At 66.2% G+C, this 114,271-nt stretch carries 102 protein-coding genes, 10 pseudogenes and 1 riboswitch (2 of these 113 cut by a window edge); of the genes and pseudogenes, 65 read left to right on the forward strand and 47 right to left on the reverse strand.

Translation table 11 applies throughout. The annotated features are described in order from the left end of the window. On the forward strand, positions 1-46 hold the end of the coding sequence (locus LRS09_RS04800; RefSeq protein ID WP_257804580.1) for a WD40 repeat domain-containing protein. It extends 929 nt beyond the left edge of the window; only the last 46 of its 975 coding nucleotides appear in the window; its start codon lies beyond the left edge, outside the window; it ends in the stop codon at positions 44-46. Positions 47-88: 42 nt separating this feature from the next. On the opposite strand, the gene LRS09_RS04805 is transcribed toward LRS09_RS04800, so the two are convergent. Further along, on the reverse strand, positions 89-394 hold the full coding sequence (locus LRS09_RS04805) for a hypothetical protein (protein ID WP_257804581.1): 306 nt from the start codon (positions 392-394) through the stop codon (positions 89-91). 225 nt (positions 395-619) lie between these two features. Continuing rightward, a complete protein-coding gene (locus LRS09_RS04810) occupies positions 620-1,072 on the reverse strand; it encodes a hypothetical protein (RefSeq protein WP_257804583.1) in 453 nt (150 codons plus the stop codon). Positions 1,073-1,173: 101 nt separating this feature from the next. On the opposite strand from LRS09_RS04810, the gene LRS09_RS04815 reads away from it, so the two are divergent. The 5 genes from LRS09_RS04815 to LRS09_RS04835 all read left to right on the forward strand — a co-directional run bounded on the left by LRS09_RS04815 (position 1,174) and on the right by LRS09_RS04835 (position 7,792). After that, the gene (locus tag LRS09_RS04815) at positions 1,174-2,550 is read left to right on the forward strand and encodes an aspartate aminotransferase family protein (RefSeq protein ID WP_374684896.1); all 1,377 of its coding nucleotides are present in this window, start codon (positions 1,174-1,176) and stop codon (positions 2,548-2,550) included. Positions 2,551-2,857: 307 nt separating this feature from the next. Then, positions 2,858-4,165, forward strand: a complete 1,308-nt coding sequence (locus tag LRS09_RS04820) for a glutamine synthetase family protein (protein ID WP_257804585.1) — start codon at positions 2,858-2,860, stop codon at positions 4,163-4,165. 149 nt (positions 4,166-4,314) lie between these two features. Then, positions 4,315-5,550, forward strand: a complete 1,236-nt coding sequence (locus LRS09_RS04825) for a putative DNA modification/repair radical SAM protein (RefSeq protein WP_257804586.1) — start codon at positions 4,315-4,317, stop codon at positions 5,548-5,550. Further along, positions 5,550-7,049 (forward strand): UdgX family uracil-DNA binding protein, encoded by a 1,500-nt coding sequence (locus tag LRS09_RS04830; RefSeq protein WP_374684807.1) that lies wholly within the window; start codon positions 5,550-5,552, stop codon positions 7,047-7,049. The genes LRS09_RS04825 and LRS09_RS04830 overlap by 1 nt, the downstream gene beginning before the upstream one ends. A gap of 74 nt (positions 7,050-7,123) precedes the next feature. Continuing rightward, complete coding sequence (locus LRS09_RS04835; RefSeq protein ID WP_257804588.1) at positions 7,124-7,792, forward strand: FABP family protein; 669 nt, start codon at positions 7,124-7,126, stop codon at positions 7,790-7,792. Here LRS09_RS04835 and LRS09_RS04840 read toward each other — a convergent pair. The 7 genes and pseudogenes from LRS09_RS04840 to LRS09_RS04870 all read right to left on the reverse strand — a co-directional run bounded on the left by LRS09_RS04840 (position 7,785) and on the right by LRS09_RS04870 (position 13,593). Further along, a complete protein-coding gene (locus LRS09_RS04840) occupies positions 7,785-9,053 on the reverse strand; it encodes a glycerate kinase (protein WP_257804590.1) in 1,269 nt (422 codons plus the stop codon). The two genes, LRS09_RS04835 and LRS09_RS04840, sit on opposite strands and share 8 nt — an antisense overlap. After that, positions 9,050-9,838: a hydroxypyruvate isomerase family protein gene (locus LRS09_RS04845; RefSeq protein WP_257804591.1), complete on the reverse strand. Its 789-nt coding sequence runs from the start codon at positions 9,836-9,838 to the stop codon at positions 9,050-9,052. The genes LRS09_RS04840 and LRS09_RS04845 overlap by 4 nt, the downstream gene beginning before the upstream one ends. A 2-nt stretch (positions 9,839-9,840) precedes the next feature. After that, positions 9,841-10,338: a heme-degrading domain-containing protein gene (locus LRS09_RS04850; protein WP_257804593.1), complete on the reverse strand. Its 498-nt coding sequence runs from the start codon at positions 10,336-10,338 to the stop codon at positions 9,841-9,843. 40 nt (positions 10,339-10,378) lie between these two features. Beyond that, on the reverse strand, positions 10,379-10,678 hold the full coding sequence (locus LRS09_RS04855) for a HigA family addiction module antitoxin (RefSeq protein WP_257804594.1): 300 nt from the start codon (positions 10,676-10,678) through the stop codon (positions 10,379-10,381). A 10-nt stretch (positions 10,679-10,688) separates the two neighbouring features. Next, positions 10,689-10,969 (reverse strand): annotated as a pseudogene (locus tag LRS09_RS04860) (type II toxin-antitoxin system RelE/ParE family toxin). 83 nt (positions 10,970-11,052) lie between these two features. Then, positions 11,053-12,348, reverse strand: a complete 1,296-nt coding sequence (gene guaD, locus LRS09_RS04865) for a guanine deaminase (protein ID WP_257810125.1) — start codon at positions 12,346-12,348, stop codon at positions 11,053-11,055. Between the two features lie 27 nt (positions 12,349-12,375). Beyond that, positions 12,376-13,593, reverse strand: coding sequence for a urate hydroxylase PuuD (locus tag LRS09_RS04870; RefSeq protein WP_257804596.1), 1,218 nt, complete (start codon positions 13,591-13,593; stop codon positions 12,376-12,378). A gap of 139 nt (positions 13,594-13,732) precedes the next feature. Here LRS09_RS04870 and LRS09_RS04875 point away from each other — a divergent pair, with 139 nt between their 5' ends. Then, the gene (locus LRS09_RS04875; protein WP_257804600.1) at positions 13,733-14,653 is read left to right on the forward strand and encodes a LysR family transcriptional regulator; all 921 of its coding nucleotides are present in this window, start codon (positions 13,733-13,735) and stop codon (positions 14,651-14,653) included. Positions 14,654-14,701: 48 nt separating this feature from the next. Here the strand turns inward: LRS09_RS04875 and LRS09_RS04880 are convergent, their stop codons facing one another. From LRS09_RS04880 to uraH, 5 genes and pseudogenes are all read right to left on the reverse strand, one after another. After that, a complete protein-coding gene (locus LRS09_RS04880; protein WP_257804603.1) occupies positions 14,702-15,595 on the reverse strand; it encodes a hypothetical protein in 894 nt (297 codons plus the stop codon). A 198-nt stretch (positions 15,596-15,793) separates the two neighbouring features. Beyond that, positions 15,794-16,648, reverse strand: a complete 855-nt coding sequence (gene xdhC / locus LRS09_RS04885; protein WP_257804605.1) for a xanthine dehydrogenase accessory protein XdhC — start codon at positions 16,646-16,648, stop codon at positions 15,794-15,796. Between the two features lie 246 nt (positions 16,649-16,894). Continuing rightward, positions 16,895-19,238 (reverse strand): annotated as a pseudogene (xdhB, locus tag LRS09_RS04890) (xanthine dehydrogenase molybdopterin binding subunit). Continuing rightward, a pseudogene (gene xdhA, locus LRS09_RS04895) lies at positions 19,235-20,708 on the reverse strand (xanthine dehydrogenase small subunit). The pseudogenes xdhB and xdhA overlap by 4 nt, the downstream one beginning before the upstream one ends. 6 nt (positions 20,709-20,714) lie before the next feature. Then, complete coding sequence (gene uraH, locus LRS09_RS04900; protein WP_257804606.1) at positions 20,715-21,080, reverse strand: hydroxyisourate hydrolase; 366 nt, start codon at positions 21,078-21,080, stop codon at positions 20,715-20,717. Positions 21,081-21,267: 187 nt separating this feature from the next. On the opposite strand from uraH, the gene puuE reads away from it, so the two are divergent. The 13 genes and pseudogenes from puuE (at position 21,268) to LRS09_RS04965 (ending at position 33,953) form a co-directional block, all read left to right on the forward strand. Then, positions 21,268-22,713, forward strand: a complete 1,446-nt coding sequence (gene puuE, locus LRS09_RS04905; RefSeq protein WP_257804607.1) for an allantoinase PuuE — start codon at positions 21,268-21,270, stop codon at positions 22,711-22,713. A gap of 14 nt (positions 22,714-22,727) precedes the next feature. Continuing rightward, positions 22,728-23,558, forward strand: a complete 831-nt coding sequence (locus LRS09_RS04910; RefSeq protein WP_257804609.1) for a bifunctional allantoicase/(S)-ureidoglycine aminohydrolase — start codon at positions 22,728-22,730, stop codon at positions 23,556-23,558. A 175-nt stretch (positions 23,559-23,733) separates the two neighbouring features. Further along, complete coding sequence (locus LRS09_RS04915; RefSeq protein WP_257804610.1) at positions 23,734-24,237, forward strand: ureidoglycolate lyase; 504 nt, start codon at positions 23,734-23,736, stop codon at positions 24,235-24,237. Then, on the forward strand, positions 24,234-24,827 hold the full coding sequence (locus tag LRS09_RS04920; RefSeq protein WP_257804612.1) for a nucleoside deaminase: 594 nt from the start codon (positions 24,234-24,236) through the stop codon (positions 24,825-24,827). The genes LRS09_RS04915 and LRS09_RS04920 overlap by 4 nt, the downstream gene beginning before the upstream one ends. 61 nt (positions 24,828-24,888) lie before the next feature. Beyond that, positions 24,889-26,889, forward strand: a complete 2,001-nt coding sequence (locus LRS09_RS04925) for a CocE/NonD family hydrolase (RefSeq protein WP_257804613.1) — start codon at positions 24,889-24,891, stop codon at positions 26,887-26,889. 160 nt (positions 26,890-27,049) lie between these two features. Beyond that, entirely contained in the window at positions 27,050-28,636 is a 1,587-nt protein-coding gene (locus LRS09_RS04930) for an ABC transporter substrate-binding protein (RefSeq protein WP_257804615.1), read from the forward strand. 13 nt (positions 28,637-28,649) lie between these two features. Then, on the forward strand, positions 28,650-29,612 hold the full coding sequence (locus LRS09_RS04935) for an ABC transporter permease (protein ID WP_257804616.1): 963 nt from the start codon (positions 28,650-28,652) through the stop codon (positions 29,610-29,612). A gap of 5 nt (positions 29,613-29,617) precedes the next feature. After that, positions 29,618-30,436, forward strand: a complete 819-nt coding sequence (locus tag LRS09_RS04940; protein WP_257804617.1) for an ABC transporter permease — start codon at positions 29,618-29,620, stop codon at positions 30,434-30,436. After that, positions 30,436-32,117 (forward strand): annotated as a pseudogene (locus LRS09_RS04945) (ABC transporter ATP-binding protein). The gene LRS09_RS04940 and the pseudogene LRS09_RS04945 overlap by 1 nt, the downstream one beginning before the upstream one ends. A gap of 48 nt (positions 32,118-32,165) precedes the next feature. Beyond that, positions 32,166-32,411 (forward strand): type II toxin-antitoxin system ParD family antitoxin, encoded by a 246-nt coding sequence (locus LRS09_RS04950; protein ID WP_257804619.1) that lies wholly within the window; start codon positions 32,166-32,168, stop codon positions 32,409-32,411. Beyond that, positions 32,408-32,704: a type II toxin-antitoxin system RelE/ParE family toxin gene (locus LRS09_RS04955; RefSeq protein ID WP_257804621.1), complete on the forward strand. Its 297-nt coding sequence runs from the start codon at positions 32,408-32,410 to the stop codon at positions 32,702-32,704. The genes LRS09_RS04950 and LRS09_RS04955 overlap by 4 nt, the downstream gene beginning before the upstream one ends. Before the next feature lie 8 nt (positions 32,705-32,712). Next, positions 32,713-33,549 carry an alkaline phosphatase family protein gene (locus tag LRS09_RS04960; protein WP_257804623.1) on the forward strand — a complete coding sequence of 279 codons (837 nt, stop codon included), beginning with the start codon at positions 32,713-32,715 and terminating at the stop codon, positions 33,547-33,549. 17 nt (positions 33,550-33,566) lie between these two features. Then, positions 33,567-33,953 carry a cupin domain-containing protein gene (locus LRS09_RS04965; RefSeq protein WP_257804624.1) on the forward strand — a complete coding sequence of 129 codons (387 nt, stop codon included), beginning with the start codon at positions 33,567-33,569 and terminating at the stop codon, positions 33,951-33,953. Positions 33,954-33,956: 3 nt separating this feature from the next. On the opposite strand, the gene LRS09_RS04970 is transcribed toward LRS09_RS04965, so the two are convergent. After that, positions 33,957-34,754, reverse strand: coding sequence for a phosphodiesterase (locus tag LRS09_RS04970; protein ID WP_257804626.1), 798 nt, complete (start codon positions 34,752-34,754; stop codon positions 33,957-33,959). A gap of 161 nt (positions 34,755-34,915) precedes the next feature. On the opposite strand from LRS09_RS04970, the gene LRS09_RS04975 reads away from it, so the two are divergent. Together LRS09_RS04975 and LRS09_RS04980 are read left to right on the forward strand one after the other, a co-directional pair. Beyond that, positions 34,916-35,206 carry a helix-turn-helix transcriptional regulator gene (locus tag LRS09_RS04975; protein WP_257804627.1) on the forward strand — a complete coding sequence of 97 codons (291 nt, stop codon included), beginning with the start codon at positions 34,916-34,918 and terminating at the stop codon, positions 35,204-35,206. A 23-nt stretch (positions 35,207-35,229) separates the two neighbouring features. Then, positions 35,230-36,363 (forward strand): alkene reductase, encoded by a 1,134-nt coding sequence (locus LRS09_RS04980; protein ID WP_257804630.1) that lies wholly within the window; start codon positions 35,230-35,232, stop codon positions 36,361-36,363. 52 nt (positions 36,364-36,415) lie between these two features. On the opposite strand, the gene LRS09_RS04985 is transcribed toward LRS09_RS04980, so the two are convergent. Continuing rightward, a complete protein-coding gene (locus tag LRS09_RS04985) occupies positions 36,416-37,396 on the reverse strand; it encodes a GlxA family transcriptional regulator (protein WP_257804633.1) in 981 nt (326 codons plus the stop codon). Between the two features lie 111 nt (positions 37,397-37,507). Here LRS09_RS04985 and LRS09_RS04990 point away from each other — a divergent pair, with 111 nt between their 5' ends. The 11 genes and pseudogenes from LRS09_RS04990 to LRS09_RS05040 all read left to right on the forward strand — a co-directional run bounded on the left by LRS09_RS04990 (position 37,508) and on the right by LRS09_RS05040 (position 48,181). Beyond that, positions 37,508-38,434, forward strand: a complete 927-nt coding sequence (locus LRS09_RS04990) for a 3-keto-5-aminohexanoate cleavage protein (protein WP_257804636.1) — start codon at positions 37,508-37,510, stop codon at positions 38,432-38,434. A 167-nt stretch (positions 38,435-38,601) separates the two neighbouring features. Next, on the forward strand, positions 38,602-39,681 hold the full coding sequence (locus tag LRS09_RS04995) for a carnitine 3-dehydrogenase (protein ID WP_257804638.1): 1,080 nt from the start codon (positions 38,602-38,604) through the stop codon (positions 39,679-39,681). Positions 39,682-39,838: 157 nt separating this feature from the next. After that, complete coding sequence (locus LRS09_RS05000; protein ID WP_257804639.1) at positions 39,839-41,002, forward strand: acyl-CoA dehydrogenase family protein; 1,164 nt, start codon at positions 39,839-39,841, stop codon at positions 41,000-41,002. A 227-nt stretch (positions 41,003-41,229) separates the two neighbouring features. Beyond that, a complete protein-coding gene (locus tag LRS09_RS05005) occupies positions 41,230-41,952 on the forward strand; it encodes a DUF2161 domain-containing phosphodiesterase (RefSeq protein WP_257804646.1) in 723 nt (240 codons plus the stop codon). After that, positions 41,949-43,664: an acetate--CoA ligase family protein gene (locus tag LRS09_RS05010; RefSeq protein ID WP_257804649.1), complete on the forward strand. Its 1,716-nt coding sequence runs from the start codon at positions 41,949-41,951 to the stop codon at positions 43,662-43,664. The genes LRS09_RS05005 and LRS09_RS05010 overlap by 4 nt, the downstream gene beginning before the upstream one ends. After that, entirely contained in the window at positions 43,598-44,194 is a 597-nt protein-coding gene (locus LRS09_RS05015; RefSeq protein WP_257804650.1) for an acetate--CoA ligase family protein, read from the forward strand. Before LRS09_RS05010 ends, LRS09_RS05015 begins: the two co-directional genes overlap by 67 nt. A gap of 97 nt (positions 44,195-44,291) precedes the next feature. Then, positions 44,292-45,071, forward strand: a complete 780-nt coding sequence (locus LRS09_RS05020) for a carnitinyl-CoA dehydratase (RefSeq protein WP_257804651.1) — start codon at positions 44,292-44,294, stop codon at positions 45,069-45,071. Between the two features lie 247 nt (positions 45,072-45,318). Next, positions 45,319-46,274, forward strand: a pseudogene (locus LRS09_RS05025) (alpha/beta hydrolase). Further along, positions 46,271-46,627, forward strand: coding sequence for a DUF4087 domain-containing protein (locus tag LRS09_RS05030; RefSeq protein ID WP_257804652.1), 357 nt, complete (start codon positions 46,271-46,273; stop codon positions 46,625-46,627). The pseudogene LRS09_RS05025 and the gene LRS09_RS05030 overlap by 4 nt, the downstream one beginning before the upstream one ends. 131 nt (positions 46,628-46,758) lie before the next feature. Beyond that, positions 46,759-47,709: a cation diffusion facilitator family transporter gene (locus LRS09_RS05035; RefSeq protein WP_257804653.1), complete on the forward strand. Its 951-nt coding sequence runs from the start codon at positions 46,759-46,761 to the stop codon at positions 47,707-47,709. Continuing rightward, a complete protein-coding gene (locus LRS09_RS05040; RefSeq protein WP_257804654.1) occupies positions 47,702-48,181 on the forward strand; it encodes a GNAT family N-acetyltransferase in 480 nt (159 codons plus the stop codon). Before LRS09_RS05035 ends, LRS09_RS05040 begins: the two co-directional genes overlap by 8 nt. 233 nt (positions 48,182-48,414) lie before the next feature. Here LRS09_RS05040 and pcaF read toward each other — a convergent pair whose 3' ends face one another. The 3 genes from pcaF to LRS09_RS05055 are packed head-to-tail and all read right to left on the reverse strand — an operon-like array spanning position 48,415 to position 51,009. Next, positions 48,415-49,623, reverse strand: a complete 1,209-nt coding sequence (pcaF, locus tag LRS09_RS05045; protein ID WP_257804656.1) for a 3-oxoadipyl-CoA thiolase — start codon at positions 49,621-49,623, stop codon at positions 48,415-48,417. A gap of 1 nt (position 49,624) precedes the next feature. Beyond that, positions 49,625-50,293, reverse strand: a complete 669-nt coding sequence (locus tag LRS09_RS05050; protein ID WP_257804657.1) for a 3-oxoacid CoA-transferase subunit B — start codon at positions 50,291-50,293, stop codon at positions 49,625-49,627. Further along, positions 50,290-51,009 carry a 3-oxoacid CoA-transferase subunit A gene (locus LRS09_RS05055; protein WP_257804659.1) on the reverse strand — a complete coding sequence of 240 codons (720 nt, stop codon included), beginning with the start codon at positions 51,007-51,009 and terminating at the stop codon, positions 50,290-50,292. The genes LRS09_RS05050 and LRS09_RS05055 overlap by 4 nt, the downstream gene beginning before the upstream one ends. A gap of 86 nt (positions 51,010-51,095) precedes the next feature. Here LRS09_RS05055 and LRS09_RS05060 point away from each other — a divergent pair. Together LRS09_RS05060 and LRS09_RS05065 are read left to right on the forward strand one after the other, a co-directional pair. Next, positions 51,096-51,883: pseudogene (locus LRS09_RS05060) on the forward strand (IclR family transcriptional regulator C-terminal domain-containing protein). Positions 51,884-52,033: 150 nt separating this feature from the next. After that, complete coding sequence (locus LRS09_RS05065) at positions 52,034-52,477, forward strand: hypothetical protein (protein WP_257804660.1); 444 nt, start codon at positions 52,034-52,036, stop codon at positions 52,475-52,477. A 97-nt stretch (positions 52,478-52,574) separates the two neighbouring features. On the opposite strand, the pseudogene LRS09_RS05070 reads toward LRS09_RS05065, so the two are convergent. The 3 genes and pseudogenes from LRS09_RS05070 to LRS09_RS05080 form a co-directional block, all read right to left on the reverse strand. Further along, a pseudogene (locus LRS09_RS05070) lies at positions 52,575-54,042 on the reverse strand (mannitol dehydrogenase family protein). 43 nt (positions 54,043-54,085) lie between these two features. Next, positions 54,086-55,301: pseudogene (gene uxuA, locus LRS09_RS05075) on the reverse strand (mannonate dehydratase). 93 nt (positions 55,302-55,394) lie between these two features. Further along, positions 55,395-56,474: an ABC transporter substrate-binding protein gene (locus LRS09_RS05080; protein WP_257804661.1), complete on the reverse strand. Its 1,080-nt coding sequence runs from the start codon at positions 56,472-56,474 to the stop codon at positions 55,395-55,397. An 87-nt stretch (positions 56,475-56,561) separates the two neighbouring features. On the opposite strand from LRS09_RS05080, the gene LRS09_RS05085 reads away from it, so the two are divergent. The 6 genes from LRS09_RS05085 (at position 56,562) to LRS09_RS05110 (ending at position 62,088) form a co-directional block, all read left to right on the forward strand. Further along, positions 56,562-57,155 carry a TetR/AcrR family transcriptional regulator gene (locus tag LRS09_RS05085; protein ID WP_257804662.1) on the forward strand — a complete coding sequence of 198 codons (594 nt, stop codon included), beginning with the start codon at positions 56,562-56,564 and terminating at the stop codon, positions 57,153-57,155. After that, entirely contained in the window at positions 57,149-58,285 is a 1,137-nt protein-coding gene (locus LRS09_RS05090) for a serine hydrolase (RefSeq protein WP_257804664.1), read from the forward strand. The genes LRS09_RS05085 and LRS09_RS05090 overlap by 7 nt, the downstream gene beginning before the upstream one ends. Positions 58,286-58,369: 84 nt before the next feature. Then, a riboswitch (TPP riboswitch) is annotated at positions 58,370-58,481 on the forward strand. Then, a complete protein-coding gene (locus tag LRS09_RS05095; RefSeq protein WP_257804667.1) occupies positions 58,471-59,079 on the forward strand; it encodes a Ykof family thiamine-binding protein in 609 nt (202 codons plus the stop codon). Its footprint overlaps the riboswitch before it by 11 nt. A gap of 57 nt (positions 59,080-59,136) precedes the next feature. Beyond that, a complete protein-coding gene (locus tag LRS09_RS05100; RefSeq protein ID WP_257804668.1) occupies positions 59,137-59,718 on the forward strand; it encodes an ECF transporter S component in 582 nt (193 codons plus the stop codon). Continuing rightward, complete coding sequence (locus LRS09_RS05105; RefSeq protein ID WP_257804670.1) at positions 59,711-61,366, forward strand: ABC transporter ATP-binding protein; 1,656 nt, start codon at positions 59,711-59,713, stop codon at positions 61,364-61,366. The genes LRS09_RS05100 and LRS09_RS05105 overlap by 8 nt, the downstream gene beginning before the upstream one ends. After that, positions 61,360-62,088, forward strand: a complete 729-nt coding sequence (locus LRS09_RS05110) for an energy-coupling factor transporter transmembrane protein EcfT (RefSeq protein WP_257804671.1) — start codon at positions 61,360-61,362, stop codon at positions 62,086-62,088. The genes LRS09_RS05105 and LRS09_RS05110 overlap by 7 nt, the downstream gene beginning before the upstream one ends. Before the next feature lie 6 nt (positions 62,089-62,094). On the opposite strand, the gene xylA is transcribed toward LRS09_RS05110, so the two are convergent. The 13 genes from xylA to LRS09_RS05175 all read right to left on the reverse strand — a co-directional run bounded on the left by xylA (position 62,095) and on the right by LRS09_RS05175 (position 76,718). Next, positions 62,095-63,405, reverse strand: a complete 1,311-nt coding sequence (xylA, locus tag LRS09_RS05115) for a xylose isomerase (RefSeq protein ID WP_257804673.1) — start codon at positions 63,403-63,405, stop codon at positions 62,095-62,097. Continuing rightward, on the reverse strand, positions 63,402-64,856 hold the full coding sequence (gene xylB, locus LRS09_RS05120; RefSeq protein WP_257804675.1) for a xylulokinase: 1,455 nt from the start codon (positions 64,854-64,856) through the stop codon (positions 63,402-63,404). The genes xylA and xylB overlap by 4 nt, the downstream gene beginning before the upstream one ends. A 538-nt stretch (positions 64,857-65,394) precedes the next feature. Next, entirely contained in the window at positions 65,395-66,717 is a 1,323-nt protein-coding gene (locus LRS09_RS05125) for a tetratricopeptide repeat protein (protein ID WP_257804677.1), read from the reverse strand. 92 nt (positions 66,718-66,809) lie between these two features. After that, positions 66,810-67,433, reverse strand: a complete 624-nt coding sequence (locus LRS09_RS05130; RefSeq protein WP_257804678.1) for a LysE family translocator — start codon at positions 67,431-67,433, stop codon at positions 66,810-66,812. A 72-nt stretch (positions 67,434-67,505) separates the two neighbouring features. Beyond that, the gene (locus tag LRS09_RS05135; protein ID WP_257804679.1) at positions 67,506-68,231 is read right to left on the reverse strand and encodes an MBL fold metallo-hydrolase; all 726 of its coding nucleotides are present in this window, start codon (positions 68,229-68,231) and stop codon (positions 67,506-67,508) included. Next, positions 68,228-68,878 carry a sulfite oxidase-like oxidoreductase gene (locus tag LRS09_RS05140; protein ID WP_257804682.1) on the reverse strand — a complete coding sequence of 217 codons (651 nt, stop codon included), beginning with the start codon at positions 68,876-68,878 and terminating at the stop codon, positions 68,228-68,230. The genes LRS09_RS05135 and LRS09_RS05140 overlap by 4 nt, the downstream gene beginning before the upstream one ends. A gap of 97 nt (positions 68,879-68,975) precedes the next feature. After that, positions 68,976-69,734 (reverse strand): aspartate/glutamate racemase family protein, encoded by a 759-nt coding sequence (locus LRS09_RS05145; protein WP_257804683.1) that lies wholly within the window; start codon positions 69,732-69,734, stop codon positions 68,976-68,978. Beyond that, entirely contained in the window at positions 69,731-71,104 is a 1,374-nt protein-coding gene (locus LRS09_RS05150) for a dicarboxylate/amino acid:cation symporter (protein ID WP_257804685.1), read from the reverse strand. The genes LRS09_RS05145 and LRS09_RS05150 overlap by 4 nt, the downstream gene beginning before the upstream one ends. Before the next feature lie 2 nt (positions 71,105-71,106). Further along, a complete protein-coding gene (locus tag LRS09_RS05155) occupies positions 71,107-71,955 on the reverse strand; it encodes an ABC transporter substrate-binding protein (RefSeq protein WP_257804686.1) in 849 nt (282 codons plus the stop codon). 110 nt (positions 71,956-72,065) lie between these two features. Continuing rightward, entirely contained in the window at positions 72,066-73,235 is a 1,170-nt protein-coding gene (locus LRS09_RS05160; protein WP_257804687.1) for an alanine racemase, read from the reverse strand. A 12-nt stretch (positions 73,236-73,247) separates the two neighbouring features. After that, complete coding sequence (locus LRS09_RS05165; protein WP_257804688.1) at positions 73,248-75,113, reverse strand: adenine deaminase; 1,866 nt, start codon at positions 75,111-75,113, stop codon at positions 73,248-73,250. Further along, on the reverse strand, positions 75,110-75,772 hold the full coding sequence (locus tag LRS09_RS05170; protein ID WP_257804689.1) for a helix-turn-helix domain-containing protein: 663 nt from the start codon (positions 75,770-75,772) through the stop codon (positions 75,110-75,112). The genes LRS09_RS05165 and LRS09_RS05170 overlap by 4 nt, the downstream gene beginning before the upstream one ends. Positions 75,773-75,779: 7 nt before the next feature. Continuing rightward, entirely contained in the window at positions 75,780-76,718 is a 939-nt protein-coding gene (locus tag LRS09_RS05175) for an N-carbamoyl-D-amino-acid hydrolase (RefSeq protein WP_257804690.1), read from the reverse strand. A gap of 204 nt (positions 76,719-76,922) precedes the next feature. Here LRS09_RS05175 and LRS09_RS05180 point away from each other — a divergent pair, with 204 nt between their 5' ends. The 7 genes from LRS09_RS05180 to LRS09_RS05210 all read left to right on the forward strand — a co-directional run bounded on the left by LRS09_RS05180 (position 76,923) and on the right by LRS09_RS05210 (position 83,338). Then, positions 76,923-77,918, forward strand: a complete 996-nt coding sequence (locus LRS09_RS05180; protein ID WP_257810126.1) for a nucleoside hydrolase — start codon at positions 76,923-76,925, stop codon at positions 77,916-77,918. Positions 77,919-78,117: 199 nt separating this feature from the next. Further along, positions 78,118-78,594, forward strand: coding sequence for a DUF3830 family protein (locus tag LRS09_RS05185; protein ID WP_257804692.1), 477 nt, complete (start codon positions 78,118-78,120; stop codon positions 78,592-78,594). A gap of 28 nt (positions 78,595-78,622) precedes the next feature. Next, entirely contained in the window at positions 78,623-79,663 is a 1,041-nt protein-coding gene (locus LRS09_RS05190) for an ABC transporter substrate-binding protein (RefSeq protein ID WP_257804694.1), read from the forward strand. 24 nt (positions 79,664-79,687) lie between these two features. Beyond that, a complete protein-coding gene (locus tag LRS09_RS05195) occupies positions 79,688-80,509 on the forward strand; it encodes an ABC transporter permease (RefSeq protein ID WP_257804697.1) in 822 nt (273 codons plus the stop codon). Next, positions 80,502-81,305, forward strand: coding sequence for an ABC transporter permease (locus LRS09_RS05200; protein ID WP_257804698.1), 804 nt, complete (start codon positions 80,502-80,504; stop codon positions 81,303-81,305). The genes LRS09_RS05195 and LRS09_RS05200 overlap by 8 nt, the downstream gene beginning before the upstream one ends. A gap of 12 nt (positions 81,306-81,317) precedes the next feature. Further along, positions 81,318-82,352 (forward strand): ABC transporter ATP-binding protein, encoded by a 1,035-nt coding sequence (locus tag LRS09_RS05205; RefSeq protein ID WP_257810127.1) that lies wholly within the window; start codon positions 81,318-81,320, stop codon positions 82,350-82,352. A 65-nt stretch (positions 82,353-82,417) separates the two neighbouring features. Next, positions 82,418-83,338 carry a LysR family transcriptional regulator gene (locus LRS09_RS05210; RefSeq protein WP_257804700.1) on the forward strand — a complete coding sequence of 307 codons (921 nt, stop codon included), beginning with the start codon at positions 82,418-82,420 and terminating at the stop codon, positions 83,336-83,338. A gap of 22 nt (positions 83,339-83,360) precedes the next feature. Here LRS09_RS05210 and guaD (LRS09_RS05215) read toward each other — a convergent pair whose 3' ends face one another. From guaD (LRS09_RS05215) to add, 9 genes and pseudogenes are all read right to left on the reverse strand, one after another. Continuing rightward, the gene (gene guaD / locus LRS09_RS05215; protein WP_257804701.1) at positions 83,361-84,731 is read right to left on the reverse strand and encodes a guanine deaminase; all 1,371 of its coding nucleotides are present in this window, start codon (positions 84,729-84,731) and stop codon (positions 83,361-83,363) included. Between the two features lie 2 nt (positions 84,732-84,733). Then, positions 84,734-86,068 carry an amidohydrolase gene (locus LRS09_RS05220; RefSeq protein WP_257804702.1) on the reverse strand — a complete coding sequence of 445 codons (1,335 nt, stop codon included), beginning with the start codon at positions 86,066-86,068 and terminating at the stop codon, positions 84,734-84,736. Further along, positions 86,065-86,917: pseudogene (locus LRS09_RS05225) on the reverse strand (aromatic ring-hydroxylating dioxygenase subunit alpha). Before LRS09_RS05225 ends, LRS09_RS05220 begins: the two are co-directional and overlap by 4 nt. 17 nt (positions 86,918-86,934) lie before the next feature. Then, on the reverse strand, positions 86,935-88,335 hold the full coding sequence (locus LRS09_RS05230) for an 8-oxoguanine deaminase (protein ID WP_257804704.1): 1,401 nt from the start codon (positions 88,333-88,335) through the stop codon (positions 86,935-86,937). A 10-nt stretch (positions 88,336-88,345) separates the two neighbouring features. Further along, positions 88,346-89,281, reverse strand: a complete 936-nt coding sequence (locus tag LRS09_RS05235; RefSeq protein WP_257804706.1) for an ABC transporter permease — start codon at positions 89,279-89,281, stop codon at positions 88,346-88,348. A 21-nt stretch (positions 89,282-89,302) separates the two neighbouring features. After that, entirely contained in the window at positions 89,303-90,355 is a 1,053-nt protein-coding gene (locus tag LRS09_RS05240; RefSeq protein ID WP_257804707.1) for an ABC transporter permease, read from the reverse strand. A gap of 2 nt (positions 90,356-90,357) precedes the next feature. Next, entirely contained in the window at positions 90,358-91,941 is a 1,584-nt protein-coding gene (locus LRS09_RS05245) for an ABC transporter ATP-binding protein (RefSeq protein WP_374684897.1), read from the reverse strand. A 29-nt stretch (positions 91,942-91,970) separates the two neighbouring features. Beyond that, entirely contained in the window at positions 91,971-93,086 is a 1,116-nt protein-coding gene (locus LRS09_RS05250; protein ID WP_085466536.1) for a BMP family ABC transporter substrate-binding protein, read from the reverse strand. A 25-nt stretch (positions 93,087-93,111) separates the two neighbouring features. Further along, on the reverse strand, positions 93,112-94,152 hold the full coding sequence (add, locus tag LRS09_RS05255; RefSeq protein WP_257804710.1) for an adenosine deaminase: 1,041 nt from the start codon (positions 94,150-94,152) through the stop codon (positions 93,112-93,114). 203 nt (positions 94,153-94,355) lie between these two features. Between add and LRS09_RS05260 the strand changes: the two genes are divergently transcribed. From LRS09_RS05260 to LRS09_RS05320, 13 genes and pseudogenes are all read left to right on the forward strand, one after another. Continuing rightward, complete coding sequence (locus LRS09_RS05260; RefSeq protein WP_257804711.1) at positions 94,356-94,628, forward strand: hypothetical protein; 273 nt, start codon at positions 94,356-94,358, stop codon at positions 94,626-94,628. Next, positions 94,625-95,344 carry a Rieske (2Fe-2S) protein gene (locus tag LRS09_RS05265; RefSeq protein WP_257804713.1) on the forward strand — a complete coding sequence of 240 codons (720 nt, stop codon included), beginning with the start codon at positions 94,625-94,627 and terminating at the stop codon, positions 95,342-95,344. The genes LRS09_RS05260 and LRS09_RS05265 overlap by 4 nt, the downstream gene beginning before the upstream one ends. Beyond that, positions 95,344-95,976 carry a glutathione S-transferase family protein gene (locus LRS09_RS05270; protein WP_257804715.1) on the forward strand — a complete coding sequence of 211 codons (633 nt, stop codon included), beginning with the start codon at positions 95,344-95,346 and terminating at the stop codon, positions 95,974-95,976. Before LRS09_RS05265 ends, LRS09_RS05270 begins: the two co-directional genes overlap by 1 nt. Positions 95,977-96,028: 52 nt before the next feature. Further along, positions 96,029-97,828 carry an adenine deaminase C-terminal domain-containing protein gene (locus tag LRS09_RS05275; RefSeq protein WP_257804716.1) on the forward strand — a complete coding sequence of 600 codons (1,800 nt, stop codon included), beginning with the start codon at positions 96,029-96,031 and terminating at the stop codon, positions 97,826-97,828. A gap of 50 nt (positions 97,829-97,878) precedes the next feature. Next, positions 97,879-98,799, forward strand: a complete 921-nt coding sequence (locus tag LRS09_RS05280) for a LysR family transcriptional regulator (RefSeq protein ID WP_257804718.1) — start codon at positions 97,879-97,881, stop codon at positions 98,797-98,799. A gap of 92 nt (positions 98,800-98,891) precedes the next feature. Further along, the gene (locus tag LRS09_RS05285; protein WP_085466543.1) at positions 98,892-99,392 is read left to right on the forward strand and encodes a thiamine pyrophosphate-binding protein; all 501 of its coding nucleotides are present in this window, start codon (positions 98,892-98,894) and stop codon (positions 99,390-99,392) included. Beyond that, positions 99,389-99,997, forward strand: coding sequence for a thiamine pyrophosphate-dependent enzyme (locus LRS09_RS05290; protein ID WP_085466544.1), 609 nt, complete (start codon positions 99,389-99,391; stop codon positions 99,995-99,997). Before LRS09_RS05285 ends, LRS09_RS05290 begins: the two co-directional genes overlap by 4 nt. 7 nt (positions 99,998-100,004) lie before the next feature. Continuing rightward, positions 100,005-101,570 (forward strand): GMC family oxidoreductase, encoded by a 1,566-nt coding sequence (locus tag LRS09_RS05295; protein WP_257804723.1) that lies wholly within the window; start codon positions 100,005-100,007, stop codon positions 101,568-101,570. A 43-nt stretch (positions 101,571-101,613) separates the two neighbouring features. Continuing rightward, complete coding sequence (locus LRS09_RS05300) at positions 101,614-102,996, forward strand: amidohydrolase (protein WP_257804725.1); 1,383 nt, start codon at positions 101,614-101,616, stop codon at positions 102,994-102,996. A 16-nt stretch (positions 102,997-103,012) separates the two neighbouring features. Then, positions 103,013-103,878 (forward strand): annotated as a pseudogene (locus tag LRS09_RS05305) (aromatic ring-hydroxylating dioxygenase subunit alpha). Beyond that, positions 103,875-107,036 (forward strand): molybdopterin cofactor-binding domain-containing protein, encoded by a 3,162-nt coding sequence (locus tag LRS09_RS05310; RefSeq protein WP_257804726.1) that lies wholly within the window; start codon positions 103,875-103,877, stop codon positions 107,034-107,036. The pseudogene LRS09_RS05305 and the gene LRS09_RS05310 overlap by 4 nt, the downstream one beginning before the upstream one ends. Further along, the gene (locus tag LRS09_RS05315) at positions 107,033-107,524 is read left to right on the forward strand and encodes a (2Fe-2S)-binding protein (protein ID WP_257804729.1); all 492 of its coding nucleotides are present in this window, start codon (positions 107,033-107,035) and stop codon (positions 107,522-107,524) included. The genes LRS09_RS05310 and LRS09_RS05315 overlap by 4 nt, the downstream gene beginning before the upstream one ends. After that, a complete protein-coding gene (locus tag LRS09_RS05320) occupies positions 107,521-109,023 on the forward strand; it encodes an aldehyde dehydrogenase (protein ID WP_257804730.1) in 1,503 nt (500 codons plus the stop codon). The genes LRS09_RS05315 and LRS09_RS05320 overlap by 4 nt, the downstream gene beginning before the upstream one ends. A gap of 22 nt (positions 109,024-109,045) precedes the next feature. Here LRS09_RS05320 and LRS09_RS05325 read toward each other — a convergent pair whose 3' ends face one another. Continuing rightward, positions 109,046-109,222 carry a hypothetical protein gene (locus LRS09_RS05325; RefSeq protein ID WP_257804732.1) on the reverse strand — a complete coding sequence of 59 codons (177 nt, stop codon included), beginning with the start codon at positions 109,220-109,222 and terminating at the stop codon, positions 109,046-109,048. A 15-nt stretch (positions 109,223-109,237) separates the two neighbouring features. Further along, the gene (locus LRS09_RS05330) at positions 109,238-109,705 is read right to left on the reverse strand and encodes an ATP-binding protein (RefSeq protein ID WP_257804734.1); all 468 of its coding nucleotides are present in this window, start codon (positions 109,703-109,705) and stop codon (positions 109,238-109,240) included. Positions 109,706-110,240: 535 nt separating this feature from the next. On the opposite strand from LRS09_RS05330, the gene LRS09_RS05335 reads away from it, so the two are divergent. From LRS09_RS05335 to LRS09_RS05345, 3 genes are all read left to right on the forward strand, one after another. Continuing rightward, positions 110,241-111,071 carry a hypothetical protein gene (locus LRS09_RS05335; protein WP_257804735.1) on the forward strand — a complete coding sequence of 277 codons (831 nt, stop codon included), beginning with the start codon at positions 110,241-110,243 and terminating at the stop codon, positions 111,069-111,071. Beyond that, positions 111,001-111,579, forward strand: coding sequence for a hypothetical protein (locus LRS09_RS05340; protein ID WP_257804737.1), 579 nt, complete (start codon positions 111,001-111,003; stop codon positions 111,577-111,579). Before LRS09_RS05335 ends, LRS09_RS05340 begins: the two co-directional genes overlap by 71 nt. Positions 111,580-111,641: 62 nt before the next feature. Next, on the forward strand, positions 111,642-112,736 hold the full coding sequence (locus LRS09_RS05345) for an MFS transporter (protein ID WP_257810128.1): 1,095 nt from the start codon (positions 111,642-111,644) through the stop codon (positions 112,734-112,736). A 221-nt stretch (positions 112,737-112,957) separates the two neighbouring features. Here LRS09_RS05345 and LRS09_RS05350 read toward each other — a convergent pair whose 3' ends face one another. Beyond that, positions 112,958-113,857 carry an alpha/beta hydrolase gene (locus LRS09_RS05350; protein WP_374684808.1) on the reverse strand — a complete coding sequence of 300 codons (900 nt, stop codon included), beginning with the start codon at positions 113,855-113,857 and terminating at the stop codon, positions 112,958-112,960. Positions 113,858-114,024: 167 nt separating this feature from the next. On the opposite strand from LRS09_RS05350, the gene LRS09_RS05355 reads away from it, so the two are divergent. Continuing rightward, positions 114,025-114,271, forward strand: partial view of an AMP-binding protein gene (locus LRS09_RS05355; RefSeq protein ID WP_257804741.1) — the start only. Its footprint extends 1,373 nt past the window's final position; the window shows 247 of its 1,620 coding nt (coding positions 1-247); it begins with the start codon at positions 114,025-114,027; its stop codon lies off the right edge, out of view.

Below are 114,271 nucleotides of genomic sequence, written 5' to 3' on the forward strand. Positions count from 1 at the left end.
CGGCTCGGAGGAAGGCGATTGCGGCGTGGTGGATATCACGGCGTGAGCCAATCACACCTTGGTGCCAGCAGAGAAACTATCCCCGCGTCTACTTGCATTTGAAAGTTGCGGATGTCTCGCGGCCATTCATTGCAAATATCGCCCTGAACCCATCCGCCTTCGGGCTGCTCACACGCAGTGCACCAGCGGTGCCGATCTTGTAGGCTGAAGGGTTAATTGGGCGAACCGAATAGCTCTGTCCACCATAACTATATTTTGTGATCTTTCCGCCTTTTACGATCACCGTCATTCCACCGCCGGAACATGTTCCATCTGGCAACGTCGTTGCCATCGATTCCTGGCTGAAAAAAATAAGCGACAGTGTCGCCGCATAGACAAGCAGAGAATACTTCATAATTCGACCGCCTCACCCAGGAAATTCTGATTGGAAACTATCTCATCACTCAGAAGCGAAAATCAAGGAATTTTCTGAAAGCATCTGGCGTAGGATATTCACAGTCACGCAGAACCGCAGTGAAATCGGTTGCGAGATTCATGAAATAGATGAGGTGAGGCCTGAGGAAATCCATCTCGCCAACGGCAAGGCGACTGCGGCTTGGTGGATATCACCGTCTGAGCGCTATTCCACCATGCATTCGACCTTGTCGCTCGCAGTGTAGGTCTCGCCCTCGGGCGTTGCGTCGTTGACGCCGTCGAACACTGTCAGCTCGTAGCGCCCTCTCAGGCCTTCCTCGTCGCCCTTGGTCCGGATGACGATCTGGACATAGCCGTGCGGCTTGTCGCCCTCGCGTTCGCGGTAGATCACCAGATTGAGCTGGCCGTCCTCCGACCAGTACTGCGCCAGATGCGCGCCATTGAACTCCATCTGCCGCAGATCGGCCGCTACATCCTTCGATTTGATTTCGACAGAGCCGCGAAAATTGAACACCGGCGATCCCATGCCGCGCGTCATGCCGCTCTCGAACAGGAACTCGACCTTGCCGTCCTGGGCATCACAGCCGAACCCGCCGGATGCGGCCGCCCCAGATGTCAACGGGAGGAGGGACATCAGGGCGATCGTGATCCGGCGCATCGGCTTCTCCAGAGTTTCCCGGGGCACGTCCCGGGCCGCTGTTGCGCCTTTTCCGGGCGGACGGTATCAGGAGTGTGTTGTTCGGGGGACGTGTGCGTAACGTGAGCGGCAAGGGATCATCGGCGCTGGGCGGCGTGTCGCTCTCCCGCATCGACGCATTTCGCGAGCGCGAGGCGCGCGTCTATGCCAAGGCACGCCCAAGGTCGAAGAAGCGCTTTGCGGACGGCGCCGCCGGCTTCCTCGATGGCGTGCCGATGCACTGGATGCTCGACTGGCCGATGCCGTTCCCGATAGTCGTCGAGAAAGCCTCGGGCGCGACGATCACGGACGTGGACGGCATCGAGCTCGACGACTTCTGCCTTGGCGACACCGGCTCGATGTTCGGCCATTCGCCGCCCCCGGTCGCCCGCGCCATCCGCAGGCAGGCGCGGCGCGGGCTCACCTACATGCTGCCCTCCGAGGACGTGCTCGAGCTCGGCCACCTGCTGACGGCGATGTTCGGCCTGCCGCAATGGCAGATCGCCACCACCGCCTCCGACGCCAACCGCTTCGCGCTGCGCGTCGCACGTGCCGTCACCGGACGGGCGAAGATCCTCGTCTTCAACGGCTGCTACCATGGCGCAGTGGAAGAGACCTTCGTCAGGCTCGAGGACGGCAAGCCGGCCAACAAGCCCGGCCTCTCCGGCCAGTTCCGCGACCTGACCGAGGATACGAAGGTCATCGAATTCAACGATGTCGCGGCCCTCGAAGCCGCGCTCGCGCCGGGCGACGTCGCCTGTGTCATCACCGAACCGGTGCTGACCAATTCCTGCATGGTGCTGCCCGATCCGGGCTATCACGCCGAACTGCGCCGCATCACCCGCGAGACCGGCACGCTGCTCCTCATCGACGAGACGCACACCATCTCCAGCGGCCTCGGCGGCTACACCCGCGTCCACGGCCTCGATCCCGACATCTTCGTGCTCGGCAAGCCGATTGCCGGCGGCGTGCCGGCAAGCGTCTGGGGCCTGTCGGCGGGCGTCGCCGAGCGCTACAGCGACTACACCCGGAAAAAGCCCTGGGGCTATTCCGGCATCGGCACCACACTCTCGGCCAATCCGCTGCAGTTCGCCTGCATGAAGGCGACACTGACCGAGGTCATGACCGCGAAGAACTACCGCCACATGGAGAAGCTCGCCGCGCGTCTGGCCGACGGCCTGTCGGATGCGATCGCGCAGGCGAAGCTGCCATGGCACGTCGCCCGCGTCGGCGCGCGCGTCGAGTTCATCTGCGCGCCCGGTCCCTTGCGCAACGGTGCCGAAGCAGAAGCCGCACATGCGCCGCCACTGGAAGCCGCAATCCATGTCGGCCTCGTCAACCGCGGCTGCCTGATCGCACCGTTCCACAACATGATGCTGGTCTCGCCCGCGACGAAGAAGAAGCAGGTCGACCGGCTGGTGAAGGCATTCGGCGAGATTTGCCAGGAGTTGGCGGGGTGAGGGAATTGCGGGCGGCAGAGACAACGGACACCCCCCTCTGGCCTGCCGGCCATCTCCCCCTCAAGGGGGGAGATTGCCTGTCACCGCGACCTTCGCCATTCTCCATAGACCTGGAAGGAACGGTGCCGCCGAAAATGCCAATCTCCCCCTTGAGGGGGAGATGGCCGGCAGGCCAGAGGGGGGTAAACTTCTGCAGACCGGACTATCCTTGGAGGCACGCCGTCCATGACCTCCCCCCTCCGGCTCCACCCCCGCCGAAGCCCAGGCTTTCCTTGATGCCCATCCCGAGATCGAAGCCATCGACATCGTGCTGACCGATTCCAACGGCGTCGGCCGGGGCAAGATCGTCCGCCGGCATGAGCTGATGTCGCTCTACCGGGGCGGCCGGCACATGCCGATCTCGGTGCTGGGCCTCGACATCACCGGCGAGGACGTGCACGAGACCGGCCTGATCTGGGATTCTGGCGACGAGGACCTGCGCGCCTGGCCGATCCCCGGTACGCTGAAGCCGCTCCATGGCACCTCCCCTGCCCGCGCGCAGGTGCTGATGTCGATGCATCTGCTCGACGGCACGCCGATGACGTCCGACCCGCGCCATGCGCTGGCGGCACAGGTGGCGCGGCTGAACGCGATGGGGCTGAAGCCCGCCGGCGCCTTCGAACTCGAATTCTTCCTGCTCGCCAACGACCGCGACGCAGACGGCCGCGTCCGCCCTGCTTCCGCCGTGCTCGACGGCCGCCGCTCGCCCAAGACCGAGGTTTATTCGGTCGACCACCTGCACGGCATGGAGCCGCTGTTCTCCGACATCTACGCCTCGGCGAAGGCGCAGGGAATCCCGGCCGAGACCGTCATCTCCGAATATGCGCCCGGCCAGTACGAGCTGACGCTCAACTACCGCACCGACATCATGCAGGCGGCCGACGACCTGGTGATGCTGAAGCGCATCGTGCGCGCCGCCGCCCGCCGCCACGGCGTCACCGCCTGCTTCATGGCCAAGCCCATCGCCGACTATGCCGGCTCGGGCATGCACCTGCACGTCTCGATGCGCGACGAGGCGGGACAGAACGTCTTCACCGAGGCGGTCGGCGAGAAGTGGTCGCCGCGCCTGCTCCATGCGCTCGGCGGTCTGGCCGCGACGATGGCGGAATCGATGCTGGTCTTCGCCCCGCACGCCAACTCCTGGCGCCGCTTCGTCGCGCAGTCCTATGCGCCGGTCGCGCCGACCTGGGGCGTCAACAACCGCTCCGTCGCGCTGCGCGTGCCGGCCGGCGACGCGAAGAACCGCCGCATCGAGCACCGTCCCTCGGGGGTGGACGCCAACCCCTATCTCGTCGCCGCCACCGTGCTCGCCGGCATCGTGAAGGGCCTCGAGGAAAAGCTCGATCCCGGCCCGGAGGTCGAGGGCAACGGCTACCAGCAGGCCGCCGGCCACGCGCACAACATGCCGGCCGACTGGCGCGAAGCGATCATGCGGGCGAAGGCGTCGGCCTTCCTGGAGGACGCACTCGGCAAAGACATGCACCGCACCTTCACCGCGATCAAGGAAGCCGAGTATCTCCGCGTCGCCCGCACGGTGAGCGAACTCGACTACCACCTCTATCTGCACGAGGTGTGAAAAAAAACGCCGCTAAGTTGCGCTGGCGTCGCCGCGCAACGCGCCCCAGATTCGCTGACGTGCACGGAGAAGGCTGGCGATCTCCAAAAAATCGACGCGTATTAAAATTGTGAATAGCGCAGGCGCTTGTCGGAACATATCATGAACAGATGCCAGCGCCCACAGTTCGCGAAAAGCTCGCCATCCTCGCCGACGCCGCCAAATACGATGCCTCGTGCGCCTCGTCGGGCGCGGACAGGCGCGACTCGCTGAAATCGGGCGGCATCGGTTCCACCGAGGCCACCGGCATCTGCCATGCCTATGCGCCGGACGGCCGCTGCATCTCGCTGCTCAAGATCCTGCTCACCAACTTCTGCATCTACGACTGCGCCTACTGCATCAACCGCTCGTCCTCGAACGTGAAGCGTGCCCGTTTTACAATCGACGACGTCGTTACCCTCACGCTCGACTTCTACCGCCGCAACTATATCGAAGGCCTATTCCTCTCCTCCGGCGTCATCCGCTCGCCGGACGAGACCATGGCCGAGATGGTCGAGGTTGGCCGGCGGCTGAGGCTCGACCATGCCTTCGCCGGCTACATACACTTGAAGACCATTCCGGAAGCCTCGCAGGAACTCATCGAGCAGGCGGGGCTCTATGCCGACCGGCTGTCGATCAATGTCGAGCTTCCCACCGACGAGGGCGTGCAGCGCCTGGCGCCTGAGAAGCGGCCGCAAACCATCCGCCGTTCGATGGCCGGCCTGCGCGAGAAGCTGGACGCGGCGGCCGAGCCGACATTGCGCACGAAGCAAAGGCCGCGCTTCGCGCCGGGCGGGCAGTCGACGCAGATGATCGTCGGCGCCGACCCGACGCCGGACGCGACGATCCTGAAGACCAGCGCTCGGCTCTACGGCTCCTACCGTCTCCGTCGGGTGTATTACTCCGCCTTCAGCCCGATCCCCGATTCGTCCGCTGCGCTGCCGTCGATGAAGCCGCCGCTGATGCGCGAGCACCGCCTCTACCAGGCAGACTGGATGATGCGTTTCTACGGCTTCGAGGAGCGCGAGATCCTGGCCGGCCGGCCCGACGGCATGCTCGATCTCGCCATCGATCCGAAGCTCGCCTGGGCGCTGGACCACCGCGCGATCTTCCCGGTCGACGTCAACCGCGCGCCGCGGGAACTGCTGCTGCGCGTGCCGGGCCTCGGCACCAAGGCGGTCAAGCGCATCCTCGCCTCGCGCATCCACCGCCGGCTGCGGCTGGAGGACGTCGGACGCGTCTGCCAGTCGATTGCAGCGGTTCGGCCCTTCATCGTCGCCGAAGGCTGGTCGCCCGGCGGAACGATCGATTCCGAACGCCTGCGCGAGGCGGTGGCGCCGAGGGCCAGACAATTGGAGCTGTTCTGATGGGAATGGTCGAGAAGCGCCCGCTCTCCGCGCACCATGCAATCCTGCTCGCGTCCCAGACCGATTTTTCCGGCTGGCGTGAAGCGGCGCGGGCGATGGCGCTGAATGGGGTCGACCCGGCGGATATTGCGTGGTCGGTGGAGGGCGAGGACACGGGGGACCTGTTCGCCGCACCGCCGGAGTCGACGCCGCTGCCGGCAATCCCGCCGGGCGCCGAACTCCGTGTCCCCCGTCGCTTCGTCGACCTCGCCGAGGCCGTGATCTGCCATTCCGACCCGGCCCGCTTCGGCTTCCTCTACCGCATCCTCTGCCGGCTCCAGCGTGAGCCGCATCTGCTCGACGTCGCCACTGATCCCGACGTGCGAAAGCTCGAGGAGATGGACAAATCCGTCCGCCGCGATATCCACAAGATGCGCGCCTTCGTCCGTTTCCGGCGCATCGCCGACGAAACCGGCGAGCGCTTCGTCGCATGGTTTGAGCCGGCGCATTTCATCGTCGAGCGCAACGCACCCTTCTTCATGCGCCGGTTCACCGGCATGCGCTGGACGATCCTCACGCCCCATGCCACGGCCGACTGGGACGGCGAGCGGCTGGCGATCGGTCCTGGCGCCTCCAAGGCCGACGCGCCGGCCGAGGATGCAGCGGAGGAGCTGTGGCGCACCTATTTCCGCTCGATCTTCAACCCGACCCGGCTGAAGGTGAAGGCGATGACCGCCGAGATGCCGAAGAAATACTGGCGCAACCTTCCGGAGGCCTCGCTCATTCCTGACCTGATCGCTGGCGCGGAAAAGTCCGCCCGCGACATGATCGAGAGGATGCCCACCATGCCCGCCCCGCATCATGAGACGGTCCAGGCCAAACACTGGCGCAACCGGCCCGCGGAGACGCAGTCGGACGGGGCGGACGCGACGTCGATCGCCGAATTGAGGAAGGCCGCCACCGACTGCCGCCGCTGCCCGCTGTGGCGCAATGCCACGCAGACCGTGTTCGGCGAAGGCCCCGAGGACGCGCGCGTCGTCTTCGTCGGCGAGCAGCCGGGCGACCAGGAGGATATTGCGGGCAAGCCCTTCGTCGGCCCGGCCGGCCGGCTGTTCGACGCGATCATCGACGAGGCCGGCATCGATCGCGCGACGACCTACGTCACCAATGCGGTGAAGCACTTCAAGTTCGAGCCGCGCGGCAAGCGCCGCATCCATTCCAGGCCGAACGCCGGCGAGGTGCAGGCCTGCCGCTGGTGGATCGAGCGGGAGCTGAAGCTGATCAGGCCGGATCTGGTCGTGGCGCTCGGTGCGACCGCGGCGCAGTCCCTGCTCGGCAAGGCGGTGCCGATCACAAAGATGCGGGGTCAGACGGTGACGCGGGAGGACGGCCTGAAAGTATTCCTGACCGTCCACCCGTCCTACCTGTTGCGCCTGCCGGACGATGCCAAGGCGGCGGAGCGGGAGCGGTTTCTCGACGACCTCAAGCGTGTGAGAACGCTGATGGACGACACGCTGTAGATGGATGCCCGAAGGCGTTGACTCGATGCGACCTCGGCGGGCACCTTGCCGACGGCGCGAGAGGAAACCGTCGCATGAGGCTCCATCAGGACATATTCACCGAACCGGATGTCGACCCGGATACGCTCGTCAACCTCGGCCCGTTGCGGCTGCTGGCCGGCAGTTGGAAAGCGACGAAGGGTGTCGACCTCAATCCCAAGGCCGATGGGCCCGAACGCGATGTCTATATCGAGCATGTTCATATGGACCCGATCGATCCCCAGACCAACGGACCGCAGCTGTTCTATGGCCTGCGCTATCACATCCATATCAACACCGCCGACGAAGATATCACTTTCCACGATCAGGTGGGCTACTGGCTTTGGGAGCCGGCGACCGGCCTCGTCATGCAGACGATCGCGATCCCGCGCGGCCAGGTGGTTCTCGCATCCGGCCATGCAAAGCCGGACGACATGACGTTCACCGTGTCGGCCCAGCGTGGCCAGACCAATTACGGTGTGTGCTCGACGGATTTTCTGGAGGCGAACTTCCGGACCGACAGTTACAGGATTGACGTCACGATTCATGGCGAAGATCGCTGGAGCTATGCGCAGCATTCCGTTCTTCGGGTCGGCGGCCAGCCCGACCCGTTCGATCATCACGACACCAACACGCTGATGCGCACGGGCAAGCCGAAGCGGAATCCGCTTGCGGTCATCATGGCAAGGAAGGCGGAAAAGAGCCGGGCGAGCGGAACTACCTGACGAGAGCCACCCTCAGGTCGTTCACGTTCGTCCCCGTCGGCCCCGGCTGGAACAGGTCGCCGAGGGCATCGAAGGCGCCCCAGCTGTCGTTCGCGTTGAGCAGCGCCTTGGCGTCGAGGCCTCTCGCCCGCAGCCGTGCGACACTGGTCGAATCCGCGAAGGCGCCGGCGTTCTGTTCCGAACCGTCGATGCCGTCCGTGTCGGCCGCGAAGGCGTGGACGCCGTCGATCCCGTCGATGCCCAGCGCCAGCGACAGCAGGAACTCCCCGTTGCGGCCGCCGCGCCCGCCCTTTCCGCGCAGCGTCACCGTCGTCTCGCCGCCGGATAGGATCGCGACCGGCTTGTGGAAGGGCCGGTCCCTCGTCGCCACCTCGCGCGCGATCGCCGCGTGCACCTTCGCCACTTCGCGCGCCTCGCCTTCCATCGCGTCGGAGAGGATGACGGCCTCCAGCCCGGCCCGGCGCGCGACCTCGGCCGCCGCCTCCAGTGACCTGGCGGCGGATGCGATCACACGCACCTCGTTGCGGGCAAAGCGCGGATCGTCCGGCAGCGGCGCATCCGCTGCCGGCGTGTTCAGGTGTCGCACCACCGCGCCGGGCAGGTCCATGCGGTATGCCTCGACGATCGCCAGCGCGTCCGCGCGCGTCGAGGCGTCCGGCACGGTCGGGCCGGAGGAGACGAGCGAGGGCTGGTCGCCGGGAATGTCGGAGACAATCAGCGACACGACCTTCGCCGGGAAGGCGGCAGCCGCAAGCCGTCCGCCCTTGATCGCCGAGACGTGCTTGCGCACCGTGTTCATCGCCGAGATCGGCGCGCCGGAGGCGAGCAGCGCGCGGTTGACCGCGATCTCGTCTTCCAGCGTCAGCTCTCCGGCTGGACAGGGCAGCAGCGCGGAGCCGCCGCCGGAGATCAGCGCTACGACGAGGTCGTCCTCGCCGAGCCCCCTCACCGTCTCGAACAGCCGTGCGGCGCCCGCGAGCCCCGCCGCGTCCGGCACCGGATGCGCGGCTTCCAAAACCTCGATGCGCTCGCACGGCGTGGCATAGCCGTAGCGCGTGACCACCAGCCCTGACAGCGGCCCGTCCCAGGCGCGCTCGAAGGCACGCGCCATCTGCGCCGAGCCCTTGCCCGCCCCGATCACCACCGTCTGCCCCTTGGGCCTCGCCGGCAGAACGTCCCGCATGATCCGTTCCGGATCGGCCGCCGCGACCGCTGCCTCGAACATGCCGGTGAACAGGCGCTTGGCGTCGAACGCACTCATTTTGAACCTCCGAGCCACGACCGCGCCCAGCCGAGGCCGCTTTCTGTTCCGGCGGCCGGAAAATACTCGCAGCCGACGAAGCCGGCATAGCCGGACGCGTCGAGCGCGGCGAAGGCCGCCTGCCAGTCCAGCACGCCGACATCCGGCTCGTGCCGCCCCGGCCAGCCGGCCACCTGCACGTGGCGGATGCGCTCGGCGTGTTTCAGATAGAGCGAGACGAGATCGTCGCCGACGAAGCGGCGGTGGTACAGGTCATACTGAATGAACAGGTTTTCCTCGCCCGCTTCGTCGATCGCCTCGGCAGCCATGTCGAGCCCGGTCAGGAAATAGCCCGGGAAGGATTCGCGGCTGATCGGCTCGATCAGCACCTCAACGCCTGCCGTGCCGGCAAACTGCGCCGCATAGCGCAGGTTCGCGACATAGGTCCGCCACTGACGATCCTGGTCCTCGCCTTCCGCGGCAAGCCCGCTCAGCACATGCAGCTTCGAGACGCCGAGTTCGAGCGCATAGTCGATCGCAAGTGCTGCGCCGTCGCGGAACTCGTCCTCGCGCCCCGGCTGCGCTGCGAGCCCGCGGTCGCCTGCCTCCCAGTCGCCGGCCGGCATGTTGAACAGCACCGGCTGCAGGCCGGTGTCACTCAGCCGGTCGCGGATGTCGGCGACGCCGAACGCATAGGGAAACTGGAACTCGACCGCCGTGAACCCGGCCTTCGCCGCTCGCTCGAACCGGTCGAGGAACGGCGCGTCGGTGAACAGCGTCGAGAGATTTGCGGCGAGACGCGGCACGTTCAGGCCGGTCCAAGGGCAAGAGCCGCGCTATCGCTCCCCAGAAGTTCGCAGAGTGCCGCGACCACGGTGTCGTGATCGTCGCGCGACGGCAGCCCCGAGACCGCCACCGCCCCGATCACGCCAGCAGCGTGCACCCGGATCGGAAAGGCGCCGCCAGCGAATATGTAGTCCGTAGCCGGCAGGCCGTGATGCGCGGCGATGACCTGATCCTTTCCGCCCTGCTCAAGAAACAGCCGATAGCTCGGTTTCAGGAAGTGGCGCACCGCATTGATCTTACGCCGCGCCCAATCCTGGTTCGAGGCCCGTGACCCCGGCATCGCGGCATAGAACAGCGGCCGGTCCCATAGCCGGATGTCGATATTGATCGGAAGTGCGTCGCGCAGCGCGCGCTGTCGAAGCGCCATGCCGAGGTCGAACGCGGCTGCCTCGTCGAATACGGAGAAGACCAGCACACGCTCCTGCTCGATGATCTTCGCGATGTCGTCGGCTGCGGGCATGGATCCTCCTGACCTCGCATCGCGCGATTGAAGCGGCCGGTCAAGCCGCGTCGAGCGTCTCGATCGCATCGATCTCCTCGCGCAGCGACGCTGCCTCGACGGCGAGATCGTAAGAGGTCTGCATGTTCAGCCAAAAGTTCGGCGTCGTGCCGAAGAGCTTTGCGAGCCTCAGCGCCGTATCAGGCGTGACCGGCGTGCGTTCCGCGACGAGGCGTTCGATCCGCGTGCGCGGCACATGCAGCCGCTTGGCGACCGAATAGGGCTTCAATCCGAGCGGTGCCAGGAATTCCTCGCGCAGGACTTCGCCAGGATGGATGGGCGGTGTGAACGAAAGGGCCATGTCTGCGCTCCTAGTGATAGTCGACGATTTCGACATCGTCCGCGCCGCCGTCGTTCCATCGGAAGCAGATGCGGAACTGGTCGTTGATGCGGATCGAATGCTGGCCGGTTCGATCGCCTTTCAATGCTTCAAGCCGATTACCCGGCGGTATCTCAGATCGTCCAACACCTCGGCATTGTCGATCATGAAGAGCTTGCGGCGAGCGACCTGCAGCAGATCAGGGGGAAACCCCTTTGGCGCTCTTCCGGCAACGATCGCCTCGATCCGTTTGTCCCGAACCGACCTGATCACAATCGCCCCTCCACGAACGTATCATATCAAGATACGGAATGTTCCGCAAGAGATCGTATCATCGCAAGATACGAAGTTGGCCGTCAAACCTCCTTCGCCGCCCGCCCCGCGATATAGACCTGCTTCACGGCACGATCGTCGCCGAGCGTCTGCAGCAGAAACAGTTCCTCCGACAGCGTGCTCACCGTCTCCATGCGCAGCGCCATGCCGGGCGTGGCGCGGGCGTCCAGCACCACGAGGTCTGCGTCCGTGCCCGCCTCCAGCGTGCCGGCGCGGTCGGCGATCGACAGCGATTCCGCATTGCCGCGCGTCAGCTGCCAGAAGCTCCTGAGCGGATCGAGCTTCTCGCCGTTGAGCGCGATCACCTTGTAGGCCTCGTCCATCGTGCGCAGCATCGAATAGTTGGTGCCGCCGCCGACATCCGTCGCCGTCGCGATCCTCAGCGGCTTCGCCCGCCGCCGGTAGCGCTGGTAATCGAACAGGCCCGAGCCGAGGAACAGGTTCGAGGTCGGGCAGAACACCGCCACCGATCCGGCCTCAGACATTGCATCCGCCTCGCGCTCCGACAAATGGATGCAGTGCCCGAGCAGCGTCTTCGAACCGAGCAGCCCGTAGCGGGCATAGACGTCGGTATAGTCCTGCGTCTCCGGGTAGAGTTCCTCCGTCCAGCGGATCTCGGCATGGTTCTCGGAGAGATGCGTCTGGATGTGGCAGTCCGGATGCTCGCGCGCCAGCGCCTGCGCCATCTCCATCTGTTCGGGCGTCGAGGTGATCGCGAAGCGTGGCGTGATCGCGTAGAGCTGACGGCCCTTGCCGTGCCATTCGGCGATCAGCGCCTTGGTGTCGTCGTAGCCGGACTGCGGCGTGTCGAGCACGGCGTCGGGCGCGTGCCGGTCCATCATCACCTTGCCGGCGATGTTGAGCATGTTGCGCGAATGGCTCTCCTCGAAGAAAGCCTCCGCGCTTGCCTTGTGCACCGAGCAGTAGGCCGCGACCGTCGTCGTGCCCTGCCGCACCATCTCGTCGAGAAACAGCCGCGCGATGCGCCGGGCATGCTGCGCATCGGCAAACTTCGATTCCTCCGGAAACGTATAGGTGTTCAGCCAGTCCAGCAGCTCCGCGCCGTAAGAGGCGATGATCTGCATCTGCGGCACGTGCACATGGCCGTCGATGAAGCCGGGCAGGATCAGGTGCGGCCGGTGGTCGACGGTCTCGACTTCTAGACCCGCCTGCGCCTTCACTGCATCATAGGCCCCGCTCGCGACGATCTTCCCCTCGCGCACCAGCACCGCGCCGTCCTCGTCATAGGCATAGGCCGCATGATCGTCCGCCGCCTTGGGGGCGCGGAGGAAGGAGAGCGTGCGGCCGCGGATGAGCAGGGAGGTCTACACGCGCAACGCTCGAAATCACTTCCCCGCCCCCTCGAACCACGCCGTCAGCAGCGCACGCTCTTCCGGCGTCACTTCGGTCACATTGCCAGGCGGCATGGCGTGGCTGCGGCCAGCCTGGAGGTAGATTTCCCTGGCGTGCTCGGCGATGTCGGCGTCGTTGTCGAGGATCACGCCCTTCGGTGCGCGGTAGAGCCCGTCCCAGGCAGGCTCGGCCGTGTGGCACATCGAGCAGCGGCTGATCACGGTGTCCTTCACGGCCGGGAAATGCGCCGAGGCGATGAAGGTTTCGGCAGCAGCCGACACCTTCTTCTCGCCCGTCAGCACCGCTGGCACGGTCGACAGCCACATGATGATGATGAACAGGATGGCAGACGCCGCCCAGGTCCAGTGCGGATTGCCCTTCCGCGCATGCACCGTGTTGAAATAGTGCCGGATCAGCACGCCGATGATGAAGATGATGGAGGCGATGACCCAGTTGAACTCGGTCGCAAACGCGAGCGGGTAGTGGTTGGAGAGCATCAGGAAGATGACGGGCAGCGTCAGGTAGTTGTTGTGCAGCGACCGGGTCTTGGCGATCTTGCCGTATTTCGGATCGGGCTTGCGGCCCGCGATCAGGTCGGCCACCACGATCTTCTGGTTGGGGATGATCACCAGCGCGACGTTGGCCGACATCACCGTCGCGGTGATGGCGCCAAGATGCAGGAAGGCGGCGCGGCCGGTGAAGAGCTGCGTGTAGCCCCACGCCATCGCCACCAGGAACACGTAGAGCACCAGCATGAGCGCCGTGTCGTTGTTGCCGAGCGGCGATTTGCAGAGCTGGTCGTAGAACAGCCAGGCCAGCGCCAGCGAGGCGAGCGAGATGAGGATCGCGACCGTCGGCGACACGTCGAGCACGTTGCGGTCGATCAGGAACAGGTCGGCGCCGGCATAATAGACCACGCAGAGCATGGCGAAGCCCGACAGCCAGGTGGCGTAGCTCTCCCATTTGAACCAGGTTAGGTGCTCCGGCATCTCGGCCGGCGCGACCAGGTATTTCTGGATGTGGTAGAAGCCGCCGCCATGGACCTGCCACTCCTCGCCATGTGCGCCCGCCGGCAGGCCGGGGCGCTGGCGCAGCCCGAGGTCCAGCGCGATGAAATAGAAGGACGAGCCGATCCAGGCGATGGCGGTGATGACGTGCAGCCAGCGCACGGCGAAGGAGAGCCAGTCCCAGAAAAGCGCGAGGTCCTGCATCGATCCGCCCCGTTTCGTCAGCCGGTTCACTGTAATTGCTGCGCTGCGAAGCGAAAGGGCCGGTGCGCCCGATGACTTTCAAAAAAATCTGGATAATCGACCCGCGATTGCCTAGGAAAGATGCAAAGCGGGGCAATTCATGGCCTATCTCGACAACATCGCCGTCTTCGTCCGCGTCGTGGAACTGGAGAACCTCTCGGCCGCCGGCCGCGACATGCGCATCTCGCCCGCGGTGGCGTCGAACCGCATCAAGGAGCTGGAAAAATATCTCGGCGTGCGGCTGTTCAACCGCACCACCCGCCAGCTCACCCCCACCGAACACGGCCGCGTGTTCTACGACGGCGCCAAGCGCGTGCTCGAGGCCGTCACCGAGGCCGAGGCCGCCGTCAGCGCCCTGTCGGGCCGGCCGCGCGGTACTATCCGCGTCACCGCGCCGCTCGGCCTTGGCCGCCGGCTCATCGCCTCCGGCATTCCCGAGTTCCGCCGCCGCTATCCCGAGATCGAAGTGAGGCTGCGGCTCTCGGACCACGACGTCGACATCATGAAGGAAGGCATCGACGTCGCCTTCAAGCTGGGCACGCTGGAGGATTCGAGCCTGAAGATGCGCGGCATCATGGAGTGCGAGCGCGTTCTGGTCGCTGCCCCCTCCTATCTGGAGGAACGCGGCGAGCCCAAGGCGCCCGACGAACTGGTCGATGCCGGCCACGACTGCCTGATGCTGCGCTATCCCGGCATCCGCGAGCATTTCTGGACGCTGAAGACGGCGTCGGGCTACCGCAAGTTCGATGTGCGCGGTCCCTACGATTCCGACGACGGCGACGTGCTCACCGGTTGGGCGCTCGCCGGCCACGGCATCGTCAACAAGCCGCGCTTCGAGGTCGAGCCGTTCCTGCGCGACTGGCGGCTGAAGATCATCTTGCCTGACAATGCCCCTCCGCCGGTGCAGCTCGCCGCGGTCTATCCGCACCGCAATTTCCAGGACCAGAAGATCCGCCTGCTGCTCGACTTCATGGCCGAGCGCTGCCAGCGCCTGATCCGAGAGATCCTGAAAGGCAGCTGACACGAAAAAGGCCGCCGCGGCGGCCTTTTCCAGTTCCGTGCAAATCGCCTACCAGGGACGATACCAGCCCTCGACGACGGTCTGCTTGTCGCGATGGTTGCCGCCCATCGTCGCCGCGCCGTAGGACACGGCCGCACCAACCAGCAGCGAAGCGGCCGCCAGGAAGGCCGCCACGAGCGAGGCTCTCCTTGCCTGCTCGGCCGTCTCGCGCGCCTGGGCCTCGATCTCCCTCGCCTGCGCCACGGCCTGATCGATGCGCTGGCCGGCTTCTTCGGGCGAAATCCCGGCCCGCGCGGCGACCACCGAGGCAAGATAGTCGCGGTCGGCCGGATCGATCGTATCGCCGGTCGCGGCCGAGACGAGGATGCGGCCGACTGCCGCCCGGTCCGCATCGGACAGCGGTGCGGCATCCGGACGGCCGCGCAGGGTGCGATCGATGAGCAGGTCGGACGAATCGACGCTGTCGGCCACCGCAGCCGCGGTGTTGCCGGCCGCCGACGCCACAGCACCTGCGGTCTGCCCGGCGACATTGGCGGCGCCCATCAACCCGGAATAGGCGATCGCGCCCGCCACCAGCGTACCGAGCGCCCAGGTGACGAGGCCGTTCGAGCCGTCGCGGACGTCCGACTCATATTCGCTCGCATCGCCGATGCGCCGGCGCATGCGCCCGGTCAGATAGCCGCCGGCGAAGGAGGCGATCACCTGCACCCACAGGATCCAGAGACCGCCGACGACGGCGATCCAGAACAGCGACGCCGACTGACCTTCGCGCGCCGACGTCATCGACAGGCCGATCGCCGATCCGAAAGTGAGAAGAACCAGCGAGAGGGCGCTGGCGAGGACGACGCCGGCAAGGATCGCCGGCCAGTCGACATAGGATGTGCCGTCCGCCGGTCCTGTTTCCGAGACCACGACGGTGGCGGGGGCTTCGCTGATGGACATGTCTTGTCTCCTGTTCTCGAGTTCAGCGCAGGCCGAGTGCGGACAGGATGAACAGGATCACGACCACGAGGCCGACCAGATAGATGATGCCGTGCATGTTGGGCCCTCCAGTTGATTGCGGAGGAGTAACAATCGTGTGCTGACAAGGTTCCGCCACATTCGCGACATGCCCTGCGGCAGTCCCGCTCTCGGCCAAGGCTATGCCGCTGAGTTCCTGCTCAGCGCGGTCATGATCTCCGCGGCGGCCAGCGCGGCGATCACCGCCGGCCGCTTGTCGCGCACGCTGTCGCCGCCGATCGGGCAGACGAGGCGCGACAGGGCCGCCTCGTCGCCGCCGGCTTCCTTCAGATACCAGCTCCGGAACGTGGCGCGCTTGGTCTTCGAGCCGATCATGCCGACATAGGCCGCGTCGTCGCGCTTCAGCGCCTCGGCGACGATCAGGAAATCGAGCGCGTGGTCGTGCGTCAGCACCACGAAGGCGCTGCCGGGCCGCGCATCGCGCACCGCCTCTTCCGGCATCGGCGTCAAGAGCGTGTCGACGGCCGGCGGCATCCCGTCCAGCGCCTCGGCGCGGACGTCTGCGACAATCACCTTCACCGGCAATAGCGCGAAGGCCGCCGCGAGCGCATGGCCGACATGTCCGCCGCCGAAGAGCAAAATTCGCGGCAGCTTCGCCTCTTCGGCTTCCGCCTGCCGCAACAGCTCCGCGCGAATCCTGTCGTCCGCAACGCGGACCGACAGCTCGACCCGCCCGCCGCAGCACTGTCCGATCTCCGGCCCGAGAGGGATCGAGAGGCGCTCTCTCGTCTCCCCGCCCGCAGGGCGAAGCTGCTCGAAGGGCGGAGCGACGCCGGCCAGCATCTCCCGCGCGCGGTCGATCGCCATGAATTCGAGCTGGCCGCCGCCGATGGTCTCGAACGTCGCGTCCGGCGAGACCAGCATCCACGCCCCCTTCTCCCGCGGAGTGGAGCCCAGCGCTTCGACCACCTCGACCAGCGCGGCCTGCGGATGCGCGTCGAGGAAACGGGCGAGAGTGGCACGGGAGGCGGTCATCGGCGGAACCGGTCGAATTGCCGGAGGCCATTGCGCCCCGTCACGCCCCCCTCTGGCCTGCCGGCCATCTCCCCCTCAAGGGGGGAGACTTGCTGTCGCGACTGCTTTCGCCAACCTCCAACGTTCGGATAGGGGCGCCGACACGGAAACTGCCGATCTCCCCCTTGAGGGGGAGATGGCCGGCAGGCCAGAGGGGGGCGCGAAGGAACGCTGACATATCCGCACGATAGCGCCTCGGCGCCCTCGCTACATCCCCGCCTCGCGCCGCACCCGCTCCACCGCCATCAGCACGCGCTCCGGCGTGGCGGGCGCGTCGAGGCGGGGACAGATGCGATGATCGGCGACGCTGGCGACCGCGTCGGACAGCGCATGCAGCACCGACATGGCGAGCATGAAGGGCGGCTCGCCGACGGCCTTCGACTTGTGCACTGTCGGCTCGACATTCTCCGCCCAGTCGGCGAGCGCGACGTTGAAGATCTTCGGACGGTCCGAGGCGAGCGGGATCTTGTAGGTCGAGGGCGCATGCGTCCTGAGCCGGCCCTTCTCGTCCCACACCAGTTCCTCGGTCGTCAGCCAGCCCATGCCCTGGATGAAGCCGCCCTCGATCTGGCCGAGGTCGATCGCCCGGTTCAGTGACTTGCCGGTCTCGTGCAGGATGTCGGTGCGCTCGACGACATACTCGCCCGTCAGCGTGTCGATCGACACTTCCGAGCAGGAGGCGCCGTAGGAGAAGTAGTAGAAAGGCCGCCCCTGCCCCTTGTCGCGGTCCCAGTGGATCTTCGGCGTCTTGTAGAAGCCCGCAGCGGAAAGCTGCACCCGCGCCATATAGGCCTGCCGGATCAGGTCCGCGAAGGCGATCTCTTGGTTGCCGATCCGCACCCGGTTGGGCAGGAAAACGACCTGCTCCTTCGGCACGCCGTGCTTCTCGGCGGCGAAATCGATCAGCCGGTCCTTGATCTGCCGCGCCGCATTCTGCGCCGCCATGCCGTTGAGGTCCGTGCCCGAAGACGCTGCGGTCGCCGACGTGTTCGGCACCTTGCCGGTCGTTGTCGCGGTGATCTTCACCTGCTCGATGTCGATCTGGAACTCCTCTGCCACCACCTGAGCCACCTTGACGTAGAGCCCCTGCCCCATCTCGGTGCCGCCATGGTTCAGGTGCACCGAGCCGTCGGTGTAGACATGCACCAGCGCGCCGGCCTGGTTGTAAAAGGTCGCGGTGAACGAGATGCCGAACTTGACCGGCGTCAGCGCGATGCCGCGCTTGACGATCGGGCTGTTGGCGTTGAACGCCGCGATCTCGCGCCGCCGCCGCTCATAGTCCGAACTCGCCTCCAGCTCGCCGACGATCCGCTCGAGGATGTTGTCCTCGACCGTCTGGTGGTAGGGCGTCACGTCACGCTCGCCCACGCCGTAGAAATTGATCTTGCGGATCTCCAGCGGGTCCTTGCCCAGCGCGAACGCCACCTCGTCGATGATGCGCTCGGCGCCGACCATGCCCTGCGGTCCGCCGAAGCCGCGGAAGGCCGTGTTGGACACCGTATTGGTGTAGAGCGGCGCTGAGGTCGCCTTCACGGCCGGGTAGAAATAGGCGTTGTCGCAATGGAACAGCGCTCGGTCCGTCACCGGCCCCGACAGGTCGGAGGAGAATCCGCAGCGCGCCGCGTAGTGGAAGTCCGCGCCGAGGATGCGGCCCTCCTCATCGAAGCCCACCTCGTAGTCGATAAGAAAATCATGCCGCTTGCCGGTCGCGGTCATGTCGTCGTCGCGGTCGGGGCAGAATCTTCACCGCGCGGCCAAGCTTCTTCGCCGCCACGGCCGCGATCGCCGCGAATTGGTTGCCCTGCGTCTCCTTGCCGCCGAAGCCACCGCCCATGCGGCGGATCTCGATCGTCACCGCATGCGAGGGCACGCCCAGCACATGCGCCACCATGTGCTGCACCTCGCTCGGATGCTGCGTCGAGGAGTAGACCGTCACGTCCTGATCCTCGCCGGGCACCGCGAGCGCGATATGGCCTTCGAGATAGAAGTGCTCCTGGCCGCCGACCCTCATCTGGCCGCCGATCCGGCGTGGCGCGGCAGCGATCGCGCCCTCTGCATCGCCGCGCTCCAGCTTGAGCGGCGGCGTCACCATCTTGCCGTTCTTCCGGTCGGTCTCGCCGACATCGGTGAAGAAGGGCAGCTCTTCATACTCCACCTTCGCCAGCCGGCAGGCGCGCCGCGCCTGCTCGCGCGTCTCGGCGATCACGGCGAAGATCGGCTGGCCGTAGAACTGGACGAGGCCGTCGGCGAGCACCGGCTCGTCGTGCCGGCCGGTCGGGCTGATGTCGTTGGAGGCCGGCATGTCCTTGCCGGTCAGCACCAGCCTGACGCCCGGCGCGGTGCGCACCGCGTCGAGATCCATCGACAGAACCTTTGCATGCGTCACGGTGGAGAGCCCCAGGCAGCCGTGCAGCAGGCCGGCCGGCTCCGGCATGTCGTCGATGTAGACCGCCGTGCCGGTGACGTGCTTGTGCGCGGAATCGTGCCGCCGGTCGGTGGCGACGCCGCCGGAAATCTTCTCGGCGCGAAGGTTCGGGGCGTGATGGGTCATGCCGCGCGCTCCCGCGTAATGGTGATCCGCTTTTTCGTGCCGGTCGTCTCAAAATAGAAGCGCAGCAGCAGGTTCTTCGCCACGGTCATGCGTTGTCTCCGCTGAGGCGCGCATGTCGCTGAGCGGGGTGAAATCCTTCGGATACTCCGCCATCGCCGCCTCGACGGTCGCGACCGACCATTCCTGGCCGACAAGGGTCGCCTCGACCGCGCCCGCTCGCTTCGGCGTCGCCGCCATGCCGCCATAGGCGATGCGCGCCGACGTCACGCGCCCGCCCTCGACCTCGACATGGAACGCGCCGAGCGTCGCGGTAATGTCCTCGTCGCGACGCTTTGTGACCTTGTGCACGCCGAAATGCGCGCCGGCCTTCGGCAGCGGCACGTGCACCGCCTCGACGAACTCGCCCGCCTGCCGGTCCTGCTTGCCATAGGCGAGGAAGAAGGTTTCGAGCGGGATCGTCCGCCGCGCGCTGCCCTTGCGCAGCGTCAGCGTGGCGCCGAGTGCGATCAGCGGCGGCGGCGTATCGCCGATGGGCGAGCCGTTGGCGATGTTGCCGCCGATGGTGCCCATGTTGCGCACCTGATCACCGCCGATCCGGTCGATCAGCGGACCAAAGGCCGGAATGCGCGCCGCGAGCGCCTCGCGGGCCTCGGTATAGGTGACGCCGGCGCCGATCGTCAGCACGCCGTCCGCCTCCTCGATACCCTTCAGGTCGTCGAGATGGCCGACGAAGACGACGGGCGTAATGTCGCGCATGAACTTGGTCACCCACAGGCCGACATCGGTCGAGCCAGCGACGATCCGCGCACCCGGTTCCGCATCGAGAACCTCGGCCAGGTCGTCTGCCGAGACCGGGATGACCAGCCGGTCCTTGCCCGATCCGATCTCGACGCGCGATCCGTCGCGCATCTCCCACAGCGCGTCGCTGATCCGGCCGCGCTCGGCGGCGAGCTCGCTATCGGCGGCGACGCCGTATTCCGAGATCGCCTTCGCCGCCTTCACGATCGCGTCGTAGCCGGTGCAGCGGCAGAGATTGCCCTGCAGCGCCTTCTCGATCGCCGCCTCAGACGGCCACGGCTCGCGCATCCACAGGCCGTAGAGCGACATCACGAAGCCGGGCGTGCAGAAGCCGCATTGCGAGCCTTGGAAGTCGACCATCGCCTGCTGGACGGGATGCAGCCGGCCGTTCTGGCCCTTCAGGTGCTCCACCGTGACCACATGGCAGCCGTCGAGGCTGGCAAGAAAGCGGATACAGGCATTGACGCTCTCGTAGACCAGCCCGTCGCCGGCCAGCCGCCCCACCAACACCGTGCAGGCGCCGCAATCGCCTTCCGCACAACCTTCTTTGGTGCCGCGTAGCGACCGTCGCAGCCGCAGCCAGTCGAGCAGGGTTTCGTCGGGCCTGAGGTCTGCTATCTCGACCGTCTCGTCGTTCAGGAGGAAGCGGATCGTGGAGCGGATGGCTGGCATTGCGGATCAGCTCCCCCTGTAGGTCGAATAGCCGTAGGGCGAGATGAGCAGCGGCACGTGATAGTGCGCCTCCTCGGCCATGCCGAAACGGATCGGCACCTGGTCGAGGAACAGCGGGTCAGGCAGGTCGGTTCCCTGCGCCCGCAGATAGTCCCCGGCGAGGAACACCAGCTCGTACTGCCCGGTCTTGAAATCCTTGCCGGCCAGCAGCGGCTCGTCGCAACGTCCGTCGGCATTGGTCGTCACCGCCTTGATCTTCTTGTGCGAATTGCCGCTGACCCGGTAGAGCCAGATCTCCAGTCCGGCTGCCGGCTTGCCCGTCGCCGTGTCCAGCACGTGGGTTGTCAGCTTTCCGCCGCTGCCTTGCGCCATTCGTTCCTGCCTCTTGTCCAGGCACGGCATTCGCCGTGCCTGCGGATTGTGCGGCATTTCAAGGGAATGGATAAGCCCTGGCGCGGCGTGTGGCTACACAAAGACTTTCAAAATTTTCGAGGGGTATCGCACTGATCCCCTTTGATAGTGTTGAATGGGGAGCAGTTGAACTCCCGGCAGGACATCGATGACCGAACCAAGACGTTATGTGCGCGACATGCGCGGCTACGGGGCCAATCCGCCCGATCCGAAATGGCCCGGCGGCGCCCATGTCTGCGTCCAGTTCGTGCTGAACTACGAGGAAGGCGGCGAGAACTCGATCCTGCACGGTGACGCCGCCTCCGAGGCGTTCCTGTCCGAGATCACCGGCGCCCAGCCCTGGCCCGGCATGCGCCACTGGAACATGGAATCGATCTACGAATACGGCGCGCGCGCCGGCTTCTGGCGGCTGCATCGGATGTTCACCGCGGCCGGCATCCCGCTGACGATCTACGGCGTCGCAACAGCGCTTGCGCGTTCGCCCGACCAAGTCGCGGCCATGCAGGCGGCCGGCTGGGAGATCGCCTCGCACGGCCTGAAATGGATCGACTACCGCGACACGCCCGAAGAGGTCGAGCGCGCGCATATGGAAGAGGCGATCCGCCTGCATGCCGAGGTGACCGGCGAGCGGCCGCGCGGCTGGTACACCGGCCGCACCTCGGTCAACACCGTGCGGCTTGCCGCGGCCGAGGGCGGTTTCGACTACGTGTCGGACACGATGGACGACGACCTGCCCTACTGGCTCGACCATGACGGGCACGGCAACCCGATCCCGCCGCAGCTGATCCTGCCCTACACGCTCGACGCCAACGACATGCGCTTCGCGATCCAGGCGGGCTATGCCGAAGGTCAGCAGTTCTTCACCTACCTCAAGGACGCCTTCGACACCCATTACGCCGAAGGCCGCGCCGGCCGGCCGTCGATGATGAACATCGGCCTGCACTGCCGCCTCGTCGGGCGTCCAGGCCGCGCGGCGGCACTGCAGCGCTTCATCGACTACGTCCAGTCCCACGACAATGTCTGGATCGCGCGCCGCACCGACATCGCCCGCCACTGGCGCGAGCATCACCCTTACCAGGCGGCGGCACTTCGCCCCTCGCGCATGAGCCGCGCGGATTTCGTCGCCCGCTTCGGCTCGATCTTCGAGCACTCGCCATGGGTCGCCGAGCGCGCCTTCGAGCTGGAGCTCGGCCCGGCGCACGATTCAGCCGGCGGCCTGCACAACGCGCTCTGCCGCGCCTTCCGCTCGGCGAGCGAGGGCGAGCGGCTGGGCGTCCTCAAGGCCCATCCGGACCTCGCCGGCAAGCTCGCCGCCGCAAGGCGGCTGACGCCGGAATCGACCTCGGAACAGGCCTCCGCCGGCCTCGATGCGCTGACCGACGCAGAGCGCGAGACCTTCACGCAGCTGAACGCCGACTATGTCGCGAAGTTCGGCTTCCCCTTCATCATCGCGGTGCGCGACAACACCAGGGCTTCGATCCTCGAAGCCTTCGGCGCGCGCCTCGCCAACGACAGGGCGGGGGAATTCGCCGCAGCCTGCCGGCAGGTGGAACGCATCGCCTGGTACAGGCTGCGCGACCTGCTGCCGGCCTAGGAAGGACAATCAAGATGGCCGGACCCCAATATGTCGCCCCGCCCGGTGGCCATCCGCCGCAGACGGACCTGCTGACCGGCCGCGCGGTCTTCACCGAGGCCTATGCCTTCATCCCGCGCGGCGTGATGCGCGAGATCGTCACCTCCTACCTGCCGCACTGGCAGCGCACCATCGCCTGGATCATCGCGCGGCCGCTCTCCGGCTTCTCGGAGACCTTCACGCAGTATGTGATGGACGTCTCGCCCGGCGGCGGCAGCGACCGGCCCGAGCCGGATGCGGAAGCCGAGGGCGTCATCTTCCTGATGGACGGCGAGCTGATGGTCACCGTCGACGGCGCCGCGCACCGCATGCTCAAGGGCGGCTGGGCCTTCCTGCCGCCCGGCAGCCGCTGGACGCTGCGCAACACCGGCACCGGGCCGGCGAAATTCCACTGGATCCGCAAGATCTACGAGAAGGTGGACGGCATCGACATGCCGCCGTTGCAGTTCTCCAACGACCAGGACGTAGTGCCGCTCTCCATGCCCGGCACCGCTGGCAAATGGGCGACGACCCGCTTCGTCGACCCTGAGGATTTGCGCCATGACATGCACGTCAACATCGTCACCTTCGAGCCCGGCGCGATCATCCCCTTCATGGAGACCCACGTCATGGAGCACGGGCTCTACGTGCTGGAGGGCAAGGCGGTCTACAAGCTCAACCAGGACTGGGTGGAGGTGGAAGCCGGCGACTTCATGTGGCTGCGCGCCTTCTGCCCGCAGGCCTGCTACGCCGGCGGACCGGGGAAGTTCCGCTACCTGCTCTACAAGGACGTCAACCGGCACCCTAGGCTTGGGTTGAGGCGATAGGTGCGGACGAAGACCACCCCCCTCTGGCCTGCCGGCCATCTCCCCCTCAAGGGGGGAGATTTGCAGCTCCGGCGTATGCGCCCCCCCTGCAGCGTCGACGATTGGCAAAATCCGACGCGTCAGCCAATCTCCCCCTTGAGGGGGAGATGGCCGGCAGGCCAGAGGGGGGTCGTTCGTGAAAACCCTCACCGCCTGCCCCCTGACCCGCGAAACCTTCGCTGCCTTCGGCGACGTGCTCGACATGGACTGGCCGAACCACTATCCGATCAATGCCGGCAAGTGCGAGCGCTACCACGACCTCGCCACCGCCGAAGCTGTCGGCACCGACGCGCGTGTCATCCTGTCGATCTTCCGCGCCACGCCCTACGCGTTTCCGCTCACCCTCGACATGATGGAGCGCCACCCTTTCGGCAGCCAGGCCTTCATGCCGCTCTCGCCGCGCCCCTTCCTCGTCGTGGTCGCGCATGACGCGGACGGCACTCCCGGCACCCCGCACGCCTTCGTCACCGCGCCCGGCCAGGGCGTGAACTATCCGCGCAACCTCTGGCATGCGGTGCTGACCCCCATCGGCGCGCCGCAGGATTTCCTCGTTGTCGACCGCGCGGGGAAGGAAAAGAACCTCGAAGAGCACCATTTCGCCGAACCCTGGACGATCACCCTGCCGGAGGGCCTCGCATGACCGACACCGCCTTGATCGAACGCCTGCTCGACGTCATGGAGCACGACATCGTTCCGAAGACCGCGGCGGGCGTCGCGGCGGGCAATAAGCTGTTCGGCGCCGCGATCCTGCGCAAGGACGACCTGTCGGTGGTGATCGCCGAGACCAACAACGAGCTGGAAAACCCGCTCTGGCACGGCGAGGTCCATGCGCTGAAGCGCTTCTACGAACTGCCGAAGGCCAGCCGGCCCGAGACGAAGGACTGCGTCTTCCTCGCCACCCACGAGCCCTGCTCGCTCTGCCTCTCCGCCATCACCTGGACCGGTTTCGACAATTTCTACTATTTCTTCAGCCACGAGGATTCGCGCGACGCCTTCGCCATTCCCCACGATTTGAAGATCCTGAAGGAGGTCTTCACGCTCGACCCCGGCGGCTACAACGCCACCAATGCCTTCTGGACCGGCCGTTCGCTGCGTCGGATGATCTCGGCCCTGCCCGAGCCCGACCGCACCCGCCTCTCCGCCCGCGCCGACACACTGGTCGGGACCTATGACCGCCTGTCGGCGACCTATCAGGCGCAGAAGCAGGACAACGACATTCCGTTGAATTGAGCGGCGATTGATGTCGCATCCGAGCCTTGCCTCGCGAGGCGGGGCATAGTCGGATGCGGTCATGAAGACCGTCACTTCCTTTCCCCGCCGTGTCGTCGAATATCCCGACATCGGCATCGTCATGCCCGACGGATGCCGGCTGTCGGCGCGCATCTGGATGCCGGAGGATGCTACAGAGAACCCGGTGCCGGCGATCCTCGAGCACCTGCCCTACCGCAAGCGCGACGGCACGACCGCGCGCGACGAACTCACCCACCCGTATTTCGCCGGCCACGGCTATGCCTCGATCCGTGTCGACATGCGCGGCAACGGCGACTCCGACGGATTGATGGAGGACGAATATACCGCGCAGGAGTTGCAGGACGCCTGCGACGTTATCGCTTGGGCCGCCGCCCAGCCCTGGTGCAATGGCAAGGTCGGCATGATGGGCATCTCCTGGGGCGGCTTCAACGCGCTCCAGGTCGCGGCACTCCGCCCCCCCGCGCTCAAGGCGATCATCACCCTCTGCTCGACCGTCGACCGCTATGCCGACGACATCCACTATAAGGGCGGCTGCCTGCTCAACGAAAACCTCGGCTGGGCGGCCAACATGCTCTCTTATTCGTCGCGCCCGCCGGACCCCGCCCTCGTCGGCGCGCGGTGGCGCGAGATGTGGCTCAAGCGGCTGGAGAACATGCCCTTCCTCGCCAGGACCTGGTTCTCGCACCAGACCCGCGACGCTTACTGGAAGCACGGATCGGTCTGCGAGGACTATGCGGCGATCGAGGCGGCGGTGCTGTCGATCGGCGGCTGGCACGACGGCTATCGCAACACGATGTCGCACCTGGTCGAGAATGTCTCCGCGCCGGTGAAGGGTATCGTCGGGCCGTGGATCCACAAATACCCGCATTTCGCCGCCCCCGGGCCGGCGATCGGCTTCCTGCAGGAGGCCCTGCGCTGGTGGGACCGCTGGCTCAAGGATATCGACACCGGCGTCGAGGACGATCCGGCCATGCGGCTGTGGCTGATGGACAGCGTGCGCCCCGCCTACTGGCATCCCGAACGTCCGGGCCGCTGGATCGCGGAGAGCCAATGGCCCTCGCCCGGCATCTCGACGCGCGCGCTGCACCTTGCAGCCTCGCGGCTCGCCGACGCGCCCTCCCCGTTCTTGCGCCTCGTCGCCTCGCCGCAGGATTGCGGCCTCGCCACCGGCGAGTATTTCCCGTTCAACTTCGGCCCGGAACTGCCGGGCGACCAGCGGCCCGACGATGCGCTGTCCGCCTGCTTCGATGGCGACGTTTTGGACGAAGCGCTGGACATCGTCGGGGCGCCGTCCGTCCGCCTTGCCTTCATACCGGACCGGCCGCAGGCGAACCTCTGCGTCCGCCTCTGCGACGTGCATCCCGACGGCGCCTCGGAACTGATCAGCTACGGCCTGCTCAACCTCACGCACCGTAATTCGCACGAGTTCCCGCAACCTCTCGTTCCCGGGGAACCGACCATCGCCACGGTCGTCCTCGACCAGTGCGCCTATCGCATTCCGGCGGGCCACCATCTGCGTGTTGCGATCTCGACGGCCTACTGGCCCGCCGTCTGGCCGTCGCCGGAGGCGGCATCGGTCGAGCTGACCGCCGGAGCGCTGGCGCTTCCGGTCCGTCCCACGGCCGCAGGCGACGAGTGGCATTTCGAGGCGCCGCAGGCCGCGCCGGCATGGCAGGTCGAGGAACTTCGGCCGCCGTCCTCCGAGCGCCGCATCGAGCGCGACCTGGAAACGGGGCTGGTGATGGTCGTCGTGGCGAACGACTTCGGCGAGGTGCGCGACCTTGACCACGGCCTCGTTACCGGCTCGCGGATGTCCGAGCGCTGGACGATCCGGCCCGACGACCCGCTGTCGGCGCGGGCGGAGATCTGGTGGGAGCAAACCCTGTCACGCGGCGACTGGTCGGTCCGCACCGAAGCCCGGTCGTCGATGCGGTCGGACGCCGAGAGCTTTTATCTCGCCGCCCGCCTGGAGGCGTGGGAAGGTTCGGATCGCCTGTTCGAGCGGGATTTCGCCGACACGGTGGCACGTCGGCACCTCTAGCAATTGCCCCTGCGCGGGGCGTTTGTCCGCCTGCATTTATTTACGCCACGGAATGTCGCATACGGCCTTGCGGCGTAAAACCATTCAGCGCCAATATCGGTGTCACAAAGAGGCCTTCTAATTGGCCCTGGGGCAACACAATCCGAGTGAGGAGCTTACCATGTCCAATGAATTGGAATTCCTGAGCCGCTACGTCGTTGCAGGCCGCCTGAGCCGCCGAGACTTCCTCGGCCGAGCCGCGGCGCTCGGTGCATCCGCCGCATTTGCCAACACCCTGCTCGGCAGCGCAGCGCGCGCCCAGGGCGCCGTCAAGGGCGGCATCCTCAAGGCCGGCCTGCAGGGCGGCGAGGCAACCAACAGCCTCGACCCCGCATCCTTCCTCAGCCAGGTGCCGTTCTCCTTCGGCAAGTGCTGGGGCGAATATCTTGTCCGCCTGAACCGCGACGGCTCGCTCAAGAACCAGATCGCCGAGGAGATCGGCGCGTCCGACGACGCCAAGACCTGGACGATGAAGATCAAGCAGGGCGTCGAGTTCCACAACGGCAAGACGGTCACCGCCGAAGACGTCGCGGCCACGATCACGCGCCACGCCGATGCCAACTCGAAGTCGGGCGCGCTTGGCATCCTGACCAACATCACCGGCGTCAAGGCAAGCGGCAACGAGGTGATCGTCGAACTGGCGAGCGCCGATGCCGACTTCCCTTACCTGATGGCCGACTACCACCTCATCATCCAGCCGAACGGCGGCAAGGACAACCCGACCGAGGGCATCTCGGCCGGCCCGTACAAGGTCACCGTCAATGAGCCGGGCGTGCGCCAGGGCGGCGAGAAGTTCGCCAACTACCATGGCGGCGACGCCATGGGCCATGCCGACCAGATCGAGATCATCGTCATCAACGACGCCACCGCGCGCACCTCCGCGCTCCAGGGCGGCCAGGTGCACATGATCAACCGCGTCGAGCCCAAGATCGTCGAACTGATCAAGCGGGTGCCCGGCGTGACGATCCAGAACGTCTCCGGCCGCGGCCACTACGTGTTCATCATGCATTGCAACACGGCGCCGTTCGACAACAACGACCTGCGCCTCGCGCTGAAATACGCCATGAATCGCGAGGAAATGCTCGAGAAGATCCTGTTCGGCTATGGCTCGGTCGGCAACGATTTCCCGATCAACGCCGCCTACCCGCTCTTCACCGAGCTGGAACAGCGCACCTATGATCCGGACAAGGCCAAGTTCCACTACCAGAAGTCCGGCCATTCCGGCCCGGTCCTGCTGCGCACCTCGGATGTCGCCTTCACTGGCGCGGTCGACGCGGCCCAGCTCTACCAGCAGTCCTGCGCGGCCGCCGGCATCACGATCGAGGTGAAGCGCGAGCCGGGCGACGGTTACTGGTCGGAGGTCTGGAACAAGCAGCCCTTCTCCACTTCCTACTGGGGCGGGCGCTCGACGCAGGACCAGATGTACACCACCGCCTACTACTCGAAGGCCGACTGGAACGACACGCGCTTCTTCAACGAGAAGTTCGACCAGATGCTGCTGGCGGCGCGCAGCGAGCTCGACGAGGCCAAGCGCAAGCAGATGTATGCCGACATGGGAACGATCGTCCGCGACGAGGGCGGCCTGATCCTGCCGATGTTCAACGACTTCATCGACGCGTCGGGCGGCAAGGCGGGCGGCTTCACGCCTCATCCGGCCGGCGAGATGATGGACGGCTACGCGTTGGCCGAATGCTGGGTCGCGGCTTAAGCGGATCAGGGCCGTGAGAGGCTCTCCGATCCTGAAGCTCATCGCCCAACGCGTGGCGATGGGCGTTCTCCTCCTCTTCGCGGTGTCGGCGCTCATCTTCGCCGGCACCCAGATCCTGCCGGGTGATGTCGCCGCCTCGATCTTGGGCCAATCGGCGACGCCCACGGCGCTCGCCAACCTGCGCCAGGAGCTGGGCCTCAATGACCCGGCCTACATCCGCTATTTCCGCTGGCTGGGCGGCATCCTGACAGGTGATCTCGGCACTGCCCTGACCACCCGGCAGGATATCGCGACCACCTTGGGGCCGAGGTTGTGGAACACGCTGTTCCTTGCCTTCTGGACCGCGGTCGTCGCCATTCCTCTCGCGATCCTGCTTGGTCTGCTCGCCGTGCGCTACCGCAATGGGCCGGTCGACAAGGCCATCTCCGGTTTCGCGTTGGCATCCACCTCGCTGCCGGAGTTCTTCATCGGCTACCTGCTCATCTTCTTCTTCGCGGTGAAGCTGCAATGGTTCCCGTCGATATCCACGGTCTATGACGGCATGCCCTTCCTGGAAAAGCTGCGCGCCATCGTGCTGCCCGGCACCGCGCTGCTCCTCGTCGTCCTCGCCCACATGATGCGCATGACCCGTGCCGCGATCCTCAACGTCATGCAGTCGGCCTATGTGGAGACGGCCGAGCTGAAGGGGCTGTCGCAGCTGAACATCATCCGCAAGCACGCGTTCCCGAACGCGATTGCGCCGATCGTCAACGTGGTAATGCTCAACCTCGCCTTCCTCGTCGTCGGCGTGGTCGTGGTCGAGGTCATCTTCGTCTATCCGGGCATGGGGCAGTATCTGGTCGACCATGTGGCCAAACGCGACGTGCCGGTGGTCCAGGCCGTCGGCCTCATCTTCGCCGCCGTCTACATCTCGCTCAACATCGTCGCGGACATAGCCTCGATCCTGGCAAATCCGCGCCTGCGGCATCCGAGGTGACGGCCATGCTGAAGCGCATTCCCGTCAGCTCGCTCATCGGCCTCGTCCTGACGGCGCTGTTCCTCCTCGTCGCCGTCTTCGCGCCGTTCATCGCGCCCTATCCGACCGGCCAGATCGTCGGCGGCGTCTGGGAGCCGATGTCGTCGCAGTACTGGCTTGGCACCGACAATCTCGGCCGCGATCTCCTGTCGCGGATGATCTACGGCGCGCAGATCACCATCTTCATCTCGGTCGCCGCCACCGCCCTGTCCTTCACGATGGGCTCGGTGCTCGGTTTCGCCGCCGCCGTCATCGGCGGCTGGTTCGAGACGGTGATGTCGCGTCTCGTCGACCTCCTGATGGCGATCCCGACGCTGATCTTCGGCCTCGTCATCCTCTCCGTCCTGCCGACGACCATCCCGGTCCTGATCATGGTCATGGGGGTGCTCGACTCCACCCGCGTCTACCGGCTGTCGCGTGCGGTCGCCGCAGACATTAACGTCATGGATTTCGTCGAGGCGGCGAAACTGCGCGGTGAGGGCACGGGCTGGATCATCTTCCGCGAGATCCTGCCCAACGCACTGTCGCCGCTCGTTTCCGAGCTCGGCCTTCGCTTCATCTATGCGGTGCTCTTCCTTTCCGCGCTGTCGTTCCTGGGCCTCGGCGTCCAGCCGCCCGAGGCCGACTGGGGCGGCATGGTCAAGGAGAACAAGGAAGGCATCGTCTTCGGCATTCCGGCAGCGCTGATCCCCGCGGCGGCGATCGCCGCGCTGGCGATCTCCGTCAACCTCGTCGCCGACTGGATCCTGAACCGGACGACGAGCCTCAAGGGAGGGCGCGGCTGATGTCGAGCACCGTTCACCACGTCGACACCCCTCCACGTCCGAAGGCGGAAGACCTGCTGCTCGACATCCGCAACCTCAAGATCGAGGCGCGCGTCTATCCGCCGGGCGAGACACCGCGCGACGTGATCATCGTCGACGGCGTCTCGCTGACGTTGGCCCGCGGCAAGGTTCTCGGCCTGATCGGCGAATCCGGCGCCGGCAAATCCACGATAGGTCTGTCCGCCATGGCCTACGGTCGCGGCGGCGTGCGCATCACCGGCGGCGAGGTCATCCTCAACGGCCGCGACATCCTCAAGGGCGGCAAGGAAGGCGTGCGCAAGCTGCGCGGCGCCGAGGTCTGCTATGTCGCGCAATCGGCGGCGGCAGCATTCAACCCCGCGCACCGCCTGATGGATCAGGTGGTGGAAGCGGCGATCCTCCATGGCTCGGCGACCCGCGCCGAGGCCGAGAAGCGGGCGAAGCAGCTCTTCCGCAAGCTGAGCCTGCCCAACCCGGACACGATCGGCGACCGCTATCCGCACCAGGTCTCGGGCGGCCAGCTGCAGCGCGTCATGACTGCAATGGCACTCTGCTCGGAGCCGGACCTGATCGTCTTCGACGAGCCGACGACCGCGCTCGACGTCACGACCCAGATCGACGTGCTGGCGGCGATCAAGGACGCGATTCGCGACACCGGCGTCGCCGCGCTCTACATCACGCACGACCTCGCCGTGGTGGCGCAGGTGTCGGACGAGATCATGGTGCTGCGCCACGGCAAGCTGGTCGAATGGGGCGGCACGCGGCAGATCATCAAGGAGCCGCGGCAGGAATACACCAACGCGCTCGTCTCCGTGCACCACATCGAGCACAAGGAGAAAGCGCCGGGCACCACGCCGATCCTCTCGGTCAAGAACGTCACGGCCGCCTATTCCGGCGGCATGGCCAAGGTGCTGAAGAACGTCAGCGTCGACATCTTCCCCGGCCAGACGCTCGCCGTCGTCGGCGAATCCGGCTCCGGCAAATCGACGCTCGCCCGCGCAATCACCGGCCTCCTGCCGCCCGAGCAGGGGACGATCACCTTCGCCGGACGAACGCTGTCCAACGCGCTCAAGGACCGCACGCGCGATGACCTGCGCGAGTTGCAGATGATCTATCAGATGGCCGACGTCGCCATGAACCCGCGCCAGACCGTCGGCACAATCATCGGCCGGCCGCTCGAATTCTACTTCGGCGTGAAAGGCCGCGAGCGCGACAAGCGCGTGGCCGAGCTTCTCGACAAGATCGAAATGGGCAAGGGCTTCGTCGACCGCTATCCGGCCGAGCTTTCCGGCGGCCAGAAGCAGCGCGTCTGCATTGCGCGTGCGCTCGCCGCCAAGCCGAAGCTGATCATCTGCGACGAGGTCACCTCCGCGCTCGACCCGCTGGTGGCACACGGCATCCTGGAACTGCTGCTCGACCTGCAGAAGGAGGAGGATGTCGCCTACCTGTTCATCACTCACGACCTTGCCACGGTGAAGTCGATCGCCGATTCCATCGCCGTGATGTATCGCGGCGAGGTCGTGCGCTACGGACCAAAGAGCAAGGTGCTCACGCCCCCTTCGACGCCTACACCGACCTGCTGCTCTCCTCGGTTCCCGAGATGGAGCTCGGCTGGCTGGAGAAGGCGATCAAGGGTCGGCGGATGGAGAGCGCGGGGAACTGAGCGGTAGGCACGTTGGCGGAGCGGGTGAATTCTGATAGGTTGCGGGCCATGAACAAGCACACGACCCTGTCGCTGGACGACCACTCCGCCGAGTTTATCGAGCAGCAGATTGATGGTGGCAATTTTGCCTCGGCCAGTGAAGTCGTCGCGGCAGGCTTGAAGCTGCTGGAGGAGCGTCAGGCGAAGATCGAGGCTCTGAGGGCTGCGATCATCGAGGGGGAAGAGAGCGGTCCCTCGACGCCGTTCGATTTCGATGAGTTCATTGCCCGCAAGCGCCGCGAACGCGGTTTATGAACAACTACATTCTGTCACCGGCCGCGCAGGCCGACATCGATAGGATCTGGGATTACACTGCCGACAACTGGGGCGCCGATCGGGCCGATCGTTATGTTCGCGAGATAAGACGCGCCTGCGCTTCGATTTCGGTGGATGGCCGGGAGGGCCGGAAGATCTTCGAGATAAAGGCGAATTATCGGAAGCTGTCGGTCGGTTCGCACTTTATCATCTTCCGTCTCGTCCACGGCCAAGTGGACGTGGTCCGCGTTCTCCATCAGCGGATGGACATCGCTTCGCACCTTGAGGATTAGCTTTATCAATGCCCCTCTCCTCCAAGCTCCTCCTCATCATCATCGACGGCGTACCGGAGCGGAACTTCCGCCGCTACTTCGGCAATCTCGAAGGCTGGGTGAAGAACGGCGACGCACGCGTCTGGAGGCTGCGCAGCACGCTGCCGTCGATTTCCGGACCCTGCTATGCTTCGATCCACACCGGCGTGCCGCCGCAGGAGCATGGCATCCTGTCGAACGAGGCCCGCTTCCGCGTCTCCCAGCCCGACCTCTTCTCGGAGATCTCGAAGGCCGGCGGCAAGACGGGCGCCGTCACCCATTCCTACTGGTCGGAATTCTTCAACCGCTATCCGTTCGATTTCGTCCGCGATCTCGAATATGACGAGCCGGACAGCCCGATCACCCACGGCCGCTTCCACACGATGACCGGCTATGGCCGCGACAACCAGATGACGCCGTCGGATGTTGACCTGTTCGCGACGCTGACTATGCTCACCGAGCGCTTCGGTATCGACTACGGTATCCTGCACACCTGCACACTGGACTCGATGGGCCATCGCTTCGGCCACGATTGCGTCGAGATGGACAATGCCTGCCTGCACATGGACGGCATGCTGGCCGCCTTCCTGCCGCGCTGGCTGAGGGACGGCTACGAGGTGATCGTCACCGCCGACCACGGCCAGACCGACCGCGGCACGCATGGTGGCCACGAAGACCTGCAGCAGGACACGGCCTTCTACTATTTCGGGCAGGCCAAGGGGCCGAAGCCGGACACGCTGCTCGACCAGCTGGCGCTGGCGCCTTCCATCCTCAAGCGGCTGGGGGTGAAGATACCCGCGACGATGAAGGCGAAGCCCTTCTTCTGAGACGAGAGGACAACGGCATGGCACAGGCGACCTTTTCCGATGTCATGCTGCCGCAAGAGCCGAACCATCTCGCTCCGGATGGTTCGCAGGTTCGTGAACTCGCCCGGCTTGCCGGCGGCACGATGGCGCATTTCACCCTACCGCCCGGGGCCGTCTCCAAGGCGGTCAGGCACCGCACGGTCGAGGAGATCTGGTTCATCCTCTCCGGCCGCGGCCAGATGTGGCGGCGCAGCGGCCGCATGCACGAGATCGCCGATCTCGCGCCCGGCCTGTCGCTGACCATTCCCCTCGGCACCAGCTTCCAGTTCCGCAACGACGGCGATGCGCCGCTGACCGCGGTCGCGATCACCATGCCGCCCTGGCCCGGCGCCGACGAGGCCGAGTTCATCGACGGGATCTGGTGAGGCTCAGGCGAAGTCGTAGGGCCCGGGAAAGGTCCCGATCGGCACCACATGCGTGACGAGGCCCGCCTCCGGCCGCCAGTGGTGCAGCAGCATTGCGGGCGGCTCGACGAACGAGGCTGGCTCCGCGTCCGGCCACGGCCGCAGGGCGATGCTCGTCGTCGTGCTGGGCGCCGTCATCAAGAGCGTGCCGCCGAAGCGCACCTGCATCATGCGGTGCACATGGCCGCACAGCACGCGCTCCACGGCCGGAAACCGCCGAACGATCGCCTCCAGCCGCGCCGCATTGAAGCAGCGATACGCGTCCAGATAGGGAACGCCGGTCTGAAGCGGCGGCTGGTGCAGCATGATGATCGTCGGCCGTTCCGGGTCAGCCTGCAGCACATCGACGAGCCATGCCGCGGCAGCGTCGTCGACGTCGCCATGATGCGCGCCGGGCACCGTCACGTCGAAGCCGATGATCCGCACCGGGCCGAACCCGTCGGCGACGACGTGGAGCGGGCCTGAACGAGCCACCCATGGCCGGTCGCGGAAAGCCGCGCGAAACGCTTCCCGCTCGTCGTGATTGCCGGGGATCGCCAGCAGCGGCTTGCGGATCGTCGCCAGCAGCTCGAGCGCATGCGCATATTCGTCGCTCGATCCCGTGTCGACGAGGTCGCCACTCAGGATCACGAGGTCCGGCTCGGGCTGCAGTCCGTTGAGATGCCGGATCGCCGCCTCGAACATCGCGTTGGAATCGACCACGTCCTGATACAGCACGCCGCGCGGTTGCAGATGCGGGTCGGACAGATGGGCAATCAGCATGAGGGCGAATCCGCAAGAGACGGGACATCGGAACGATCTCCTCACCCTTCGCTGCGAAAGGAAAGCAATTTCCGGACGAGCGGGGGTTTAAAGCACCCGGACGCTTCCTATATCGATGATTATCGATTTATAAATCGGAAATTGTCGATCCTGGAAAAGTGATGGACCGCGACGCAATACTGAAGGCCCTTGCGCATCCGGCCCGCCGCGAAATGCTTGGCTGGCTGAAGGAGCCCGAGACGCACTTCCCCGACCAGAAGCACCCGCATTCGATGGGGGTATGTGCCAACCAGTTCGAGCGCTGCGGCCTGTCGCAGTCTACTGTCTCCACCCACCTGTCCACCCTCGTCTCCGCAGGCCTGCTCACGCAGAGCAAGGTGGGCCAGTGGGTCTTCTATTCCCGCAACGAGGACACGATCGCGGCCTTCCGCGCCTCCCTCACCGACCTCTGACCTCCCAGCAACAAGGACTGCCCATGCCTACCCTCTACGATCCGATCAAGCTCGGCGACATCACGCTGCCGAACCGCCTCGCCATGGCGCCGCTGACGCGCAACCGTTCGCCGAAGGCCGTGCCCGGCCCGCTCGGCGTCACCTATTACACGCAGCGCGCGTCCGCCGGCCTGCTGATCAGCGAAGGCACCGCGATCACCCAGCAGGGCCAGGGCTACGCGGACGTTCCCGGCCTCTACGGGCCGGAGCAGTTGGCCGGCTGGAAGAAGATCACCGATGCCGTCCACGCCGCCGGTGGGCACATCTTCACGCAGATCTGGCATGTCGGCCGCGTCTCGCACTCGTCCCTCCAGCCGAACGGCGGCCAGCCGGTGGCGCCCTCCGCGATCACGGCGAAGACCAAGACCTACATCATCCACGCCGATGGCAGCGGCGAGTTCGCGCCGACCTCCGAACCCCGCGCACTCGATCGTGCGGAGCTTGCCGGCATCGTCGACGACTACCGGCGCGCCGCCCGCGCGGCAGTAAAGGAGGCCGGCTTCGACGGCATCGAGATCCACGGCGCCAACGGCTACCTCATCGACCAGTTCCTGCGCTCCGGTACCAACCAGCGCACCGACGACTATGGCGGCTCGATCGAAAACCGCGCCCGCCTGCTGTTCGAGGTAGTGGACGCGATCGTCGCCGAGATCGGCGGCGCCAAGACGGCGATCCGCATCTCGCCCGTGACGCCTGCCAACGACGCCTCCGACCCCGATCCACAGCCGCTCTTCGAGCATGTCGTGCGCGGCCTCGCCGCGCGCGGCCTCGCCTATGTCCACGTCATCGAGGGCGCCACCGGCGGCGCGCGCGATTTCACCCAGGGCGACAAGCCCTTCGACTGGACAGCCCTGAAGGCCGCCTACCGCGATGCCGGCGGAACGGGCGTCTGGATGGTTAACAATGGCTACGACCGCGAGCTTGCTGAGGAAGCCGTCGCCAGCGGCCGCGCCGACATGGTGGCGTTCGGCCGGCTCTACATCGCCAATCCGGATCTCCTCGCTCGGTTCAAGGCCAGGGCTCCGCTTAACGAACCGCAGCGCGCAACCTTCTACGGCGGCGGCGCAGCAGGCTACACCGACTACCCCGCAGCCGACCTCTCGGCCGTGGCGGCCTGACCTCGCAAGGCTGGACGGCGGTCACGCCGCCGTCGAGCAATCCCTACAACGCTCACGCCCGTCTCATCAGCGCCGGCGCCTTGCCGAACCCGGCCTTGAACGCCCGACTGAAGGCCGACGCGGAGGAGAAGCCCGTCCGGGCCGCGATGTCGGCCATCGGCTCCGCCGTATCGAGCACCAATCTCCGCGCCGCGTTGAGGCGCAGCCGCAGATAATAGGCGCCCGGCGTCTCGCCGATCGAGCGCGAGAACATCAGTTCGAGCGCCCGCGTCGACAGGCCCAACCGCTTTGCGATCGCAGCGACCGTCAGCGGCCGGTCGACATGGCTCTCCATCAGCCGGATCGCCTGCGCCAGCCGCGGGTCGTAGCCGTCGAGCCGGCCGAGCGAGACCAGCGGCTGCGCGTCGGTCGCCGCCCTCGCCTGGTCGTAGATGAACACCGAGGCGACATCGAGCGCCACCGCCATGCCGAGCCGGGAGCGCACCAGATGCAGCATCAGGTCGAAGGTCGGCGAGGCGCCGCCGGTGGTGAACACCGGCCCGTCGATCACGTAGCGGTCCGGCCGCACGTCGGTGTCCGGAAAACGCGCCGCAAAGTCCTCGAAATCCTCCCAGTGGGTCGTGGCCGCCCTCCCCTCGAGCAGGCCGCCGTGCCCGAGCAGCCAGCCGCCCGCCTCGATGCCGCCCACGGCCCGCGCCGCCCGCCCAGCGCGCCGGAAGCCTGAGACCAGCGCGGCGGACGTCTCATGCCGCGTGCCGAACCCGCCGATGGCCATGAGCACGTCCACCTTGGCCTGCGGATCGAACCGGCCGGACACCGCGACCGGCAGGCCGGCGGTCGTGACCGGCGGTTCGCCGTCGGCGGAGACAAGCGTCCAGTCGAACACCGTCCGACCGGCGATCCGGTTCGCGGCGCGCAGCGGATCGACCGCCGAGGCCACGCACATGATCGAGCAGCCGGAGAACACCAGCATCGTCAGCGTGAGCGGCGACTGATCAGTCGTGAAGATCGATGGCCTTTCGCTTTTCGGCATACAGAATTCGTAAATCGTGAAGCGCCGAGGCGCAAGGCGGGGGAAGCTGCCTGCAGTCGAAGACAGGGTTTTCGTCCGGCGTCCGGACGGAACGCCACGGAGGAGATTGCCATGCCGCTCGAAATGAACCGCGAGGTCTTCATCACCTGCGCCGTCACAGGCTCGGGCGGCACGCAGGACCGCTCGCCGCACGTTCCCCGCTCGCCGAGAGAGATCGCCGACTCTGCCATCGCCGCGGCAAAGGCGGGCGCCGCGATCGTCCACTGCCATGTCCGCGATCCCGAGACCGGCAAGCCGCGCCGCGATGTGCACCTCTACCGCGAAGTCACCGAGCGCATTCGCGACGCCAATGTCGACGTGGTGCTGAACCTCACCGCCGGCATGGGCGGCGACATAGTATTCGGTAGCGTCGAGAAGCCGCTGCCGCTGAAGGAGGCCGGCACCGACATGGGCGGCGCCACCGACCGCGTCGAGCATGTCCGCCAGTGCCTGCCCGAGATCTGCACGCTCGACTGCGGCACGATGAACTTCGCCGAGGCCGACTACGTCATGACCAACACGCCCGGCATGCTGCGCGCCATGGGCGGCATGATGACGGCGATGGGCGTGAAGCCGGAGATCGAGGCCTTCGACACCGGCCATCTCTGGTTCGCGAAACAGCTCGTCGAGGAAGGCGTCCTGAAGCCGGACGCCCTGGTCCAGCTCTGCATGGGCGTGCCGTGGGGTGCACCGGACGACCTGAACACCTTCATGGCCATGGTCAACAACGTGCCGAAGACCTGGACCTTCTCCGCCTTCTCGCTCGGCCGCAACCAGATGGCCTATGCGGCGGCTGCCGTGCTCACCGGCGGCAATGTCCGCGTCGGGCTGGAGGATAATCTCTGGCTCGACAAGGGCGTGCTCGCCACCAACGCACAGCTGGTCGAAAAGGCGGTGACGGTGATCGAGAACATGGGCGCGCGCGTCATCGGCCCGGAGGAAGTGCGCAAGAAGCTCAACCTGACCAAGCGCGCGCCGGTTTCGGCGAAGGCGGCTTAGTGTTGCTGAACTTGCGCCCCCTCCACCGCCTTCGGCGGTCCCCCTCCCCGTAAACGGGGGAGGATATAGGCCGCGAACATCGCGACGGCCGATCCTCCCCTGCGGAGCGGGGAGGGGGACCACGCGAAGCGTGATGGAGGGGGCATCATGTTTGCGGGAGACATCGCATGACAATCACCAAAGCAGCCTGCATCGGCGGCGGCGTCATCGGCGCGGGTTGGGTTGCCCGCCTCGTGCTGAACGGCATCGACGTCGCGGTGTTCGACCCGGACCCCGAGGCCAAGCGCAAGGTCGACGAGGTGATGAAGGGCGCCCGCCGCGCCTACAGGCGCATGGCCACCGCCGGCCTGCCGAAGGAAGGCAAGATCACCTACGCCAGGACGATCGCCGAGGCGGTCGCCGACGCCGACTTCATCCAGGAAAGCGTGCCGGAGCGGCTCGACCTCAAGCACAGGGTCCTGGCCGAGATCGACGCGCATGCGCCCTCCTCCGCGCTGGTCGGCTCGTCCACCTCCGGCATCAAGCCGACCGACATGCAGGTGGCGATGAAGAAGCATCCGGAGCGGCTGGTCGTCGGCCATCCGTTCAACCCGGTCTACCTGCTGCCGATCGTCGAGATCGTCGGCGGCGAGCAGACCTGGCCCGAGGCGATCGAACTCGCCCGCGACTATTATGCTGGGATCGGCATGAAGCCGGTCGTCATCCGCAAGGAGATCGAGGCCTTCGTCGGCGACCGCCTGCTGGAAGCCATGTGGCGCGAGGCGCTGTGGCTGATCAAGGACGGCATCTGCACCGTCGAGGAACTGGACGACATCATGCGCTACGGCTTCGGCCTGCGCTGGGCGCAGATGGGCATGTTCCAGGTCTACCGCATCGCCGGCGGCGAGGCCGGCATGCGCCACTTCATGGCCCAGTTCGGTCCCTGCCTGTCTTGGCCCTGGACCAAGCTGATGGACGTGCCGGAGTTCAACGACGAGCTGGTCGACCTGATCGCCTCGCAGTCCGACGACCAGTCTTCGCAATGGTCGATCCGCGAGCTGGAGAAGATCCGCGACGAAAACCTGATCGGCATCATGGAGGCGCTCGCCAAGGCCGACAAGGGCAAGGGCTGGGGCGCCGGCGAGCTGCACAAGACCTATGTGAAGCAGCTCGGCAAGGGGGCCAAGGCGAAGGTGTCCAAGGCGGCGGAGAAGGCGAAAGCGACGAAGCCGAAGAAGGTCGAAGCCAAGAAAAAGAGGAAGGGCTGAGTTGTGGTTATCCAACACCCCCCTCTGGCCTGCCGGCCATCTCCCCCTCAATGGCGGAGATTAATCGCGTCGCCGAAGCTGCCAATCTCCCCCTTGAGGGGGAGATGGCCGGCAGGCCAGAGGGGGGTTCGTCGCACAAGGGACGGGAGTCACACCCATGAACTTCGGCCTCACCGACGAACAGAAGCTCATCGTCGAGACGACGCGGTCCTTCGTCGAGACCGAGCTCTATCCGCACGAGGCGGAGGTGGAGCGCACCGGCAAGCTGGAGATGGACCTGATCCGCGAGCTGCAGAAGAAGGCGATGGCCGCCGGCCTCTACGCCGCCAACATGCCGGCCGAGGTCGGTGGCGCGGGGCTCGATACGCTGTCCTGGCTGCTCTACGAGAAGGAGCTCGGCCGCGCCAACTACGCGCTACACTGGACCTGCGTCGCACGCCCCTCCAACATCCTGCTCGCCGGTACCGACGCGCAGAAGGAGAAATATCTCTATCCCTGCATCCGCGGCGAGACCTGGGACTGCCTCGCCATGACCGAGCCCGGCGCGGGCTCCGACCTGCGCGGCATGAAGGCGACCGCGCGCCAGGACGGCGACGACTGGGTGCTCAACGGAACCAAACATTTCATCAGCCACGCCGACATCGCCGGCTTCGCGATCGTCTTCATGGCCTCGGGCGAGGAAGACTCGCCGCGCGGCAAACGCAAGAAGATCACCGCCTTCTTCGTCGACAAGGGCACGCCCGGCTTCACCGTCCGCGACGGCTACCGCAACGTCTCGCACCGCGGCTACACCAATGCGATCCTCGAATTCGACGATTGCCGACTGCCCAGGGAGCAGATTTTGGGCGAGGTCCACAAGGGCTTCGAGGTGGCGAATTCCTGGCTCGGTGCCACCCGCCTGCAGGTCGCCTCCACCTGCCTCGGCCGCGCCGAACGCGCCCTGCAGCACGCCATCGAATATGCCGCGCAGCGCGAACAGTTCGGCCAGCAGATCGGCAAGTTCCAGGGCGTCTCGTTCAAGCTCGCCGACATGGCGACCGAACTGAAGGCGGCGGAGCTTCTCACCCGCGAGGCCGGCTGGAAATACGACGCCGGCACCGTCACCGACGAGGACATGGCGATGGCCAAGCTCAAGGCGACGGAGGTGCTAGCCTTCATCGCCGACGAGGCGATCCAGATCCACGGCGGCATGGGCCTGATGGACGACCTGCCGCTGGAACGCATCTGGCGCGACGCCCGCGTCGAGCGCATCTGGGAGGGCACGAGCGAGATCCAGAGGCATATCATCAGCCGTGCGCTGCTCAGGGCAGTGGGTGGATGAAGAGCTATGCAGCGCCCTGTCCTTCTCCCCTTGTGGGAGAAGGTGGCCGAACCGGAGCGTCAGCGAAGGTGAGGCCGGATAAGGGCTGCGTGGAGCGCGAGGGCGCAGGATTGATGCCAGTCGCGTCTCGCTCCAATGCGTCTCGCCCCGTCCAACACCCCTCATCCGTCTCGGCCTTCCGCCGATCCAGCTTCTCCCACAAGGGGAGAAGGACTAGACCTTGCCCTATGACCCGAATCCGCGAGACCGACCTCTATCTCCCCGTGAAGCGCCTGCTCGAAGCGCAAGGCTACACGGTCAAGGGCGAGGTCGGCGCCGTCGATGTCGTCGCGGTGCGCGAAGGCGACGAGCCGGTCATCGTCGAGTTGAAGGCCGGCTTCTCGCTCTCTCTGTTCCATCAGGCCATCGCTCGGCAGACGATCACCGATGCGGTCTACATCGCCGTGCCGCGCGGCACCGGGCGCGCCTCGATGACTGCGCTTGCCGACAACACGGCGCTCTGCCGACGGCTCGGCCTCGGCCTCGTCACGGTCCGCCTGTCCGACGGCTTCGTCGAGATCCACTGCGACCCGGCGCCCTACAGGCCGCGGCAGTCCAAGCCGCGCAAGACCCGACTGCTACGCGAATTCGCGAAGCTCGTCGGCGATCCCAACAGCGGTGGATCGACCCGCCGCAAACTTATCACCGCCTACCGCCAGGAAGCGCTCATGTGCCTGCGGATGCTGACCGAGCAGGGTCCGACCAAGGCGTCGGAGATCGCGCGGCAGACCCGCATCGCGCATGCGCGGCGGCTGATGGCCGACAACCATTACGGCTGGTTCGAGCGCGTCGAGACGGGCATCTACGCCCTCAGCCCCAAGGGCCTCACGGCGGCGGCCGACTACGCCGTCGAGATCGAAAAGCTCGTCTCCAGCCGAGTCCCTGACCCGGACGCCACGATCGCCCCATGACCCGCCTCGAACGCCTGCTCCGCCCGAAATCCATCTGCGTCGTCGGCGGCGGCGGCTTCGGCACCAATGTCGTCAGGCAGACGCTGAAGATGCGGTTCCCGGGCGAGCTCTGGGTCGTCCACCCGACCAAGGACACGGTCGAAGGTGTCACGGCCTACAAAACCATCGCCGATCTGCCCGGCGCGCCGGATGCAGTCTTCATCGGCGTCAACCGTGGCCTCACCATCGACGTCATCCGTCAGCTGCGCGCCAGGGGCGCGGGCGGCGCGGTGTGTTTCGCGGCCGGCTTCCGCGAAACCGGCGACTACGATGCCGACGGCGAGCGTCTGCAGCGCGAACTGGTCGAGGCCGCCGGCGACATGCCGGTGATCGGGCCGAACTGCTACGGCCTGATCAACTATGCCGACGGCGCGCTGCTGTGGCCCGACCAGCACGGCGGCCGCCGGCTCGCGCCAGGCGAGACGGGTGCCGCGATCATCACCCAGTCCTCCAATATCGCCTGCAATCTGACCATGCAGACCCGCGGCCTCCCGGTCGCCTATCTGATGACGGCCGGCAACCAGGCGCAGACCGGCCTGTCCGAAATGGCGCTCGGGCTGATCGAGGACACCAGGGTCTCCTGCCTCGGCCTGCACATCGAGGGCTTCGACTCGGTGGCAGGCTTCGAGCGCCTCGCCGCCCGGGCACGCGAGCTGAGGAAGCCGATCGTAGCGATGAAGGTCGGTCGCTCGGAACAGGCCCGCGCCGCCACCGTCTCGCACACCGCCTCCCTCGCTGGCTCCGACGCCGCCTCGGATGCATTCCTGCGCCGCCTCGGCATCCCCCGCGTCGACACGATCCCCTCTTTCCTCGAAACCCTGAAGCTGTTCCACGCCGTCGGTCCGCTTCACGGCAACACGCTGTCCTCGATGAGCTGCTCCGGCGGCGAGGCCTCCGTCATGGCCGACAGCGCCGAGGGGCGCCGCGTCCGCTTCCCGGCCCTGGCGCCCGAGCACAAGGCGCGCGTGGCCGAAGCACTGGGACCGCTGGTCGCCGTCGCCAATCCGCTCGACTACAACACCTACATCTGGAACAACGAGCCGGCGATGACCGCGGCCTTCTCAGCGATGGTGTCCGGCGGCTTCGACCTCAACATGCTGGTGCTCGACTTCCCGCGCACCGACCGCTGTTCGGACGCCGACTGGTGGCCGACGGTCAATGCCTTCGAGACGGCGCTGAAGGCGAACGGCGCGAAAGGCGCGATCGTCGCGTCGATGGGCGAGAACATCCCCGAAGCCCACGCCGAGGACCTGCTGCGACGCGGCATCGTGCCCATCCTCGGCATCGCCGAGTCGATGGACGCGGCCGAGGCGGCGGTGGTTGTTGGAGAGGCGTGGGCGCGGGCGGCTGCACCGCCGATAGGTTCCGCCGCATCCCCCCCTCTGCGCTGCCGGGCATCTCCCCCTCAAGGGGGGAGATTGCGCATCAGGAGAGGTCTGCCCCTAGCGCAAACGCAGATAAAAGAGACCCGTTGGCAGAACTGCCGATCTCCCCCCTTGAGGGGGAGATGCCCGGCAGGGCAGAGGGTGGTATCGCCGCCGCCACTCCCGACGAAGCCGCCGCCAAATCCCTCCTCGCCGCGGCCGGCCTGCCCGTCCCCGAGGGCATGCGCGCCACGAGCGCCGATGAGGCCGTCGCTGCCGCCGAGACGCTCGGCTATCCCGTCGCCTTGAAGGCGCTGGGCGTCGCGCACAAGTCCGAAGCCGGCGCGGTGAAACTGAACCTGCGCGACGCCGAAGCCGTGCGTGCCGCTGCCGCCGCCATGGCCGGCCTCGGCACGGGCCTCTATGTCGAGCGCATGGTCACCGGCGCCGTGGCCGAACTCATCGTCGGCGTCAACCACGACCCGATGTTCGGCCCGGTGATGACCGTCGGCAGCGGCGGCGTGCTGGTCGAGCTGCTAAAGGACTCGCGCACCCTGCTCTTGCCGTCGGGCCGTGACGAGATCGAGGCGGCGCTCCGCTCGCTCAGGCTGTTCCCGCTGCTCGACGGCTATCGCGGCCGGCCGAAGGCCGATCTTGCCGCCGCGATCGACGCGATCGCAGCCATTGCCGCTTTCGCGCTCGCAAATGTCGACGAACTGGTGGAACTCGACGTCAATCCACTCATACTATGCGAACGTGGCGCTTGGACGGCGGACGCGCTGATGGTGTTCGCCCCGATCTCAGACTTTCAGCGAGGTCGCATCCAAACCGCAACTTGAGGTATTGCCCACCGGTATTTTCCTGAAATATCCCACCCCGTCGAGCGGCTCGCCGGTCGCCCCCAGCTTGACGACGAGCATCGTGCCGGAGGAGTTCATGTCCGTTATCAAACTGCGCAGTGACGGCCCCGTGCTGGAGGTCACACTCGACCGGCCGAAGGCCAATGCCATCGACCTCGCCACCTCGCGCATGATGGGCGACACGTTCAAGGCCTTCCGCGACGATCCGGACCTGCGCGTGGCGATCGTCAAGACGGCCGGAGACAAGTTCTTCTCCGCCGGCTGGGACCTCAAGGCGGCCGCCTCCGGCGACGCGGTTGACGGCGACTACGGTGTCGGTGGCTTCGGCGGGCTGCAGGAACTGATCGACATGAACAAGCCGGTGATCGCCTGCGTCAATGGCATGGCGGTCGGCGGCGGCTTCGAACTGGCGCTGTCCTGCGACCTCATCTACGCTTCCGAGCACTCCTCCTTCGCGCTGCCCGAAATCCGCGCCGGCACGCTTGCCGACGCCGCCACCATCAAGCTGCCGAAGCGTATCCCCTATCACGTCGCCATGGACCTGCTGCTCACCGGCCGCTGGATGGACGTCCACGAGGCGCACCGCTGGGGCCTCGTCAACGAGGTGCTGCCGGCCGACCGGCTGGAAGCCCGCGTCTGGGAGGTCGCCCGCCTGCTCGCCTCCGGCCCGCCGCTCGTCTTCTCCGCCATCAAGGAGGTCGCCCGCGAGGCCGAGTCCATGGGATTCCAGGAAGCGATGAACTGGATCACCAAGCGCAAGTTCCGCACCGTCGACACGCTCTACGCCTCGGAAGACAACATGGAAGGCTTCAAGGCCTTCGCCGAGAAGCGCGATCCGGTGTGGAAGGGGAAGTAGTGGTTCACCCAGATGTAAAGGCAACCTACAGGATTTGCTTCCTCGCCCACATCGAGCTTAGTCGCATAAGGGACATGACCACGTCTTTAGCTTCCTTCGGCCCAATTTCGATCGCCGATTCTGAACGTGTCGTCGACGTCGATGTCAGAAAGCCCAGAAGGATCGACCATCTTCGGCGTCAGCTCACAGAGTGGGAACGCTGGGGATTTGTGCGTTGGTCCGAAAAGCCCGATCCGGAGCAATCACTGTGACCGACTACACCGACCTGCTCGACGCCGAGACCTGGGCCTTCGTCGAGCGGACCAACTCCTTCTATCCGCCCGACACGATCGACTACACGATCGTCGAGCAGCGCGAGATCTACGACCGGATGTGCCGCGAGTTCCATGCCGGCTATCCGGACGGGCTGGCCACCGAAACGACGGCGATCTCCACCCCGGCGCACGACATCCCCATCCGCATCTACCGCGCCGCGCGGCCCGACGCGGCTGCGATGGTGCTCTATTTCCACGGCGGCGGCTTCATGCTGGGCGGGCTGGAGAGCCATGACGACGTCTGCGCCGAACTCTGCCAGCGCACCGGCTTCGAGGTCGTCTCGGTCGACTACCGGCTTTGTCCCGAGCACATCTATCCGGCCTGTCACGAGGATGGCTACGCCGCCTTCGAGTGGGCGGCAGAGACCTATGCCGACCGCGCCATCGTACTCGCGGGCGACTCCGCCGGCGGCAACATCGCAGCGGCGATCGCCGGCCGCTACCGGCGCCATGCGCATACGCCGGCCGGCCAGTACTAATCTATCCCGGCCTCGGCGGCGACCACACGAAGGGCTCCTATGTCACCCACGCCGACGCGCCGCTCTTGTCGATCCGCGACATGGCCTTCTACCAGAAGATCCGCACCGGCGGCGCTGATGTGTCGAAGGACGCCGGCTTTGCACCGCTGCGCGACACGGACTTCTCCGGCCTGCCGCCGACCGTCTGCGTCACCGCCGAGTGCGATCCGCTCTCCTCTGACGGCCCCGCCTATCGCGACGCCATCCGCGCCGCCGGCGGCAGGGCGATCTCGATCGAGGAGAAGGGATTGGTCCACGGCTATCTGCGCGCGCGGCACACGGTCGGGCGCGCGCGAAAAAGCTTTGCGCGGATCGTCGCCGCCGTGCGAATGCTTGGCCTCGGACACTGGAACGAGGACGCCCTGACATGAAACTGCCCCTGGCCGCCGCCTTCCTCGCTCTGGCGGTCCTTCCCGCCGGGGCGGCGGAGAACCGCTGCGGCTGGCTCGTAAACCCGACGCCGGGCAATTATTGGCTGACCGACAAGGACGCGACCTGGATCCTCGCCACGCAGGGCATCGAGGCGCCGGACGAGGTGATGATGAACCTGCCGGAGTTCGACGAGCGCGAATATGTCGCTACCAACGGCAATTACGGCTATGGCTGCGCCTGCATCAGCGTCGATGTCGACACGGCGAACAACAAGGTCCTGCGCGTCTATTCCGGCAAGACCCTGCCGCTGAAACGCTGCAAGGCCGACAAGAGCCTGCCGTCGCCCTATTGAGCGGCCGGCTAGAGCAATTCCAGCAAAAGTGCGCAGCGGTTTTGCGTTCGGAATTGCGCAAAAACAAAGAGATAGAGCATTTCCGGTGAACCAGTGTTCGCCGGAAATGCTCTAGCGGAAACGGAGGCGACATGGCGAGCCAGGGCGGATCGAAGACGGTCATCTATGCCGCGCTGGCGGGCAACCTGCTGATCGCGGCGACCAAGTTCGTCGCGGCCTGGTTTACCGGCAGCTCGGCAATGCTGTCGGAAGGCGTGCACTCGCTGGTCGACACCGGCAATGGCGGGCTGCTGCTCTACGGCATGCACCGGGCCGCCCGTCCGCCGGACAGCAGCCACCCGTTCGGCCATGGCCGCGAGATCTACTTCTGGAGCTTCGTCGTCGCGCTGCTGGTCTTCGCGCTCGGCGCGGGCGTGTCCTTCTACGAGGGCGTGATCCACATCATGCATCCCGAGGAGATCAAGAACCCGCTGGTCAATTTCATCGTCCTCGGCCTGTCGATCGTCTTCGAGGGCTCGTCCTGGTATGTGGCGCTGCGCGAATTCCGCAAGACCAAGGGCAATCTCGGTTACATAGAAGCCGTCCGCAAATCCAAGGACCCCAGCGTCTTCACCGTCCTGTTCGAGGACTCGGCCGCTTTGCTCGGCCTGGTCATCGCGCTCGCGGGCGTCGCCGGCGCGCATCTGCTGCGCATGCCGGAGCTCGACGGCGCGGCCTCCATCGGCATTTCGCTCGTGCTGGCCGGCACGGCGATCTTCCTCGCCCGCGAGACCAAGGGGCTTTTGATGGGCGAGCCCGCCTCGCCTGAAATCCAGGCGCGCGTGCTCGAAATCGTCCAGGCCGATCCCGCCGTGCACAAGGCCAACGGCGTGCTGACCGTCCATATCGGTCCACACCAGATCGTCATCGGCCTCAGCGCCGATTTCGAGGACACGCTGACCACGCCCGAGATCGAGGCCTGCGTCGAGCGCATCGAGGCAAGACTGCGCGAGGCGGTGCCGGAGATCACCGGCGTCTTCGTCAAGCCGCAGACCTCCGGCGAATGGCGCCAGCGGCGCGACGAGATCCTGGCCAATGGCTGATCTGTCGCCCATCGGCGAGGAGGCGCTGCCCGCCATCCTTGCGCTCAACAACGAGCATGCGCGCGAACTCTCCTGGCTGGAGCTGCCGAAGCTCAGGCATCTCGTCGGCGAAGCCTTCCTGGCGCTGCGCGCCGGCGAAGCCGACGCCTTCCTGCTCGCCTTCGACCAGGACGCCGACTACGATTCCGTCAACTTCCTCTGGTTCAAGGCCCGCTACCCGCGCTTTGCCTATGTCGACCGCGTGGCCGTTGCCAGCCATGCCCGCGGTCGCGGCCTCGCCCGCGCCTTCTACGAGACGCTGTTCGCCAGGGCCCGCGCCGCCGGCCACACCGTCGTGGCCTGCGAGGTCAATTCCGACCCGCCCAATCCCGGCTCCGACGCATTCCATGCCGCGATGGGCTTTCGGGAGGTGGGATCGGCCGCGATCTACGGCGGCGAGCGGTCGGTGCGGTATTTCGTGCGGGAACTGTAGGGGGCCAGGGCGAGCGCACCGGCGCAACGCCGCAACGCCACAACGCCACAATCACCCCCTCACCGTCACGCTTCGCGTGCCACCTCTCCCCCTGCCCGGGGGAGAGGAGACGTCAATCGCCGAGGCGCGACGCCGACACTGCCACTCCTCGCCCCCATGAAATGGGGAGAGGTGGATCGGGCGAAGCCCGAGACGGTGAGGGGGCTTGCACCCGTCGAGTTATGCGAGAGCGCTCACACCCTCTCGATCGCGATTGCGATGCCCTGGCCAACACCGATGCACATGGTGGCGAGCGCGAGCTTGCCGCCGGTCTCGCGCAGTTCCAGCGCCGCCGTGCCGGCGATGCGCGCACCCGACATGCCGAGCGGGTGGCCGAGCGCGATCGCGCCGCCGTTCGGGTTGACGTGCTGCGCGTCCTCGGCAATGCCGAGTTCGCGCAGCACGGCGATGCCTTGGGAGGCAAAGGCTTCGTTCAGTTCGATCACGTCGAAGTCTGACGGCTTGAGCCCGAGCCGCGCGCACAGCTTCTGCGTCGCCGGTGCCGGCCCGATGCCCATGATGCGCGGCGCCACGCCCGCGGTGGCCACGCCCAGAATGCGCGCGATCGGGGTAAGGCCGTATTTCCTCGCCGCTTCGGCCGAGGCGATGATCAGCGCTGCCGCGCCGTCGTTGACGCCGGACGCATTGCCCGCCGTCACCGTGCCGCCTTCCTTCTTGAACGGCGTGCCGAGCTTGGCCAGCGCCTCGATCGTCGTGCCCGCGCGCGGATGTTCGTCCTTCGACACGATCACCGGGTCACCCTTGCGCTGCGGGATCGTGACGGACACGATCTCCTTGCCGAGCCGGCCCGAATTCTGCGCCGCCACCGCCTTGTCCTGGCTCCTCACCGCAAACGCATCCTGCGCCTCGCGCGTCACGCCGAACTCCTCGGCGACGTTCTCGCCGGTCTCCGGCATCGAATCGACGCCATACTGCTTCTTCATTAGCGGGTTGACGAAGCGCCAGCCGATCGTGGTGTCGTAGATCTCGGCATTGCGCGAGAAGGCTTCGGATGCCTTCGGCATCACGAAGGGCGCGCGGCTCATCGATTCCACGCCGCCCGCGATCATCAGCTCCGCCTCGCCGGCCTTGATGGCCCGCGCAGCGATACCGACCGCGTCCATGCCCGAGCCGCACAGCCGGTTGACCGTCGAGCCGGGGATCTCCTTCGGCAGGCCGGCGAGCAGCACCGCCATGCGCGCGACGTTGCGGTTGTCCTCGCCCGCCTGGTTGGCGCAGCCATAGATCGCATCGTCCACCGCGCCCCAGTCCACGCCCGGATTGCGCTCCACCAGCGCCTTCAGCGGCACCGCCGCCAGATCGTCCGCCCTGACCGACGACAGCGAGCCCCCAAACCGGCCGATCGGTGTCCGGATATAGTCGCAGATATAGGCGTCGGTCATGTCAGAGCTCCGGAACGTTCAGGTCTTTTACAGTGCCATCGGTCACCAGCGTCGCCCCGGTCAAGGCCCGCAGTTCGTCGAGGCTCATGCCCGGCAGCTTTTCACGAAGGTGAAATTGGCCGCCCACGATGTCGATGACGGCGAGGCTGGTGAAGACGGTCGTCACGCAGCCGACGCCCGTCAGCGGCAGGCGGCACTGCTTGAGCAGCTTCGGCTTGCCGTCCTTGGTGACATGGTCGGTGACCACCCAGACCTGCTTGGCGCCATGCACGAGGTCCATCGCGCCGCCGACGGCGGGCACCGAGCCTGGGCCCGTGCTCCAGTTGGCGAGGTCGCCGTTCTCGGCCACTTCGTAGGCGCCGAGCACGGCCACATCGAGATGGCCGCCGCGCACCATTGCGAAGGAATCGGCATGGTGAAAGAACGCCGCGCCCGGATTGAGCGTCACCGCCTTCTTGCCGGCATTGATCAGATCCCAGTCCTCCTCGCCGGCTGGCGGCGCCTCGCCGAAGTCGAGGATACCGTTCTCCGTGTGGTAGACGACTTCGCGCCCCTCAGGCTTGAACTTGGCGATCATCTCGGGGAAGCCGATGCCGAGGTTGACATAGGCGCCGTCGGGCAGGTCCTGCGCCGCGCGCCAGGCGATCTGGGCGTTGGAGAGCTTCTTCATGCCTTCGCTCCCTCGCGCAGCAGCGCCTCTTCCTGGGCGGGATGTGCCACTTCGACGATCCGGTTCACGAAGATGCCCGGCGTCACGACGTGTTCCGGATCGATGCCGCCCGGCTCCACAACGCGGCTCGCCTGCACGATAGTCGTCTTCGCCGCCATCGCCATCAGCGGCGAGAAATTGCGCGCCGCCTTGCGATAGGTGAGGTTGCCCTTGCGATCCGCCACGTCGGCCTTGATGATCGCGACGTCCGCTTTCAGCCAGCGCTCCTGCACATACATCCGCCCGTCGAACTCGGCCTGCGGCTTGCCCTCTGCGATCCGCGTGCCGTAGCTCGTCGGCGTGTAGAAAGCCGGGATGCCCGCGCCGCCGGCGCGGATGCGTTCGGCCAGCGTCCCCTGCGGCACCAGTTCCAGCCCGATCTTGCCGGCGAGATAGGCATCGGTGAACGCCTTCGGATCGGACGAGCGCGGGAACGAGCAGACCATCTTCGCGACCATGCCCGCATAGATCATCGCCGCGATGCCGACGGCGCCGTTACCGGCATTGTTGTTGATCACCGTCAGGCCGCCGGGAGAACCCGTCCGCTTGTAGCGGTCCACGAGCGCATGGATCAGCTCGACGGGAGCCCCCGCGCCCCCGAACCCGCCGATCATCACCGACATGCCGTCCTGGATGCAGTCGAGCGCATCCTCGATACTGGAATAGACCCTGCTCATCCTCGCTCCAGACTCAACCGCGCTCGCCCAACCTTGCGCTCGAAGTTCGTATTGCGAACTTTTGTTTGGTATGCGATACTTTCTACATGAGCGACCGGACCTCGTCAATCTCCCCTCACGACCGCGACCACGTTGGCTCGCTCGAAAAGGGCCTCGGTGTGATGGAGATCCTCGCCGCCCATCCCGACGGTATGACGCTGACCGAGATGGCCGAGGCGGCGGGGCTCACTCGCGCGGGCGCGCGCCGGTTCCTGCTCACTCTCGTCGCGTCCGGCTATGCACTGCAGGACGGCCGTGCGTTCCGCCTGTCGCCCCGCCTGCTGTCGGTCGCCCGCAGCTGGATCGGCGGCGCGTCGCTCTGGACCTTCGCCGAGCCCTACATGCGCGAGGTGTCCGGACGGCTCAACGAGTCCTGCTCGGCCGCCGTGCTCTCCGACCTCGATGTGGTTTATGTCGCCCGCGTCGGCTCGACCCGCATCCTCTCGGTGGCCCTGCATGTCGGCACCCGTCTGCCTGCCTGGTGCACCTCCATGGGCCGCGTGCTCGCGGCAGGGCTACCGGACGCGGAGATCGACGTCTTCGCCGCGCGCTCCGCCGCCTCCCCCTCACCTCGAAGTCGATCACAGCTCCGGACCGCCTCGCCGCCGCCGTCCGGACGGCGCGCACCGATGGCTACGCCCTCGTCGACGAGGAACTCGAGCTCGGCCTGCGCTCCATCGCCGTCCCGATCCGCGACCGCACCGGCCGCACCGTCGCCGCGATCAACGTCTCGACCCAGACGGCCCGCCATACGGTCGAGGAGATGCGCCGCGACATGCTGCCGGTCCTGCGTCAGGCGGCGGACCGGATCGAGGCCTATTTCGTGGTGCAGTAGCGCCTGTCCTTCTCCCTGTCGGAGTACGACAGGCGTGGACGGATTTCTCCCGAAAGGGCCATCAACCCCGAGCTTTGCTCGCGATTTGCAGATTCTTTATCCACCCCCTGGCCGGCATCCGCCATCATGACCGCGCGAAAGGAGGCGGCGATGGGCTGGAATGCGCGGGGCAGGAAGAAATGGGACATTCTCGACGGCATCGCCATGATGCTGCTCTCGCTGGCCCATCTCGCCGAACGCGCGGCCGGCGCATCGCACCACGCCCGCTGCACGGCGCTGTGGGGCCTTCAGCAGGCCGACGCCATTGTCAGGGATTTCGTCTCCGATGAGGCGTGGGAACTGGCGGGCGGGCACTGGACGCCTGCTGTGCCGGAAATTGACTACGGCTTCGAGCCCGACGACGCGATGGCACTCGCAAACTCGTTTCGCACCCTCGCGCTAGCGGTGCAAGCCATCGCGCAACTCCGCCACTGGTCGGATCTGCCCCCGGCTGACACCGGCAGCCGCGAAGGCCGGTCGGACCGGGCCGCTACCGAAGCCGTTCGGCGGCGCGGCGCGGCGTTCCTTCGCGTCCAGTTCTGCGACACCTCGTAAGCGCGACCGGAAGATGACGACAGTCCGATCTCTTCGCGCCCGCCCAATTCTCTCCGCGGCAACGCCCTTCTGCGCCCAAAAATTGCTGTTCCGGCGCTTACCCCCGAGCCTCGCTCTCGATCGCCTTGCGCATGCCGTCGGCCAGCATCGTCTCCAGCCGCGACTGGACCGCGCGCCGCCATTCGGGGGCGGCGGCAAGTTCATGCGGAAACAGTCCGGGCAGTGCGAGCAGACGGTCGACGATTGAGGCAGAATCGTCCTCTTGTCCGCCCAGAAGGGCGGCGATTTCCGCCTCGCGCGGGTCGCGCAGCGCATATCTCTGGCCCGTCTCGTCCATGCCCAGACAATACCGCATCCACGCAGCCACAGCGAAGGCATAGGCATCCAGCGATCCGCCGGCTCGCAGGGTGGCGATTGCAGGTTCGATCAGCCGCTGGGGCAATTTTTGCGTCCCGTCCATAGCGATCTGGGCACGTCTGGTGAGCGATGGCCGGGTTGGCGAATCGCGACAGCAGGTCCGCCTTGTAGGCTCCAAGATCGACGCCCGGCACCGGATCGAGCGTCTGCGCCGCCGCCTCCATGTGCCGCGCCACCAGCCGCGCGAGCGCTGTGTCCCGCATCACGTCGCGGACATATTGATGCCCGGCAAGGTAGCCCGAATAGGCGAGCATGGAATGTGCGCCGTTGAGCATCCTGAGCTTCATCTTCTCGTAAGGCGCCACATCCTTCGCGAAGATCGCCCCGCCCGCTTCCCATGCCGGCCGCCCGGCGACGAAATCGTCCTCGATCACCCACTGCGTGAACGGCTCGGTCTCCACCGCCGCCCGGTCCTCGAAACCCGTCAGCCTCTCGGCCTCCTTGAATGTCGCCTCGGTGCTGGCTGGCGTGATGCGGTCGACCATCGTCGACGGAAAGGTCACGTTGGCCGCAATCCATGCGGCGAGCTCGGCATCGACCGCGGCTGCGAACTCGGTGACCAGCCTCTTCAGCACCTTGCCGTTGTGGGGAAGGTTGTCGCAGCACAGCGCGGTGAACGGCGCGACGCCGCGCTCCCGCCGCAGCCGCAGCGCCTCGACGATCAGACCGACGGCACCCGCCGGCCGCCGCGGGTCGGCGAGGTCCGGCGCGACCGAGGGATGCGCGCGGTCGAGCCCGCCGGTCCTCGGATCGAAGCCATAGCCCTTCTCGGTGATGGTCAGGCTGACGATCCTTGTCTCCGGCGCCGTCAGCGCCGCCATCACGGTCTGCGGCTCCCGCGGCGCGACCAGCACCCGTCCGATCGAACCCACCACCCGCGCCGACACGCCGTCGGCCCCGCGCATCACGAGCGTATAGAGCCCATCCTGAGGATTGAGCGCGTCGGCGACGTCGGGCGAGCGGAGCGACACACCGGTAATCATCCAGTCCCCGCCCACCGCCAGCGCATCGTCGGTGTAGACCGCCTGATGCGCCTTGTGGAATGCCCCCGTGCCGAGATGCACGATGCCAGCCTTCCGCACCGCACGGTCGTAGGCGGGAACGTGGATGGAGGGGGGAAGATTGGAAGCGGCGGAGAGGCGGGTCACGAGATACCCCCCTCTGGCCTGCCGGGCGCTACGGCAGCGACCATCACCCCCTCCCCATGGCCGGATGCCCCAGCGCCGCCATCACGCCGCGCAGCTCCGCCAGCCCCTTGAGCCGGCCGATCGCCGGATAGCCGGGCTGGGCGCCGCGTGTCAGGTCGTCGAGGATCTCCTGGCCGTGGTCTGGCCGCATCGGGATTTCGGCATCCGCCCGCCCCGCCTCGCGCCGACGCTTCTCCTCCGCCAGCAGTTCCGCCACCACCGCCACCATGTCGGTCTGGCCTGCCAGATGCTCATCCTCGAAGAAGGAGCATGGCACCTCCTCCGTGTCGCGCCGCACGTTGCGCAAGTGGACGAAATGGATGCGGTCCGCCAGTGCCCGCGCCATCGCCGGCAGGTCGTTGTCCGGCCGTGCGCCGAGCGAGCCCGTGCAGAGCGTCGCGCCGTTCGCCGGAATATCCACCCCCTCCAGCACCGCGCGATAATCGGCCTCGGTCGACATGATGCGCGGCAGGCCGAGCAGCGGAAACGGAGGATCATCCGGATGACAGCAGAGACGAAGACCCAGTTCCTGCGCCACAGGCGCGACCTCCGCCAGGAAATCGATCAGGTTCTGCCTCAGCCGCTCCGGCGAGACGCCGTCATAGGTGGCGAGATGCGCCGACAGTTCCGGCAGCGACCAGCTTTCCACCGCGCCCGGCAGGCCGGCCGTGACGTTCGCGGCGAGCTCCTTCTTCCGCGCCTCGCTCATGCCGGCGAAACGCCCCTTCGCCTCTTCCACGACATGCGGCGGGAAGCTCTCCGCCGCGCCCTTGCGCTTCAAGATGTGGATGTCGAAGGCGGCGAAATCGGCAAGGTCGAACCGCATCGCCCTCCCGCCATGACCGATACGCCAAGCGAGATCGGGTACGGGTCCAGTCCAGCACCGGCATGAAGTTGTAGCAGACCACCTCGATGCCAGCGCGCGCGAGGTTGGCGAGGCTCGCCTTGTAGTGCTCGACATGCGCCTTGAAGTGACCCGTCTGGGTCTTGACCGCCTCCGACACGGGAAGGCTCTCGACCACTTCCCATTTGAGGCCGCTCATCGAGCCGTCGGGCAGGAAGGCGACCTCGCGCTGCCGCTGCTCGATCTCCTCGGCGCGCCACACCTCGCCGGTCGGCACATGATGCAGCGCCGTGACGATGCCCTCGACACCCGCCTGGCGCGCATCCTCGACGGACACCTTGTCCTTCGGTCCGAACCACCGCCAGGTCTGTCGCATCGCTCTCCTCCACTCGCGCAAACTTGTATGGTAGTTTTGCGGGAACGGGTCAAGGGAGCGCGTCTATCTCCACGCCTGCACGAGAAAAGCCCTTCAATACCCTGCCTTGATCCTCTCAAACTCGGCGACGAATCTCTGCTTGGTCTCGGGCGCGACCGGGGCAGCGAACAAGGTCTTCTTCGCCATCTCGTCGAGATCGGAGTAGCCGGCCGCGGCGACAGCGGCAGGGTCGACCTTGGCCATCCCGGCACCGTTGGCGTGACCGTAGCCCCAGGCGGTCACCATATAGTTCGACACCTCCGGCGCCATGCGGGCATTGAAGAAGTCGTAGACCTTGTCGACATCGCCTGGCGCATCCTTGAGGTGGACGTAGCCGCAGACCCAGGAGGCGATGCCTTCGGTTGTGTCGCGCTTCACCTCGACCGGCACACCATTGGCCTTCAGGAACGTCGCAGCCTCGTTCCAGCCCCAGGCCAGCGAAATTTCGCCGCTGCCCATCGCCTGGCTCAGTTCCGTCGTGTCGGTCGCATACATCCGGACGTTCTTGTGCACCTGACGCAGGAAGGCGGCGGCCGCCTGAAACTGTTCGTCGGTGATGGCCTGCACATCCTTGACGCCGGCAGCGAGCAGGCCGAGCGCGAAGGTGGCGTCGGCGTTGTCGATCAGCGCGATCTTGCCTTTGAACTTCGGGTCGGCGAAGGCTTTCAGGGAGGCGATGTCCTCGGCCTTGACCAGATCGGTGCGGTAGAGCGGCAGGGTGTTGCCCCAGTCGAACGGCAGGAACCAGGCCTTGCCGTCGGCGTCAGTCATCAGGTCCTTCATCGCCTTGAAGCCCGGCAGGATGTCGTTCCAGGCGGCGATCCGCGACGTGTCGAGCGGCTGCAGCAGCCCCGCGTCGCGCCATTTGACGATGTTGGTGCCGCAGGGATGCGAGACGTCAACCTTGAAGCCCGCGCGCAGTTTCTCGAAGGCCTCGTCCTCGTCTGCGAAGAAGGTGAAGGTCGGGCCGTCGCCGTGCTTTTCGACATAGGCCGGGTTCAGGGCCGGGTCTTCGTAGCCGGACCAGTCCAGCACGCTAAGCGCCGCGTCCTGCGCCGATGCAGCGCGCGAAAGTCCCGCCGTAGCGGCTCCCGCCATAAGCAGGGCGAAGGCAATCCGTGTCTTTCGTGCCATGATGTTCCCCGTGATGTTTTTTCTTTTCACGATTGACAGGAAACTCCGCCGCAGGTTTCTTGTCAATAGTGACAGGATTGGAGCACGATGGGACGGCCACCTAAGTTCGAAGAGCGCAGCGAGGAGATCATGCAGGCTTTCGAAGCCTGCGTGCTGCGTAAGGGCCTGCCGGCCACCACGCTCTCCGACGTGGCGGAGGAATCCGGCCTGCCGCGCAGCCTGGTGCGATATTTCATGGGCAACCGGGACGAGATGGTCGACCGGCTGATCGAGCGAATGATGAAGCTCGCACAGCAGCGCCTCGATGCAGTGCGCGACGAAGCCGGCGCCATGAGCCTGTCGCGTCTGCTGGACGCCTATTTCGGCGAGATCTTCGCCGACGCCCGCTACAACGCGCTGATGGGCGAACTCTGGTATCTCGCCCGCACCGACGCCCATATCCGCGAGCGGCTGAACGGGGTCTATGCCTATGCGCTGGATGTGCTGGCCGAGGCCTTGGCCCGCGAGATGCCGGGCGTGCCCGAGGTGGAACGCAACGCGGCCGCCTTCGGCGTGATCTCGCTCGCGCTCGGCGAGACCGCGCTCAACGATTTCGGATTGACCATGCCGGAAAGGACGTCGCTGCGCACGCAGGCAGCCGCGATCGTCGCCCGGCTCGAGGAGGGAACCAAGACATGCTGAGCCGGGCCGAATTCGCGTTGTCGATGTTCTCCGGTGCACGACAGATCGAGGTGTTCAACAACCTGCACCTGATCTTCCCGGTCTCGACCATGACGGCGGCACCAAGGCCTCGCCGCTTCCCGAAAGGTGTGCCGCTGGCGCTGCCGGAAACCTACCGTCACGACGGCACCGACCGCTCGCTCGCCGACTTCCTCGAAGAGACCGACACGGTGGCGCTGATGGTCATCGAGGACGGCCGCAAGCGATATGAGAACTACTGGCTGACGGGCGGTCCGGCGGTGAACTGGATGTCGATGTCTGTGGCCAAGAGCTTCACCTCGGCGGCACTGGGTATCGCCTGGGGCGAAGGCCTGTTCGGCAGCGTCGACGAGATCGTCTCCGATCACCTGCCCCAATTGCGCGGCTCCGCCTATGACGGTGTCTCGATCAAGGACGTGTTGCAGATGTCGTCCGGCGCGCGCTGGAACGAGGATTATTCCGATCCCGAATCCGACATGAACCGCTTCATCTCGGTCTATGCCCATGGCGGCTCGTTCGACTCCATCCCGCCCGGCATGATCCGCCACACGCCACCGGGCACCTACAACCTTTACAACAGCATGGACACCCACGTGCTGGGCATGCTGCTGAAGAAGGTGACGGGCCGGCCGATCCGCGATTATGTCGAGGAAAAGCTCTGGCACCCGCTCGGCATGGAGGACGACGCTCATTGGCTGGTGGACTCTGAGGGCATGGAGATGGCCTTCGGCGGACTGATGGCCACCGCCCGCGACTTCGCCAAACTCGGCGAGCTGTTCCGTCTCAACGGCCGCTGCGACGGGAAACAGATCGTGCCGGAAGCCTGGGTCAAAGCCTCCGTCACTCCCGACGGGCCGCACCTCATACCCGGCGACCACGGCCTGTCGGACACCGCTTTCGGCTACGGCTACCAGTGGTGGCTTATGGACGGAGAGAACGGCGAGTTCTCGGCGATCGGCGTCTACAACCAGTTCGTCTACGTCCACCCCGACCGTGATCTCGTCATCGTCAAACTCTCGGCCAGCCCGAACTACGGCCAGACCAACGACGAGACGAGCTATCGCGAATTCGAGACCGTCTCGATGTTCAGGGCGATAGCGAAAGTTCTCTAAGACGCTTGCACTCTGTTCCTGGCGATTTGTGCACAGGCTCGCAGAACCGGCTTGCGCCACGACCGTGCCCGGTGGTATCCGGCATTCATTCGACAGGGGTGCTCCGTAATGCCGGGGCTGAGATGCGGGCGACATGTCCGTGGACCCTCAAGCTGATCTGGTTAATGCCAGCGGAGCGAGGCGAGATGTTCTCAGGCGCGCAGATTTCCCTATACCCCATGTCCGACGACTTCGTCGGCATCATCCTTGGCGCGCTTCATGCGCTCGATCCCTACCGGCCCGGCTTCCGCATCGAGACCGACGACGTCTCGACCCTGATCGTCGGCCCGCCCGAACAGCTCTTTCCCGCGATGCGCGACCTCTTCGTCGCCGCGGCCCGCACCGGTACGCATTGCGTCCTCCACGCCACCATCTCGCGCGGTTGCCCCGGCGAGCCGGACGACCCGATCTGCACGCCGCTCTCCGGGGCGGGCATCCGCGGCGATCTGGCCGAACGGATCGCGCTCGCCCGCGACGCGGTCGCCGCCGCCGACCTGACCGGACAGACCGTCGCGGCGCAGTTCTCGCTCTATCCGCTCGGCGCCGTCCAGCACATGGACGAGATCTACGGCTGCATCGATTTCCTCAAGGCGTCCAGCGTCTTCGACCGGTCGAAGAACTTCTGCACTAAGCTCAAGGGCGATGCCGGCCCCCTCTTCGCCACACTCGGCGAAGCCTTCCTGCGCTTCGGCGCACCGGAAGGACATGTGGCCATGGACCTGACGGTCTCGGCCAACAGCCCGTCCAAGATATGACGGCCGTTCCCGCCGGCGGCCTGCGCCGGCACCCTTCCCCTATCCGGAGATATCGAGATGAACCAGTACGGCTGGACCTTGCGTGAAATCCTGATCGTCGCCGTGCTCGGCGCAGTGTTCGGCGTGCTCTACCTCGCCTGGGTGCAGGTCTGGCTGATCGCGCAGGCGATCTTCGGCCCGGTGACGATGGACGTTGTGATGGGCTTCTGGTTCATCGTCTCGATAATCGCCGCTGCGATCATCCGCAAGCCCGGCGCGGCGCTCCTGTCGGAACTGCTTGCCGCGCTCGTGCAGGTTCTGCTCGGCAGTCCGGCCGGCCTGCTGCTGCTCGTCACCGGCCTCGTCCAGGGCGCGGGCGCGGAGGTGGTGTTCGCCGCGACGCGCTGGAAGAACTACCGCCTGCCGGTGCTGATGGCGGCAGGTGTCGGCGCGGCGATCTTCTCCTTCATCTATACCTGGATCCGCTTCGACTACGGCGCACTGGCGCCCGGCCTGCTGGTGGTGATGTTCGTGCTGCGCTGCCTCAGCGGCGCGCTGCTCGGCGGCTTGGCCGGCCACCTCATCACCGAGGCGCTCTACAAGACCGGCGTGCTCTCCGGCCTTGCGATCGACCGCGACCGCCGGTCCGGAAATGCCTGACGATCTCGTCGCGTGGCACGGCCTGACGGTCCGCTATCCCTACCAGGAGCGCGACGCCGTCGGACCGGTCACGCTGTCGCTACGGCGCGGCGAAAGGCTGCTGCTGCTCGGCCCCTCCGGTGCCGGCAAGTCGACGCTGCTCGCCACTGTCAACGGCCTCGTGCCGGGCGCCATCCCGGCGACAGTCGCGGGCAAGGCAGAACTCGCGGGACGCGACGCAACCTCGCGCTCGCCGGCCGAATGGTCGGACACTGTCTCCTGGCTGCACCAAGACGCGGAGCAGATTCTCTGCGGCATGAGCGTCGCCGATGAGATCGCCTTCGCACTGGAGAACCGCCGCCTGCCGGAGGCCGACATCCTCAGCCGGGTCGACGAGGCGATGCAGCGCACCGGCATTCCCGTCGCCTGGCGCGACCGCCGCACCGCCACCCTGTCGGGCGGCGAACGGCAACTCGTCGCTCTGGCCGCCGCGCTGGCGCAGAATGCGCCGCTCTTCATCGCCGACGAACCGACCGCCCACCTCGCACCGGAAGCCGCCGCGCGGCTGCGAACGCTGCTGCTCGAACCGCGCGCCGACCGCGGCGTGCTGGTCGTCGACCACCGGCTCGACGGGCTGATCGGCGACATCGACCGCGTCGCCGTGCTCGATGCCGACGGTCAGTTGCTTGCAGAGGGTGAGCCGCGCCTCCTGTTCCGCACCCACGGCGCGGACCTCGCCGCCCGCGGCATCTGGCGGCCCGCGGCGTCGGAACTGGACGAAGAACTCTCCCGAGCCGGCATCGCGCTCGACATGCCGCCGCTGTCGGTCGAGGAAGCCCTGAGCGCGCTCGACGTGCTGGGCGAAATATGCCGGGAAGCCGCGGTCTCTGGCGTGCGATCCTTCGTCGCCCGTCGTTGCCCTGCTCCGTCCGCCCCACCGGATGCGGAGCCCCTCGTGCGTCTGACAGACGCATCCTGCGCGCCGCTGTTCGGCCCGATCGTGTTGCGAGGCGTTACGCTGAACATCAATGCGGGCGAGAGCGTCGCCATCCTCGGCCGCAACGGTGCGGGCAAGTCGACGCTGGGCGCGACGCTGGCAGGCCTGTCGCGGCTGCGCGGCGGCCGCTTTGACGGCCCGCCCGGCGGCATGGCCTTCCAGAATCCCGAGAGCCAACTGATGGCGGGCTCAGTGCGCGAGGAGATCGTGGAAGCACTCGGCCGGACGGTCGCGAAGGAGGAACGGCTCGCACAGGCGGAGCGCCTGCTCGTGGACTGGGGCCTCGCTGGTCTCGAGGGGCATCACCCCTTCGAGCTGTCGCAGGGCCAGAAGCGCCGCCTTGCCCTGCTCGCGCTGGTCGCCGCCGACCGCTGGCCACTGCTGGTGTTGGACGAGCCGACCGCCGGCCTCGACGCCGCGGGCGTAGGGGCGCTATCTCGCCGCCTGCAATCGCTGACGCAAGGCGGGAAAGCGCTGGTGATCGTCACTCACGACATGGATTTCGCGCTAAAGACCTGCACGCGCGCCGTGGTCATCGGCGACGGAGGCATCCTTGCCGACCGGCCGATGATCGAACTCGCCCGCGACGCCGCCCTGCTGCGGCAGGCCGGGCTGGAGGAACCGGCGGCGATGCCGGCCCTGCGCTGGCTGGAGAAACACGCCCCATGCTGAGCCGGCTCCATCCGCTGCCCAAACTCGTCGTCTGTCTCACCTGGGTCACAGCCTCGATCCTGGTCTTCGACGCCCGCTTCCAGGCCACCGCGATCCTGATCGCGGCCGCGGCGCTGGTCGTGCTGGAGCGGAAATCGCCGCTCGTCGTGGCGGCCCTGATGATCCCCTTCGCCCTGTTCGGCTTCGGCTTCCTCACCACCAGCGTGCTGTTCCGCCAGGAGAGCGACTTCGCGCTGCGCATGGCAAGCGAGACGCCCTTCGGCTCGGCAGCGTTCTCGGCCGGGATCGTGCTGTTCCTGCGCGCGGTGGCCTGCGGCATGGTGTCGGCGCTCTTCGCGCTGACCACCGACCCGGGCGGCTTCATCAAGGCGCTGATGGCGAACTGGCGGCTGTCGCCACGGATCGGCTACGCGCTGTTCTCCGCCCTCCACCTCGTGCCCGACCTTGCGGCGCAAGCGCAGCAGATCCGTCTCGCGCGCGCCATGCGCAGCGGCCGCCCACCGCGCCGCATCCCAGGCCCGTTCGAGACGGCGTCCCTCGTTGTGCCCCTGCTCGCCTACGCCATCCGCCGCGCCAGCCGCGCCGCCATCGCCATGGAGGTGCGCGGTCTCGACCGCGGGCCGCGCACGATCATCGCCGCGCCGAGGCTAGGTCAGGCGGACGGATGGTTCGTGATTGTGGCGATCTGCCTGCTCGGCGCGCTGATCATCGCGATGCGCTGAGGGTGCTCACACGTAGCGATTGACCACGTTCTCCAGCCACTCCTGCCGTCCCGACTTCGGCTGCGGCTCGATCTTCTTCTTGACCACGCGTTCCGACAGGTCCTCCAGCGTGCGCTTGCCGGCGAGGATCGCCTTGCCCTCGGCTGACTTCCAGCCGGCATAGCGCTCCTCCAGCGGGCCGGACAGCGCCTTGTCCTCGATCATCTTCGCCGCCGCCTTCAGGCCGCGCGCACAGCAGTCCATGCCGCCGATATGGGCGACGAGCAGGTCCTGCGGGTCGAGCGATTGGCGGCGCAGTTTGGCGTCGAAATTGGTGCCGCCGGTCTTGAAGCCGCCGGCCTTCAGCACCTCGTGGAAGGCGAGCGCCATCTCGGGCACGTTGTTGGGGAACTGGTCGGTGTCCCAGCCGGACTGGTAGTCGTTGCGGTTCATGTCGATCGAGCCGAAAATACCGAGGGCCGCGGCGGTAGCCAGTTCGTGCTCGAACGTGTGGCCGGCGAGGATTGCGTGGCCCTGCTCGATATTGACCTTGACCTCCTTCTCGAGCCCGAAGTCCTTGAGGAAGCCATAGACCGTGGCGACGTCGTAGTCGTACTGGTGCTTGGTCGGCTCCTGCGGTTTCGGCTCGATCAGGATCGTCCCCTTGAAGCCGATGCAGTGCTTGTAGTCGACGACCATCGACAGGAAGCGGCCGGCCTGCTCGCGTTCGCGCTTCATGTCGGTGTTGAGCAGCGTCTCATAGCCCTCGCGGCCGCCCCAGAGCACATAGTTCTCGCCCTTCAACTTCTTGGTCGCGTCGAGGCAGGCCTTCACGGTCGCCGCCGCATAGGCGAAGACGTCCGGATCGGGATTGGTCGCGGCGCCCGCCATGTAGCGGCGGTTGGAGAACAGGTTCGCTGTGCCCCAGAGCAGCTTAACGCCGGTCTCCTTCTGCTTGGTGCCGAGGAGGTCGACGATCTCCTCGAAGCGGCCGAGACTTTCCGAGAAGGTCTTGCCCTCGGGGCGGATGTCGGCGTCGTGGAAGCAATAATAGGGCACGCCCAGCAGCGTGAACATCTCGAAGGCGACGTCTGCCTTGAGCCTGGCGCCTTCCATCGTCTCGCCGAACCAGGGCCGTTCGAACGTCTGGCCGCCGAAGGGATCGCCGCCCGGCCAGGCGAAGGAATGCCAGTAGGCGACGGAGAAGCGCAGATGGTCTTCCATACGCTTGCCGGCGACCACCTCGTCGGGATTGTAGAACCGGTAGGCGAGCGGATTGGTGGAGTCCGGTCCCTCATACTTGACCGGCTTGATGTCGCCGAAGAATCCCGTGCTCACGTCGTTGCTCCCTTGATGGCAGGATAGAAATTTCTCCAGCGCTGCCAGGCATCCCCATAGGACGGGACGAGGCGAGCGTCTGGGTCGATGGTCGAGGATGTCGCCGGCGGTGTGCAGACGGCGAGCGGATCGGCGGAGGTAGCAGCGATGAGGCCGAGGCGGGCAGCGCCAAACGCCGCGCCGAAATCGCCGTCGGCAGGTATGTCGACCGCGATGCCGAGGCTGTTGGCAATGACCCCAAGCCAGTAGCGCGAGCGCGAGCCGCCGCCGATGGCGGTGACGCGCGAAAGCTCGGTGCCGGCGGCGCGCAGCGCTTCAAGATTGTCGCGCAGCGCAAAGGCTACGCCTTCGAGCACGGCCTGCGTGAGAGCCGCACGTCCGCTCTCATGGCCGAGGCCGGCGAAGGCGCCGCGTATTGCGGCGTCGTTGTGCGGGGTACGCTCGCCAGAGAGATATGGGAGGAACATGACCTTCCCCGGTCCTCTCGGCGCATCCCCGAGTTCGGCGGTCAGTTCCTGCGCGTCGCGGCCGGTGATTTCGCAGAGCCAGTTGAGCGAATCCGTCGCCGACAGGATGACGCCCATCTGGTGCCAGGTGTTCGGCAGGGCGTGGCAGAAGGTATGAATGGCACTTTCCGGGTTGGGCAGGTAAGAGGCGTTGGCCGCGAACAGCACGCCCGACGTGCCGAGCGAGACAAAGGCGCGACCTTCCGCGACAGTGCCCATGCCGATCGCCGAGGCCGCATTGTCCCCTGCCCCGCCGGCAACGATGACATTGCCGCCCATGCCCCAGCGCGCGGCGACAGAGCCGCGCAGGATGCCGCCGGGAGCGGTTCCCTCGACCAGCGACGGCATGTGCTCCTGGCCCAGATCGGTCGCTGCGAGCAGTTCCGGCGACCAGCGACGGCCGCCTGTGTCGAGCCAGGACGTTCCGGCCGAGTCCGACATTTCCGATATGTGCTCGCCGGTCAGCCAAAGCCTGAGGTAATCCTTCGGCAGGAGCACCTTGCGCACCTGTGCGAAGATCTTCGGCTCGTTCGCCTTCACCCAAGCGAGTTTCGGCGCGGTGAAACCCGGGAAGACGATGTTGCCCGAAATCTTCCGGAACCGTGGATCAGCATCGAGCGCAGCGGCTTCCCTGAAGCTGCGCGTGTCGTTCCATAGAATGCAGGGCCGCAGCACTTCGTCCCCGGCGCCGAGCAGCGTCGCGCCGTGCATCTGGCCGGACAGGCCGATGCCCTTGACCGCCGCGATCTCCTTGGAATGGCTGGCCTTCAGCGCGTGGATCGCCTCCTCGGTCGCACGCACCCAATCGGCCGGCTCCTGCTCGGACCATCCAGGATGCGGCCGCGAGACGTCGAGATGCCCGTTGGCCGAGGCGACGATTCGCTGGTCGCCGTCGATCAGCAGCGCCTTGACGCCGGACGTTCCGAGATCGAGACCGAGATACATGTTCCGCTTCCTCCCGGCCGGTCGCGCGTGCTCATGCACGTCTCTTGGGTTCCGGCCAGACGCGATCGCGTCGTCCTCTCCCATACCAGAAGCGGTGCGAATTTGAACCGATTTTTTTCGCATCCCGGATTAATTCTGGTCCGACCAGCGAAAGAACCGGTTTACACGACTCGATTTCTCAACCTAGGCTGGCTTTCGGCTTGGGGAGAATCCATCATGAGAAGAATATCGGCACTACTCGCACTCGGCATGCTCGCTGGAGCATGCACGACGAGCGACGAGGGGTATGCTCGCATTCAGAAGGCGGTACGAAATCCAGATATCGGACGAGCGGCGCACTCTGAATGCACTGAGATGACCGGTAGACAACCCCGGAAGACGCGCGAACGGGTTGCCGAGATAATGGGAGTATCGCCGGCAATGGCTCCGAGCGTTTACTGTAAGCGTGTATTCAATGGCGTAGCGTCTGGCCGCCTGACGCGTGATGACTGGAATTCGATGGCACGCGGCAATCCTTCGGAGAATCTAATCCGCGTAATCAAGGGTCGACGCTGATCGCCGCCGCCCGATCGCGGAAGATTGCCGACAGCGGGCTGTGCGGCCGTGCGATCATGCGTTCTTCCGTCAGCTTCCGCGCCGTTGCAGCATCTCCCAAGCGGATGGCGGCCTCGATCAGCGTGAGATCGATCACGTCACGCTGGGCGTGGCTGCCGCCGAAGCGGTGGGCGATGGCGCGGATCGGGCCGAGCAGTTCGGCCGCGGTCTTGTAGTCACCATCCTCGAAGGCGAGGATGCCGCGCGTCGCCGGGAGGCCGATGTCGCGGGTGAAGCCGGCATTGTCGCCGCCCGCCTCCGCCGCCGCCTCCTGCGCAGCGAGCAAGGCTCTTGCGGCATCCGTGCGTCCGGCGGCGGCGAAGGCCATCATCGCGTGCATATCGTTGAACGCGTAGTTGCCGTCGCCGGCGAACGGCGTCCAGTTGTCCGCCAGCACCTGCCAACGCTCGCCTGCTGCCACGCCGCCGAGATGCAGCCGCCATAGAAGTGCTGCCGCATCGACCATATTCAGTGCCAGCGTCGAGTAGTCGCCATAGATAGGCCCGTCATAAAGCGAGAACACCTCGTCGTGCTGGCCGAGATCGTAATGGAACAGGGCGAGGTGCCACCAGTTGTGCACCTTCATGAAGCTGTCGTCAGCGCCGTTGGCGAAGGCCGTCCTCATCCAGCCGATGCCGTCGGCCTGGCGGCATTGCATCTCCATGACATGGGCCACCGCGTGCTGGCCCCATCCGTCATGCGGTTCGAGTTCGACCGCCTTTCGGCCCGCAGCCTCTGCGGCGATGTAGTCACCCGTCTCTTCGAGACCGAAGGCATGGGCGGCAAGCAAGGCGTGATAGCCCGGCATTGCATTATCCCAATGCGGCAGCGCGCCGGCGATCCGGTCGCGCAGCATCGGCGCGTTGCCGGTGAAGAAGTCGATCTGGTGGCCGGCCTGGAGCGCCAGTGCGTCGTGCGGAAAATCGCGTGCGACCGCGGCAAGCGTCTCGCCCGCGCCGTTCCACTCGCCGCCGACGAGTCGGCCGAGTGCCGCGACATGGCCGGCCTCGCGCGCGGTGATCGGCAGGTTCCTGACGGTCGTGTAGATCTGCCGTGCCACGTCCATCGCCGCCTTGTCGGTCGACAGGGCGTAGAGCCAGGCCTTCAGCATCTGCGCCATGACGAAGCCGGGCGATTCCGAGATCGCCGCATTGGCGGAGGCCACGGGATCGCCAGTGAAGGTCTGCAGCTGGCGCAGTCCCCGCTCGTAATGTTCGAGCGACGCCTCGTCCGCGCCGGTGACGATGTTGCCCAGTCTGTCGCGCATAGTCTCTTCGCCGGTTACACGCCGCAACTATAGGCCCGCCATTGGCGCAGGTCGAGAAACGTGATTGGCGCGGCTAAAGTATCGCGGGGATTCTAGTTTCCCTGCCGTATCGCCACTGTCGCCACGCCGGCGCCGACGAGCAGCGAGCCACCCGTCCGATTGAAGATGCGGATGGCGCGCTCGCTGGCGAACACGCCGCGGGCGCGCGCCGCGACCAGTGCGTAGCCGAAGGCATTGCAGAAGGCGAGCACGAGGAAAGTCGCCTCGAAGATCGCCATCTGCGTCCAGAAGCCGGCGTGGCGGTCGAGAAACTGCGGCAGGAAGGCAACGAAGAAGGTGATGCTCTTGGGGTTGAGCGCCGTGACCAGCCAGGCATGCGCCAGCATCTTCACGGCGCTGGTCGCATCGCGCTGCGGCTCCGCCCCGAGCGTCCCGCCAGCGCGGAAGAGCTTTATCCCCAGCCAGATGAGGTAGGCCGCACCGATCCACTTGAGCATGGTGAACAGTGTCGCCGAGGCCATCAGCAACGCGCCGATGCCCAGCATCGACAGGGTCATGGCAGTGAAGTCGCCAAGCGCGACACCGACGGCCATCGGCAGCGCCGTGCGCCAGCCCTGCCCCAGCGCATAGGAGACGACGAGCAGGATGGTCGGGCCGGGGATGACCAGCAGCACCGCCGAAGCGGCGGCGAAGGCGAGCCAGGTTTCGAACGTCATGGGAATGCTCCTCGCGTTGAAAGCAAGGATAAATCCCCCGGCCGGCAAGGATGTAAAGCGGAATTGCTTGGCTCAGACGCCGCTGCCGCTATTCAGATAACTTCGCGCGATCTCGCGCATCCGTTCGCCATCGAACGGTTCGCCATGTCCGCCGAAGACCACCTTCGCGTCGACCTCGTCGATCAGCCGTCGCATCGTCGCGCGGTAGGCGGCCTTGTCGCTGCAGGGCATGTCGTCGAGAAGCTGGTCGTCATAGATCGCGTCGCCAGCGAACAGCACGCCGTTCGCCTCGTCGAACAGCGCGATGCAGGGCGAGTGGCCGGGCAGTTCGAGCACGGCGAACGACCGGTCGCCGAGGTCGACGCGGTCGCCCTCCTTGAGCGGCAGCGTCAAAGGCGCAGGCTGGAGGCGATAGTCGGTGATTTCCCATCCCGGTATGGGCAGCCGCGTCACGGGCGTCTCGCGCTCGCGATACTCCTCGGCGTAGGTCGCATGGTCCGGCATCGTCTCGTAGAGCGCGGCTTCGGCGGCAAGCCCCGCGCGGTCGGCAAACTCATGCAGAGCGCCGACATGGTCGACGTGGATATGCGTGGCGAGCGCGAGAACCGGCTTGCCCTCGGTCAGCGGCAGCACGGGCTTGAGCGGCAGAATGCCCATGCCCGCGTCGACCAGGAGGTCACGGTCGCGGCCGCGCACGAAATAGAGGTTGGCGCTGTAATAGGGATCGACATAGGGCTCAGCGATGCGGGTGACACCGTGGCCCGCGTCCGACAGGCGGTACCATTCGGCCGGCGTCACGAATAGCGTTCCTCGTTCCAGGGATCGCCGCGGTCGTGATAACCGTTGCGCTCCCAGAAGCCGGGCTTGTTGCGGTCGAGGAAATGGATGCGGTTGATCCATTTAGCGCTCTTCCAGAAATAGAGATGCGGCACCACGAGACGCACCGGCCCGCCATGGTCGCGCGTCAGCGGCTTGCCTTCCCAACTATGTGCGACGATCGCGTCTTCCGCCGCGAAGTCCTCGATCGTCAGGTTGGTCGTGTAACCGTCGCTGGAATACAGCTCCACGAAGCGCGCCTCCGCACGCGGCATGACGATGTCGAGCAGGTCTCGGGTCGACACGCCGTCCCAGCGGTTGTCATAGCGCGACCAGGTGGTCACGCAGTGGATGTCGGTGACGAAGCTCGTCTGCCGCTGCGCCTTGAACTGCGAGAAGTTCCAGCTGACCGGGTGTTCGACCGCGCCGGTCACGTCGAGCCGGAACGACTGCTCCGACACCTGCGGCGTCATGCCGAGGTCGAGGATCGGCCAGTCGCGCACGAGATGCTGGCCAGGCGGCAGGCGCTCATGCTCGGCCCTTGCGACCTTGCCGGTCAGGAACTTCCCTTCGGCCGCCCATTTGCGCTTGGTTCGGGTAAGCTTGGTCTCGTCGCTAGGTTCGGTCATCGCAGGATCTCCTGCGCCCAAGGTAATCCGACGGATATCCGACGCAAGGCCTATCGCGGAAGGGTGATCTCGCGCAGCGGGTCGACCAATCGCACACTCATCCGGCGCGTCTGCGTGACGCCGGCTGGACGTTGTTCGCGTCTTCTGCCGCGACGTAGCCCAGCCGGCGAAGGCAAGCCATGGCGAGCGCGGAATTGCTGTCGAAGATCGCCAGTCCTGCGCTATCCACCACCCGCGACATGACGGAGAGCTCGGTGCAGGCGAGGATCGCGGCTTCGATGCCGGCCTGGCGGCACGCAGCGAGCGCATTCCCGAGCGCGACGCCCGCGCCGGCGACGTCGCCCGCCTTCACGTCGGCGATCGCGCGATTGACATCCCGCTGGAAGTCGGCCGCGGAGGGCACGCAGACCTCGTATCCGGCGGCGAGCAGCCTGTCCTGATAGAAGCCGGACGACAGCGTGCCGGGCGTCGCGAGCACCGCGACGCGCCGCCCGGCGAATCCGTGTCCCATCTCCTCGACCACACTGTCGACGATGTGAACGAGATCGGCCGAGGTTTCGGCGGCGAGGCGTTCGAACCAGTGATGCGCCGTGTTGCACGGCATGGCGATGCTTTCCACGCCCAGCGAATCCAGCATCCGCACCGCGACGAGCAACTGCTTCAGCACCGCGTCCGACCCGCTAAGGATCGCCTCGGTGCGGTCGGGAAGCTGCGGGATGCTGAGTAGCACGAGCGGCAGGTGGTCGGTGTCGACGCGGGCCGGCGTAAGTTCGGTGAGCTTGCGATAGAAATCGGCCGAGGCCAGCGGGCCGAGGCCGCCGATGATACCCAGCCGAAGCTCGAGCCGCTCCGTCACGCTGGCTGCTCCGCGCCGGTCGGCTCCTCCATCGCCACCTCGTCGGCATGCGTGTCCGGCACCTCCCTCGTATGCGGCGCGATCGCTGCGGTCGTCGCCGTGACCGTGCAGACGCTGGAGAGCGTCATGAACGTGTCGGACACGGCATCGACCGCGACGAACAGCACGAAGGCGGCCTCGAAGGGCAGCTTCAGGTAGCCGCACAGGATCGACATCTGCGACAGGATCACGAGGCCGGCCATGCCGGTCGTCGTAAGCGCCAGAAGCGATGAGGACACGCCGATCAGAGCGAGATCACCGAGCGAGAGCGTGCGCCCATAGAGCTGGGCGATAAAGATCACGCCGCTGACATAGAGGAAGATCGCGCCCGTCCGCAGCAGCGCCACGTTCAGCGGCGCGAGAAGCTCGACGACGACCTGATTGAATCTGAGCCGCTCCACCAGGAGGTTGATGACCCAGGGAAGCGCTGCCACTGACGAGCGCGTCGTTATGATCACCATGAGCAGCGGCTGAAAAGCCTTGACCGTCGTCCAGTAGCCTTGCCTCGATCGCATGGCGACGATGCCGAAGGCGACAAGCATCACCGCGAGCGTGGACAACCCCATCACCAGGAGGAACCCGCCCATCAGCTTCAGCGGATCCGGCCCCATCGTCGCCGTCTGCTGCGCGATCAGGATGAACGTCGCGAAGGGGAGCGCCCAGATGAACCAATTGGTGAGGATGATGCAGGCGCGGTAGACCGCGTCGAGCACGCGCGCCAGGCTCATCGACGACTGCTGCGGCACCTGGCCGACGGCGAGGCCGAACAGGAGACAGAACAGCAGGACCTGGATCGCATCGCCCTTGGCGAGCGAGCCGAACACGTTGCTCGGCACCAGACCGAGGATGATGGACACCGGGCCGACAGTCTCTTCCACATTCGCCGGTGGCGTCAGAGGAAGCTGGAGGTCCGTCGAGACCGCCCCCTGCGAATTGATGAACTGGCCGAGCTCGATGCGCGACTGCGGATCGGAGATCTCTCCCGGTTGCAGGATCAGCGACAGCGTGCCGCTCAGCGCCACGCCCAGCACGGAGACGACGAGTACGGCCAGCGCGATGCGCGGCAGGTAGCGTACCGACTGCGGATCCTGCACCATCGAGGTGATCGAGAAGATTACCGCCGAGATGAGGAACGGCAACACCACCATCTTGAGCAGGTTGAGATAGGCGTTGGCGATCGGGCTCAGCGCATGGGCGACGTCCGGCGCATACATGCCGCACAGGATGCCGAGGCCGATCAGGGCGAGCGTGGTGAAGGGCGAGCGCAGGACGCGCTTCACCAGCGTCAGCAGGTCGAAGCGACGCCCTGCGGCGGTTTCCGTGGCCGGCATCTTCAAGCGCCCCGCGCGGCGCGATAGCGCGCGATGATGGTGTCCGTCTTCATCATCTCGTCGCCCCGCGTGAGGTCGAGGAAGAGGTCGGCGAAGGAGGCGAGATGGGCCATGTCGGGCCGCACGCCGATCGCCAGCGTGTCGGTGCGGTCGGTGAGCGTGATCGAGCGCGCGACGACCGTTAGCGAAGGATCGTCGACCATGAGCTTCTTGATCTCGAAATCGTCGCGATAGGCCATGTCGATCTCTTCGCGGCGCACGGCGTCGACCATCGCCGCCCAGTCGGCGTATTCGCGGACCTTGGCATTGGGAAAGCTCGTTGTTGCGAATTCGGCAAAGGAGGAATGGGCGATCACGCCGAGGTCGCCGCGGAAATCGCGCACCACGTCATCGGCCACATGGCCGGCGGCGAGCCTCGCGAAGCGGACGCGGTTGGTGATCAGGCCGTGGTTGAGCGCGGCATAGGGCCGGGAATAGAGGATGAGGCGGCCTCGCCGCACGGTGCGGCTCAGCTTGCAGACGGCCAGATCCGCATCACCGCGCGCGATCTGCTCGACGGCCTCGTCGAACGTCGTGGCGGAGCGGTCGAAGGCAAGATCGAGATCGAGCGCATGTGCCACGGCACGGGCCATATCGACGTCGATGCCGGCGTCGGGATCGCCGGCCTTCTCGAAGAAAGGGGGAGACGCGAAACGGGGCACGGCCACCCGCAACAGGCGCTGCCCTTGCGGATGGGAAAGATCGCTCAGGAAGCCTGTCTGCTGCGCGAGGGCGGGCCGGGCGACAATAAGGGCCGCCGCTCCGCCGATCACGGCGCGGCGCGATGGCCTAATGTCCGTTCCTGCCGCCATGGCCACCCCAGAATCGGTCCTAGCTCGGTCGCGGGAATCCCGACCGGAGGTCGAGTGGCAGTATTTATAGACGACCGGTTAAGAAAATCACCTGCCGATTCAATCCGGTCTCATCTGCCCTGCCCGGCGCTGTTCGAACGAGCATCGATCGAGAGGAGGCGCGGTGGCTCGTCGCGCGCGAGCAGCAGCAGTCCGCCGGAGAGATTGGCGACCGGGCATGAATGGTTGGGCAGGATGAGCACCGGCGTGCCAATCGGCAGGCTGCGGCAGCCGAGCCGCAGAAAGGCGTGCTCCTCCGACAGCTTTTCAACCGTGAACGGCGCCTCTGCGCCTTCGATCCAGGCCTCGCCATAGCTGGACGTGCCCGACGTGCCGTGCGCGCCGCGGTCGGAGGACAGCGTCTTGGAACCGATGCCGGCGATGGCATATGTGCCGTTCGCCGAGACGATTCGGGCCGCGATGCCGAGCGCCACGTCGTCGCGCGCGGCGATGCCGAGTCGGACGGCGGTCAGGTCGAGGAAAGCATAGTTTCCGGGCCGCACCTGGTCCACGCCGTCGAAGCCGGCATTGGCGATCAGCGTTGGCGTGCTGCCGACCGACACAATCGGCACTTCGATTCCGGCTCGCCGAAGACTGTCGCGCAGCTTCGCCATCAGGTCGAGCTCCTGCCGCGCGACTGCGCGGATACCGTTGGGATCGCCCGCGCCATAGGCATGGCCGGCATGGGACAGCAGACCTGCAAAGACCAGATGCGAGGCATCATCGATCTGCCGCGCCAGTGCGTGCGCCGCCTCGCCATGCGGGTCGACGCCGCAGCGATGCAGGCCGACGTCGACCTTGACCAAGACCTTCGTCTGCCGGCCAGCATCGGCAGCGGCGCGGGCGAGCGCCGACACACCCTGCGGGCTGTCGGCGATGAAGCGCAACTCTCCTTCGCCCACCCGTTCGAGCAGGCGCCGAGCCTCCGCCGGATCGATCATCGGATAGGCGAGAGTCACCGGCCCCAGGCCGGCACGCAGGATCATCTCCGCCTCGTTGGCACGCGCGGCCGTGAACCCGGCCGCGCCTGCCTCGCGCTGCATCGCGGCGATGGCGAGGCTCTTGTGCGTCTTCACATGCGGATGCAGCGCCGCCTTGCCGTGCGTGATCTCGGCCATTCGCGCGATGTTGCCGGCGAGTGCCTCGGCATCGACCACCACCTGCGGCGTGGGGCAGGCGTCGAACCCGGGAAACCGGCGCGACAGGTCGAGCGGAAGCCCGGGCTTGGAGATGGAGGACATGGGCATGCTTTCTCAGAAGACCACCGGATGGGTCTGGCCGGTCTGGACGTTGACCAGGCCTTGCGGCGCGTAATCGCTCGGCGCGACCAGCACCCAGCGCCAAGGCGCGCAGGTGAGCGTCGCGAAGGCGAGGCGTTCGGGAAAGCCCGGAAACCAGCGCGGCTGGAAGGTCGGCTCGTACATCCAGTCCACCTTGGCGCCCTCGGCGTAGAGGTGCTGCATCTCCTCATGTAGCGCCTCAGCTGGTCGGCACGACATGAGCCCGGCGACCTCGTAGCGCACGCGCGCCACCACCTCGCCGCCACGCACCAAGGCCCAGCCGCCGTCGTTCTCGGCCAGCGCGTTGACCGCTTTCGCCATCGCCTCGTCGGAGGAGCCGACGCACCAGACGTTGTGCTTGTCGTGCGCCATCGAGCAGGCGAGCGCCGTGTCGGGCGTGCGCGGGCCGCAGCCGAGCCAGAACATCTTCGACACCGCGCCCGTGCCGGAGAAGCGGTCGACGATCGAGAACTTTGTGATGTTGCGGCTCTCGTCGCGCTGCACCAGCCCGTCCTTGACCGGCAGGTCGAAGGTCAAAAAGTCGTCGGTCCAGTGGAAGGGGCGCAGCACGGCTGCCTGCATCGTTGCGCGGCCCGGTTCAGCCGCAATGGCGAAATCAGAGGCATCGAGCTGCCTGCCGATATTGATCGTCTTCGTCGCCCACTCCGGCCAGTCGATACGCGGCACGGCCGGTAGATAGGTTTTCCCCTCCGAAACCTGCGCGCCGTCGGCCCAAACCTTGGCGATCTCGAATTCGGCGACGTCGGACAGCAGCACGATATCCGCATAGCGGCCCGGCGCGATCGAGCCGACCCAGGGCGTCAGCCGCATGTGGCGCGCCGGGTTGATCGTCACGCACTGGATCGCGATCTCCGGCGCGAGCCCGGCCTTGATCGCCAGCCGGACATTGTGGTCGGTCGCGCCAAGCTTCAGCGTATCCGAGGCAGAGCGGTCGTCGGTCGTCAGCGCGATCTGCGACCAGTCCGCCAGCCCCTTCTCCAAAAGGCCGGCGATCACCTCCGGCAGGCTGTGCGGGCGCAGTTCCATGAACAGGCCACGCGACAGCTTGTCCCAGAACTCCTCCACCGTCCACGCCTCGTGGTCGGAGGCGAGGCCTGCGGCGGCGAAGGCATTGATGGTGGGAATATCGCGGATGCCGGCCGCGTGGCCCTCGACCACGCCGCGCTGCTCGAAGGTTGCTCGTATCATGCCCCAGAGCCGGTCATAGGACGGGTTCTGCGGGTTCCAGACGGAAGGCCAGTCCATCACCTCGTCAAGGCCGGCGACCATCAGGCTCTCGCGCAGGAAATCGCGCTGCTCGTCATAGCCGAGCCAGCCGCCGCCATGCTCGTAGCCCGTGGGCGGCACGGCCGAGCCCGGCAGCGGGAAGATCTTCAGCGGCGAGCCGGCCGCGCGTGCCTTCAGCCAGAATTCGAGCGTCCTGCCACCATTGACGTTGGAGAATTCGTGGCTCGCCTCGCAGGTCCAGGTATTGCCGCGCGGCAGCACCAGCGCGGCCTCCCATTCGGGCGTGAGATGCGAGCTCTCGATGTGCTTGTGCACCTCGCCCAGCCCCGGCACGGCAGCAAGATCCGGTTCCTGCACCCGCCGGCCGACCTCGCCGGGATAGGAGCCGGCGTCGCCGACATAGGCGATGCGCCGGCCCTTGATGACGATCTCCTGGTCCGCGCGCCAGGTGCGGGTAGCGACATCGAGCAGGCGACCCACTCTCAGTGCCACGTCAGCCGGGCGCTTGCCGAGCGCCACGAGCGTCAGGTCCTGGCGGATCGCGATCTCGGTCTTCGCGTCGAGCGCGATGTCTTCGTCTGGCATCGTCATTTGATCGCGCCCTCATTCATGCGGTCCTGTCCGACATCGCCACGACCGACGAGGCAAACCGACAGGATCCGCGCCGGGTGCTCGCTGGTCGAGGAGAAGCCGTGCGAGGACGAGCCATCGAAATAGATCGAATCGCCCTGCGACAGCCTGAGGGGCGAATAGGGCTCCATCTGGAACACCACCTCACCCTCGAGCACATAGACGAATTCCTCACCGCGATGCTTCGAGCGTACCGGTGCGGTCCCGGCGGCACGGAACGGAATCTCGATGATCATCGGCTCCAGCGACTTGGCCGCGAGGTCCGTCGCCAGCGCCTCGTAGACGCCCATGTCGGTGGCATAGCGCCGGCCTTCGCTGCGCCGCGTGACGACGCGCGCGGCAGTGGCGAAGCGTTCGCTCGGCGTGCCGAGGAAGTCGACAAAGTCGATGCCCAGCCCCTCGGCCAGACGCACCAGCACGCTGTAGGCCGGCGACGAGACGTTGTTTTCGATCTTCGACAGGGCCGAGACGGACACACCCGTGCGCTTCGACACGTCGGCCAGCGTCCACTTGTTCTCGAAGCGCAGCTTGGCCAGCATCTGCCCGACCGGGTTCTCGGCCGGCCGCTCGGCGGCGGGCTTGATCTCCTCGATGGCGGCGCCGTTCTTCGTCATGCTCATTCGCCCCTCATTCCGGCAGAATCGGACCCTTGCGTTCGACGATCAGGCCATAATGGGCCGGCTCCCGATGGCGCGCAAAGTCGAAGATCGTGCGCTTGTAGAGCGCGCCCATTTCGAGGTCGCATCGCGCCGAGATCAGCTCGTCGCCGGTGGTCGTCGCCATGGCGGCGATCTGGCCCGAGGGTGCCACGATCATCGACAGGCCGATCATGTTCGACCCTTCCTCGTTGCCTGCCTTGGCCGCAGCCGCGACCCAGGTCGCGTTCTGGTAGGCGCCGGCCTGGAGTGAAAGCTGGTGGTGGAAGCCGGTCAGCTGGTCGAAGTCAAAGACGCCGGTGTGGTCGTCGGGCGTGTTGTAGCCGACGAAGACGATCTCCGCGCCCTGCAGCGCCATCACGCGGTAGGTCTCGGGCCAGCGGCGGTCGTTGCAGATGCACATGCCGGCAATGCCTCCCAGCGTGCGCCAGACGGGGAAGCCGAGATTGCCCGGCTCGAAATAACGCTTTTCGAGATGCTGCGCGTCGCGTCCCGACACCGGCTCGGCATGGCCCGGCAGGTGGATCTTGCGGTATTTGCCAACGATCGCGCCGGTCCGCTCGATGATGATCGACGTGTTGAAATACCGTCGGCGGCCATCCTCGATCGCGAGTTCCGCATAACCGATGTAGAAGCCGATGCCGAGCTCGGCCGCCGCCTCGAACAGCGGTCGCGTCTCGGGTCCCGGCATTTCGGTCTCGAAATAGGAATCGATCTCAGCCTGGTCCTCGATCAGCCAACGCGGGAAAAAGGTGGTGAAAGCGAGTTCGGGGAAGACCACGAACTCGACACCCCTGCCCTTCGCCTCGCGCAGCAGCTCGACTTGGCGCTTCACCACCCGCGGCCGCGAGTCCAATTTGGCGATCGGCCCCATCTGCGCACAGCCAACGATGACGTTGCGGTGGGTCATCTCAGATATCCTCTTCGGTCTTTGTGCAATTTCATGGCAACGCCAAAACGTTAGGTAGACATCGTTTATCTCGCAACAAATTTTTCTTCTAGAAAATTTCATTTAGATACGGAAATCGCGGCCACCGCTGGCCCAAAGGATGGCGCTTGAAGAATGAATCGCCCACGTTAGGGGGAGAAGACAAAAGTGAAACGGGGCAGAGGCATGCACAGGGTGATCTTCGACACGGATCCCGGGATCGACGATGCGATGGCGTTGCTGTTCCTGCACCATCATCCTGATGTCGAACTGGTCGGCATCACCACCGTCTTCGGCAACGGCACGATCGAGGAGACCACCCGCAACGCGCTCTACCTGAAGGAGGCCTGGGGCATCGCCGCGCCCGTGGCACGAGGCGCGGCCGCGCCGATCGATCCGGCGCGGAACCGGGGCACGCCGCCGCGCATCGTCCACGGCGACAACGCGCTCGGTAATTTCCCTTTGCCCGACCGCATCGCGGCACAGCCCGACCCGCGCCCTGCGCATCGCTTCATCGTCGACGCCGTGCGGGCCGACCCTGGCAATGTCAGCATCGTCGCAGTCGGCCGGATGACAAACCTGGCACTGGCGCTCGCCGAGGCGCCGGACATCGCGAGCAAGGTCAGGCAGGTCGTGCTGATGGGCGGCGCATTCGCGGTGCCCGGTAATGTCAGCCCCGTCGCCGAGGCCAACATCATGGGCGACCCGGAGGCGGCCGACATGGTGATGACCGCGCCGTGGAAACTGGCCGCCATCGGTCTCGACGTGACGATGAGGACGGTGATGACGCGCTCGCACCTTGCCGAGCTCGCTCGGCGCGGCGGCGAGCGCGTGGAGTTCCTGTCGAGTATCTCGCAGCACTATTTCGATTTCTATTCGCGCTTCCTGGAGGACGGCATGGCGGTCCACGACAGTTGCGCCTGCGCCTATCTCGTCGCGCCCGGGCTTTTCACGATGCGCAGCGGCCCGATCCGGGTGGTCGCATCCGGGATAGCGGACGGCCAGACGATCCAGAAGCCGGACGGACGGCGCTTTCCGCCGAACGCTTGGGACGGCAAGCCGAGCCAACTTGCCTGCATCGACATCGACGCCGAGGGCGTTCTCGATCGCATAGGCGACACCATCGTCGGTGCGCCGTCCGACCTCGCGAAAAGCAATCTGAGCTCGTCGACACCGATCTAAGAGTCATATCCACGCGCGGGAAGCGCCTCGCGGACGCCGTAGCACACCTGCTCCCAAGCGACCTTGGCGTCAGATCGCGCACATGCACGCTTCGCGGCCATGTCGATAAAAATACTTGATCGACCGAATTCCCATTTGGAATTGGACAATTCGACGGCAGTGCCCGGAAATATAGCATCTTCAATGCATGGGAATGCCAATGCCGGATCGGAAGCTCTATCTCAAATTCGTGGACAATGACGTCACGGGCATCATAACTCTTTATTGGGACAACGCCCCCGAGACCTGCAAGGCGCTTTGGGGCGCGCTGGAAAAGCCGATCCGCTGGCCCGCCACTCACGCTATGTTCTCCGGTCCGGAGATCATGATGGGCCTGCCGGAAGAGAACCGGAATTTCGACCCGACCAAGTTGCCGCCTGAGAACCAGACGGTCCTGCCGGATCCGGGCGAGTTGCTGTGGTTCTACCAGCCCAAGAACTTCTTCAAGATCGATCCGACCGAGTTCTGGGAGATCGGCCTGTTCTACGCCGCAGGCGGGCGCACCTTCGGCCCGACGGGATGGATTCCCTGCACCTACTTTGGCCGGATGACCGAGAACCTCGAAGGCATCGCCGCACAGTGCCGCCTGATCCGCACCGAGGGCGCGAAGGTCGTCGAAATCGGCCGTCTTTCCTAGATACGATAGAAGCAGAAAGGGGAACTTCATGAAATACGCAGTCAAGACAACCATCCTCGGCGTCTCCGCTCTCGCTCTTTCCGCCGGCGCGGCGGTCGCTCAGGACAAGACACTGACCATCAACTCCTTCGGCGGCGCCTATGAAGAGGCGCACAAGAAGTGCGTCATCGCGCCGTTCGAACAGGAGACCGGCGCGAAGGTCCAGATCGTCACCGCATACTCGGCCGACGCTTTCGCCCAGTTGCGCGCCCAGAAGGAGGCGCCGCAGTTCGACGTCATCAACTTCTCCGGCGGACAGGAGATCGTCGGCGCGGCGGAAGGCCTGCTCGCGCCGATCGATGCAGCTAAGCTGACCAACGCCGCCGACCTTTACGACTTTGCCAAGACCAATCTCGCCGGCGGCGAAGGCCCTGCCTATTCAATCGCGGCGATCGGCCTGGTCTACAATTCCGAGAAGGCTCCGAAGGCGCCCTCGAGCTGGAAGGACCTGCTTGATCCGGCCATCGGCGAGCACCTTGTGCTCACCGACATCTCGAACGGCTACGGCATGCTGAGCTTCCTAATGCTCAACCAGGTGGAAGGCGGCGACCTCGCCAACATCCAGCCCGGTCTTGACGCGGTGAAGAAGCTGATCGACGGCGGCGCGGTGGTCGTGTCGAAGTCGCCGGAGATCCAGCAGGAATTCGCGCAGAACGACGCCTGGGTCGCGCCCTATGCGTCGGACTATGCCTTCACGCTGCGCAAGGCCGGCCTTCCGGCCAAGTTCGTGCAAGGGGCCGAGGGCACGCCGGCCAGCTACATCACCACCAATCTGGTAGCGAACCGGCCGAACACCGACCTGGCGCTCAAGTTCATCGACATCTCGATCTCGCCGGCAGCGCAGACCTGTTTCGCCGACGCCCTGCGCTACACGCCCACCAACGCGAAGGTCGAGCTGGCCCCGGACGTGGCCGCGGACGTTGCCTACGGCGCAGACAGCGTCAAGGGTCTGATCCGGTTCGATCCCAAGGCGATCGAGGCGAATCGCGCGGCCTGGGTCGAAGCCTGGAAGAAGACGATCGCGCAGTAAGCGAACGACAAGGAGCCCGGACGGGTGAGCGACCGCACTGAAAACCTGCTGCTCATTCTGCCCGGGCTCCTGCTTCTGGCGCTGGCATTCTTCCTGCCGATCTTCCAGATGCTCGCGCTCAGCGTCTCGGGACCGGACGGCCCGACGCTGCAGCACTTCGCCCGCTTCCTGGGCGACCCCTATTATCTCGGAGTCCTGTGGCGCACCGTGCGCCTGTCGCTGGTCATCACGCTGATCTGCGCGCTCATCGGCTTTCCCCTCGCCTACATCATGGCGCGCGTCGGGCCGCGGCTCAGGCTGTGGCTGATCGTCATCGTCATCCTGCCGCTAATGACCAGCGTCGTCGTGCGCACCTTCGGCTGGATGGTTCTGCTCTCGCGCTCCGGATTGATCCCCGAACTGCTGCGCGATCTCGGCCTCGTGAAACGCAACTTTGCGCTGATGCAGACCGAAACGGCGATTGTGATCGGCATGGTGCAGGTGCTGCTGCCCTTCATGGCACTGTCGATCCTCGGCGTTATCACCCGCATTGACCCGAGGCTGGAGGAGGCGGCGCGCACCATGGGCTGCTCGTTCCTGCAAACGCTGCGGACGGTCATCCTGCCGCTGTCTCTGCCCGGTATCGTCGCCGGCTCGCTGCTCGCCTTCACCCTCTCCGCAAGCTCCTTCGTGACGCCGAGCCTGCTCGGCGGCTCGCGCATTGAGGTGCTCGCCGCGTCGATCTACGGCTCAGTGACGCAGACGCTGGACTGGCCCTTCGCGGCCGCGCAGGCCGTGATCCTGTTCGTAGGCGTGTTGCTGGTGCTGATCCCCTACATCAAGGTCACGGGGCGCGCCCATGGTTAGGGCCGTTCCCACCTGGCTGCGCGTGGCGGGGGTTGTCTTCGTCGTGCTCACCGCGCTGCTGCTTCTGGCGCCGCTCGTGGTGGTCGCCGGCGCATCGCTGAGCGCCAGCCAGTTCGTGCAGTTCCCGCCCGACGGGCTTTCGCTCGAATGGTACCGTAAGGTGCTGTCCTCGTCGGAATACCTGTCGGCCGGCTGGACCAGCCTGCAAATCGCGCTGCTGGTCACCGTGAGCGCGACGCTGATCGGCGGTGCCGCCGCGATCGCCATCCATCGGGACCAACTGCCGGGCTCGCAGGCCCTGTCTGCGCTCTTCCTGTCGCCGCTGGTGTTGCCGACCATTATCTACGCCATCGGCATGCTGATGCTGTGGAGCTCCGTCTTCGGCCCAGTGACCTTCCTGACGCTCTGGATCGGCCATACGATCGTCGCCATCCCTTACGTCGTGCGCACCACGCTGGCCGTCCTGTCGGAATCCGACCCGTTCCTCGAGGAGGCAGCGCGAACCATGGGCGCAAGGCGCCTTCAGCGCCTCTGGCTGGTGGTCGTGCCGCAATGCGCGCCAGGCCTGGCAGCCGGTGCCTTCTTCGCCTTCAACGTCTCGTTCGACGAGGCAGTGCTGTCGCTGTTCCTGCGCAAGCCTGGGCTGACGACGCTTCCGGTCCAGATCTACGGCCAGCTCGAATTCAGCCCGGACCCCTCGGTCGCGGCTGTTTCGACGATCATGATCGCAATCACCATCGTCCTGATCTTCTGTATCGACCGCCTGCTCGGCATCAAGAATTTCGCGGAGACCTGACCCTTGCCCGCGGTGAAACTCGACACGATCCGGAAATCCTTCGGCAAGGTGGCCGTGCTGCACGGCATCACGCTCGACATCGAGCCGGGCGAATTCATTAGCCTGCTGGGCGCCTCCGGCTGCGGCAAGACCACCCTGCTGCGCATCGTCGCCGGACTGGAGAGCGCCACTGCCGGCAGCGTCCATATCGACGGGCAGGACGTGACGAACCTGCCGCCGGAAGACCGCGACATCGCGATGATGTTCCAGTCCTATGCGCTGCTGCCGCATCTCTCTGTCTCCGAAAACGTCCGCTTCCCCTTGCGTATGCGCCGCATCGGTACCCGCGACGAGCAGCAGGAACGGGTGAGGAAGGCGCTGGAGACCGTCCAGTTGGGCCATCTGGCAGACCGCAGGCCGCGCCAGCTCTCTGGCGGCCAGCAGCAGCGTGTAGCGCTCGCCCGCGCCATCGTCTCCAATCCCAAGGTGCTGCTGCTCGACGAGCCGCTGTCCAACCTCGATGCGCGACTGCGCGAGGACATGCAGGTCGAGCTGATCGAGATTCACAAGCGGCTCGGCCTGACCACGCTGTTCGTCACCCACGACCAGGAAGAGGCGCTGAGCCTTTCCGACCGTATCGTGCTGCTCAACGCGGGCCGTATCGAGCAGGAGGGCGCGCCGGCCGCGATCTATGCCAGACCCGCGACCGAGTTCGCCTCCAACTTCCTCGGCTCGGCGAATGTCCTGCCGGCGACGATCGAGGCGACGGATAAGGGTCCGGTGGCGATGCTCGCCGACGGCCAGCGCCTGCCGCTCGCGCCGGATGAGCTGGCCCGTGGCAGCGTCCGGCTTGCCCTAAGACAGGAGGACATCCGTCTCGCGGCACAAGGAGACGGCCTCACGGCCGAGGTGCGCACGCGTGTCTATCTCGGCGCGCGCAGTCGCTACGTGCTGTCGCTGGCCGGCCAGCCGGTACGGGTGCTCGCCTCCAACGACACGCTCTTCGAGCCCGGCCAGCGCGTTGCGCTCGCCATCGCGCCGGACAGGATCCGGGTGATCCCCAGCTAACCCTACGGTGCCGCATGACCGGCAAGGTGCTGCGCCGGAAGAGAGTTGCTGCTAGAGCGTCGATCATGCGAACGCTCGACATGGTGACGTTTCTCGTGCTTGCCCGGAATCGGCATTTCGGCCGCACCGCGCAGGAGCTCAACACGACGCAGCCGGCGATCTCCTCGCGCCTCTCGCAGCTCGAATCCGAATATGGCTGTAAGCTCGTCCACCGCAGCGATCGCGAGTTCCGCCTTACGCCGGAGGGCGAGCGCGTGCTGGAAGTCTTCCAGCACGTCGTCGAAAGCCTGCAGGATCTCGAGACCGAGCTGAAGGCGGGCTATGTCGGCGCAGTCGCCAATGTGCGCATCGGAGCGATCGACTCGGTCGCCTCGACCTGGATGCCGCACCTGATCGAGACCCTGCGCGACATCGCGCCCAACCTGCGCATCGAGCTGACGGTCGACGGCACCAAGGATCTCGTGCACGATATGGGCAAGGGCAAGTTCGACCTGATCTTCTGCCTCGATCCGGCGATCGGCGACGGCTTCCGAAGCTTCGTCGCCTGCGTATGGCAGATGATCTGGGCCGGTGCGCCGAAGCTGGTCGACGAACATGCGACCTACAGCGTCGACGAGCTCGCCCGCATGCCGATCATCACCTTTCCGCGCGACACCCCGCCCTACCGCCAGATCGCGCCCTATTTTCAGGACGAGCGGGTTCTGGCCTCGAAGATGACCAGTTCCAATTCACTGTTCGCGATCATCAATCTCGTCATCGACGGCTTTGGCGTCGCAGCTCTTCCGACCGTTACGATCGACCGCGAGCTCAACACGGGGCTGCTCGTACCAATGAACGTGTCGAAATGGTTCCCACCGATGCCGATCGTCGCGACCTATCAGTCGTCGACTCACCAGAAGATCATCCAGCTCGTGGCCGACCAGGCGCGCGAGAGCGCCAAGGCCTTTTGCGAGCGGGCAAAAGCGGGCGCGGCCTGGACGATCTGACGGCGGCCGATCGCAGAATGCGTCATGCGACCTGGGCGCCGCCAACCCAGACGCCGGCGATGTTTGGCTTCGAGGCGGTGTAGAGGATCGTCTCCAGCAGCATCTCGTCGTCGGCCTCGACGTCCCAGAGCCGGATCGTGCCGTCTTCCGCGGCAGGGTTGATGGCGAGGGCGTCGAAATGGCAGCCGGGGACGAAACGGCCGACCGGCAGGTTGAGCGCATCGCCGCCACCCGCGGTCGCGAGATGGAACGCCTCACGCAAATCGATGCGCGCGTTTGCCATGGCCGAGCGCTCAAGCGGCGGCAGCGCCGGATCGACGCCGCTTTCCAGCATGCGCGACACCATCACGGCGGCGCGCATCGCGTCGAAGATCGAGCTGATCGGCCCGCCGGATATGTCGGTGCCAAGACCCACGCGCACGCCCTTTTCCAGCGCCGCGCGCAGCGGGAAGATCGCGCCGGCGAAATAGGCGTTGGACACCGGGCAATGCGCCACCGCCGCCTGTCGCGCGGCGAGCAGGTCCATGTCGTCGGCGGTGAGGAAGTTACTGTGCGCCAGCACGCTTCCCGCGCGGAGCAGGCCGAATCGGTCGAGGCTCGCCGCATCGGTCATCCCGTGGCGGGCAAGCACGTAGCCGTGCGCCCAGTCGCTCTCGGAGCAATGGGTCTGGACGTGGCAGCCGCACTCGCGCGCGAGCTCGCCGAGGCCTTGCAGCGCCGCGTCCGTGCAGGAGGGAATGAAGCGTGGCGTCACCACCGGGCGCACCCTGCCGTCACGATTGGCCGGATGCGACCGGATGTGATCGATCACCTCCCACGTGCCGGCGACGGCAGCCTCGGGCGACGCATCGCGATAGTAGTCCGGGCAGGATTGCGGATCGTCCATCGCCACCTTGCCGACCAGCGCGCGCTGGCCCTCTTCCAGGCAGATGTCGGCCAGGATGCGCGTCGCCTCGACATGGACGGTTGCAAAGTAGAGCGCCGTTGTCGTGCCGGTGGCGAGCAGGTCCGCTACAAGCCGCCGATAGACGCGTCGGGCAAAGGCGGCGTCGGCGTAGCGCGCCTCCAGCGGGAATGTATACTTGTGCAACCAGACTTCGAGCGGGACATCGAGCGCGCGGCCGAGCTGCGGATACTGTGGCGCGTGTACATGGAGGTCGACGAAGCCCGGAAGCAGCACCATGCCGTCGGGCAGGGTCGAAAGCACTCCGGTCTCCCCGGCCGTGGCCAGAGCCCGCTCATAATCTTCCTCGCCTGGCCGTGTGACCGTCCGGATCACCCCGTCTTCGCCGATGGCGATCAGGACCTCGTGCAAGGCATCGATATCGCCGCGTTCGGGCGCATGAAAGCCGGAGGCCAGCAGGGTGCGTCCGCGAAGGTCGAGCCCTTGCATGGCTACAGGCTGCGGTCGCGCAGCGCGAGCGCCTTCTCGCGGAACCTGGCGCGGATTTCCGCCTCGTCGATGCCCGTAAGCACACGGCCCTCCATCACGATCCGACCATCGGCGATGGTCGTGACCACGTCGTCGGCGCGCGCCGAATAGACCAATGCCGCCGCCTCGTCATAGACGGGCAGGCAGTGCAGGCGGTCGAGATCGACGATGATGACGTCGGCCTTCCGGCCGGGTGCGAGGACGCCGGTCTCGGGACGATTCATGGCAATCGCCGATCCCGCGGTCGCCATCTCCAGCAGTTCGTTCGTCTTCAGGAACTCGACATCGTTCGTCTTGTCCTTGTGGATCATGCCGGCGAACTTCATCTCCTGGAACATGTCGAGCGCGTTGTGGCTGGCGGGCCCGTCGGTCGCGAGGCCGACCGGGACACCGGCGGCGCGCAGATCGCGCAGGCGCGCCGTGCCCGAATTGAGCTTGGCGTTGCAGCACGGGCAATGCCCGATGCGCGTGCCTGTCTCGGCCATGATGGCGATATCGTCGTCGGTCAGCTGCGTGCAGTGGGCGGCGGTGACGTCAGGGCCGAGGAAGCCGAGGGAATGCACCCATTTGACCGGCGTCGTGCCATACGTGTCGGCGACGTAGGCGACTTCCTGCGGCCCTTCGGCGAGGTGGGTGTGTATCGCGACCTTCTCCGCGTCGGCCACCTCGCGCACCAGCCGGAACATCTCGGCGCCGCAGGAATAGGGCGCGTGCGGCGAGAGAGCGAGATGGACCCGATCTCCGCCCGACCGGTGGTGCTTCTTCACCAGGTCGCCGAAGGTCTCCAGCGTCTTCCACGACCAATCCGTGATAGAGGCGTAGATGCCCCGGTCGGCGAAGCCGTAGCCGAGCGTAGCGCGCAGCGGGATACGGTGAAGCGCCTCGATCTCAGGCTCTACCGCATAGGCGTCGAAATGCTCGTTGAAGGTTGTGATGCCGGCCTTGGCCATTTCCGCGAGCCCGGCGAGACTTGCCCAGTAGAGCGTATCCGCGTCGAAATTGCGCTTCAGGCGCCACATCGTCGACAGCCATTCGAAAAGCTGCACGTCTTCCAGCAGGCCGCGCAGCAGCATGTTGGAGGCAATATGCGTGTGGCTGTTGACGAAGCCCGGCATCACGACGCGGCCGTTCGCGTCGATGACCTTCTTCGCGCCATTGGTGTTCACGACATTCGCCGCGCCGACCTCCAGGATCGCATTGCCCTGGATGGTCAGAGCGCCATGCGCGATCTTGGCCGCCCCGCCCATCGGCAGGACGACCGCATTGACGATGGCGATATCCGGTCCGTCGGCGGTCATGCCGCCTGCGCCGTCGTGCCGTAGACGATACCCTTTTCCTTGAGCCAGCGGCGGTAAGCGACGGAGGAGGCGTCGGCGCGCGTCGGGATCTCCGCGCGCGGCTCGAGCGGCAGGAGCACCGGCCGCTGGTTCTCGAGGATAATGCGGTCCTGCAGGAAGATGACCTGCTGGAAGGCGACGAGTTCGCTGACGGTCGAAACCTCATCGATGAGGAACATGACCGGATGCGCGCGGCAGCGCTCGGGATCGAGCGGCTGCACGAAGAGGCAGATCACGTCCCAGCGGTTCGCCGCGTTCGGGCATGTCTTGTAGAGCATCACCGCGAAGGGGTTGGTGACCCGGCATGTATTGGGTCATGATCCCCTCGGTCGCCGAAAGCGCTGCCTGCGGCTGGAAGAACTCGCAATTCGTGGCCCAGACCTCGTCCACGTCGCGTCGAATCTCGGTCGTGTAGTGCCGCACCTCCGTGTGTGGCTCGGCGCCGAGGATATCGGTATGGACGAAGGGGAAATGCGCCATGTCGAGGAAATTCTCCACGACGCGCGGGCCGGACGCCTTGACCGAAATGGCCCCGCAGACGACCAGCCGCCGATCGGGCTCATGCGCCTCGGGGATTGACGGAATGTCGCCGGCCGGCTCGCCCAGGCTCGCCCAGAGATAGCCGTAGCCCATCTTCATGTGCACGACGGCGCCCGTGTCGGCCCGCACAACGGAGATCACCCCGTCCGCGGCGCGGGTCACCTTCAGGTCGTAGCCGAGAAGCCGGTTGGAGCTTTCGCCGACCGGAACGTCGTCCAGCGCGTCGATGCAGTACCACTGGTCGAGGGCGGCTTTTTCCGCAGGCTTCATCGTCATGACGTCGCTCCTCATTGCTCGTAGACACGGTCCATGGTCGCCGCGTGCTCGGCGAGCGCGGCTTCCACGTCGAAGGCGCGGAACAGGCCCTTGCCGATGATCTCGCGGCCGTTGATGTAGGAATAGTCCACCTTGAACGGGCCGCAAAGCACCAGCGCGGCCAGCGGATCGCGCTGCGTGCCGGACAGGCCGATCTGGTCGCGCTTCACCGCGATAAAGTCGGCGCTCATGCCGGGCGCCAGATGGCCGATGTCGTCGCGTCCGAGCAGGGCCGCGCCGCCGCGCGTCGCCATCTCCAGCGCCTCGCGCGCCGACAATGCGCTCGGCGTGCCGCCGAAGCCGCCGCGGCCGCCGGGCTTCTCGGAAAGGTAGTGGTGCGGCGCGACGCGCTGGAGCATCAGCGCCAGCCGCGCCTCCATGAACATGTTCGAGGTGTCGTTGGACGCCGAGCCGTCGACGCCGAGCCCCACCTTCACGCCCTTGTCGAGCATCTCGCGGATCTTGGCGATGCCCTGGCCGCAGCGCATGTTGGCGGACGGGCAATGCGCCACGCCCGTGCCCGTCTCGGCGAAACGGTCGATCTCGGCGCTGGTCATGAAGATCGAGTGCGCGAACCAGACGTCATTGCCGAGCCAGCCCACGGACTCAGCGAATTCCACCGGGCGCATGCCATAGATCTCGTGGCAGTATTTCTCCTCGAACAGTTCCTCGGCGAGATGGGAATGCAGGTTCACGCCGGGATGCCGGCGGGCAAGCGCCGCGGCGTTGCGCATCAGGTCGGGCGTCACGGAGAAGGGCGAGCACGGCGCCAGGATGATCCGACTCATCGAGTGGCGGGAATTGTCGTGGTATGCACCGATCAGGCGCTCGGCGTCCTTGAGGATGGCATCTTCGTTCTCGACGCAACTGTCCGGCGGCAGGCCGCCCTGGCTCTCGCCGCGGGACATCGCCCCGCGCGCTGCGTGGAAGCGCAGGCCGAGCTCGCGCGCGGCCATGATGGTCGCGTCCAGCGTGCAGTTGTTTGGCAGGATGTAGAGATGGTCCGAGCTGGTGGTGCAGCCGGAGTGGATCAGCTCGGCCATCGCGACGCGCGCCGAGACTCGGATCGCGTCGTCGTCCAGCCGCGCCCAGATCGGATAGAGCGTCTTCAGCCAGACGAGCAGCTCGTCATCCTGCACCATGACCCGGGTCAGGTTCTGGTACATGTGATGATGCGTGTTGACCATGCCCGGCATGACCACATGCCCGGAGAGATCGAGCACCTCGTCTGCGCCGCTCGCCGCGAGTTCCGCTGTGGTACCGACCGTCTCGACGACATTGTCGCGCACCAGCATCGCGCCGTCGGCGATCTCGCGGCGCTCGTCGTCGAACGTCGCGAGAAGATCGATGTTTCTGACCAGAAGTGTCGCCATCCCGATCGCCTCAGCGCACGTCGCGGAAATAGGGTTCGCCGAGCGCGGCGGGCGCCGCCATCATCCGCCGCACCTTCTGCCAGGCGAGGACCGGCACGATGATGAGCGCGATGGTGCCGAGATAGGGCAGCATGGAGAGCACAGGCGCGGCGATCGGCCAGTTGCGCGCCTGGCCGACAAAACCGAGCGAGGTGATGAGGCCGAAGAGAAGCGCTGCGAGCACCGCGTTGAGCGGCCGGTAGCCTGCGAAGATGACGAGCGCCACCGCGATCCAGCCGCGTCCGGCCACCACGCCTTCCGACCAGGAGGGCACGAAGGCGAGCGTGAGATAGGCCCCCGCGCCGGCTGCGAGCGCCGCGCCGGCAGAGACATACCAGAAGCGCATTCGCTGCACGGGTATGCCCGCTGCATCGGCGGCTGCTGGATTCTCGCCCACCGCCCGCATGTCGAGCCCGTGGCGAGTGCGGAACATCAGGTAGTGGAGCGCCAGCGGCAGGACGATGTAGATCAGGTAGACGAGGATGTTCTGTGTGAACAGCGCGCGGCCGAGGAGCGGGATGTCGCTGAGCAGCGGGATCGGGATCGGCGTGAAAGTGGCGGGCGCGGGCATGCCCGAATAGGCCTTGCCGATCGTGGCGGCGAGGCCCGTGCCCATCAGCGTCAGCGCCAATCCGCACAGCACCTGGTTGGCCCGGATGTAGACCGTAGCGGCGGCGAAGACCATGCCGGCGAGGAGACCGACGAGCAGCGCAAGGAAGAAGCCTAGCATCGGGCTCGGCACGGCGACCACGGTTGCGATGCCGGTGATCGCACCGACGGCCATCAGGCCCTCGACGCCGAGATTGACGACGCCGACGCGCTCCGCAAGCACCTCGCCGAGGGCCGCCAGCGCCAGCACGCCGCCGGCGAGGATGGAGGTCTGGATCAGGCCGGCGATCAGGTCCATCGCAAAACTCCGTCTGCTCGATCACCCATTCGCCGGCTCCGCGCGCGTGATGCGATAGTGCGCCGCCTCGTCGCCGATCGCGGTGAAGAACAGGATCAGGCCGGTGATCGCCAGGACGGTCGAGACGTTGACGCCCTGGGTCTGCAGGATGATGCCGGAATTCAGGATCACGCCCATCAGCGCCGCCCCCGCCAGCACGCCGAGCGCCGAGCCGCGCGCCAGCACTGCAACCATGATGCCGAGATAGCCGAAATTGTTGGAAATCCCGCCCTGCAGGCGGTGGACCGTTCCTGCGACCTCCAGCATCCCGGCAACACCGGCGATCGCGCCCGACAGGAGCATGACCGTGATGAGATGGCGTCGGAACGGCATGCCGGCATATTTCGCAGCACTTGGATTGGAACCGGCGATGCGGACCTCGTAGCCCCAGCGGGAATAGTTGAGCGTGGCCGCAACTATGAAGGTGAGGAGAATCGCGATCGGAAAGCCCCAGTGCACGATGCCCCAGAACTCCGGCACTTCGTGCGGCAGCTTGGCCGTCGTCGCAAGCGCGCGGCCGCTCGGATCGAGCCAGGGACCGGTCGCGACCCAATAGACAAGCAGCGTCGCGACGAAGTTGAGGAGGAGCGTCGTGATTAGCTCGCTGACATCGGCATAGGCGCGCGCAAGCGTCGGGACGAGGATCCAGATCAGACCGCCCAACGCGCCTGCAATGAACATCAGCGGCAGAAGAACGATCGTCGGCCCGGGGACGAACAGCGCGACGCCGGTCGCGGCAAAGGCGCCGGCATAGAACTGCCCCTCCGCACCGATGTTCCAGGCACCGATCTTCAGCGCCACGGCGACGGAGAGGCCGGTCAGGATCAGCGGCGTGACGAGCAGGCCGACATCCTCAAGCCCGAAGCTGTTGCCGAAGGTCGACCGCACCACCTGCATGGCAAGACCGACTGGGTTCGCGCCCGACGCGGCGAGCACGAGCCCGGCCACAACGAGCGCCAGCACAATGGCGATGGCGCGCGCGGCAAGTGCTACGGCGGGCTGGGCAGAGGGAACGCGCTGGATACGGAACGACACGCTCAGGCTCCTGCCATTTCTGCGGTGGCAAGGCGTTGCCCGCCCATCATGAGGCCGATCGCCTCGATGTTCGTCTCGGCAGTCCTGACGACGCCCATGACCTCGCCGTGGAACATGACGGCGATGCGGTCGGAGAGATTGAGAAGCTCCTCCAGTTCCTCCGAGACAAGGAGCACCCCAACACCGGCGTCGCGCAGTTCGACGAAGTAGCGCATCATGGTGTTGATCGCCCCGACGTCGAGGCCGCGGCTCGGATAGGCTGCGATGAGGATCTTCGAGGCGATGCGCATTTCCCGCCGTGCCACCAGACGCTGCTGGTTGCCGCCCGAGAGGTTGCGCACCGGCATGGAAAAGTCGGGCACCTGAACGGACGCAGCGTCTGCGATAGAGCGCGCCAGCGCGGTGGCCGCGCCGGGCCGGTAAAGACCGCCAGTCGAGACCGGCGGCTTGCCATATTCGCGGATGACGGCATTGTCGGTGACGCTGAGCGCCGGGGCGAGACCGCTGTGCAGCCGGTCCTCCGGGATGTGTCCGACGCCGAAGGCGGCGAAGTCCCCGGCACCCGCAGCGGAAAAATCCTCGCCGCCGACCAGCACCTGTCCCGAGGCGAGCTGGCGCATGCCGGTCAGCACCTGGCAAAGCTCCTTCTGCCCGTTGCCGGCGACGCCTGCGATGCCGAGGATCTCCCCGGCATGCACGTCGAGCGAGACATTGCCGAGCACGCGGTTGCCGAGCCCGTCGAAGGCCGTGACGTCGCGCAGGCTGAGCACCGGCTCCGGAGAGACCGGAGCTGCGCCGGGAGCGCGGCCGCGCAGGTCGCTGAGCACGATCTCGCGCCCCACCATCAGCTTGGCGAGCATCTTCTCGTCGCAGTCCGCGGTTCTCTCCGTGGTGACCTTGCGGCCGCCGCGCAGCACCGTGATGCGATCGGAAATTTCCAGCACCTCGTCGAGCTTGTGGCTGATGAAGATAACTGCGTTGCCCCGCGCAACGAACTCCTTCAGCGCCTTGAACAGTTCGCCGGCCTCGGCCGGCGTCAGCACCGCCGTCGGCTCGTCGAGGATCAGCACACGGGCATTGCGGGCAAGCACGCGCAGGATTTCCACCCGCTGCTGCTCCCCGGTGGACAGATCACCGATGTGCGCCCCTGGCCGGACCTCCAGATTGAGCGCCCGGCCAAGCTCGGCCGTGCGGCGCTCAAGTTCCTGGCTGGTGATCCGGCGCGGGGTCTTTTCCCAGCCGAGATGGATGTTCTCGGCGACAGTGAATGCCTTCACCAGCTTGAAGTGCTGGTGGACCATGCCGATGCCCGCGGCGATGGCGTCCATCGGCGATGCGAAGCTCCTGGCATAGCCGTCGATGATGATCTCGCCGGCATCGGGCTGGTAGATGCCGGTGAGGATGTTCATCAGCGTCGACTTGCCGGCGCCGTTCTCGCCCAGCAGGGCATGGATTTCTCCCGGCATCACGTCAAGGCCGACGTCCTGGTTGGCGACGACGCCGGGGAAATATTTGGCGATGCCCTTCAGGAGCACGATCGGAGGCGTGCCGGGCTCAAGCTCGGCACGCACGTCTGCTTCGGGCATCGCATTCATGGATATCTGGCCTGTCGAAATCAGAGACCGCTGACGCCTTCGATGGACCAATCCCAGTTGTAGAGTTCCTCCTCGGTCATGCGGTGGCCGGCGGCCACCTTCACATTGCCCTTGGCGTCCTTGATCTCGCCTTCGAATGGGCTCCAGCCGCCAAGGATCTTGTCGCGCACGGCATCGGCCTGCTTGGCGACCTCCGGCGGAACGGTCTCGCCCCAGGCGTCGCGGTCGACGCCCGCGCCCATCGCGAGCAACGTCTCGCTCGGCGTCCACTTGCCCTCGAGGCGCATCCGCACCTGATCGACATAGTATTTCTTAAAGTCGATGACGATCGAGGAGACATAGGCCTTCGGCCCGTAGCGGCGGATGTCGGTGTTCCACATCACCGCCTTGGCGCCGCGCTGTTCGGCAACCTGCAGGTAGCCCGCCTCGTCCATGATACCGAACAGGAGGTCGCAGCCATTGTCGAGCAACGCCGTGCCGGCCTGCGTGGCGGCCTGCGGGTCGAACCAGGAGTTGATGACGATCGCCTGCATGGTGGCGTTCGGGTTCACCGAGCGGGCGCCCATCAGGAACGCATTGGTTCCCGAATAGACGGACGGGACCGGGAAGGACGCCACATAGCCGAGCTTGCCGCTCTTGCTCATCAAGCCGGCGGCGACGCCTGTCACATAGGTCGGATACCAGTGCTGGAGGTAGTAAGTGCCGAGATTGGAGAGCGGATTGCGGCCGTCGCATTCGTAGAAGGCGACATCCGGCGAGCGGTTCGCCACGTCATAGAGGAAATCGCCGTAGTTGGAGGTCGCGAACACCATGTTGGCGCCCTCGGACACGAACTGGCGGAAGGTACGGGTCGCGTCGGCGGAATAGGGAATGCTCTCGACGAAGAGCGTCTTCAGCTTAGGGAACGCCTCCTGGACCGCCTTCATGCCCTGGTCGTGGCTCCAGGTCCAACCCTCGTCAGTGACGGGGCCGGTGTGGCCGAAGGCGATGACGGCGTTCTCCTCGGCGACCGCCGGCAGCGGCTCCTGGGCGCGGGCCGGGGTGATCAGGCCGGTCTTGGGAAGGATGAGCGAAGCGCCCGCGGCGGCGCCGATGTTGAGGAAGCCGCGACGTGTCAGATGCGAAAGCTTGAGCATGTTGGTTCCTTTACGTCTTGTCGTGTCAGGCTTGGGAGGTGAGTTCGCTTGCGATGAGCCCGTCGATTTCGGCTGACCAGTCGGACATCCACGTCCGCTTGGTTTCGGGCTCGAGCCAGGAGGCAGCGAGGCCGGCGAGCGCGACCTCTTTCAGCCGGACCGGCGACAAGCCGAAATTCTTGGCGATCAGCGTATATTCGCGATCGAGCGTCGTGCCGAACATCGGCGGATCGTCGGTGTGGATCGTGACGTTGAGCCCCGCATCCATCATGCGGCGGATGGCGTGGTCAGGCGATGCGAGATCGCGCCAGACGGTGGTGACGAGCGTGGTGCTGGGACAGCAGGTGAACACGACGTCGAGTTCGCGGCAGCGTTCCATCAGGGCCGGATCGTCGACGACATGGTACCCATGGTCGACCCGCCGCAGGCCGAGCAGATCGACCGTGTCGCGGACATAGTCCGCCGGGCCGTCCTCGCCCGCATGGTTGGTGACGTTGAGCCCAGCCGCCCTGGCGCGATCGACGATGCGCGAGAACATGCCGGGCGGATTGGGCCGCTCGTCATAGTCGAAACCGATGCCGATGACCTCTGCCGGACGTTCGGCGAGCACCATGTCGAGGAAGCGCTCGCCACCCTCCGCGCCGAGCGGCTTGGCATGGGCCGGAATGAGCCTGGCGACGAGACCATACTTTTCCCTGGCGCGGCGGAAGCCGTCGAGGATGCCTTCGAGCATGGTCGAATAGGCCACACCGTGGGCGAGATGGGCATGCGGGCTGAAGAACAGCTCGACATAGCGCGCGCCGCCCAGCGCGCACCGCTCGAGCGCCTCGAAGGTGATGCGCGAGAAATCGTCGACACTGCGCACCGATGCGCAGACGAGATCGTAGACCTTCAGAAAATCGAGCAGGTTGCCGTAGCTGTAGAGGTCTTCGGTCGCCTTGCCTTCGGGCAGGACCACGCCGTTCCGCGCCGCAAGCTCGGCGAAGGTCGAGGCAGACACGGCACCTTCCAGATGCAGATGCAGTTCGGCCTTAGGTATGCGGCGAATGAAACCCTCTAACGACATGGCACCCTTTGTCCCGAGCGGGAGTTGTTCGATCTCGTGAACGTTTATCCCGCCACCTGTCCTTCCATACGCAACACATGTCAGGGAAAACGGGCTTGCACAAGCCGAAATTTGATGCCTAATTAGACAAGAAATCAAGCTGCACAATAATTATGCAAAATGCCAGAAACTGGGCACTACATGGTTGAGCGAAGGGCGCAGCGATGGCTGTGACGGAAACGGTGCGGATGTCCTTCACCGGTCGCTTCGTGCCGCCCAGCTTTCTGGAGTTTATCGACCGGCGCGCGGCGCGCCTCGACCTGGACGTCTCGGTCACCAGCGCGGATACCGGCCGCGTGGCCGTCGAAATCTCGGGACAGCCGGATCTTATCGACGCGTTCGAGATGGCGTGCAGCCTCGGTCCGCTGGACTGCATCGTCCTCGACTGCGGCCGCACGATTATACAAGCAGGCAGAATGGAGAACGGGCACCGATGACCTTTCAAGGCTGGCACCCAGTAGCGCTTTCCTCGTCCATCGAGCCGGGAAGCTCCGCCGGAACCCATATCGGCGGGAAGGAATATGTGGTGTGGCGCGACAACAGCGGCGTCGCGCATGTCTGGGAGGATCGCTGCCCGCATCGCGGCATGAAGCTGTCCTTCGGCTTCGTACGTGGCGACCATATCGCCTGCCTCTATCACGGCTGGCAGTACGACACCGGCGGCCGCTGCCGCTACATCCCCGCTCACCCCGCCCTTGAAGTGCCGGCCACGATCACCGTCCCGGTCTTCGCGACGATCGAGGCCCTCGGGATGATCTGGACGAACGCGGAGCCGGAGGCCACACGCTCTGCTCCGCCGGCCGGCACCGGAGAAACCGTGCCGGTGCGCAGCCTCTACGTCGACAGCGACGTGGATCTGCTTCTCGAAGCGGTGGGCTCCAATCTCCCTTCTTCCTTCAAGGGTCAGGGCAAATCAGTCCTGACGCCCGCCGGCGAGAACCTGTGGCGCATCTCGACGGGCGACGACCACCTGCTGTTGGGGCTCCAGCGCCTCGCCGACGGCCGCGCCGCGCTGCATGTCGTGATAGAGGGGCCGGCATCGGCCTATGCCGGCGCGGGACAGGCGCATTTCCTCGGCTGGACGACCGACGTGCGCTACGCGCTGGAGCACGGGCCGGCACCGATCCCGGCCACCCGCGCGGAGGCCGTCTGATGTCCGTCCTCACCCTCTACAACTACGACCTCGACGAGAACTGCTACAAGGTTCGGGTCGCGCTCTCGATGCTCGGCCTCGAATACAGGACAGCCGTCGTCAACGCCTTCCCCGGAAAGGAGCATCTGACGCCGCGCTTCCTGGCCATGAACCCGGCCGGAAGCCTGCCCATCCTCGAAGACGGCGATCTCACAGTGTTCGGCGCGGAAGCCATCCTGGCGCACCTCGCTGCTTCACGGGATGAGGCGCGGACATGGTTGCCCGCCGGGGGCGCGGATTTCGCCCGCGTGATGCAGTGGCTCACCTTCTCGGCGGGCGAACTCTCCGCCGCTGTCGCCGCGAGGGCGCACGCCCTGCTCGACGCGCCGGGCGACGAGGCCGCCCTTCGCGCCGGTGCGCGCAAGGCGCTGCGCGTCATGGATGATCACATGACGGCGCGCGGCTTTGCGGGCGCAGATTGGTTCGCGACGAGCGGCCCTACCGTCGCCGACATCGCGCTCTTCCCGGCCTTCGTCCTCAGTCGAGATTTTGGCGTCGACCACGATGAATATCCCGCGCTGCGGCGCTGGGCGCGGCGCTTCCGAGCCCTGCCGGGCTTCCTCACGATGCCGGGCATTCCCGACTATCATTGACAAGCGATTCGTAGGCCGCAAGGCGCGTTTCGCGCAGACCACGGAGTTCGAGATGGGTTCACTGACACGTTTTTCGATCCAGCCTCTCTCGGCCATGACTCGCCGGCTGGCGGCGGTCGCCATGGGCTCGGCCGAGCCTGATCTCGTGATCGGCGGGGCACGCGTGCTCTCGACCTATTCCGAACGCATCCTGCCCGAGCGCGAGGTCTGGATTGCCGGCGGCCGCATCGCGGCGGTCAAGCCGGCAGGCAGCCACAAGGGCTCGGCAAAACGCTATGACGCCAAAGGCGGCATCATCGCGCCCGGCCTCGTCGACCCGCACATCCATATCGAATCGAGCATGGTCACCGCCTGCGCCTACGCGGAAGCGGCACTTCTGAACGGCACCACGACGATCTTTTGCGACAGCCACGAGATCGGCAACGTCATGGACGTCGCCGGTGTGGAGGCTATGCTGGAAGACGCGCGCGAGGCGCCTCTGTCGATCTTCCTCACCGTACCGAGCACGGTTCCCGCAACCTCGCCGCAGCTCGAGACGGCCGGCGGGGACCTGACCCCGGACAAGATCGGCGCGCTGTTCGACAAATGGCCGGAGGCGGTAGCACTCGGCGAGAAGATGGACTTCGTCCAGGTCGCCATGGGCGACGAACGCAGCCATGCGATCCTGGCCGCAGCGCTGCAGCGCGGACGGCCCGTCTCCGGCCATGTTTACGGCCGCGAATTCGTTTCGGCCTATGCCGCGTCCGGCGTGACGGACACGCATGAGGCGATCGACCGCGAGATCGCCGACGACATGCTGGAAGCCGGCATCTGGCTCTTCCTGCGCGGTGGCCCGCCGACGACGCCATGGCACAGCCTGCCGCAGGCGATCAGGACGATCACCGAACTCGGTGCCTCGCACAAGCGCATCGCCGTCTGCACCGACGACCGCGATGCCGACGACCTGCTCCTGTTCGGTCTCGACTGGGTGGTGCGCGAGGCGATCAAGGCCGGCATGAGCCCGGAAAAGGCCTGGAGTATGGGCTCGCTGCACGGCGCGACCCGCTTCGGGGCGGAAGGCGAGATCGGTGGTCTGGGCGGTGGCCGCCGCGCCGACCTCGTGCTCCTCGACGACGCCATGAAGCCGGTCAACACCTGGTATGGCGGCGAACTGGTGGTCGAGGGCGGGAAGATCACGCCGCTGCTCGATCACGAACTGTCCACACGCTATCGCTATCCCGAAGCGGCCTACCACACGGTCAAGCTGCCCGAGGGATTGAAGCTGACGCCTGAGCTGCCGACGGAGCCCGTAACCGTCAACGCGATCCGGACCGAGCTGCCGGGCATTACCCTCGGCCACGAGAAGATCCGGCTCGAACCCGCCAACGACTGGCAGGGCCATTTCGACCGCCACGGACTCTGTTTCGTCACGGTGGTGGAGCGGCACGGCAAGTCGGACGGCAATGTCGCGCACGGGCTGCTCAGCAACTTCGCGCTCGGGCGCGGCGCGGTCGCCTCCTCGGTCGGCCATGACAGCCACAACATCATCATCGCCGGCGTCAACGAGGCCGACATGCAGGTCGCGCTGCGCGCGATCCAAGAGACGCAGGGCGGCGTCTGCGTCGTTGTCGACGGCAAGGTGAGCGCCATGGTCGAGTTGCCGATCGCCGGCCTCCTGTCCGACAAGCGAGTGACCGAGGTGGCCGAGGAGATGAAACTGCTGAAGAAGGAATGGGAGGCTGCCGGCTGCTCGATCCCGTATATGGGCTTCAACCTGATTCCGCTTTCGGTGATCCCCGAGATCCGCATCACCGACAAGGGACTGGTGCTGGTGCCACAGATGGAGATCGCACCGTTGTTCGAGGACGCATAGGACATGGCCGTCTTGGCGAACCGGCGCCTGCCTTTCGGGATCTTGCTCTAGTGGACCTCTTCCGCTCGGGCCTCGTCTCGCCGCGCATCCACTACTTCCAGCTCGTGGCGCGGCTCGGCTCGGTGCGCCAGACTGCGCAGGTACTGAACGTCGCGCCGTCCTCGATCAGCCGGGTCATCAAGGGTCTCGAGGACGAGATCGGAACGCCCCTCTTCGAGCGCGTGCGCCAACGCCTCAAGCTCACCAGCGCCGGCGAACTGTTGCTCTACCACGCACGGCAGAGCAACACCGAGCTGACGCGCGCCTGGTCGGAGATCAACGACCTGCGCGGGCTGAACCGCGGCGCGGTGTCGGTGACCGTCGTGGAGAGCGCGGCGCGCGGCCTGATGACCGAGGCGCTGAAGACGTTCTGGGCGCGCCATCCGCTGATCACGGTGGACATCCGCGTCGCCGGCTCGCAGCAGGCCTGTGACGCGGTGGCGGAGGGCGAATGCGACATCGCATTGGCGTTCGACGTGCGCGTACCGCGCAATGTACGGCGGATCGCCGCCACGGCCCTGCCGCTCGGCGTGATTGCCTCTCCCGAAAGCCGCTTCGCCGGCCGCAAGAACCTGAAACTGTTCGACCTTTCCGGCGAGCAGGTCATCCTGTCGGATGCGAGCCTGGCGCTCGGCCTTTCCGTGGACGATGCGATCAACCGCTCGATCATCGACCTGACGCGCCGCTCGCGGACCAATTCGATCGCCCTGATGGTCGAGCTCGCGCGCATGAACCTCGGCGTCGCGCTGCAGACGCGCATCGGGGTCGAGAACGAGCTTGCCGAAGGCAGCCTGATCTTCCTGCCGATCAACGACGCCAAGCTACCGCCGCGGCGGCTGATGCTGCTGACGCGCACCGAACGCGAGATGTCCGAGGCGGCATCCGCCTTCGCCAACCTGCTCGCCCGTGCCATCGAAGTCCTTGGCGACTGAGTTGTTGCGTTTTCCGCATCATCACAGCGCAAAATGATGCACTATCTGGAACAACTCCAGTCTGCGAAATTGCAGTCTCACGGAGACGTCACATGAAGCAGAGCGCCGTCGAAGCGGTCATCAGGGGCCTGAAGAAAGCGGGGGTCAGCATCGTCTGCTACCTGCCGGATTCGCTGTTCAAGGAACTCTATCCGGCGCTGGACGCCGACCCTGACATCCGCACCATCCGCGTGACCAATGAGGGCGAAGGCGCTGCGATCTGCGGCGGCGTCTTCCTGTCCGGCAAACGCGCGGCGCTGGTGATGGAGAACTCCGGCCTGCGCGCCTCGGTCGAACCGCTGGCGCGCATGGGGCTGGGTGCCGGCATCCCGGTGGTCATGCTGATGAGCTATCGCGGCGAACTCGGCGAGAACAATTGGTGGGCGATCCCGCACGGCATCACGATGGAGCCGGTGCTGAACGCGCTGCGCATCCCTTATCGGGTCGTGCGCGAGGAAGACCAGATCGAACAGTCGATCGTCGACGCCTACAACTGGTCCTACAACGCCTACTATCACTCGGCCATCGCGCTTGGCGGGAGCGTCGTCCGATGAAACGCTACGACTGCATGAAGCTCCTCGCCGCGCGGCTCAAGGACGAGCTGGTGATCCTGTCGCTCGGCGCATCGGTGGACGAGTGGTACAACGCCGCGCCGCATATGCGCGAGGCCAGCCTGTTCCAGCAGCAGCTCGGCTGCGTCACTCCGCAGGCCTTCGGCCTCGCCGCCGGCCTGCCGCACCGCCGCATCGTCTCGCTCGATACAGATGGTGGCATGATGTTCAACCTCGGCATTCTGGCCACGCTTGGCAACGAACAGCCGAAGAACCTGTTCGTCGTCGTCTGGGACAACGAATGCTACCAGTCGATCGGCGGCCCACCGACGCACACCGCCTTCGGACGCGTCGACATCGCCGCAATCGCACGCGGCGCGGGCGTCGAGAACGCCTACACCGCGCGCACGCTGGAAGAATTCGAAGCCCATTGCGAGGCTGGCCTCAAGGCCGACGTTCCCTATGTCGTCGTCGCCAAAGTCGCAGGCACCGTCCAGCCCGACATCAAGCGCAAGCACTCGGACGGCCGCGAGGACAAATACATCTTCGTGCGCCACGTCGAGGCAACGGAAGGGATCGTCATCATGGGGCCGAGCGAGCATAACTGACGGGCCGATGTCCTCCCAAGCCGCCAACCTCCCCGTCCGTGCCCTGAAGGCCGGCTACGACTATGTCGTGATCGGCTCCGGCTCGGGCGGCTGTGCGGTGACGCGGCGGCTGGTCGATGCCGGCGCGGACGTGCTGCTGATAGAGGCCGGGCCACCCGGCATCGGCGTCGATGCAATCGAGGACCCGGCGAAATGGGTTCCGCTCGGGCGCAGCGCCTATGACTGGGGCTACGACTATGCGCCGACGCCCCGCGTCAACGGCCGCACCATCGGCATCCCGCGCGGCAAGGTGCTGGGCGGATCGTCCGCTACCAATGCGATGATGTGGTATCGCGGCCATCCGCTCGACTACGACGCATGGGAAGAAGCCGGCGCCAAGGGGTGGAGCTTCGCCGACTGCCTGCCCTATTTCCGCCGCAGCGAGGACTGGGAAGACGGCGCGAGCGAATGGCGCGGCGCGGGCGGGCCGCTGCACATCGAACGCGCGCCCGACACCCATCCCGTCGCTCAGGCGCTGATCGACGGCGCGGCCTCGCTCGGCATCCCGGTGATCGACGATCCCAACGGTCCCGACAACGAGGGGGCTGCGCGCGCCAACTTCAACATCTCCGGCGGCAGGCGCTGGAGTTCAGCACGCGGCTATCTCCAGCCGATCTTCGACCGGTTGAACCTCACCGTGCTGACCAGGTCGCTGGCCGTCGGGCTGGTGCTCGAAAACGGCCGCTGCGTCGCGGTGCGCCACGTCATCGACGGAGCCGTTCGCGAGACCCGCGCGCACCAGAAGATCATCCTCGCGCTCGGCGCGATCGACACGCCACGCCTGCTGATGCTGTCCGGCATCGGCGATCCCGCCGAGCTGGCGCGGTTGGACATAACTGTCGCGCACCCGCTGCCGGGCGTCGGCCGGAATCTGCAGGACCATCCGCTGGCGCAGGCCTGCGTCTTCCGGGCCAAGCACCCGCTCGGACCCGTGACCGGCAATGGCGGCGGCTCGATGGTGAACTGGAAATCGCGCGCCGGCCTGCCGCAGGCGGACATCCATGCGTTTCCCGTGCAGGGCAACAGCGCGGAACCGGCCATACGCGCACGATACGACACGTCAGGCCACGTATTCTCCTTCGGCGCTGGCCTCATGCGCTCGAAGAGCGTCGGCTATCTCAAACTTCTGGAGGCCAAGCCCGGCGGCGCGCTGGAGATCCAGCCCAACTTCCTCGCCGAGCCCGAAGACGTCGACGCTATGATCACCGCGGTCGAGATGACGATCGAGATGGCCACGGCGGATGCCAATGCCGATCTCTTCGGCGGCTTCGCTGCGCCCGACAGCCGGCTGACCCGCAGCGAGACCGTGGCTTTCCTGCGCAACGCCTGCTCCACCTTCTTCCACGTCTGCGGCACCTGCCGCATGGGCGAGGACGATGAAGCCGTCGTCGACAGCCGGCTGAACGTGCACGGTCTCGAAGGGCTGATGGTCGCGGACGCCTCGGTCATGCCGGTCATACCGAGCTGCAACACCCATGCGCCCACGACCATGATCGGCGAGCGTGCGGCGGATTTCACGATGGGATTGGTATGACACTTGCGTTTCCAACCCGCATGTCGACGCAGGAGAACGGCCGATGATGACTGGAGCACTTATCCTCGCCGGCGAAGCGCTTCTGACCATGGATGCGGCAAACACGACGCTGGCGGACGGCGCCGTCTTGATCGAGGACGGCCACATCGCCGCCGTGGGCACGCTGGCTGAACTGAGCGCTGCCAGCCCCGAAGTAGCGGTCAAGAAGGTGGCCAATGCCGTCCTGATGCCGGGGCTGGTCAACGCGCACGCCCATTCCGGCTTCCTGCGCGGCACGGCTGAGCATTTGCCGGTGTGGGACTGGCTGACGCTGCACATCAACCCCATGCACCGCATGCTGCAGCCGCACGAAGCGGAGGCCGCCTCGTGGCTCTGTTATGCCGAGTCCGTTCTGGGCGGCACAACCACGGTCGTCGACATGTGGCGTTTCATGGACGGTAGCGCCAGGGCAGCAGAGGCAGTCGGCAACCGGCTGGTCGCCGTTCCATACGTCGGGGAGCATCCGGACTACGATTACTTCGACACGCTCGACATGAACGAGGCCCTGATCGAGGCCTGGCATCGCAAGGCGGACGGCAGGGTCAATGTCTGGGTCGGGCTGGAGCATCTGTTCTACGCCGACGAGGCCGGCCAGCGGCGCGCGATCGAGCTGGCGAAAAAGCACGGCACCGGCTTTCACACCCATTGCAGCGAAGCCGAGATCGAGCTGGCCGAGTTCCATAAGCGCTACGGCAAACGACCGATGTTCGCGCTGGAAGAGCTGGGGTTCTTCGAGACCCCGCGCGCTATGATCGCCCACGGCGTCTGGCTGGATTCCAGCGAAATCGACCTGATCGCGAAGTATCCGGTCTCGGTCGCGCACAATCCGGTCTCGAACATGAAACTCGCCAGCGGCATCGCCCGCGTCGGCGAAATGCTGGCCGCGGGCGTGCCCGTCGGCATCGGCACCGACGGCGAGAAGGAGAACAACAATTTCGACATGTTCGAGGAGATGAAGGTTGCCTCGCTTGTCGGCAAGCTGAAGGACCTCGACGCCGCCGCGATGGATAGCTGGGACGTGCTGAGAATGGCGACGATCACCGGCGCGAAAGCGATCGGGCTGGACCACGAGATCGGATCGATCGAGCCGGGCAAGCGCGCGGACATCATAGCCGTGCGCGCAGACACCCCGCGCATGACGCCGTTCTTTGCCGACGGACCCTACTTCAACCTCCAACACAACCTCGTCCACGCGGTGCGCGGCGGCGACGTGACGCTGACCATGGTGGACGGGAAGATCCTGGTCGAGGACGGCCAGCTGAAAACCGCCGACCTGAAGGACATCATCGCCGAAATCCATCGTGTCGCGCCCGGCCTCTTCGCCCGCAGAGCCGCGTGGCTGGCGCAGAATGCGGAAGGCACGATGCAGTGGACGAAGGCATCGTGACACGGAGACCCCGATCATGAAGACGACGGACAGGGCCGCGCTGGACGAGTGGTACGCAGTCGAGACCTCAACCGACCTGACCGCCGCGCCACTGAAGACGCGGCTGCTCGGCCAGGACATCGAGCTTCGGCGCGACGGGGAAGGCAGGCCGGTCGTGCGCGAGATCCTGGATGACGGCGCGCGCGGGCCGGCGCTGCCCGCGCAGGAGCGCTACGGCTGCGTCTGGACGACGCTCGGCCATCCCAACCGGGACATTTTCGACATCGCGGAAGCTCTGGAGACCGACCGCCGCTTCATCCCTGCGGCTGGGTGAAGATGCGTGCATCGGGCCTGCGGGTGGTCGAGAATTTCCTCGACATGGCGCATTTCCCTTTCGTCCACACCGATATTCTCGGCTCCGAGCCGCACACGGAAGTGCCGCAGTATCTGAGCGAGATCCGCCGCGATGTGGACGAGGTGTGGGCGACCAACTGCACCTTCTTCCAGCCGCGCATCGCCGCCACCGAATCGAACGGCGATTTCGTCCACCTGACCTACCGGGTCCCGACGCCCTTCGTGGTCATGCTCTACCGAGTGTGCCCGACCGCACCCGACAGGCTCGACGCCATCGCGCTCTTCATCCAGCCGATGGAGGAGGACCTCTGCCGGGCGCAGCCGGTGATGTATCTGGTGGACAAGACCTCCACCCATACGGCGCTGCTGAATTTCGAGCAGGTGATCTTCCTGCAGGACCGGATCATCGTGGAGAACCAGCGCCCGCTGCTTCTGCCGCTCGAGCCGCGCGCGGAAATCCCCACGCGGGCCGACTCCTCCTCCGTCGCCTACAGGCGCTGGCTAAAGGAGAAGGGTATCCGCTTCGGCACGACCATGGGAGCGGCATGACCACTGCGGCGCATGGAATACGCGTGCTGCGGCCGGCGACGCTCGCGGAAGCGCTGGAGATGGCGACCGAGCCCGACGCGCGCCTCTTCGCCGGCGGCACCGCGCTGCAACTCGACTGGGCAAAGGGCATCGCGCAGCCGCGCATGCTGGTCGCGCTCGACCGGATTTCCGGCCTCGGAGGCGTTTCGACGACGGCAGGAACAGTCCGCATCGGCACCCTCACCACCCTCGGCGCGCTGGAACGGGATCCCACCATCGCCTCGGCGCTGCCGCTGCTCCACGCAGCCATCCGCTCCACGGCCGGCCCGAGCGTGCGCACTCTCGCGACCATCGGCGGCAATGTCGCCGGACGAACCGGCTGCCTCCTGCCCGCGCTCCTCGCTCTCGATGCCGAGGTCATCGTGTCGGGCGGCTCCGGCGAAGTGACGCTTCCTCTCACGAACTGGCTATCGCGGCAGGCGCACGAGCCCCAAATCGTCACGGCAATCGTGGTTCCCCTCCCCGCAAGCGGAAGCCTATGGACGCATCGCAAGATCGGCCTGCGCGCCGCCTTCACTCCGGGCGTGATCAGCGTCGCAGGGAAACTCTGCTTCGCGGACGGAAGGATCACGTCGGCGCGGCTCGCGGTCGGCAGCGGCGTGGTGGAGCCGGCGCGTCTTCGTGGCGTGGAAACAAGGCTGACGGGCTCGGAGCTCGCCTGCGTCGACTGGAACGGGCTCCGCGAGAAGATCACGCAGGAGATCGTTGCACCTGATGACGCTTTCCGCTCGGCGCGCTACCGCAGGCGTGTGGCCGCGAACGCGCTTGTCCATGGCCTGGGTGGCTCTCTTCCCGACAGCGGACAGGCAAGGCCGGGGGCAGTCACCACACAAGCCGAACCGCTCAGTGGCGAGATCCGTCTCCGGCGCGACACGGCGGGGGCACGCTGGCACGTCCGGCCGGACGGACCGCCGAAGATCGCCGGCCGTCTCGAATATCTGACCGACCGGCGCGAGCCGGGTATGCTGGTGGCGCGCATCCTGCGGGCCGGCGTCCCCCATGCGCGCATCCTGTCGATCGACACTTCCAGGGCTGAGGCGCTGCCAGGCGTCGCCGCGGTTGTCACACATATCGATGTCGCCGGATCGAACGCGTTCGGGATCGTGGTGCAGGACCAGCCGGCGCTTTGCTTCGATAAGGTGCGCTACGCAGGCGACGCAGTCGCCGCCGTCGCGGCCGAGGATGCGGAGACGGCCGCGCGGGCGCTCGACCTCATCGACGTCCGATACGAGCTTCTGCCCATCGTATCCGATCCGCAGGCAGCGCTGCTTGCCGGTGCAGAACAGGTCCATCCGACAGGCAATCTGCAAAGGCGGCTGGAACTGAAGCGCGGGGACACTGCCGAGGCCTTCCGGCGCGCGGCCCATGTCGTGGAAGCGACCTACGTCACGCCGCGCCAGATGCACGGCTTCATGGAGACCGAAGGCGGCTTCGCGAAGGTGGAGGAGGACGGGACGCTGACCGTCTGCGCCGGCGGCCAGCACGGCAGCCGCGACAGAATGCAGCTCTCCCGCATTCTCGGAATGCCGGAGGAGAGGATCAGGGTCGTGACCAGCCCGACGGGAGGCGCGTTCGGCGGCAAAGACGAGCTGACCGTGCAGCCGGCCCTCGCCATCCTGGCGCTGAAGACCGGCCGGTCGGTGCGCATCCAGCTCGATCGCGCGGAGTCGGTTCTGGCCGGCACAAAGCGCAATCCGATGCGCATCCGCATGCGGACGGCCTGCGATGCCGACGGCCTGCTGGTCGCTCAGGAGGTGGACCTGCTGGCCGATGCGGGTGCCTATGCATCGCTCGGTCCGGGCGTGATGGAGACGGCGCTCGAACACGCCTGCGGCCCCTATCTGGTGCCGAACGTGCACACCGAGGGGCGTCTCGCCTACACCAACAATGGCGTCTGCGGCGCGTTTCGCGGTTTTGGCGCCAACCAGATGAGCTACGCGATCGAGTGCCAGATGGACCGGCTCGCTGCCCTGAGCGGTCTCGACCGGTTCGAGATCCGCCGGCGCAACATGCGCCGGCCGGGTTCACGCGGCTACCTCGGCCAGAAGGTCGCTCCCTCTGAGCGATTGCTCGAGATGTTGCAGGCGGCTGAGGCCGATCCGATCTGGCAGCAGCCGCGCGGGCTGTCGGACGACGGGGCAGAACTGATCGGCATCGGGATGGCGATGAACTACCAGGGCAACGGGCTGGGCACGCTGCCGCCCGATCCGGGCGGCGGCGCGCTGAGGCTTGCACCGGACGGCGCGGTCGAGGCGCTCTACGGGCTGGACGAGATGGGCCAGGGCCTGCTGACCTCCGTCAAGGGCGCGGTCGCCGCAGCGCTCGGCTGCGGGCGCGAGGACGTCCGTCCCATCATCGGCGACACCGGCCGCGCGCCGGAATCCGGTTCGACGACAGCGAGCCGCGGCACCTATGTCGCGTGGCGGGTGGCCGAAAGCACCGCGCCCGCCTTCGGCGCAGCGATCCGCACGGCCGCCGGCAAGCTGCTCGGCCGAGACGCGGACACGCTTGCGATCGCGCCGGGCGGCGTGGCCGAGCGCGGCTCGAACAGCGGCGAGATTCTCCTCACCTTCGCCGAGATCGCGCGATCGGTGCCCGAGGGGTCCCTGCCCTTCGTCGAGACAAGCTTCGAATTCCCGAAGTCGGATTACGTCGACGGAAATGCACGGCTGATCTTCGCCTTCGGCGCGACGCTGGCGCGCGTCGCGGTGAGCCGCATCACCGGTCAGGTGCACGTGCTCGACCTGCACCAGCACACGGCGGCAGGCCCGATGCTCGACCTCGCTGCCTATCTCGGCCAGATCGAGGGCGGCGGCGTGCAGGGCCTCGGCTTCACGCTGAGCGAGGACGCACTGATGCAGGACGGCCGCTTCGTCACCGCGAACCTCGACACCTACATGCTGCCCGGCATAGCCGATGTGCCCCGCACACTCGCCAGCTTCGCGCTCGAAGGGCTCGATCCGGGCGACACCTTCGGGCCACGCGGCGCCGGCGAACTCGGCATCGGCGCCGTGACGCCGGCGATCGCCAATGCCGTAGCCGACGCGACCGGCTTCTGGCCCGAGACCACCCCGTTCAATCCGGAGCGGCTGCTGGACGTTGCCGGAGCTGCGGCATGAACGTGGCTTTCCGGCTCAATGGCGAAGCACGACAGGTCTCGGCTTCAGCGGACAGGCGACTGATCGACCTGCTGCGCGACGACCTCGGCCTGACCGCCGCCAAGAAAGCCTGCGGCATCGGTCGCTGCGGCAGTTGCATGGTGTTGCTAGACGGCCAGCCGGCCAATTCCTGCCTGCTCATGCTCTGGCAGCTCGACGGCCGCGACGTCGTCACGCCGGAGGGCCTCGACGCGTTGCCCGAAGCCCGCACGGTCCGTGCCGAGCTCGCGGTGGAGAACGCCTTCCAATGCGGCTATTGTGCCCCCGGCTTCTCCATGACCCTGACGGCGCTGCTGCGTGAGAGTCCGCAGGCCGGCGAGACTGAGATCCGCGCCGCTCTCGAGGGCAACATCTGCCGCTGCACCGGCTATCATTCAATCCTCCGCGGCGCGCTCGCCGCCGCCGAGGCGCTGCGCAGGGCGCGCAGCCCGACCGGAGACAGGCAATGACCATCCTCGTCCGCACTCCTCAGCCCGGCGCGGAAGCGCACGCCTTCCTGTCGCGGGCGCGAAAACAGCACCTGATCGCCGGTGAATGGCGGGACGCCTCCGATGCGGGCCTGCTGGACACCTATGATCCCGCAACCGGCCACTTGTTGGCACAGCTTGCCCGAGGCACCGTTTCGGACGTCGACGACGCCGTCGCCGCTGCAAGGAAAGCCTTCGAAAGCGATACGTGGCGCAGTATGACCCCGTCGGCGCGCGGCAAGCTCTTGTGGCGCGTGGCCGAGCTGATCGAGCGCCATGCCGACGAGCTGTCGGAACTGGAGGTGCTGGACCAGGGCAAATCGCTGAAGACCGCGCGCTTCGGCGAAATCCCGGCGTCAGCCGAGCAGTTCCGCTACTTCGCCGGATTCGCGACGAAAATCCTCGGCACGACGATCCCCACCTCGATCGCGCACCAGCCGGCCGGCCGCAAGATCTTCGCCTACACCACGCGCGAGCCGATCGGCGTCGTCGCGGCGATCACGCCATGGAACTCGCCGCTGCTGATGGCCGCCATGAAGCTCGCCCCGGCGTTGGCCGCCGGCTGCACGGTCGTCCTGAAGCCGGCGGAGGAGACATCGCTGACCGCGTTGCGGCTCGGTGAACTGCTGATCGAGGCCGGGCTGCCCGCGGGCGTCGTCAACATCGTCACCGGCCTCGGCGAGACCGTCGGAGCCGCCCTCGCCGCGCACAAGGACGTCGACAAGGTCGCCTTCACCGGCTCGACGGAGGTCGGCAAGCTGATCGTCACCGCCGCCACCGGAAACCTGAAGAAGCTGACGCTGGAGCTCGGCGGCAAGTCTCCTGCCATCGTCCTGCCGGACGCCGAGATGGACCTTGCAATACCCGGCGTCGCGCGCGGCATCTTCGCCAATGCCGGCCAGGTCTGCGTCGCCGGCTCCCGCGTCTATGCGCATCGCTCGATCTGCGACGAGCTCACCGCAGGACTGGCGGCAGAAGCCGCGAAGCTGCGCCTCGGCCACGGCCTCGATGCCGAGACGGACCTCGGCCCGTTGATCAGCAGCCGGCAGGCTGAGCGGGTCGCGGCCTATGTCGCGGAAGGGCAGGAGGCGGGCGCCGAGGTCGTCGCGGGTGGCGTCCGCGAGCAGGCCTTCTACGCGCCGACGGTGCTGACTGGCGTAAGTGCGGGCATGCGCATGATGCGCGAGGAGATTTTCGGACCCGTGGTCGCGGTCACGCCCTTCGACGACATCGACGAGGCGCTCGCTTACGCCAACGACTCTCCCTACGGCCTGGCGTCCAGCGTCTGGACACGCGACCTGTCCGCCGCGCACCGCACCGCCGCCCGTATCCGCGCCGGCACGGTGTGGATCAACTGCCACTCCTACTTCTCGCCGGAGCTGCCCAAGGGCGGCCACAAGCAATCCGGCTGGGGCTACGAGAACGGCGCGCCGGGCCTGGAAAACTATCTCGAGACCAAGACGGTCTGCGCATTGATCTGAGGGCAGTCAGGTCACAAGTCGGTTAAGCGCGCATCGCGCTGCGCAGACAGTTCTCTCGCCGCCCACACAGCCAATGTTTGGGGCTGCCGGTCGATCGACCGGGGTGGTAGGTCTCGAAGCTCTTCGCATGGATCGCGTCGAGCCGACCCACCACCTGCACGAGAACATGGTCCGGAAACTCTTCCTTGCTGATGTTCATGACAATGTTCTTCACTTATGCAGGCAAAGGCTGGTCTTCGCCGTCGAGTCGGGAGCCAAGCGACAGTTGGTTGAGGTCCCCGACCCGACGATAAGAGAATTCGTCCAGCATGCGCCGCATCAAGCGGATGCCGTGCCCGCCGATGACCGCGCTTTCGATGGACGATGGCAACGGTTTTTCTTCGAGCAACGTCGGATCGAACGGCGCTCCGTTGTCTGCGATCCGCAGCAGGATCATGTCCGGCCGCCTGGAGCAGTCGACTGAAAGGATCGGCGAAGGCGTCTGCTCGGTAAAACCGTACATGATCACGTTCGTCAGAGCCTCTTCCAGGCTGAGCTGGAGGGCAAAGCGGGTTCGCTGCGGCCAGCCCTCGCGCTCGGAAAGCTCTTCCAGCCAGGCAGTCGCACGCCCGACTTCGTCGAGCCGGGCGGCTAAGCTAAGCGTATCCGTCCTACCCTCAAAGCCGCTGTCACGGCATGCCATTCTTTTGTGCTCCGGAGTCTCTTGTGGTCCGCCAGCCATCCCAGCGGCACCTTGTGTGCACAACGGGCAGACGATTATCACGCTTCATGATGAACGAACCATCAAGCAAGCCAGCAACTCCCCTGTACGTCGACACGAGGCACGCCGCACGGCGGCTGAGGGGCTGATCGAGGCGCGGGCCTAGATCGAAGAACTCTCCGCCGAATATGAAAACCCGAACGGCCGTACGAAGTCACCACCGAGCAGGGTGAGGCGACCAAAAACTCAGGACGCCACGCAACGTGGACTCCATTCCTGCCAGCGCTTCGGAACGCAAGTCCCCTGACCGACTGGCTGCTGGTGCCGTCCGCAGCCATGCATCTGAAGCTTGATCAGACCCGGTTTGAGGTCGCACCTAGGCTGTGACCGGCAAGCGTGACGGGGTTTACCAGCATGGAAATGCTGTTGTTACTTTCCTTGAGGGTAGGCAGTGAGTCATGCGCATTCTCGCGCGGCGGCAATCCACGATGCGCCCGCGGAGTCGTCTGACGGAGCGATGCTCAAACTGGCCTTCCTGCTTGTCGGCCCCGAGGCGTTTCGCGCGCGGTGGTATGTGCTTGCCATTCTCGGCGGCCTCTTCATGGCGCTGGCGGCATTGCTAGCCATCGACGCCGTGGATGGTGTGACCGCAGTCACGCAAGAGACGATGGGCGGAGTGTTTGTCGTCAACGGCGTACTTACCCTGCTGGGAGTGCTGGGCGGCGGGGCGGAAGGTCGCCTGCGCAACCTTGCCCTGGCCAAGGCGGCGGGGCTGATCGTGCTCGGCTGCCTGATCCTGGGATTTCCTTTCAAGACGGACATCGCGCTCGTCGTGCTGTTCAGCCTCACCTTCGCCCTCGACGGGCTGGGCCGCATCGCCACCGCCAACCTTGTGCGCTTTTCCGGCTGGAGGACGACCGTCGCGATCGGCATCGCAGAACTGCTGGTGGCCGTCCTCATACTCACCGATTGGCCGCTGCCCGACAACCGTGACATTCCCTTCTGCATTAGCCTGCTGATGGCGCTGACGGGATGGCTTCTGGTGCGCGTATCGCTGATGTTCCGCACGCTGGAGAGCGAGGCGGCGATCCTGCTCCTGCCGATATTCGGCGGGCGCGGCTGGGTACGACAATGCACCGGTGCTGATCGACACGGGCGACGTCGTGAAGGTCGAGAATCCGATGATCGTCCATGTCTGGACACCGGTGGGCTCGGCCTACGAGCCGGAGCGGCGGCTCCTCATCGACCGCTACATCGCGGCGGTGGACGGCAACGGCGTGATCTCCACCGGCCATTCGGCACTGGAGATGCTGCCGGACGTCTATATCAGCCACTATCCGGCCAATGAAGTCGAACGCTCCGGCCGCGACTTCATCCAGTCGCTGCGCGGTACCGCCGACAACGACCTGCCCGGCCGGTTTCTGCCCTCCTACGGATACGAGCAGGACTGGTGGTGCCCGGCGGATGCCCATGTGGAGTTCCGCAACTTCAACCCGCGCCGGCTGCGGGCATTCTGGATCGGCTACCGTCAGGACAGCACCTACAACCTGACCAACCGGAACTGCTCGGTCGTCGTCGCCGCAGCGCTCGACGCGGCGCTGGAAGGTGCGCTGGGAAGCCGCAATCCGTGGCTGCGCCTCGCCGGCCTGCTGATCAATCCGGATCTCTGGATCGCCACCATGATCCGCAACCGGGCTGCCTCCATGACATGGACGCCGGGCATGGTGCTCGACTATGCGCGCACCATGGCGCGGATCGTCGAGCGGCGTGAGGTGCCATGGGGGCAGCGCCTGTTGCGCTTCCTTCGGCGCATCCGCCCACCTCAAGCCTCGAACAGCAAGGCGCACACCGCGTGAGCACCCTTCTCGCACCTGAGGCGCCTGCCTCGAACCTCTTCTCCCGTGCGGCCGTGATCGCCATGGCGGCGATGTTCGGCCTGACCTACAGCCTGAGTGCCGCGCTGATCGCGCTCGACCTGTCGGCCCGTGGTCTGAGCGAAACGATGATCGGCGCCAACGCCGCCATGCACGCGGTCGGCGTGTTGGTGACGGCGATGATCCTGCCGCGGATCGTCGCCTTCTTCGGCATACGGCGTTTAGCGATCCTCGCGCTGGTCACCGCGGCTACCGTGCTCGCAGCCTTTCCGGTGGTTCCCGTGATCTGGCTCTGGTTCGTGCTCCGCCTCGCCCTCGGCATGGCATCGGAGATCCTTTTCGTGCTGTCGGAGGCCTGGACCAACAGCCTGAGCACCGAAGAGACCCGCGCGCGGGCGATGGCAGCCTATACGGCCGCCCTCTCGATCGGCTTCGCGCTCGGGCCGCTGATCCTCACTGCGGTCGGCCTCTCCGGCTATGCGCCCTATCTGGTGGGCGCGGCCATCGCCTTGGTGGCGGCGACCTTCATCGCCCTGCCGAAAGTGACGGCGCCCGCGTTTGATGGCCCCGCGGGCGGCAATCCGCTGCGCTTCATGCGCCTGGCGCCCGTCGCGATCGCCGCGACCGTACTGAATGCCGCGATCGAGACGGCGGGCCTGTCGTTCCTCGCCATCTACGCCATCAATCTCGGCTGGCCCGAAGGCGACGCGAGCAGGCTGATGTCGTGCATGATGATCGGCGCGATACTGCTGCAGCTGCCGATCGGCTGGCTGGGCGACAAGATGGACCGGACAAGGCTCGTCCTTGCCCTTGCGACCGTCGCGGCCCTTGGCGCGCTGGTCTGGCCGCTGGCGCTGAAGAGCCCGCTCGCGACCTATGTCCTGCTGTTCGTCTGGGGCGGAGCCTTCGTCGGCATCTATACGATCATGCTCACCATGGTCGGCAGCCGCTTCAAGGGGACAGAGCTGATCGGCATCTATGCCGCGATGGGCCTGATGTGGGGCTTCGGCGCCCTGATCGGCCCGCTTGCGGCCGGCCTCGCCATGGAGACATCACGCCACGGCCTCGCCTTCTTCGCCGCCACCGCCTGCGCCATCTTCGCGGGCTTCATGCTGCTGCAGCGGCGGGACCAGATATGACGGTCGAACACACGTTGGGTTGGTCGAGGTTGGCGACACTGCCTTCATAAGCCGGTCGTCAGATTGCGATCCGTGCGCATCGATGGGAAGCGCCTGTACGGCCCCGGCGTCAGGGACATGAAAGGCGGAAACCAACTCGCATTCAATGGCCTGTGTCGCCTCTCCGGTTAATCAACCGATAGGTCGGGGATTTGGATTCTCGGAGCAGGTGGACCGTCTTTTCAGCTTAGAAGCGTCCTCGTCAGCGGGTGGTCGGCGCTCGTCAGCCCGTCGACGACGCTGAAGTGATGGCGATCCGGCTCGACCACTTCCGCGGTGGTCGCGCCAAGTCCGGTCCATATATTGGCAAGCAGGGCCGACTGGCGAAGAAACTCCTGTCGCTCCCCGCCGCCGACCCAGCAGGTGATCCGCGCATCGGCCATGGGCCGCAGCAGCGCCGGACTTTCGGCCAGGGCTTCCGCCTCGTCGATGCGCAGCTTCGCGTTCATCCCCGTTCTCATGAGCGGGCGCAGATCGTGCAGGCCGGAAATGGAAACGACGTTGCGAATGCGCGCGCGAACCGCATCCGCAAGAGGCGACGGTGATGAAATCATGCGGCTGACGAGATGTCCTCCGGCCGAATGGCCCGTCAGTGCGAGCGGCCCCTCGACGAGTTCCGCCGCCTTGCCGATGGCTGCCGCCACCTCGCCGACGATGTCGGCAATTCGCGCCTCCGGGCACAGCGTGTAAGTGGGCATCGCCACGGCATAGCCGGCATCCACCGATCCGGCGGCGAGGTGTGACCAGGCGCGCTGGTCGAACGCCATCCAGTAGCCCCCGTGAACGAAAACCACGAGCCCCGCCGGCCGGCCTTTCGGCAGGAAGAGATCGAGCCGATGCCGGGTGGCGCTGCCATAGGCAATGTCCAATCTGGCGCGCCCCTCCGCAGCAAGTCGGTCACGGAACGACTGCGCAGCTTCGAACCACGCCGCGGGCCACCGCTCGCTTCCGGCGATGTTGGCCGAGTTGGCGTAAGCGTTGTCCCAATCCTGGACACGGCGTTCGAGCAAGGGCCCCTCCCTATCGGCTACATGCAATAGCAATGGCCGGACATCCCCGTCGGCGTCAACAGAGGTATCCAAAAAACTTTATGCTTGAAATAAATTCGACCCCGTGAGAGCTTCCATGGCGAGTGGAACAACTGGCGCGGACACAACGCGTGCGAAAGAGCCGCGCCTCGATCGAGGTAGAACGGCCACGCATCAACGGACGCTGCTGGTTCGCGCGGCCGTGGGCTTACGGAGAACAAATGCTCGGGCGATCTGCACACATCGACACCTTTGCGCGGGACAATCTCCCGCCCCAGGACCAATGGCCGGATTTCCTGCTCGACGGCTTCGACTATCCCGAACAGATGAACGCGGCGGTCGAGCTGACCGACCGGATGGTCGAAAAGGGTTTCGGCGACCGCACGGCTCTGATCGGCAACGGACGGCGGCGCACCTATAAGGAGCTCTCCGACTGGACAAGCCGCATCGCGCATACGCTGGTAGAGG

The sequence above is a fragment of the Mesorhizobium sp. J428 genome, from assembly GCF_024699925.1.
GTDB lineage: Bacteria > Pseudomonadota > Alphaproteobacteria > Rhizobiales > Rhizobiaceae > Mesorhizobium_A.

Bases quoted from the DNA above. Each gene is read 5' to 3' on its own strand.
- LRS09_RS04805 (WP_257804581.1), bottom strand. From the start codon at position 394: ATGAAGTATTCTCTGCTTGTCTATGCGGCGACACTGTCGCTTATTTTT.
- LRS09_RS04810 (WP_257804583.1), bottom strand. From the start codon at position 1,072: ATGCGCCGGATCACGATCGCCCTGATGTCCCTCCTCCCGTTGACATCT.
- LRS09_RS04825 (WP_257804586.1), top strand. From the start codon at position 4,315: ATGCCAGCGCCCACAGTTCGCGAAAAGCTCGCCATCCTCGCCGACGCC.
- LRS09_RS04830 (WP_374684807.1), top strand. From the start codon at position 5,550: ATGGGAATGGTCGAGAAGCGCCCGCTCTCCGCGCACCATGCAATCCTG.
- LRS09_RS04835 (WP_257804588.1), top strand. From the start codon at position 7,124: ATGAGGCTCCATCAGGACATATTCACCGAACCGGATGTCGACCCGGAT.
- LRS09_RS04840 (WP_257804590.1), bottom strand. From the start codon at position 9,053: ATGAGTGCGTTCGACGCCAAGCGCCTGTTCACCGGCATGTTCGAGGCA.
- LRS09_RS04850 (WP_257804593.1), bottom strand. From the start codon at position 10,338: ATGCCCGCAGCCGACGACATCGCGAAGATCATCGAGCAGGAGCGTGTG.
- LRS09_RS04855 (WP_257804594.1), bottom strand. From the start codon at position 10,678: ATGGCCCTTTCGTTCACACCGCCCATCCATCCTGGCGAAGTCCTGCGC.
- LRS09_RS04870 (WP_257804596.1), bottom strand. From the start codon at position 13,593: ATGCAGGACCTCGCGCTTTTCTGGGACTGGCTCTCCTTCGCCGTGCGC.
- LRS09_RS04875 (WP_257804600.1), top strand. From the start codon at position 13,733: ATGGCCTATCTCGACAACATCGCCGTCTTCGTCCGCGTCGTGGAACTG.
- LRS09_RS04880 (WP_257804603.1), bottom strand. From the start codon at position 15,595: ATGTCCATCAGCGAAGCCCCCGCCACCGTCGTGGTCTCGGAAACAGGA.
- xdhC (WP_257804605.1), bottom strand. From the start codon at position 16,648: ATGACCGCCTCCCGTGCCACTCTCGCCCGTTTCCTCGACGCGCATCCG.
- uraH (WP_257804606.1), bottom strand. From the start codon at position 21,080: ATGGCGCAAGGCAGCGGCGGAAAGCTGACAACCCACGTGCTGGACACG.
- puuE (WP_257804607.1), top strand. From the start codon at position 21,268: ATGACCGAACCAAGACGTTATGTGCGCGACATGCGCGGCTACGGGGCC.
- LRS09_RS04910 (WP_257804609.1), top strand. From the start codon at position 22,728: ATGGCCGGACCCCAATATGTCGCCCCGCCCGGTGGCCATCCGCCGCAG.
- LRS09_RS04920 (WP_257804612.1), top strand. From the start codon at position 24,234: ATGACCGACACCGCCTTGATCGAACGCCTGCTCGACGTCATGGAGCAC.
- LRS09_RS04925 (WP_257804613.1), top strand. From the start codon at position 24,889: ATGAAGACCGTCACTTCCTTTCCCCGCCGTGTCGTCGAATATCCCGAC.
- LRS09_RS04930 (WP_257804615.1), top strand. From the start codon at position 27,050: ATGTCCAATGAATTGGAATTCCTGAGCCGCTACGTCGTTGCAGGCCGC.
- LRS09_RS04940 (WP_257804617.1), top strand. From the start codon at position 29,618: ATGCTGAAGCGCATTCCCGTCAGCTCGCTCATCGGCCTCGTCCTGACG.
- LRS09_RS04950 (WP_257804619.1), top strand. From the start codon at position 32,166: ATGAACAAGCACACGACCCTGTCGCTGGACGACCACTCCGCCGAGTTT.
- LRS09_RS04955 (WP_257804621.1), top strand. From the start codon at position 32,408: ATGAACAACTACATTCTGTCACCGGCCGCGCAGGCCGACATCGATAGG.
- LRS09_RS04960 (WP_257804623.1), top strand. From the start codon at position 32,713: ATGCCCCTCTCCTCCAAGCTCCTCCTCATCATCATCGACGGCGTACCG.
- LRS09_RS04965 (WP_257804624.1), top strand. From the start codon at position 33,567: ATGGCACAGGCGACCTTTTCCGATGTCATGCTGCCGCAAGAGCCGAAC.
- LRS09_RS04970 (WP_257804626.1), bottom strand. From the start codon at position 34,754: ATGCTGATTGCCCATCTGTCCGACCCGCATCTGCAACCGCGCGGCGTG.
- LRS09_RS04975 (WP_257804627.1), top strand. From the start codon at position 34,916: ATGGACCGCGACGCAATACTGAAGGCCCTTGCGCATCCGGCCCGCCGC.
- LRS09_RS04980 (WP_257804630.1), top strand. From the start codon at position 35,230: ATGCCTACCCTCTACGATCCGATCAAGCTCGGCGACATCACGCTGCCG.
- LRS09_RS04985 (WP_257804633.1), bottom strand. From the start codon at position 37,396: ATGCCGAAAAGCGAAAGGCCATCGATCTTCACGACTGATCAGTCGCCG.
- LRS09_RS04990 (WP_257804636.1), top strand. From the start codon at position 37,508: ATGCCGCTCGAAATGAACCGCGAGGTCTTCATCACCTGCGCCGTCACA.
- LRS09_RS04995 (WP_257804638.1), top strand. From the start codon at position 38,602: ATGACAATCACCAAAGCAGCCTGCATCGGCGGCGGCGTCATCGGCGCG.
- LRS09_RS05000 (WP_257804639.1), top strand. From the start codon at position 39,839: ATGAACTTCGGCCTCACCGACGAACAGAAGCTCATCGTCGAGACGACG.
- LRS09_RS05005 (WP_257804646.1), top strand. From the start codon at position 41,230: ATGACCCGAATCCGCGAGACCGACCTCTATCTCCCCGTGAAGCGCCTG.
- LRS09_RS05010 (WP_257804649.1), top strand. From the start codon at position 41,949: ATGACCCGCCTCGAACGCCTGCTCCGCCCGAAATCCATCTGCGTCGTC.
- LRS09_RS05015 (WP_257804650.1), top strand. From the start codon at position 43,598: ATGCGCGCCACGAGCGCCGATGAGGCCGTCGCTGCCGCCGAGACGCTC.
- LRS09_RS05020 (WP_257804651.1), top strand. From the start codon at position 44,292: ATGTCCGTTATCAAACTGCGCAGTGACGGCCCCGTGCTGGAGGTCACA.
- LRS09_RS05030 (WP_257804652.1), top strand. From the start codon at position 46,271: ATGAAACTGCCCCTGGCCGCCGCCTTCCTCGCTCTGGCGGTCCTTCCC.
- LRS09_RS05035 (WP_257804653.1), top strand. From the start codon at position 46,759: ATGGCGAGCCAGGGCGGATCGAAGACGGTCATCTATGCCGCGCTGGCG.
- LRS09_RS05040 (WP_257804654.1), top strand. From the start codon at position 47,702: ATGGCTGATCTGTCGCCCATCGGCGAGGAGGCGCTGCCCGCCATCCTT.
- pcaF (WP_257804656.1), bottom strand. From the start codon at position 49,623: ATGACCGACGCCTATATCTGCGACTATATCCGGACACCGATCGGCCGG.
- LRS09_RS05050 (WP_257804657.1), bottom strand. From the start codon at position 50,293: ATGAAGAAGCTCTCCAACGCCCAGATCGCCTGGCGCGCGGCGCAGGAC.
- LRS09_RS05055 (WP_257804659.1), bottom strand. From the start codon at position 51,009: ATGAGCAGGGTCTATTCCAGTATCGAGGATGCGCTCGACTGCATCCAG.
- LRS09_RS05065 (WP_257804660.1), top strand. From the start codon at position 52,034: ATGGGCTGGAATGCGCGGGGCAGGAAGAAATGGGACATTCTCGACGGC.
- LRS09_RS05080 (WP_257804661.1), bottom strand. From the start codon at position 56,474: ATGGCACGAAAGACACGGATTGCCTTCGCCCTGCTTATGGCGGGAGCC.
- LRS09_RS05085 (WP_257804662.1), top strand. From the start codon at position 56,562: ATGGGACGGCCACCTAAGTTCGAAGAGCGCAGCGAGGAGATCATGCAG.
- LRS09_RS05090 (WP_257804664.1), top strand. From the start codon at position 57,149: ATGCTGAGCCGGGCCGAATTCGCGTTGTCGATGTTCTCCGGTGCACGA.
- LRS09_RS05095 (WP_257804667.1), top strand. From the start codon at position 58,471: ATGTTCTCAGGCGCGCAGATTTCCCTATACCCCATGTCCGACGACTTC.
- LRS09_RS05100 (WP_257804668.1), top strand. From the start codon at position 59,137: ATGAACCAGTACGGCTGGACCTTGCGTGAAATCCTGATCGTCGCCGTG.
- LRS09_RS05105 (WP_257804670.1), top strand. From the start codon at position 59,711: ATGCCTGACGATCTCGTCGCGTGGCACGGCCTGACGGTCCGCTATCCC.
- LRS09_RS05110 (WP_257804671.1), top strand. From the start codon at position 61,360: ATGCTGAGCCGGCTCCATCCGCTGCCCAAACTCGTCGTCTGTCTCACC.
- xylB (WP_257804675.1), bottom strand. From the start codon at position 64,856: ATGTATCTCGGTCTCGATCTCGGAACGTCCGGCGTCAAGGCGCTGCTG.
- LRS09_RS05125 (WP_257804677.1), bottom strand. From the start codon at position 66,717: ATGCGCGACAGACTGGGCAACATCGTCACCGGCGCGGACGAGGCGTCG.
- LRS09_RS05130 (WP_257804678.1), bottom strand. From the start codon at position 67,433: ATGACGTTCGAAACCTGGCTCGCCTTCGCCGCCGCTTCGGCGGTGCTG.
- LRS09_RS05140 (WP_257804682.1), bottom strand. From the start codon at position 68,878: ATGACCGAACCTAGCGACGAGACCAAGCTTACCCGAACCAAGCGCAAA.
- LRS09_RS05150 (WP_257804685.1), bottom strand. From the start codon at position 71,104: ATGCCGGCCACGGAAACCGCCGCAGGGCGTCGCTTCGACCTGCTGACG.
- LRS09_RS05155 (WP_257804686.1), bottom strand. From the start codon at position 71,955: ATGGCGGCAGGAACGGACATTAGGCCATCGCGCCGCGCCGTGATCGGC.
- LRS09_RS05160 (WP_257804687.1), bottom strand. From the start codon at position 73,235: ATGTCCTCCATCTCCAAGCCCGGGCTTCCGCTCGACCTGTCGCGCCGG.
- LRS09_RS05165 (WP_257804688.1), bottom strand. From the start codon at position 75,113: ATGACGATGCCAGACGAAGACATCGCGCTCGACGCGAAGACCGAGATC.
- LRS09_RS05170 (WP_257804689.1), bottom strand. From the start codon at position 75,772: ATGAGCATGACGAAGAACGGCGCCGCCATCGAGGAGATCAAGCCCGCC.
- LRS09_RS05175 (WP_257804690.1), bottom strand. From the start codon at position 76,718: ATGACCCACCGCAACGTCATCGTTGGCTGTGCGCAGATGGGGCCGATC.
- LRS09_RS05180 (WP_257810126.1), top strand. From the start codon at position 76,923: ATGCACAGGGTGATCTTCGACACGGATCCCGGGATCGACGATGCGATG.
- LRS09_RS05185 (WP_257804692.1), top strand. From the start codon at position 78,118: ATGCCGGATCGGAAGCTCTATCTCAAATTCGTGGACAATGACGTCACG.
- LRS09_RS05190 (WP_257804694.1), top strand. From the start codon at position 78,623: ATGAAATACGCAGTCAAGACAACCATCCTCGGCGTCTCCGCTCTCGCT.
- LRS09_RS05200 (WP_257804698.1), top strand. From the start codon at position 80,502: ATGGTTAGGGCCGTTCCCACCTGGCTGCGCGTGGCGGGGGTTGTCTTC.
- LRS09_RS05210 (WP_257804700.1), top strand. From the start codon at position 82,418: ATGCGAACGCTCGACATGGTGACGTTTCTCGTGCTTGCCCGGAATCGG.
- guaD (WP_257804701.1), bottom strand. From the start codon at position 84,731: ATGCAAGGGCTCGACCTTCGCGGACGCACCCTGCTGGCCTCCGGCTTT.
- LRS09_RS05220 (WP_257804702.1), bottom strand. From the start codon at position 86,068: ATGACCGCCGACGGACCGGATATCGCCATCGTCAATGCGGTCGTCCTG.
- LRS09_RS05230 (WP_257804704.1), bottom strand. From the start codon at position 88,335: ATGGCGACACTTCTGGTCAGAAACATCGATCTTCTCGCGACGTTCGAC.
- LRS09_RS05235 (WP_257804706.1), bottom strand. From the start codon at position 89,281: ATGGACCTGATCGCCGGCCTGATCCAGACCTCCATCCTCGCCGGCGGC.
- LRS09_RS05245 (WP_374684897.1), bottom strand. From the start codon at position 91,941: ATGCCCGAAGCAGACGTGCGTGCCGAGCTTGAGCCCGGCACGCCTCCG.
- LRS09_RS05250 (WP_085466536.1), bottom strand. From the start codon at position 93,086: ATGCTCAAGCTTTCGCATCTGACACGTCGCGGCTTCCTCAACATCGGC.
- add (WP_257804710.1), bottom strand. From the start codon at position 94,152: ATGTCGTTAGAGGGTTTCATTCGCCGCATACCTAAGGCCGAACTGCAT.
- LRS09_RS05260 (WP_257804711.1), top strand. From the start codon at position 94,356: ATGGCTGTGACGGAAACGGTGCGGATGTCCTTCACCGGTCGCTTCGTG.
- LRS09_RS05265 (WP_257804713.1), top strand. From the start codon at position 94,625: ATGACCTTTCAAGGCTGGCACCCAGTAGCGCTTTCCTCGTCCATCGAG.
- LRS09_RS05270 (WP_257804715.1), top strand. From the start codon at position 95,344: ATGTCCGTCCTCACCCTCTACAACTACGACCTCGACGAGAACTGCTAC.
- LRS09_RS05275 (WP_257804716.1), top strand. From the start codon at position 96,029: ATGGGTTCACTGACACGTTTTTCGATCCAGCCTCTCTCGGCCATGACT.
- LRS09_RS05285 (WP_085466543.1), top strand. From the start codon at position 98,892: ATGAAGCAGAGCGCCGTCGAAGCGGTCATCAGGGGCCTGAAGAAAGCG.
- LRS09_RS05290 (WP_085466544.1), top strand. From the start codon at position 99,389: ATGAAACGCTACGACTGCATGAAGCTCCTCGCCGCGCGGCTCAAGGAC.
- LRS09_RS05295 (WP_257804723.1), top strand. From the start codon at position 100,005: ATGTCCTCCCAAGCCGCCAACCTCCCCGTCCGTGCCCTGAAGGCCGGC.
- LRS09_RS05300 (WP_257804725.1), top strand. From the start codon at position 101,614: ATGATGACTGGAGCACTTATCCTCGCCGGCGAAGCGCTTCTGACCATG.
- LRS09_RS05310 (WP_257804726.1), top strand. From the start codon at position 103,875: ATGACCACTGCGGCGCATGGAATACGCGTGCTGCGGCCGGCGACGCTC.
- LRS09_RS05315 (WP_257804729.1), top strand. From the start codon at position 107,033: ATGAACGTGGCTTTCCGGCTCAATGGCGAAGCACGACAGGTCTCGGCT.
- LRS09_RS05320 (WP_257804730.1), top strand. From the start codon at position 107,521: ATGACCATCCTCGTCCGCACTCCTCAGCCCGGCGCGGAAGCGCACGCC.
- LRS09_RS05325 (WP_257804732.1), bottom strand. From the start codon at position 109,222: ATGAACATCAGCAAGGAAGAGTTTCCGGACCATGTTCTCGTGCAGGTG.
- LRS09_RS05330 (WP_257804734.1), bottom strand. From the start codon at position 109,705: ATGGCATGCCGTGACAGCGGCTTTGAGGGTAGGACGGATACGCTTAGC.
- LRS09_RS05335 (WP_257804735.1), top strand. From the start codon at position 110,241: ATGCTCAAACTGGCCTTCCTGCTTGTCGGCCCCGAGGCGTTTCGCGCG.
- LRS09_RS05345 (WP_257810128.1), top strand. From the start codon at position 111,642: ATGGCGGCGATGTTCGGCCTGACCTACAGCCTGAGTGCCGCGCTGATC.